This window comes from Paenibacillus sp. J31P190, assembly GCF_059692075.1.
Window position 1 is genome coordinate 1 of sequence record NZ_JCAUAS010000015.1, and the last position, 115,343, is coordinate 115,343.

Consider the following 115,343-nt stretch of genomic DNA (forward strand, 5'->3'; position numbering starts at 1 on the left):
TTAAAACTTCAAAAGTAAGCGAGCTTGAGCTTCCCGAAAAACTTTGGAATGTCATTCAAGCTTCAGGTCCATGGTTTACAATCGAAGAATAACATTGTCGTATTGCTTGTCTCTCCGAGGAATTTCAAGGAAGCAGAATCAGCACTTCATTAAGCTAACGCAGAACGATAGTGAATGAGCTTGCCTTGCGGCAGCTCATTTTTTGTCTTTCAAGTGACGGTCGGCATAATTGATTAAAGTAAAACTTTAACTTGTACACTCTCCAAAACCACCATATGATTTAAGAAGATGAAATAGTAAAAGTTTACATTCCATTTAATTGTCGGGTCCAAGGGGAAATGAATAATGTTAGAAAAAGTAGATGTTAAAAGTATCATCGATACTCTTTATGAAGAAGGCAAAATTGATAACAATATTATTGCAACTAATATTAATACCGGATCTACTGATGGCATTGTTTATTTTCTTTCAGAACATAATGATGAACCAAAATACGTTCTGAAAATTGACCGTCCGCATCAAATTGCTTTGACCGAACAATTTCTTAGAACGTACCGGCACCTAGAGCTTTTTCCTGAAATTCTCTATACTGATCCTGCAAAAGCGTATATCGTGTATACATACATTACAGGTACAACTCATTATAATCGTGGATTAAAAATAAATTGGCTGACAATCTTAGTAAAAGAACTTTTCAATAATTACGAAAAATATGTACAAACGGACAATTGGGGAAGACTAGGATCACCGATTCAATCTTGGCGTGAGTGGAACTACCGCAGTTTGGTGGATACGAGAAAAGATTGGGGAAGCCAGTTATCCATTGAGGATTACAATCGAGTAGAATCAATATTTGAGAACATATCGAAAAATGAAGATCAAAAAGTAAGATATTTGCTACATGGGGATACAGGTGTGCATAATTTTGTTTTTAATGAACTCTCAGTGGTTGGTGTTATCGATCCCTCACCGATGATTGGTCCTATGCTATACGATTTCACTTATGCTTTTTGCTCTTCTCCAGACGATTTGAACCTAGAAACTTTAATGGCAGCCTTTGATTTGCTCCATCATGAGCCTATTGAAAGATCAATGTTGATTGAAGAAGTCATCTTTCAACTTTATTGTCGAATTGGAATCTGTATACGATTCCATCCGCATGATTTAGAGGATTACTTAAAAGCGTGGGAATATTGGAAGTCAGTGTAACGGAATGATACTAATGTGAAGGCAATCAATCAAGGACTATTGAGAATTGAAACGGGATCTGCACCTGCGGATCCCGTTTTAATTGTGATTTTGGAAGCATTACTTTGTCGTAAGTTATAATTTGAAGCATTTCCTTGCCGCCAGTACTGTTTAGTAGAAAATTCGACTACGCTCAACTAAACGGGCTGATTTCTTTAGCAAATAGCATCTTTTATGTGGTAAAATATGTAATTATATGTTGGAGGTGCCTGCGTTGCTGAATATTGAAGAACTCATTGAGTTTGTTAGCCCATTCTATACGAACAAAGACATCATGCATAATTTAAGTCATATTGATCGCGTTTTAAACTCTGCCCAAAATCTGCTAAAGCATTATCCCACACTAACCGACAATGAATTAATTACATACGGCTGTTACTTCCACGGTTTTATTTATATGCGTGAGGACCTAATTAAGAATTACTTGAAGAACCAAGGCTTAAGCAATGTACGTATCGAAAAAATTATTAAAGTATCTTGGGAATCACAAAAGGACGAGGTTCCAGAAACGCTGGAGGGTAAGCTATTACATGATGCCCATATGATTGAAGGCGGAAAAACGTACTTGATTGTAAAAACATTATGTACGGGTACAGCCAGGGGGCAAAGTTTAGAACAGACATTGAACTTTATAGAAAGTCACGTGCTTGGAAAAGGTGAATGTTATTTGCCGGAAGCACAAGCAGTTTATTCAGTTATGCAACAGTTTGCATGCACTTTTATTAATGATTTAAGAGAAGGCTTGCGACCAGCCTCATTACACTTTAACGGGAGAATATAGTTCAATTAAAAACAGGAGCAGAATACCTCGGCAGCTGCTCCCTGTTTCATTAAAGTAACGGGATAGTGGAGCAAGTTATTTAAATTTATGACACGGTTCCCATATGGTATTTAATGAATTACTACTTAAAGCATGGACTTCTTATCTAGGAGAGTGAGAATCAGTGATACATATTGGATTGGATTTTGATGATACTTTAATGGATACTAGGAAATCAATTGTAAATATTTATAATAAGCAACTTAATCGGAACATTATGTTCGATGAAGTTACTATTTATGAAATATCAGAACTATATGGGCAAAGTTTTAAAGATTTTCAAGAATTTTTTGTCAGTAATCAAGATGAATTACATCTCATTGAACCATATCCATTCCTACAAGAAACACTTTCTAGGTTCGCCAATGAAGTGAAATTTACAATTATGACTGGAAGACCAGTTGAATGGATGGAATCCGTTAATAAGTGGATTAAAGAAAATGATATTGTGATTGAATCATCGTTATGTGCATCACAATTCCCGAATGGGAAGATAGAATGTGCAAAATTAAACGGGGTATCACTTTTTATTGAAGACCATCCAGCTCATGCATTAGCGATAGCTGAAGGGGGAGTTAATGTACTGTTGATTGATAAGCCATATAATCAAGAGTGTCAGCACGAAAGGATTACAAGAGTGAGGGATTGGCAAGAGATTGGCAAAATCCTCGATGTTATTATATTTCGTTAAACTAATGAAGAACGATAGTTCATAAAAATAAACAACGAGGCTGCCACGAGTTCGATCGGCAGCCTCGTTAGGTTAACGGACAATTTGTGGGATAAATTGTTATGATATATTGTAAATACAAGCTTAATAAAGCGTGGGATTGAAATACTCATTAAGGAGCTAAAATGAAAAACGTTGAACTTTTTCTGAATCACATTGAAAAGGTTTTTGGTGACAATTATCAAATAAAGAGAATCGAATCAAAAGATGGCGGTACTCCTGTACATTTGTTCATATACAGGGATTTACCTGAAACTGGTTTGATGACTTTTATAACCTACGGACTCTCAGAAGTTGATCATTCTGAATGTATAAATGGAAAACCTGAATTGATTCTAACCTTGGAAACCAGTGATCTTTCCTGGGGTTATGCAATAGCAGGCTTAGTCGCTGAACGAAGAGGAATAAAGAGATTTTCATACGGGGATCTATTTACTTCTGATGAGCCGATAAGTGATGATTCTGAAATGGCTGGTTTCTTTGTTTTTTCACCTTCTGGACTTGATAAGGAATTACAGAAAATAGTTACAGAGGGCAAACCGATTTTCTTAGCGGGAATGTATCCAATTTATCGAGAAGAAGTTCAACTTTATAACCAAATCGGTCTCAAGGAATTCTGGTTTACGGAAGGCTTTGAATTATACAACCCAAGGCGAAAAAATTTAGCGGTATATGGTAAAATCAACTAAATTGGCTGTGTGAGTCATAACGGTTGAGGTGGAAATAATGGAGAACGAGGATAATAAGGTTGGCAGTTTACATTCTAATACAGATTTAATCTGGTGCTTAGTAGGAAATATTTTGGGTGAAGGATTATATTTTGATGGTAATAATGAGATTGAGTTTAAGGGCACCAGACAGTTTAAACCTAGAACTAAAGTATACTGTTCACCGTTTATTTGGGGTGACGGAGATGAAAGAATTAGAGTGATTGGTAGAGCGGGCGATACCAATAAATTCATTTGCTTAATAATGGAATCCAAATACATAACCAATTGGAGAAGGCAGAAAGTTTATACGCCCTACATACTGAGGAGAAACAGCAATGAAAGAGACCAATGGGACAATTCACAAGAATCAGCAAAAGTAATTGATGAAATGCTTACTTGGCTACCTGAAAGAACATTGAAAGCAACAACACATGATTAAACTAACGGAGAACTTTAGTTCAACAACATTTGATAAAAGGAGGCACTTGAATGCCACCATATTTTTCAGTTGAAGTGGGTTACTCTTATAAATCGTTAAACAAGAATTTTGTTGATCGAATTTGTTCACTCATCTTTACTAAATTCCCATTCAAGTATGGTTACTGGAATAGTGAAAGTAATTCTTTGCTCGAAATAATTGACTGGAATCAACAATTACTTGAGAAGAAGTTTATTCTTGGTTACGACGAGCACGTTAGTAATAATTACAAACAATTATTATTATCAAGTGAACTATATACTCATATGAGAATGTTTTGGGGCTACAGAAACGACAAAATTAGTTTATCTATAATAATATCGGAGTATGAGATCCTAGTTGATGAAGGTGAGTGGCAATTTAGGAAGGGGCAAATTAAGCCAATTATTAATTTATGTCAAGATCTCTGGGAACAAAGCCCGGTTGAAATAATTCAATCTTGCTTAGAGATGGATGGAGGCCCAATTAGTATTGGGAAGGTTCGAAATGGTGAATTACCTTCTATTAATCCAATAGCCATAATAAATCGGGATTTATTGAAAACAATCAATAATTTGAATAACTTTAAGCTCAATACAGAATTAAAAGAGATTGAAAATAATGGAATTATGATAATAGCTAATGAACTAATACATTTGTAGTTTGAATTTTAATGAAAGAATGGCTCCTACCTGAGTTGCCGTGGATTAGCAGTCAGTATAGAGCTAATTAGGTGCGATTCTCGAACTTTAATGATTACGCAGAACGATAGCTGAATAAAGACACAACGGCAGCCGGTCAGAACAATCGGCTGCCGTTTCCACGCTAACGGGCAGTTTAGCGTGGCGGCCAACCAACTAAGTGGTTGCTTACTCTCAATTGTTGGAAGGAAAGTTCTATTCTTTCGCGAATTCATTAGACATGCCGAAGTTACGAATTTCGCAAAAAAATCGCGGTAGAGCATTGGAAAGAGCATTTTAGTTTTCTATATCTTCATAGAAAGGTGATTACGCATGAACCAAAGACCGTCAGAAGAAGAATACGCCGGGGACGCCGGCGAGTATATCCGGTTGGTGCCGGAAGGCAACATCATCGACATTCTGCTCGCCCAGGAAAAGCAAATGACCGAGCTGCTGGCATCGTTGACCGAAAGCCAGAGCGCCTATCGGTATGCGGAAGGAAAATGGACGCTGAAAGAAGTCGTGGGCCACATCGCAGACAGTGAACGCGTCATGACCTACCGCCTGCTCCGATTTGCAAGAGGGGATCAGACACCTCTGCCCGGTTTCGACCAGGAATTGTTCATTCCTCCTTTCGGAAGCTGGACAACCGCGCAATTGGCCGAAGACTACCGGGCCGTACGGCAATCGACGATCACACTGCTGCGCGGGTTACCGACGGAGGCGTGGTCCCGCAAGGGCACAGCCAACAACGTAAGCATTACGGCGCGCGCCCTCGCTTACGGCATCGCAGGACACGAGCTTCATCACATGGGGATCATCCGAAATCGTTACTTGAGTTAGTCGTCCTTACTTTATGGAACCCTTCCCGCCCCGTTCATAGACTGATATGAAGAGAGGACAAGACGGGTTGAAAAAAACAGCAGCGATTGGTTGCTGACTGGAGTTTTGTCTAAAAATGAATAGCAAATAATAATCTCAAACAAGAAAAAGTCATTCAGCTAACGGAAACGATAGTTCAATAAAACAGCGGCAGTCTAGGACTTTATTTTCTCGTCCATGGCTGCCGCTGCTTCTTTTATTGGGGTCAGTTTAATACTTATTTTACGAAGTCTGACGAGATTGAAGAAAAGACGCGTGGGATAAACTCATCCAGTCTAATACTTTATTTTCTTTCAACACCAACTTAGGCAGTTTCGATGACACCCCATAAAGGGTTTTATGAAATAGACGTGCAAACCCGCTACTATAGGAGTGGGATGTTGAAGGTAAGAAGCCCTGACTTCAACTTGTGCTAGCAAGTAAGTGGGGGGAGGTTCACTATGATCGAAGTGTTGGTTATTGTATTATGGATAATAGAACGACTTGCATCAATAGGATGTAGAAGCCTTTATGGAATTCAAGGTGTTAGATGGCAAGTTCACTCGTTAAATAGGAGGATTACATGGCCTGGAGCAAATTGAAGCAACTTCTGGAGAGCTTTCTCTGTCCTGCGCTATATGGAAGGTTCGAATACCGCGCAACCAGCTACCGTTATTTACCTGATAAAGCAGGACTTTGTTATATTGCGGTAGATAAAAAGAACGTACTCAATATGAGTGATAAAACTACCTTAATCAGATGGTATCATACGGAGCTGGAAATAAAGAATGATCCAGATATCCAAATTCCTATCAACAATGAAGAAATTGAAGCTGTCAGAAAAGATACCAAGGGAATAGTTCCGGAGGATCGTCTCAAAGTAATTGCAAGAAATAGAAAAATATCAGAATATGCAAAGGAGCTTTTATCAGAACAGTCAGCATTAAGTAAATCAAATTTTATTGTTGTAGCAAATAAGTTTTTATCTATTTCTATAGAGGAAAGCCTAGAGAGCAATGATATCATATTGAATATTTTAGCTTTGGTGGACAGAAGAGTTGGAAAAAAGCGAATTTTAAACATGACCGAGAAGATGAAGTTAAAGCATCCAATTGTGCAGTATTTTTATGAGCTACGGCTTAGCACGTTATGAAAGTTAATAAATAGTGTTTACTTTCAAAATGCCACAGTTACATGGCTGGAATTTAATATTTATAGGACTAGAATATGTTAATACCGAATAGTGAATTATGATATATTTTTGTTTTTTCGATGTAGTAGCGTTTAGGGGGTTGGGGGAAAACCGGCGGGCTACGGCAAAACGACTCTACTAAGTGAATCATACAAGTGAATACACACATGGGGAGAGCGGGTCATTTCAATCCTTTTTTGAGTTTGACGCGGAAAGGCGTAGTTGTCGGAAGTCAAAATCATTGTTACATTAAAAGTCGCTTAAATAGTGGTTTTTTTTAGTTATGTAATAAAGTTCTCGTCATTCCGGGGAACAACGACGAACAACAATTATTATAACTAGAATATTGAATCTTCTGAGATGTAAGCCGGAAACGAAACATCTTATAAAGCTAATGGTTTTAGAGATCGGGTGACTTGTGTGTCGGGTGACAAGAACAATATCTCATTAAAAGTCGCATAAATTGCGGCTTTTTTATTTTATGGGATAAGGTTCTGGTCAAAACCAAATGACAAGAACTTTATCCCATTCCCGATTTTGACAAGAACTTTATCTCATTCCCGACAGATGGTTGGGAGTGAATGAAGTGGATATAGAATTACCTGGAAAGGATACCTATGATTAAGCGGGCAGCATAGTTGAGTAATGGAAATGCTAATATTGGATAAAATACCATAAAATTAAACCTTAATAAATATCTAACGTCTAACGTCTATACTGTCATGAGTGTCTAAAGTAAAGATAGGGGTTTTTATGATATCATCTAAATTAAAGTTATTTCTAATTCTGAATGTTATGCTATTCCTAATTGGTGCCTGTAATAATGGCAATAAGGAGAGCACTGTTAATGAATTCTCAATCTATTTGGTTAAAGACTTATCTACAACTGAAGCCAAAAGTAAAAAGCTTGATGATCTTCCATTAGAAACTATACCTGTGCTTACCGACAAGGAAATTAGAACATACAATTGGATAGAACATGAATTCACAATGAAGGAAGGCATTAGTTTAGAGGAAAAATTAGAAGGAAAAGTACCAGGAAGTGGTAACCCTTTTGTTGTAGTTGTGGGTAATGAAAGAATATATCTAGGGAGTTTTTGGTCCTATTTATCTTCTTTATATAATCCTGATATTCCAACGATCTCTTCTGGGTGGCATAAAGGAAGTGATAACGATATGTACAAAATACAATACGGAAAAAATCAGGATCCTAGAGACGAAACTAAAATATTTGAGGCTTTAAAAGGATTAGGGAAAGTTATTAATTTTTAATTCTTCTAGGGAGTGCTGAGTATTAGTTGCATAAGCATATTTTTAGGAAGTATACGTCACTAACGGAGAACGATAATTAAATATTTGAAAGGCTGCCGCGTGTCAGCCCTTCACTCCGCTAACTGACAGTATAGTTTAGTTATAAACGTACTTTCCAAAAAAGTGTGTGGTAAACTGTTCGAAGCACGACACTTGAGGGGGATTAAAGAAACTATGGAAGACTCTGTAGTTATACAAGCAGAACGAATTGCAGGTGATTTTCTTCTGGAACAAGTAAAAACTTCATATCAGATCATAGGTAAAGGCATCACAAATCAAGTTTGCGTAGTTGAGACGGAGAGTCGCAAAGTTGTTGTCCGCATGAACGATAAAGATACATTTCCAAGCTTTATCAAAGAAAAATGGTGTATCGAGCAAGCAGCCGCAGTTGGCGTTCCTGGACCTTAGGTGTTGTCCATTGGTATAGTTGATGAAAGCGCATATATGATTCAAGCCTTTATTGAGGGAGACAACGGGTTAGACAGTACTGTTCCCAAGTCCGATGTTTGGAGGAAACTGGGCGAATATGCCAGCTTATTCATGCGATTCAAGTGAAGGGATATGGAGGGAATCTGATTGATCCAGTCCATGGTGATTTTCAGTCACCTTCTCATGCCGGATCAGACGGCAGTTGGCAAGGGTATGTGCAGTATAATATCAATAGTTTGGCTGAGCATGATCGCTTGATTGAGCTTGGAGTAATCACTCAGATGGAATCGCAGAGAGTAAGAAAACTGTTTGAAAATTTGAAGAGTGAACCTTTCCGCTTCGGTTTAAACCATGGAGATATCTCTTTAAAGAATACGATTGTCAATCAGGCAAACCAAGTTATATTGCTGGATTGGAATGCAGAAGTAAGCGTGGTACCGCATGCAACTGTTGCTCAGTTGATGCATTACCAAATCCTAGGACTAGAAGAAAGCGCAAGTGTTGAGGAATTCAAAGCGTTTATGGATGGGTACGGAATAAGTGAAAAAGACCTTTCTGAAACGAGGCATTTGCTACTATTAAGGGCTTTAGATAATCTCAGGTGGGCTATTGATCGGAGTCCTTGCTCGTATTCTTTTTTTAAAAAGAAAATGGAAGGTCCGACAAACGAGAGTTCAATAACAAACCATAGCATAGATCTGTTTTATTGACATGTGTATAAAATACGGGTTTTGTGAATATGTATACGCAAACATGTCAGCAAGCACTATCACCGGGCAGGATTTCATGCTCGTTGAAACTGATTTTAGAATAGCCGCCCTTCTCGAAATGGTAACCACCAGCCATTTACATCCCACCTGTTTGTTTATTCAATAGATCATGATAGATATAGTCGGATAGTGGTGTATACAAAATAGTGTACATACTTTCAACAGTTGGCCATTTTTCCCCAAAATATGGAGCAAAATAACCCCCAATAAAACAACATAATACAAACATCCAAATGGCATCAGATACTGATGACTTTTTGAGTAAATGGATTAATAAAACAATTCCATAAATGAGAGAACCAATCATAAAAAAACTATTTACCATTAATGCCCTCCTCCAATGGACGTGGTCATACCCGCTTTGTCAATTATAACTGAGGCGTGAATTTCAATAGGTACTGTAGGATATATATTTTCCCACTCCTTTTGGATGGTTTTCCATCCAGTTGGCTGATGTTGGATCAAAATATCTGAAAATCCAAGTATATCTACTTTCAAATCCCTTTGAAAATGATCCATGCTATTCTTTGATGCTTATTCCATATGCTCAGTAGCGGCTTCCTCCATCTGCTTAATGACTTTCGAATTTGTAACGTCTACATTCTGATTCACACTTTCGACCGTTACGTTAAATTTCATAATAACGTTCATAACTGGCATACCATTTCTAAATGTCCTTGATCTTTATTCGCTGATAAATCCAAGTTAATTTTACGGATGATTTGTTCATTTAATCTTTTTTCATCCACGAGGATCGTTAAATATACGATGAATGCTCCACAGTTCAAATCCGAATGGATAAGGTTTCTAACGATTAGTAATTCATTCTCGGAGTAACATTGCTGAAGTTTCTCTAAGTTCATAGCCGCAGATGATGTCACCGGTACTTGGTTCAATTCTATTGTCCCTTCTCCCTTAGATCACATGAACATTGGATAATTATCCAAAAATTAGTGTTTCCTGTAGTATTAGCAATAGTACCCCGAAGTATGTTCCATGTTTATTCATAACTCAAAGTTTATTTTTTTGTATGCCAATTAAAATAGGCGACCTCCTCTCGATTGTATCTCGAGAAGTGATCGCCTGTGCTACTGCTTGTATGTCAATTAGGAAAAGTGTTTACCCGCTGTAATGGTTGTTCCCCAATCACCAATGTTGTGTAGAAACCAAGTTCTCTTCCTAACAAAAGTTCTGCTGCTCTTGTGTAGGGACTTTGACGGTAAGATTTGGATGCCTCATCCTAATTCAGTTATACCTTCTACTCTGCAGCTTGGAAGTTGTTCAAACGCCAATCACTAAGTGAATCAACAGGTTACTAAATTTAAGTACTATTATGTCGACTCCCCCAAAGCCACCTAGGATTGGATCATCATCTCTGCGCAAATCACGTTGTTGACACATAGTATCGGTATTATATTTAGTCACAAAGCCATTCCAGACACATAGAAATTGTCTCTGAAGATTTCCCGCGAGTTAATCAGCAAACTACAGTTTGACTCTTCTTCATAAGCAATACACCTCGTACATCAATAATACGCTATACCGCGCGGCACAAATTAGCTGACTTATTTGTTCCATTATCAACTTCTTAATTGGAAGACATCTTTAACAGCTATTTTTTAGCCTCCGTTATCTTGTTACCATGTCTAGTGAATATGGTTTGTTCTGAAATCGAAATGACTGACTTACAGAATTGCTTTCTACTTGTAATCTACCTTACTGAACGATTGTTAAGAGAGTTACTATATAGAAGCGCGAAGGAAACATAAGAATTTAATGGGGAATTATTAAAATCAGCGGATTGTGAACTGACTAACATTTTTCATTCATTTAGTTAATATCACAAAAAAAAGCTCAAGGAGGTGTTTATATCATGTATTACGAAGAAGATCGCGAACCGTATGACGAAGATAAGGATGAAAACTAACCCGACATCCGCAAATAGTAAAATTCCGACTACAAATAACCTCGGTTCACTCTTAAAACCAACAGCAAACCTTTACAACTCCAAAAAATCAGTTCTTAACCGCATACCACAACTGCGTGTCAAGAACTGATTTTAATCTATACAGGACCCCCGCAGGAAAGTTTCAACGAAGGATTCGTGAAGATTTTAAACAATTCTTCGTACCATTCTTTATCATATTAATTCGATTTCAAACAAGAAGTGTTTTCATTTATTCTCTACTAGGAAAACATTCAAACGAAATGAGTAAGTAAACAACATACTACACTGTCTTGTGCGTATTAAATAGAAATTAGTTCATCACGTGTCATGGATGTTTGTTGCCAATATTCCTGCCAGTTAGTTGAGCGGATAAGTATATCATTGACGGCAATCGGAATTTCTCGAGGTATTCGCCCGAAAATCGAACTCCCAATAAAGTAGGTGAGCATGTTATTGATTAAATACTGGGTTCATTCGGTAGTGGGTAGCCAAACCAAAAGAAAACCTGAAAGAAGATTTCTTTCAGGGCAAGATTTTTATGTTATTGAAGGAGAGCGGTTGAATGGTCTTTATATTTATATGCTCTGCCTGTAGAAGCTATTGTTCATAAAGTGTGTTCGAAAGACCTAATTCCCCCATATGTCCTTCACCATATTTAACAATAATATTTCTGGTACACGTTGGTGAGTTGAATCCATTTTAATGAAGATCGAGCTCAACGAAACACGTGACTACAATCGTTTGAATAAAAGTAATCACTTAAGTGGCTATTATTTATATCTATTTGTTATTTGTTATTTGTTATATTCGTTATTTCCGATCCATTGGAAATGAAAACTTCCCTTTTTATCAAGCCGCTCGAACGTATGAGCCCCAAAATAGTCTCTTTGTGCCTGAAGTAAATTTGCCGGAAGTCTCTCTGTGCGATAGCTATCATAATATGCTAAAGCGGAAGCAAAACCTGGAACCGGAATCCCTCTCGCTACGGCAACCGAAATCACTTTTCTCCAAGCTTCTTGATAGTTTTTCACGATTCCACCGAAATATTCGTCTAACAACAAGTTTTTAAGAGCAGGGTCTCTGTCATAAGCATCTTTAATATTTTGCAAAAATCTTGCACGGATAATACATCCACCACGGAAAATCATCGCAATGCTGCCATAATTCAAATCCCATTTGTATTCATCGGAAGCAGCTCTCATTTGCGCAAATCCTTGCGCATAAGAAGCAATTTTACTGGTGTACAAAGCTTTGCGAACGGCTTCGATAAATTCCTTAGGATCTCCATCATAGCTGGATGCCGCTGGGCCAGTCAGGCGTTTGCTCGCAGCTACACGTTCTTCTTTCATAGCCGAGATGAAACGTGCGAACACGGATTCGGTAATGATAGACAAGGGTACGCCTAAATCTAAAGCACTTTGACTTGTCCATTTTCCGGTTCCTTTTTGTCCTGCCGAATCGAGAATGACATCTACCATCGGTTTTCCTGTTTCCGGATCCGTCTTCGCGAAAATATCAGCCGTGATTTCGATCAGATAACTATCCAACTCGCCATTATTCCATTCGGAGAAAATCTCATGCAGTTCGGTTGTATTTAAGTTCAGTACATCTTTTAACAAGTGATAGGCTTCCCCAATAAGCTGCATATCACCGTATTCGATACCGTTGTGTACCATTTTGACATAATGTCCAGCGCCATCTGCTCCGATATAAGTTGAGCACGGATCGCCGTTCACTTTTGCCGAAATAGCAGTCAAGATGGGCTCGACCAGTTCATAAGCGTCTTTTTGCCCCCCTGGCATAATCGAAGGACCGTTCAAGGCTCCCTCTTCCCCGCCTGATACGCCAGCACCGATAAAGCGGAATCCTTTCGCTTGCAAATCTTTATTTCTTCTTTGCGTATCAGGGAAAAAGGCGTTGCCACCGTCGATCAATATATCTCCTTGACTCAGATAAGGTACAAGCTGATCAATCGTATCGTCTGTCGGTTTGCCCGCTTTTACCATGATGAGTATTTTACGCGGTGTCTCTAACGATTGGACAAATTCTTCGATACTAAACGTACCGACAAAATTCTTTCCTTGCGCCTCCGCAATCAGCTCATTCGTTTTCTCTGGTGAACGATTATAAACAGCTACCGAGAAGCCTTTACTTTCAATATTCAATGCTAAGTTTTTACCCATTACGGCAAGACCAACTACACCAATTTGGTGTTTTTTCATTGTCGTTACCTCCCAGTTATTTACCAGATGTATGTGTTAAACGTTGGATAAGCTCATCTTTATGTGCTTCAAATCCAGGCTTTCCGAGCAGTGCAAACATGTTAGTTTTGTAAGCTTCCACGCCTGGCTGATCGAATGGGTTCACCCCTAGCAGAATGCCACTGATGGCACAGGCTTTCTCGAAGAAATACACCATTTCACCGTACGTAAATTCGTTTAGAGCATCTATCTCTACAATCAGATTAGGCACGCCTCCGTCAACATGCGCAAGTCTTGTGCCTTCAGCTGCTTTTTTGTTGACTTCATCCATTGTCATACCGGCAACAAAATTCAGTCCATCCAAATTGCTTGAGTCCTCTTGAATGGTCCACTCAACTCGCGGCTTTCTCACCAAAAGCATAGTCTCGATGAGATCGCGCCGGCCTTCCTGAACATACTGTCCCATCGAATGCAAATCAGTCGAGAAATCCACAGATGCCGGATATAACCCCTTCTGGTCTTTACCCTCACTTTCACCGAATAACTGCTTCCACCACTCGGATACATAGTGCAAAGAGGGTTCAAAATTAGCCAACAATTCAATGGTTTTTCCTTTGCGGTAAAGAGCATTCCGAACAGCGGCATATTGATAGCTCTCATTGGTAGATAGATCGGCATTATTGTATTTCTCGGCGGCGGTTGCGGCGCCTGCCATCATTTGATCGATGTTGATCCCCGCGGCAGCAATGGGAAGCAGCCCTACTGCTGTAAGCACGGAATAGCGTCCGCCTACATCATCAGGAATAACAAAGGTTTCATAACCTTCTTCATCGGCAAGTTTTTTTAATGCACCTTTCGATTTATCAGTGGTTACATAAATACGTTTATTGGCTTCTTCTTTTCCATATTTCTTCTCCATATATTCGCGCAAAATACGAAATGCGATGGCCGGTTCCGTCGTTGTCCCCGACTTGGAAATGACATTCAAAGAAACATCCTTGTCTGCCAGCATTTCTAATAAATCAGAGATGTAAGTTGAACTAATGTTTTGCCCAGCAAAATACACTTGGGTATTCCCCTTCATCTGATTATGAAACGAATGGGATAGCGCTTCGATGGCAGATCTGGCTCCTAAATAGGAGCCTCCGATCCCTATGACAATCAATGCATCAGAGTTGCCACGGATTCTTTGAGCAGCATCCTTGATTCTCCAAAATTCTTCCTTATCATACTGAAGAGGTAAGTCCACCCAACCTAGATAATCGGAGCCAGGTCCCTTCTTCTCATGCAGCATTTCGTGGGCTGTTTTTACGAAATCCTTAAAATAATCGACTTCATGCTCTTGCATGAAAGGTAACGCATTGGAATAATCAAATTTAATAGCCATGTTTCTTCGTCCCCCAAATCATCTTATGTCCACTCAGTACTCAGTTTTTAACAGCTTTTTTCCAATCTGCCGCGAATTTCTCAAGCCCTTGATCCGTTAATGGATGTTTTGAAATTTGTTCAATTACACTGAAAGGTACCGTTGCGATATGCGCTCCTGCCATGGCTACGCGTGTGACATGATCAGGATGACGGACAGACGCGGCAATGATTTGGGCATCTAGATTGTGGACTCGGAATAGCTCAGCAATCTTGACTACTAATTGTACGCCGTCTTCCGATATATCATCGAGTCGACCTAAGAATGGGGAAACATAAGTGGCGCCTGCCCGCGCAGCAAGCAAGGCTTGATTCACGGTAAAGATCAAGGTCACGTTCGTTTTAACACCTTTCTTAGTTAAGTAACGGCATGCTTCTAATCCATCCAATGTCATTGGCAACTTAATTGTAATGTTTTTATCGTTATTATTAATTTTGATAAGTTCTTCCGCTTGAGCAATCATTTCCTCAGCTGTAACTGCATCCGGCGTAACTTCGGCGGAAACGGATTCGACGTCAGGAACCAATTTCAAAATCTCTTCAATGCGATCCTCAAATCTCACACCTTCTTTGGCCACCAGGGATGGATTCGTCGTTACTCCTGCTAGAACACCCACTTTATAAGCTTTTTTGATATCCACTACATTCGCGCTGTCGATGAAAAGTTTCATTTTAAATTACCTCCATAAATTTAATTTAGTTTTAGAATTACGATTCAGGTCATTCTTTACAATTTACAAAGATGATCCGAGTAGATCCTTTGATATTCGGACGACATTTTCTACGGAGAAACCGAAATATGCCATGACTTCAGGTCCTGCCCCCGATGCCCCAAATGTATTTATAGCGATCATTTGGCCTTGCGTACCTACATAGCGTTCCCAACCCATTGAAATTCCAGCTTCAATTGATAGGCGTTTAGTTACGGAAGAAGGAAGAACGGTTTCTTTATAGGTGGCTGGCTGCTGGTTAAATAGTTCCATACTAGGCATGGCAACGACTCTGACAGATACATGATCCTTCTCTAACTCACTTTTCGCATTCACAGCCAGGGAAACTTCTGAGCCGGTTGCGATGAGAATAAGATTCGGATGCGCATCAGTTTCTGTAAAGATATACGCTCCCTTCTTCACTTCTTCTAGATTTTCTTTCGTCGCATTGTAAACCGGAAGGTTTTGTCTACTTAGGACAAGTGCTACAGGCCCATTCTTGTTTTGCAATGCATAGGCCCAAGCACTTGCTGTCTCGTTAGCGTCACTTGGCCGAATAACGGTTAGGCCCGGAATTGTCCTAAGTGCAGCCAAGTGCTCGACTGGTTCATGCGTCGGGCCATCTTCACCGACAGCAATCGAATCATGCGTGAAGACATAAATGACTGGAAGTTTCTGCAACGCAGCCAAGCGAATCGATGGTCGCAAATAATCGCTAAAGACGAAGAAAGTACTTACAAATGGGATAACTCCTCCATGTAAAGCCATACCGTTGCCCGCTGCACCCATTGCGTGCTCACGTACGCCGAAATACACATTTCGTCCTTCATAGGATTCCACACCGAAGATTTTTTCTCCATTTATATCCGTCATCGTGGAATGTGATAAATCGGCGCTACCTCCGAATAAGGAAGGCACACGTTTCATGAAATGATTGATCGCGTTCCCGCTAGCTACACGAGTGGAAACGGCTTTCGAATCATCGAACGTCAGTATGTCGGACGCTTCGATCAGAACCTTACCATGTATAGCATTCTCAAATTCAAGGCTAAGCTCTGGATAAGACGTTTTATAAGAAACTAACAATTGATTCCATTCTTCTTCCTTGGCTTGTCCGAGAAGTTTCAAATTTTCAAAGTGAGCTTTCACGTCCTCCGGCACCGTAAATTCATCATGCTCCCAGCCATAGAATGCCTTCGTCGCTTGGGCTTCTTCCAAGCCAAGTGGGTTACCATGTGCTTTATTCGTTCCTGCAACCTTGGGACTTCCGTACCCAATAATCGTCCTTATTTCGATTAAGGTAGGCCGCGTGGCATCTTTCTTAGCTAAATCGATCGCTTTCGTAATTTCAGCGATGTCATTGCCATCCTTAACTCTTAAGTATTGCCAATTCGCAGACTCTGCTCGTAACTTTGCGTTATCTGAATAGGAGACGTTCAATGCTCCGTCTAGAGAAATATCATTGGAATCGTACAAAACGATCAATTTATCCAGCTTCATATGGCCAGCCATCGACATTGCTTCATATGAGATACCTTCCATCAGGTCGCCGTCCCCAACAAGTGCATACGTATAATGATCAACAACCGGGAAAGTATCTTTGTTAAATTTCGAAGCCAAATGAGCTTCAGCCATCGCCATCCCAACAGCCATCGCAATTCCTTGTCCTAGAGGCCCCGTTGTCGCGTCGACGCCATCTGTATGACCATATTCCGGATGGCCTGGCGTTTTGCTTTCAAGTTGACGAAATTGTTTTAGATCATCCATGGACACTTTATAACCAAACAAATGCAACATACTATAGAGTAGCGCAGAGCCATGTCCCGCGGACAAAACGAAGCGGTCGCGATTAAACCATTTGGCGTGTGCGGGATTATGCTTCAGATGTTTTGCCCATAACGTGTAGGCCATCGGGGCAGCTCCCATTGGCAAGCCAGGATGTCCCGAATTCGCCTTATTGATTGCATCAATAGATAAAGTGCGAATCGTGTCCACTGATAATTGATCAAGTGTTGTATTCATAAGTATAGATCTCTCCTTTTGTTTCATTATTTTTCGATACGTTTTTGGAATCTAACCACCAATGGGAGCCGTCTTTTTCAAGCAATGTATCGGATGCATGAGGACCATACGTTCCTGCTGGATAGATTTGAAGCGGTATTAGGTTATCTCTATAAGCGTCTAATATTGGCTGTACCCATTCCCATGACAATTCCACTTCATCCCAATGTGCAAAGTACGTTTTGTCACCTGTTAACGCATCGTGGATGAGTATTTCATAAGCATCCTTCGCACCGTCGTTCATGATGCTAAGTTGGCTTCGAACAGGTAAGTCTTCATCTGAATGCTCCTTACTTATCTGACTTTTTTGATAGAAAATGCCTTCATTGGGACCAATCTCTATGATCAAAAGATCTTTTAAGGGACCTTCAGATTTAAACTCGATTACGATTCTTGTGGCTTTCTCTTTCAGTCGCTTTCCTGTTCGAATAAAGATGGGAGTGTCCTTCCAGAACGGGTCATTGATTTGTAGTCTGGCGGCAATGAAAGTATCATTTTGAGAGTCAAAATCTATTCCCGGCTCATTTGAATAACCGACAACTTTCTCTCCTTTTATCTCCCCTGCCCCATATTGACCACGAACAATATGGTCAGAAACATCCATTTTGTTAAGCGGCTCTATTGACTTCATGATCTTCTTTTTAAACTTTCCAACGTCTTCTACCGAGCTTCGGTTTGGCAACTCGATCGTTAACATCATAAGTAATTGAAGCATATGATTTTGGAACATATCGCGGATGGCGCCTGCATGATCATAGTATCCAGCTCTTTCCTCCACACCAAGTGTTTCGTTTGCCGAAATTTGTACACTGGCAATTTTTCGTGTCTTCAAATCTTGCTTTGTTAGAGCAGTGTGAAGAAGATGCCCCATTTGCTGGACCATAGGTTTACCTAAGTAGTGATCAATACGATATATTTCAGTCTCATTGAATGCTTGGTTCAACTTGTGATTCAATTGTCTTGCAGATAACAAGTCTCGGCCAAATGGCTTCTCAATGACTAGACGCTTCCAGCCATTCGCTGAACCAAGGCCGCTCTCATGAATATTGGCCGCGATCGTTTCAAAAAACTCAGGTCCTACAGACAAATAAAACATACGGTTCGGGGTAATGTTAAGCTCCGCTTCCCGCTCTTCAACTAATCTTAGTAGTTTCGAGTAATCTTCTTTGCGGTCAACATCGAGTACATGATAACGGAATGCACGCAAGAATTTTTTCATTACATCGGCATCTTTCACTTCATTTGGGGAGAAAGTAATAAGAGATTTCTCTACATTTGCCTGAAATGATTCATGAGATACTTCTTTTCTTCCAAGCCCAATCAAAGAAAAGTTTGGAGGTAATTTCTGATCGATGAACAATTGGTATAAGGCAGGGTAAATTTTTCTTTTGGCTAAATCCCCTGTAGCTCCAAATAAAACAAACGTTGCTGGCTCCAATTTAATCTCTCCTTCGCTGGTTCTTTTATCAAAGCTCTACTATAATGTTTCTTATTCCCATTAAATCTATCTAGGAGCTGTAAGCCAAATTTTATGAACAATAATTACGAATTATATAAAGTGTTTTATTGGGCAGCGAAGACCGGCAGTTTGACTCAGGCTGCCAAAGTCTTGTACCTCACCCAACCGAGCGTCAGCCACGCCATCAAACAACTGGAAGACAGCTTTGGTATTACCTTGTTTAATCGTAATTCCAAAGGCGTTATCCTCACTCAAGAAGGTGAAGTTCTTTATTCCTATATAGAAAAGTCCCAACTCTTAATCTCTCTGGCTGAAAAACAAATGGCTGCCCTTAAAAATCTAGACAGTGGTGAACTGCGAATCGGCGGAAGTGATTCACTGTTCAAGCATTACATTCTTCAATACTTGGAAAACTTTCATAAACAGTATCCAGGTATCCGACTTCATCTTAATCACGGAACAACCCCAGAGATCATTGCTCTTTTAAAAGAAGGAGAAATTGATTTGGGCGTTGTTCGTATGCCGATCTCAGATTCTCAACTTGAAGTAAGGGAAAGCTTTCAACTTCAAGATTGCTTTGTAGCAGGATCGCTTTATTCCGAGCTTCAAGGTGTTGTTCTATCCTTGGATATGTTGCTTCAATACCCAATTATTCTATTCTCTCGAAATAGCCGGGCACGAATGGCTATTACGGAACTATTTCAAAGCTATGGTCATCACCTCAAACCCGAAATCGAAGTTGGAAGTGTGGATCTTCTCATTGAGTTAGCGCGGAAAGGACTCGGAATCTCTTACGTGACCAGGGAATTCGTATCGAAAGAGCTGGAAGAAGGAACACTCTTCGAGATTCAATTAGATGTGCCAATACCTCCGTCACAAGTAGGAATTATGATTATGCGCAACATGCCGATTTCCAATGCAGTTAACAAGTTTATTGAAATGGTTCAATAGATCAATGAAAATATCAAGCTGATATTCCTGATAACCAACCAACCGCATTGTGTATATCCTCAAATTCATGGTAGCGTAATTTAGTTGACTCTTTTCCAATCGCTTGACTTATGTCGTTGCTAGGAAGTGAATTCTCTGGCGCAATAGTAGCTGTATATTGAATACCTGCATTTAAAAGTTTTGGAAGCCACTCTTCAGAAAACCATTTTTTGTCATCTGACAATACTAGTCTAGGACTTTTATCAAACAATACTTTTTTTGCATTTTTTAAAATTGCCAGTTCAATTACTTTATTTAGGGGCAATCGGAACTCCTCATTCCTAACTAAAGAATTCCAACGAATGACAACAGCTTCAATCACATCATCCCAAAAAATATGAGCATTTTCAGAAAAGTAATAGTGCCTCAATTTAATCTCTCCTTTCACATATCTCCAATTAATACTTGGATGTAAATTAAACTTGTGATTCTTAAACGCTTGTATTTTTGCGTGCTATCCATAGATCAACTATAATACGAAATTCAGCTATACATGTAATTAATATATTTAACAATGCTCATAGACCATATGAATGGGTATATCCGTGCACTTAATGAAATTGTAATAGTACAAGTTGCAACAAAAGACCGCCAATCAAACTGGCGGCAGAAATCATCATTGATGTTGTAATGTCAATAAAAATAGGCGACCTCCTCTCGATTGTATTTCGAGAAGTGATCGCCTGTGCTACTGCTTATAGATCAAATTAGGAAAAGTGTTTACCTGCTGTAATGGTAGTTCCCCATTCGCCCAATGTTGTATAGAAACCAAGTTCTCTTCCTAATAAAAATTCGGCTGCTCTCGTGTAGGGACCTTGACGGTAAGATTTGGATTCTTCTTCTGCTAACCAAGTCTCTTTAGAGCAGTTCCAGATCTCATAAAATACAACTTCGTCAGGATTATCCACATTTTCATGAACAATTCCATTTACAAAAGTCGGCTCCTTTGACATCGTGTCAAACAAGGGTTTCAAGTTATCAAAGAAAGCCTGCTTGTCTGAATTAGGCTTTAGTTGAAAGCGTGCAATAATTACTGTCTGTTCTGTCGTATTCATTCGAAAAACTCCTTTTAAGTACCATTTTTCCGGTGCATTTCAAATCCATGATCCAGTTTCGCGCCATCTGGTGGAGAGCCGCCTTGGATCCTCCGTATACGCTAAATCCTGGATCCCCAATCATTTAGATTAATCAAGTCTTAAATTAACGAGGCCGATTTGTGGACATAATATTCACTCCTTTATTTTCAGAAGCATCTTACTTTTTATTTGTTTGCTTCTCACAAAACTCATTATGGAGCACAAGTGCCCAATTGAACAGTACGTACTTTTAAGTTATATAGTAACCAAAAAGATATAATTTTATCTTTCAAGGGGGGATTTGCTACTAATCCACGTGTAAAATTTCAAACTCATCTTGAGCAAATGCTTTTTGTGCATAATCAGCCCCCCAATGACAAAGTGCTCTTAAAACAGATTCAAGGGATTGACCAAGCTCTGTAATTGAGTACTCTACTCTTGGAGGTACTTGATTATACGTTTTTCTGTGTATGAGTCCACTTGTTTCTAATTCTCTTAGGGTTTGAATCAGCATTTTTTGAGTAATACTAGGCATCAGCCTCTTTAATTCACTCGTCCGTTTTGTACCTTTTATTAAATAGTACAATATAAGTCCCTTCCACTTCCCACCAAGTACCTCCAATGTAACTTCAAGGTCACAGTAATATGTTTTCATATTGGCATACATCTCCCGAGTTCATTTATTACTTACAAGTAACTATGTAACAATAAAGTGCATACTTTATTTATTTCTACATTTGATTCATAATATCGTTTATTAGTTTGTAAAATAACTCTCATCATTTATATTGAAGTGCAAAAAATATGGAAATGGGTGGTACAATGATTCAAGTATTTGAAGCTTCATCCCGGCACAATGCGGACTTTGGGTGGTTAAAAAGCAGTTTGAGTTTCTCTTTTGCAGATTACTATGATCCCAAAACAACGAGTTTTGGACCTATGCGGGTATTGAACGATGATTTAGTTTTGGCTCATCGTGGTTTTGGTATGCATCCACACCAAGATATGGAAATTGTTTCAATTGTTCTGGATGGTCAGTTAGAACACAAAGACAGTACTGGACATTCTGCGGTGACTACGTTTGGAGGCGTGCAGAGAATGACAGCTGGAACGGGTATTGTACATTCTGAGATGAATCCAGGAGAAGCTACAGTAAATTTCCTGCAATTATGGTTTGATCCAGAGGCACAAGGCCTAGAACCTTCCTATCAAACCACTCAGTTTGATCCTTTACTTATGAGAAATACACTATTACCAATCGTATCGAAAAATTCAAATGCAAATGTATCCCATATAAATCAAGATCTAACTATTTATTTTTCAGATCTGGAAACGGGGAAATCCTTAAATTTTGAACAGACAGATGGCCGACGTATTTTTATATTTGTCGTAGAAGGATCCATTCAACTAGATGGTGATAATTATCTAAAAAGACGAGACACAGCTCGAATAACAAATATGACTTCGCTCCAACTTACTGCAATTGAGCCTACGAGGTTTTTACTGATTGATCTTCCTTAATAACAGTAAGCCGGTGTCTGAGAATATCAGGCATCGGCTTTTTGTTTACTATTCCACAAATTTTTTATAAGCCAACGAACAGGCCATTGGAATCTAGCTTAAACGGAATAATCAGAGGGTACATATTCAATTTTGGATTCGGCCGTTATTGTTAACATTAGGGTTTTTTCATCAAATTGTAAGCGTCCATTTTTTAAATAAAACCATATCTTTTTCGTAGGCTGATCATCAAATTGCTGAAATATAAACAAATTCAATTCTTCTTTCCATGCCAGTATTTCTTTAATATTCACTTCTGGCGTTAGTTGGATTTGTATTTTCCAATGTTCGTGTTCGCCTTCCGGAATGATTGTATATTCCTTTTGATTTTTAGTTTGAATAAAAGTTCTTCCACCTACCGCATGCTTTAATACAAGTTCCTCTCTCATTTCCATCCCCCGTTTGTTATTCTGGAAGGTCGATTAACATAAAAAACGTAACTTCCTCAGCTTTTAGATTAAGATCAGTGACAGATTCAATTCGTGCCGTATCTCCACTGTGTAACTTCTTATCATTAACAACTAATTGTCCTTCAATAATGAATAAAAATACTTTTCTGTTTACACTATGAAATAAGACATGGTTCCCTTTTCCGACTTGGCTTAAGTAGATCGAAAGATCTTGATGTATCTTAGCAGTATTGTTTATGCCATCTGGCGTTACAATGGCATGTAATGTATTTTGAATATTAGCAGTTTCATACTTGCTCGTCTCATAGGAAGGTTGAAGGCCAATCTGATTGGGCATAAACCAAAGCTGTAGAAACCTTGTTGACTCCTTATCCGATGCATTGTACTCCGCATGGATGATGCCTGAGCCACCACTCATCCTCTGTACTTCTCCGACACTAGTTATCTCGGTATTACCCAAATTATCTTCATGTCTTACTGCGCCTCTCAAGACAATAGTGACAATCTCCATATCACTGTGAGGATGTGCACCAAAGCCTCTTCCTGGCGCAACCTCGTCTTCATTACAGACTCGCATAACACCAAAAGCTGTATTTGATGGGTCAAAATACGAACCGAACGAAAAATTCAGCTTACTAGTAAGCCACTCATTTTGGACTTGAAAACGAGATTCTGATGGAAAAACATTAATCATAAGACTTCATCCCTTTTCTATTTTTCTTCATATATACAGTTTTTTAGAATACACAGCGGAACATCTTAGTATGCACAAGCTCTTCACCCACAAACGATATTATGAATTAAAAGTGACATTAATAGAAGTACCCACTTTTTAGTTATATAGTAACTAAAAAGTAATAATTGCAGTTAAAAGGAGAAGTAGTCGACTTAACGAACCACTCCTCCTTATTATTTTGGCACAATTTAATTTAATGTATCTAGATACTGACGAACTTGTGCTGGCGTTTTGGCGAGCTTACTGTGCAAATGTGCGATTTTCTCACCATTTTTGTAAACTAATAAACTAGGGATACCACGTACATCATTTTCTTCCGCTATGGGTTGAAACTTTTCAGCATCGATCGCATAAAAATCCTTATCCGTTTGCTCTTCAATAATATCACCAATAAATCGATCCAAGTTCTTACAATCTGGACACCAAGTCGTATCAAATTTCAAAACAGTGTATGTTTCTCTTGCAATTAGATCTTGATATTGTTCTTTTGTTTCAATTCTATCCATGATCATTCTCCTCTTTTAAGTTATTTACTAATTTTATTTAGGGAATTAATTGAAATAAATCATTTAGTGATTCGCTCATCGTGGGATGTGTAAAGATATGGTCTCTAAGATAGGTATAGGATTGACCTGTTTCCATAGCTATCTGAACAATATTATCATTTCATGTGAATCTGAGCAAAATAGGGAACAACCCAGTATCAATCCAGTTTTTGCATCGACGATTGCTTTAAGGAGGCCATCCGTTTCTTCCGTTAATTTTGCTCGCGGAATAGCTGCTGCTGGCATAGCGGCCTTTTTAATTTCATAGCCTTGAGCTAGCGCTTGTTCTTCACTCAGTCCCACTCGTGATAAGGGAGGGTCAATAAAAACGGAATAGGTCACATGAAGTCGATCTTTTGTTGTTCTCTGTTTTGTACCGAAGAGGTTATCTAAAATAATACGCTGATCATCAAGGGATATATACGTAAATTGCAATCCACCAACAACATCACCCATGGCATAAATATGAGGAACTGTCGTTTGTAAACGCTCATCAACTTTTATAGCACCACGATCAGTAACTTCTACTCCTGCCTTTTGCAGCTCCAAACCTTCCGTGTTCGGCTTTCTCCCTGCAGCCACTAAAACAGCATCCGCATAAAGTTCATGAGTCTCATTGTCTTGATCTCGGTAAGTTACAACCACACCTTGTTCTCTATTATGAACAGATTGGACTTCAGTGCCCAGCTTGAATTCGATTCCTTTTTTCTCAAGAGTGGATTGAAGTGCCTGGGCGACGTCTCGATCTTCCCTTGAGAGAAATTCACTATGTTTATCTAAAACCACATGCTCGGAACCAAAATTCGCGTAAATGGATGAAAATTCTAAGCCTATATATCCAGCCCCGAGGACGATTAGCCTTTTGGGCAGAGTAGTCAATTCCATTATTGAAGTACTTGTATATACATGCGTACTACCTGAAATACCTTCAATTGCAGGCATGATGGTTGATGCTCCAGTATTTATATAAATCTTCTCACCATATATGGTTGTCAACGCTTCATCACTTTGAATTGAAATCTCATGTGGAGATGCAAATGTCGCTTTCCCAGTATAAATCGTTACTTTATCAAGATTGTCAAGGTTATCAAAATTCTTTTGACGAAGAGTAGAGATCAAGGTTGTTTTTTTATCAATTGCAATTCGATAAGCAGCGGCTTTATTATCGAATTGCTCTAAATGACTTAGCTGTGAATGTTTAGAATAGTGAACTAACGCCTTCGTTGGAATACAACCAATATTAATGCATGTCCCTCCATACATCAGTTTTGATTGTTCAATAATGGCTACTTCTTGACCTCTTTTAGCCAATGCTGCCGCTAGTGTTTTACCGCCTTTTCCAAATCCAATGATAATGGCATCATATTTATTCATTCCGCTCATCCTCGTTTTATAACTTAATTAAGTAAAAAGCTCTGTTCTCTTAAAAGAAAGAAAACTGAGCTATTTACTTGAGGTGAATTAGTCACCGGGTTTATCAATGAAGATATACAATCGTTGGATTAATCCCTCTTCAATGAAGAAGAAGTCTTCCCCAGTAACCCCTGGATGACCCCCAGCAGGTCCATAATTCCAAGTGAATTTAGCAACATTGTGATTTTCGTCTTGAGAGGTTTTAGTGAAGACAAACCCTGGGAATTTCCCATGGACTTCATCAATCAAAGTCATTAGTGCATCATGTCCCCGAAATACTTCGAGATAAAATGGATCTACGACGATGCAATCCTGTGTGTAAATTTCCTCGATAGCTTTTCTTCTTCGCTCTCGATTGGTATCACTCCATATAGACAAATGCTTATCAATAATTTCATTATAATTGGACATTTTATTTACCCTACTTGTGCCTTTGTTAAGGTACTACCCCATTCGCCTTTTGGTTCTAACCAACTTACACTTCTGTCTACAATTAACTCACCTAAGGTACCTTCATAATTTTTGCGATATGGCTTCGTAAATTCTTCTTGCAACCAACTATCCCTTGTTCCCTGCCATATTTCATAAATGACTAAGTCGTCCGGCTGATCCAAGTCATCAGATACTATTGCGCTAATGAATGATTTCTCAACCGACATTTCTTTAATAAGTGAAGACAGTGCGGTCCGAAATTCCTCTTTTTTACCTGGTTTAGTTTTAAATCGAATATTCAATACGACTTGATGATTTGTAAATGACATTATGAATTCCTCCTCTATATTAATAACTGTATTATGACTTGGCTTCACTATCATACATTTATGTGAAAGATCTTTCTGTAATCTACATCACACATAATACAGCCTTCAATTGCATTTTAGTTAGTATCTATATAATAGAACGGTTTATACCCAGAAAGTGCTGGTGAGTCATAAATGACAATGATTCCTACAAACATTTTTTTATAAAACCAGTAATTAAAAGCCAGAACAGCACATATTTTGTGTTGGCGACATCTTAGGATAAAAACGTTTAGAAAGGGCGTATAAAGATGGTTATTTATAAAAGGATGAATATCGACGGATTATCAATATTTTTTCGTGAAGCTGGGAGCCCTCACAATCCGACGATTATCCTTCTTCATGGTTTTCCAAGTTCATCTCATATGTTTAGAGATCTAATTCCTTGTCTGGCAGACCGTTATCATGTCATTGCACCTGATTATCCCGGTTATGGAAATAGCAGCATGCCTTCAACTAGTGAGTTTAATTACACCTTTGAGAATCTATCATTGGTCATAGAAAAACTTATTTCTGAACTCTGTATTTCACACTATCTATTATACGTCCATGATTATGGTGGACCTATTGGCTTTAGACTAGCGGTTCGTCATCCAGACCGTGTTCTTGGATTTGTTATTCAAAATGCTGTAGCTGATGAAAAAGGTTTAGGGAAACCCTTCGATCTATTCAAAGCCCTTTGGGCAGACCGTAACCCTGTAACAGAAGCTGCATTTTCCATTTTGACAACATTTGAATTTACAAAAAAACAATATTTAACGGGAGTCTGCCAACCTTATTTGGTTGGCCCTGATGGATTTTCAATGGACCAGTTTTTTTTGGATCGTCCAGGTAATAGCCAAATCCAGTTAGAACTTGGCTACGATTATAGAAAAAATGTAGCACTCTATCCACTCTGGCAACAATACCTTCGTACTTATCAACCCCCTACTCTAATAACATGGTGTAAATACGATTTTATTTTTACTTTGGAAGGAGCACATGCCTTTAGCAAAGATTTGAAGTGCCTTGAAACTTATTACTTATGCGGTGGACATTTTATTCTGGAAGAACAGAGTCGACAGATCTCCGAATTAATAAAGCGTTTTTTTGGTCGAATATATTAATCGTAGGGTATTCATGCCGTTTGCAGACAACAAACGGCCTAGTCCCAGGGGATTCAGGACTAGGGCCTCTTCCGATATAAGATTTATAGAGATCATAAAAATCTGCTTGGGAAGATCGACGAACTTCAGTTTGCGAACTGTTTATCCCCTTCTCTTAACAAGTATCTCCGATCGTTGTATACTCTTTAATTTTTTGTTTTAAAAATTCTTTACTTTGAATGCCAACAAATGTTTCTAACCTATACCCATCTTTAAATATCATGAGGGTAGGAATGCTTTTAACATCGTACTCTGCAGCAATGTCAGATTCAGCATCTATATCAACTTTAGCAATTGTAGCTTCATGCTTCATCTCTTTCGCTAATTCTACTACAATCGGTAGTTGTATTTTACAAGGACCGCACCAAGTTGCGTAGAAATCTACAAGAGTAACCCCATGTTCAATTTGCCCCCGAAAACTTTCCTTTGTTAAAGTACTAACATCCATCCTTCTAAACCTCCTTTTATTTGATACATGCATCATACTCCACTTATTTAATTATTTCTGTAATCCACTTCACGCAAGCGTTTTATTCCAATCATGAGTCATGGAACCCTCGAGGAACTTCTCACAATCAAGAGCAGCCATACATCCACTTCCAGCTGCAGTAATCGCTTGACGGTACTTCTTATCTTGTACATCACCACAAGCAAACACACCTGAAATGTTTGTTTCAGAAGTCCCCGGATTCACCTTCAAATATCCAATTTCATCAGTATGTAACTGACCATCAAGAAATTTTGTGTTCGGCGTATGACCAATCGTAACAAAGATACCCTCCGTTTCTATGATCTCTTCTTCCGAAGTGATATTATTGAGGACCTTTAACCCAGTAACCCCACGTTCCCCCGCTAGAACCTCTAAAGGTGTATTGTTTAAACTCCATGTGATTTTACTGTTTTGGCGCGCACGATCTTGCATGATTTTCGAGGCACGTAATTCCTCCCGTCGATGGACTATTCGTACCTCCGACGCGAACCTCGTTAGGAAATGTGCTTCTTCCATGGCTGAATCTCCACCACCAACTACAATTATCTTTTTGTTGCGGAAAAAGAAACCATCACAGGTTGCACAGGTACTAATACCTCGACCCACATTTTCCTTTTCACCTGATATTCCAAGGAATTTGGCAGAAGCACCTGTAGATATGATGATCGAATTTGCGACAAGCTCTTCTCCTCCTTCTAGTTGTAGTTTAAACGGCCGTTCAGATAAATTCAATTTGGTAACCCATCCTGAACGAAATCTGGCACCAAATCTTTCAGCTTGTTTCCGCATATTTTTTATTAACTCCGGACCCATAATTCCATCAGGGAAACCCGGGAAATTCTCAACCTCTGTGGTGGTAGTCAATTGTCCGCCGGGTTCAGGACCTTCAATAATAATTGGCTCAAGATTTGCACGTGCTAAATAGATTGCAGCTGTGAGTCCTGCTGGTCCAGTTCCGATAATGATCACATGATTCATTTGGTTTGTGGATTCCTCCTATAGATTGCATGTTAAAAAACGGCACTGATACACCCTGGTGTGCAGCAGCGCGGAAAGAGCAGCTATTCGAATTTCAAAACGACGTTGCCTTTTTTCCCAGGCGCAGCAACAGCTTCCACGGCATGCTTAATTTCGGATAGATCGAATTCCTTATAGCTTGTGAACATGGGCTTCGAATTGCTTCCCACCTCGATGGCGGCTTTCATGTCTTGCATCCGCTCATCTGCCGTCGTATCTTCTTGCCAAGTCATGATCCTTGCCCCGACCAGTGTAAGCGACTTTACCGTTAAAGCGGTCATGTCTGACGGTCCACCCGCCAAGGAGCCATAGGAAACGATGCGGCCTTTGACAGCCAACAGGCCGAATAGTCCGGTTAGCATGTCGCCGCCGACCCCGTCAACCGCCAGCACGATGTCTTCTCCGGCTGCTTTGCGGACCTCAGCTTGCCAGCCATCCACGTCGGTTGCGATTACGTTTCCGCCAGGCAGCTGCCTTTCCAAATGTTCGCCTGAATGGGTGGAGCGTACAAGGCGAATGGGGTCGATTCCCTGCTGAAGGGCAAAGTAAGTGATCATTTTGGCCACAGAAGATGATGCGCCGGTCTGAATCAGCCGCCTCGGGCGCGGCTCTAGTTCACGCAAGCCCGCTCGAAGCACATGCCGGGCTGTGATGGTATTGATGAGCAGCTGGGTCGCGATTTCGTCTGACATCTCATCGGGCAATGCCACCAGAGCCTGGGCAGGCACAGCTACATAGCTCTGCCATGCTCCCGGGTAGAAGAACGCCACGCGCATGCCCATCGTCAAACCTGTTCCATCCAGTGCACCCGGCGCGGCATCCTCGATGACTCCTGCCGCCTCGAGGCCAGGCAACCGACCTTCGGGCAGCTTTTCCGACGAATCGGACTTTGCGGCAATCAGCTGGAGATCACCTGGATGAATCACGCTCCTTGTGATCCTGACCAGCACATCGCCTTCGGCAAGTGGTTGGTCAAAAGTTGCGGACTCCACCTGAAGAACCTCTTTAGGATCGCCGAAGCGATACTGGATGATGCGTTTTCCTATGCGTGTCATATCTCATTCTCCTTGACTACAGGGATTGGAAAGTAAACGAATCTTCTATTTCCATCCCTTTATTTTCATTTTTTATCATTGGTTTTCGGCCAATCAGACGTTCAAGATCTCCGGATATCTCCGAAAATTCTCCGCTGTTGATCGCTTTGACTCAACCTAAGAAGAAATCAATCAGCAAAGGGGCAAAACAACGAAACTGGAATTTTCTTTTCGTACCTTTTATGAACCTATGATCGACCGAAGCCCTTTCAATTCAAGCTTGCATTTAAGGATGCATGGTTAGCGATGACAAGTAGAAGTTTGCAGTTGCGTTAGCGTATCACCCCTTAAATGTTGCTTCAAACACTGAATTTCTCCAAGAGATTTAAATTCAACCCAGCGAGAGGACCGCCTATTTGCTGAAGACTACCGCCTTGGCTTAAGGATCCAAGATCAATGCATGCAAAACCAAATCCCTCCCAGATTTCTTGGAAAACTTGTTTTGTCGGGCTGTCGTCTCCAGATACGAAAAGGACCGTCTTCGGCTTCTTTTCCGTATAATCCTGAATCCATTGCATCGGAACTGTGTTGAAAGCTTTGATTACACGAGCGCCCGGAGCATATTGCGCTACGATTTCACTGGAATTCACTTCTGACAAGTCACCAAGGGAATCCATATTGTCAAAACGGTTGGTAGCATCAATAAGAACGCGGCCTGTCCAATCAGGAACCATAGACAAAGCTGCAGGAACTTGCGACCACATTACGCTCAAAATGACGTAGTCCTGATCAGCTGCTTCTGACGGCGTTCCAGATTTCGCGCCAGCACCGAGCGAACTTACCAGCTCCGACAACGTTTCGGGACCACGGCTATTACTCAGCATGACTTCGTGGCCGTGCAGCAACAGATGCTTCGCAAGCGTTTGAGCAACGACTCCTGCTCCAATAAAGCCAAATTTCATTACGCACCCCCAGGTATTATCTAATTTATTTTATCGAGTCGTAACTGAAACCGTTACAGTTACAATATAATTTAAAAAAGGCAGCAATTTTTTTGAATCTGAAACAAGTGCCCCTCATTCACTACATCAACCGCTCGATATACGTCAAGCATGGTTATGCGACGGCACCATTCCGGATCCTATCAACTAGCACAATTTTTATATTCCCTTTACCAGCCATCACGGGCAATTTCGACTGAAATTCTGCTTTGATATCTTATTCCCCTCCAGTTCTCCAAATAACAAAAACACGACCCATAGGCCGTGTTTTTGTTATTTTGGGTAACCCGGCGGTCAAACTTGAACAGTGAGAAGATCTGTGGCTTTGTGTCACTGCCTTTCGGCCAGTTTCGCCTTTATCTAATTTTCAAGAAATCTATTTTGTAAAAATCCTCATATTAGTCTCGTTATTGTTCTTCAATAGGGATATTCTTTACTTCGCATACCCATACAATTCTTCGTCCTTTAGATTAGGTGTAGGACCCAAAATATTTTCTAAAGATGATTCCATCGGAAGACCATTCTCTGCTTTGAACACCCAGTCATGATTAGCTAGTGCGGCTTTTCCTAGTGAAATCAAATCTGAACCTGCCTCCAGCGCCCTTTCGGCATCCTCTGGCTGATCCAGTTGCCCATTAGCAATAACAGTCGTATCTCCATATTTTTTTGCTAATTCAGCTAGTGTTGAACCGCTATCCCCGAAGGCCGGTAAATGGGCATTATATTCAACGGTGTGGATATAATCGGGCTTTTCTGCGCCAATGGCTTCGAAAATGATTCGGGCGTCTTCTTCACCGTTCGCCCACTTGTGCGCAAAGTAATTGGATTTAGCCTGCGATATTCGAACGCCGACAACAAAATGTTGACCAACTTTCTCCTTGACGGCTCTAATAACTTCGGCGATTATACGCACACGGTTCTCAGTTGATCCGCCATATTCATCTTGACGTAGATTTGTGAAATCTGTCAAAAATTCGTCCAATAAATAACCGCTTGCCCCGTGAATCTCTACCCCGTCGAACCCTGCTTGTTCAGCTCTTAAAGCTGCTTCCGCAAAACTGGCTATGATAGCTTTGATTTCTTCTAGTGTAAGTTCCTTCGGCGTTACATACTCGCCTTCACCTCCAAATGCTGGTGATTGCTCACCTAAAGGCTTTACAGCCGAAGGAGCCACTGACCCATTTTTATAAATATTACCCATATTGAGAGCACCAGTATGGGCAATTTGCAATATAATTTTACCACCCTTAGCATGAACAGCTTCAGTTACTTGTTTCCATGCTCCGACATGCTCAACATTTGCGATTCCTGGTTGAAAATAAAATCCTTGACTGTATTCTTCATCTGTGTATGTTCCTTCGGTAATCACAAGACCAAATCCACCCGCAGCATAGCTTTCATAATATCGGGCCATTCTATCGGTTGCATTTCCATTCTTTTCGGCAGAAACGCGAGTCATCGGGGCAACTACTACTCGGTTTTTCAAGGTAAGATTTCCTAGATTATATGTGGAAAGAAGTTTTTTAGTTGTTTTCATGATAAGTATCTCCTTTTATGTCAATAAGTTATTTTTCCAAAAAAATCACTAAGTCTCCAAGGTCTACGGCTCGACAATAATTTCTCCAATGAATTATTAATAATCTGTTTCTAAGTTCAAGGATCTATACAAGAACTCTCACGTTTTGCAACAGCCTTACCCGTTAAAATATTCATCAAATATTTGATTAGTTAATTTGCTGTCCCATTTACCAACAGGTTCAAGCCAGCAAAGAATTCGCTCCTCAATTAAACTTGTAAACTGTTCCTCATATTCATTACGATATGGCCTCCTTTATTTTCGGAAGCATCTTACTTTTAATTTATGCTTCACACAAGACTCATTATGAAGCATAAGCCCCAAATTGAATAGTACTTACTTTTGTGTTATATAGTAACCAAAAAGTTATAATTTTGTCTTTCAAGGGGGGATTGCAACAAATAATCCTATTAGCCAAGTTTAATACCAATCGACGCATTATCGTCAGGCGTTCCTAACCAATAGCCATATGCTATTGCTACTTTAACAAAATGTTGTAAAGCTTCTGGCGTAGGAGGACCTGGTTTCACATTCTCCACAGGAACACCAATTTCGTTGAAGAATTCTCCCATATTCACTGTCGATACTACCAGCAATTTTACTGTTTCATTTGAGGAGTTTCTCCATGCGTGTTTCACTTGTCCCGGAATATCAAGAGTATCGCCAGCTTTTACTGTTTTCCAACTGTCTTCCGTAAACGCCTCAAGTTCCCCTGTTAGAACAACAAAAGTTTCACGATCATCATGACTATGAACAGGTACAATAACACCTGGTGGAACTTCTGCCTTCATTAAGGAGTAATCCTTATTTACCGTTAAATCTGTTACGAGTTGAATTTGTGGTCCCATTACATCTAGTACTTTTGACATATATATTTCCTCCTAATTTTTATTGTATTTTGATACCTCTTCATTATAGGGTTGAGCTTTCATTTTTTCTGTATTCCATCTTACAGTTTAATAATTAATCTTTAATTATCAGCACTGAATAATTAATTATATTTTTCAATTCTGTTGAAGGTATTAGCCTAACTTAATATCAATCGTAGCATTATCGAATCCGTGGTCCCATTACATCTAAAATTTCTGACATATATAATTTCCTCCTCATTTAATATTCTTGCAGTGACAGCAACCAATAAAAAGTGTGCTTGGAGAGAATGGTGAATGACTACATAAGTTATTGAGCCACGCTGCAGCTCGTTATTTTGGAAGCCTGTTTTTACTCCTTACTTGCCTCCCTATTATAGAGCTGACAATTCATTATTTCTGTAATGTATCTAACAATAAGTCACGAAGGAGGCTTCCACTCCTCCAGAAGAACGCTAGAAAAACACCTAATTTTATCTGTGAAAGTTAGTTATTTTATGCGAAGTTGGACAACCATTTTAAGATAACTAAAAGAAATGGCACAACAATACTACAAACTGGTTGATTTATATGTTCCCTTATCAACTATTTTATAGGAAGTCATTTTTAACAGCCATTTTTCAGCCTCCGTCGTCTGGTTAGCTTGTAGTTCCTAGTGAATAAGGTTTGTTTTGAAATCGAAACGACTGACTTAGAGAAATTGCTTCCTAACATGTAATCTACCTTACTGAACGATCGTTGAAAGAGAGTTACTATATGTGCGAGGGATAAACCAGAAGAATTAAAAAAAAGAATTGAGGAAATGAAACTTTTATTTATCAGAGGGAGGTTGACAAATTATTAGATGAAAAGAAAATTCACTCATCCTATTTGAGGAAGACAGTAAAGAACTACAGAAAAGTAAACTAATTTAAAATAGGAGGAGTATTTAAATGATTTCAGATAATAGTAAGCAAGTTCGTTTTTGGCCAATCATGATTGCAATATTTGTTGGTACTTTTGTATGTGTACTATCATCAACCACGATTAACATTGCACTTCCAATTTTAGGCAATGAATTTAAAACTGAGCTTAGTACTGTCCAATGGACATTAACTGGTTTTTTGCTGGCTACAGGAACGTTGGCACCAACAGTAGGATATCTAGGAGAGAAGATAAGCTACAAAAAATTGTTTCTTTACTCTCTAATCGGGTTTACCTTAGCTTCCGTATTATGTGCTATCGCCTGGGATATCGATTCACTAATTGTGTTTCGAATTTTACAGGGGGCATTTTGTGGATTGATTATTCCAGTTACAATGGCGATTGTTTACCAAGTAATACCTAAGGAAAAACAGGCTTTTGCTATTTCACTCTGGGGACTTGCCGCCTCGCTAGCACCAGCTTTTGGTCCAACAATTAGTGGATGGCTGCTACAAAGTTTTGCTTGGCAATGGTTATTCATTATGAATATCCCAATTGGGATCATTGCTATATTTTTAGTAGCAAAATATATTCCTTACTATCGATTAAATGTTCCCAAAAGTTTTGATTTTCTCGGGTTAATTACTGTAGTTATTGGGAGTGCGTCGTTATTGCTGGCATTTGGCCAGGGTCATAGTTGGGGTTGGGGATCTGACAAAATCGTTGGTCTCTTCATCGTAGGGAGTATATCCTTAATATTGTTCGTCATCCGTGAGCTTACAGCGAAAACCCCTCTACTTAATATTCGAGTATTTCGTAACGGCCGTTATACCCTTAGCCTTATCATTACAAACATTCTAACAATTAGTCTATATGCCGGAACTCTTTTAGCACCGGTATTCCTACAAAAAGTACAAGGCGTTACCGCCATGGATACAGGCTTACTTCTACTTCCTTCGTCCTTTGTAATGGCTTTAGTTATGCCGCTTGCAGGGAAATTATATGGAAAAGTTGGGCCGCGTTGGCTCATGTCCGCAGGCATTATTTTCTTATCTTTTGGTACTTTAACACTAAGTTGGTTTAGTACAGACGTGTCACATACGTATATTGTACTAATGATGACACTCCGCAATGTAGGTGTCGCTCTCATCATGATCCCAGCAAGTAATTCAGCGATGGAGCTTATTCCAAGAGAACTTTCCGGACATGCTGCCTCTATTATGAACTGGACGCGAAACGTTATGGGTTCATTCGCAATTGCTATTTTCACATCTTTGTTAGCTACCCGATCTTTAAGTCATGGAACAGAACTAGTAAGCGCGGGAGAAACCAATAAACTTCATATTGGACAAATGGCGTTTACCATGAGTATTAATGATGTATTTTTAATCACTGCGATAATTAGTATTTTAGCCTTGCCATTAGCCTTGTTTGTAGGAAAGTTGAAGAAATCAGATCTTACATTATCGACAGAGCATAACAAAAGTGCAGCTTAATACATCGAATTGATACAATTTGTAGTGGCCACAAGTAGCTATAAACGATTATACAATTTTGCAGACATGGGTCCAGTTCGTAACTGGACTCATATCTTTTAACATATGGATCATATCAGCTTATTTTTTAATCTTTTTATTCGGTTTAAACATTCCATTTTACATTTACAATACATTCAAGTTGATTCCCCGTTCATAAACATCGTCTATAATGAAACTATCATAGGCTCAAGGAGGTATTCATATCATGTATTACGAAGAAGATCGCGAACCGTATGACAAAGATAAGGATGAAAACTAACCCGACTTCCGCAAATAGAAAAATTCCGACTACAAAAAACCTCAGTGCACTTTCTAAATCCCGTACCAATAGCAAACCTTTACAACACCAAAAAATCAGTTCTTAACCGTATACCACAATGCGTGTCAAGAACTGATTTTATCTATACAGGACCTCCACAGGAAAGTTTCAACGAATGATTCGTGAAGATTTTAAACAATTCTTCGTACCATTCTTTATCATATTAATTCGATTACAAACAAAAAGTGTTTTCATTTATTCTCTACTATCGGAAAAACATTCAAACGAAATGAGTATGTAAACAACATACTACGCTGTCTTGTGGGTAGTAAATAGAAATTAGTTCACGTGTCATGGATGTTTGTTGCCAATATTCCTGCCCGTTAGCGGAGCGAAGGGCTGCCACGTTGCAGCCCTTTTATTAATTAAGCTTTATTTCTGCGTTAGTTCAATACAATTCAATCAACTGAATATCCAACTAAGAAACGTGGTGAAATCTCTGAAGATGGCGCTTTCTTTCTCGGCGTTACAATTGGCGTGGACAAATAGTGTTGATCCCCGCCAACAACACAAACTAGGTAAAACGGACAGTTGTTTAAACTCAATCTCAGTTTAAATTTTGCAATTTATCCGGACTTACAATCAGGTAAACCCGTTGAATGGCCATCGTCTCGATATCCCAATCAAAACAAATGACCCCAGTTGAAATCCCCTCTTTGGTTATCAATATACCAGGCTGATGATTGACCTCGACAAGCTGCGCTTTTGATGCAGGAAATCGACTTGATGAAAGAGCGTTCAATATGGTGAGCACATGTTTCTTATTGTAAATTGGATTAATCGCGGCAGACACTTTTCCCCCGCCATCAGCAATGAAAATGACATCCTCGGTTAACATGTTCACCAGAGATTGAATGTTACCGTTCGAAAGAGCAGTAATGAAACTGCTTACCATTTCCTTTTCCTCGTGTAGATGAGATGAAAGAATTTCATCTTTTTCATTGGATGCGTCTACTTTTTTCTTGACACGGCTGTAAATCTTGCGGCAATTGACTCCTGTTTTGTTGAACATTTCTCCAATTTCACTATGCTCATATTCGAACACTTCTCTTAAAATAAACACTGCTCGCTCCAAGGGTGTCAGTTTATCCATAAGAATAAGAAATGCGTAAGACATTGTATCCTGACGCTCAACACTATCTAATGGACTATGCTCAATCAATTGCACTGTTGGTTCTGGAAGCCAATTGCCTACGTAGCTTATTCTTTTTTTTCGTGCTGATTTTAACTCGTTCAAACAACGATTAATCATCATTTTACTTAAGTACGATTTAAAATTTTGAATGTTGTCGTTTAAAAATCCATGCATGCTAATAAACAAATCTTGAACCATATCCTCTGCATCCGATCTAGAACCAAGCATGCGGTAAGCAATTGCAAATAAATGAGGTTTGTAGGTCTTATATAATTCTTCAATGTTATTCGATGATGGTTCAATGGTATAACTTTGCATAATATCCCCCCTTCGTAAGTTGGTTAAAACAAGCCTATTTAGCTTATTATTGACAAAATGAAATGACCCATTCGATGTAGAAAAGATCATTGATAAGACAATTGACGGTGTCCATGTGTGACACAAATCTAAACAATTTTAATCCAAGATGACATCCATCTGAAAAAAACAGCCTTTTTCGCCGAGCCGCTGAAGTGCAATAGACCTTTTCTTCCTGATTCTCATTTCCGTAAGATCACCTTAACGTTCAATCGAACGTTCAACGTTCGATATTCTTTTTTCCATTCCTCTTCGTTCCATTTCCGCGTTTTTACTACTAACGAAATCCGCTAAAAAGGGCTTGTAACCGAAAAACTTGTATTTGAGGAACATATCGTTGGTTCTATTTCAAAAACGAGAATTGTTATCGCTTATATTACGACTGAAAAGAAAAAAAGAGTCTTAGAAGACTCTTTTTCAATAGGGATATGTTCGACTTTATCATTGTTATTAAAACTTCCGAGCTAGTTCACGAGCTTGCTGGATGGCTTTCTCTTTAATTGCCGGTGCTTGATCCGGCGTTGCAGCGACACCTTCGATAAAGATACCTTCGAATGAAGGAACACCAAGAAACTTCATAATCATAGTTAAGTGACGATGACCTATTTCAAAGTCTGCAAATGGTCCCCCTTGCGAATAGAAGTTACCAGCTGCTTGAATGTGCACAGCCTTTTTATCACCAAGTAACCCAACTGGACCTACATCCTGAACATATTTGAAGGTTTTCCCCGCAACACATATAGAATCAATGTATGCTTTCATAACTGGTGGGAAAGAGAAATTCCACATTGGGTTAACAAATACATATTTATCTGCAGCAACAAATTGATCTACCAGTTCACCTAGACGACTTACTTTCGCTTTTTCTTCTGTGCTCAACTGATTAAAATCAGTGCCAGAACTTAATTTTCCCCATCCGCTAAATACGTCTGCATCAATTTGCGGGATATTTACTTGATAAAGATCAAGATGCAGTACTTCATCGTTAGGATTAGCTTCTCGATATTCACTAATAAATTCTTTTCCAACACTTAAACTATAAGAGTTCTGGTGATCATGCGGATGAGCTGTAATATACAATACTGTTGCCATTTTGTTAATCTCCTTTAATATGCTTTTTTTTGACACTATTAAGACAATTGGCGACTTCAATGTGTGACATAAAACAAATTTCGATAACAGGGTAATACTCGGGAAATCCAATGTAAATGTAATTTCAGCACTTCTGTAATATAGCCTCAATCCTCAAAGAATATTATTAGTTTGCCTCATAACTCATCAAAATCAAGTTGTTATTTGACGGCTATTACTTAAGCCTATAGCTTTTCATAGGGCGACAAATCGGTTAACTTTCGTACTCAATATCCTTCCATATCGGAATTTCCAAACAAAGAAAAAAAACCTTTATTTATAAAGGTTTTTTTAGTATTTTCACAATATGTTGTGGACTTTTCTTAATGAACTCATGAATGTTGTTTAGATACAAAATAGAATGTTCATTAACTTTCATAAAAAGTGGTTAATCAGAAAGTAAAAGAACCCTGAGAAAATCGACAAGAAGAAAATTACTGTTAATGGGAGAAGACCCTCCATCTTTTGCTCGTAGTTGTTTCTATTCGAATTATTCATTCTTATTACTCCCTTCACGTACGTTCATTCGGCCATAAAAACTCCTTACGGAACTTCTTTTATTGGTATTATATAATTGCATAGAAACACTGTCCCCATCCAATTTACTGCTTTTTTTACAATCCACTTTCACACTTATGTCATATATCCATTATGAGTCAGCGTTACTTCTACATTAGCTCAATCTGCTGCAATCGCAAGGAAGAACGATACAGGTTAAAAAGCAAACCCCTTCGTTAGAAGTAGGTCCGCTTTTCAGTCATGTTATATGCTTTTTACAGTGTCCGGGCATCGCGAAGCAGTGCTTGTGCTGCCTCGTTCGATATATGCTTGCCGGATTGCGCCTCCACTTCATGAATGAAGCTTTTCACATTTCCTGCATTCAGCTTGTTAAGCAAGCTTGTTTCTATCCCTTTATTATCGATCCAACCGCTGCTTTTGAACCGTTTCACAAGTAGCTTTAAGCTATCCAAGCTTGCAACGGTTTGAAACCGAACCGTTCTGCTTGTCGTGTTGCCTGCCAAATCGCTGGACGTAACCGTAAATTCGTGTGTTCCGAGTTCCAAAGCGTACAAGTCAATCACCCTTCCAATTTGCACCGGCTTCCCGTCCAACATCGCAACCGTCTTCGTTGCGTCAATTCCAGATACACTGTCAGTTGCCGTAAATTGCGGTGTTAAATCCTCTGAGCTAGAGTACGTTCCTTCGAGTGGTACGGCGACAGCAATGACGGGAGCGGTAACGTCGATGTTAAAGCTAATCGTTTTCGATGCTTCCGCATTTCCTTCACGATCTGTCGAACTGTAGCTAACGCTGTACCTGCCGTCCCTGTCAAAGAGGATGGGTGCCGTATATGCCAGCCACGCCGTTCCTCCATCCAAGCTGTATACCGTTTGCGTTACACTCGACGCCGCATCCTTAGCCGTTAAGCTTACTGTTAAAGGCTGCTTATACCAGCCATTTTGTCCGTTCGGTTGTTCCGGCGAAACTATTGCCGTTGTGATCGGAGGAGTTTGATCGCCATTCTTGTACTCGAACGCAACTTTTACCGGTTCGACCATTGCATTCGTTGCAAGCTGAACCTCATAGGTCCCTTCAACATTATCGGTAAGCGTAAATGCAATCTGGAAGTCGCCCGCCTCCGAAACGGTTGTCTTCCCTTCGTATTGAACCTTGCCATGCGGATCAAGTACTTTCACATTTACATCCGTAAGTTTCCCATTCATGGCCAATCCTTGAATGGTTACTTTTTTGGTTGCTACATCTACCGCCGCTTTAAGCCCATCAATGGTTTGGATCGTTACTTTCTTCGCAAGATTGTATACGCCGAATTCATAGAAGGAATATCCATACTCAGTCTCTCTTTGGATGCCTTGGAACTTGATATATCTTGCCTTAACAGGGTCGAACAGAATGGTATTCTTGCTATCTTGAGCTGTAATGATTCCCCCATTTTCCGCTATGACGCTTTTCCAATTTTGCTTATCGTCGGATACAAGCAGCTTGTAGGTTTTTGCGCGAGCATATTCCCAATCAATTCTTACTGTATCCATCTCGATCGATTGGCCAAGATCGACCTCGAACCATGTATCGTCAACCGTATTGCTCGACGAACGTGTGGCAGGGAAGCCGTCAACAGCTTTAACAGGCGCTAAATTCGTACTTCCGCCTTCTACCGAAGATGCTTCGGCGGCCTTGTCCTGCGCCAGGCTTCCAACCAGAAAGTATACGCCTTCCTTCAGCGTATTGTAGGCACCGACCGAAATGCCTTGCTCATTCTTGAGAAGATCCAGCGCTGCATGAGCAGCTCTTGCCGTCGCCACACGTCAGAAAAAAGCCGAGGAATACACGGCTTCTCTGATACAGCATTCGATTGCTACCTAAGGCTTCTACCCCTTCAGTTTATATGGCTGCTTTTCCCGAAACTGTCGAAGGAAAATGGATAACGTACTTGCGGTGGTCACCGACAATACGAGTGTGCCATGTTCCAGGCTGGATAAATCGCTAAACTCCTGATTCCCTGTTCCAATTCAAACAAAGCCCTTTCCGCACGGCGAAGGAATCTGCTTCCGAACTCATTCAATCGCAGCTTCCTACCAGTTCGATCGAATAGAGGAACCCCTAGATCCTCCTCCAGGCGCCCAATCGTTTTGCTTAGTGACGATTGCGTTACATGCAGACTTCGTGCAGCTTCGGTCACATGTTCCAATCGAGCTACCGCGAGAAAGTATTGCAGTTATAGTAGTTCCATTTCATCCCCTCGATTCATTCCCTCAAGTCAATGAATTCATAACCTAAAATGCGTTGGAATAAATAATCGATTTCAAGTACGATGACATCAATACACTTTGAGGGGTGACCAAAAATGAATGCTCGCAGCAGGTGGTTGATGATTTCCGTTGGCCTTGGGATACTATTGAACCCATTAAATTCTTCCATGGTTTCAGTTGCTATTCCAAGGCTGCAAAATGTGTTCCAACTTGATTTTACAGTTGTTTCCTGGATTATTTTTTCTTTCTACATTGCAAGTGCTATCGCTCAACCTGTCATGGGAAAGGCCAGTGATTTATTCGGTCGCAGGAAGATATTTCTTACCGGGCTTGTTATAGCCTTCGTTGCCTCATTATTAGCTCCACTATCACCAAACTTTGGGTGGCTCATCGTATTCCGCATTGTGCAATCCATCGGAACAAGCATGATGGTTGGGGTTGGGATGGCCATTGTGCGAATTCATATTACGGAGAAACAAGCTACTGCTCTGTCTGTTTTGTCTATATTCCTATCCGGAGCGGCAGCCATTGGACCCTTTATTGGAGGGGTCTTGATTCACTGGTGGGGCTGGCCTGCTATCTTTTTCGTCAATATTCCGTTCGTGGTGGCGAGCTTTCTATTATCTTGGAGGAATATTCCTAAGGATGAACCATCAACATCCGTTGCACGGGGCATGTCCTTACATAAATGGTTTGATTTGATTGATGCGACAGGGATCCTGCTCTTCACAGTGGGTCTGGTTGCCCTGCTCGCCTCCTTACTCTCAGCAAAATCATCTGGGCAAATCTCATTAAGTCATGTTATTGCCGGGCTGATAGGCCTCGCTCTACTAGGAGCTTTCATACGACATGAGTTAAAAGCGAAATCACCCTTTATTCCTTTGCGCACATTTGCCAAATATCCTGCGATGACTTGGGTTAATGTCGAATTCATGCTCGTAAACATACTTTTTTACTCGCTCTTTTTCGGGCTTCCGTCTTACTTGCAAATGGTACGTCATGTCAGCGAGTTCCAAACTGGGATTCTCATGCTAAGCCTAGGCTTGTGCTCGCTAGTTACTTCTCCCATAGCAGGACGATGGATCGATAAATCAGGACCCAGGCCGGCATTGCTCGTGTCCGCAATATTGATGACACTTGGGTCGGTGTGGCTCGTGACATTGAATCAAACTTCACCGGTTATCAGTGTGTGTTTGGCTTTGGCTGCATTCGGTATTAGCAACGGGTTGAACAATGTCGGTATGCAAGCAGCCTTGTTCAAAAGTTCTCCCAAAGAAATAATCGGAGTAGCATCCGGATTATTTAATACATCAAGATACCTGGGAACCATTCTCTCATCATTGTTGATAGGCATTGTTATGGGAGGTAGCTTCAGCTTTGAAGGATTTCGAGTGCTTGGGATTATCCTTACGGTAATTGCTTTGTCCTTGGTATTCATGAGTCGGCGGCGCCGGAAATCAGGGCAATTGCAAGAATCGTAGCAAGTTTAAGCATAAATGCAGCGAATTGAGCGGCGGACAGCTTCAGCGCGTCGCCATCGATCAAGAAATTAATTTCAAACCAACCGCAGCGCTTAACACCATCGCGATGAACATAATCCGCTTCCAATCACTGGACTCGCCATAGTACAGCATCCCGACGATTGCGCCGCCAACTGTTCCGATTCCTGTCCAGACCGCATAAGACGTGCCCATTGGCAGGCTTTTCATCGCTAGGCTCAGAAGCATAAAACTCATAACAATGCCTACGATGAAAAGACTAAAGGAGCGGATGGTTTTCGCTTTATTTATTTGGTTCATGCCTACGACGCCTACGACCTCGAACATCCCGGCAAACAAGAGAAAAATCCAACCCATTAGACTGCCGCTCCTTTCTTTTCTTGCTCTTTTGTCACAAATTTGAGTCCAAAAACGCCGAATAAAAGCAGCAAAATAAGGAATACTTTAAGAATATTGAATGGCTCTCCGAACAGTAGCATTTCCACCAATACTGTGCCGGCTGTCCCCATTCCGGTGAAAACAGCATACACAGTCCCCACAGGAAGCTTGGTAGACGCGCTAATAACTAGATGAAAAGAAATATACATCGCTATGATCGTGCCTATCCACATCATCGTCGTATCCGAATGTTTTAAGCCCGTAACCCACATCACTTCAAAAAAAGCGCCGACAAATATATAAATCCAATTACGATTCATGTGTACGATCCTCCTGCTGATTTACGATTTGATGCCACGCCAGTATACGAACCATGAAGCTTCAATCCTTTTAAGCGACCGTTCAGCTCCTCCAAATAACAACTCTACAAACATGCCATCCAGTACAGCAAGGAAAGCAACTGTCGCCATTTCACTGCTGACTTCAGAATGGATGTTCCCTGCTGCTATTGCTTGATCGAAGATAGGAATTAACATCGATTCAAGTGTATCTAAATAGTTATAACCTTGTTTGACAATCTCCTCATAGAGATGGGAAGGCGGGAAAAAGGCAACCCGTAAGAAAAATTTGGTATTGTCATCATGTTCGTAACCATCTTTATATTGGATAAGCAAGCCATAAAGAAGTTGATCAATCGAAAGTTGCTGATGTCGATCGAGATACTCAACAACAAAATTCAATTCCTTCGCTAGCACAGCGTTAAACAGATCAAGAAATAGTTCGTCTTTCCCCTTGAAATGTGTATAAATGGATTGTTTTTTGATGCCTACTTCCGTAGCAATATCTGCAAGCGACGCACCTTCATATCCGTTTTTGGCAAACTGTTTGAGGGCTACCTCTTTGATTCGAGTTGCGGTCATTTGATTCATCCTTCCGAACGTTCGTCAGGAACATTCTATCACGTCCTCCGTCTTGGGGCAACTACCTTTAATGACAGCCCAAACATGAAAAAGATTGCCAACCACCAAGCCAGAATGGCAGGATAGTAGGCAATCTTTTTTATGTTTAAACAATTTATATTAACTTTGATAGCTGGTCCCTGCGTTTCTATTCCCAACTTCAACAGTAACATCCAACGTTTGACCATTACGTGAGATTGTTAGCTTTAGTTTATCTCCAATGGCCGCGGCTTGCACAGCTTTTGTAAATTCATCCGTGCTTGAAATTGCTGCGCCATTCACATTTAAAATAACGTCATATTGACGAATGCCCGCTGCAAAAGCTGGCGTGCCTTGCTGCACTTCAGCAACTATCGCACCTTTTGTGCTGTTAATTTTTAAGTCTTCTAGCATATCATCCGAAATATTTTGTAGAGCTACGCCGATGTAAGGTGCTGGCTCTTTGGGAATCGTTTCGTTATTTTTCAGTTTATCTACAACAGAACTAATCGTACTTGCGGGAATAGCAAAGCCCATTCCTTGCGCTTCAGTGTTTACAGCTGTATTAATACCGATCACTTCACCATTCAAATTCAAAAGTGGACCGCCGGAGTTACCTGGATTAATCGCTGTGTCAGTTTGCAGCAAATGTTTGTAATTTCGAGTACCCTGCTCATCATCGATGCTGATCGTGCGCTCTCTGGCACTTAAAACGCCCGTAGTTACGGAGTAATCGAAGTCATATGGGTTACCGATCGCAACAAGCCAATCCCCTATTTGCGTGTTGTCGGAGTTACCAATATTCAGAGCAGGAAAGGCTTTATCACCTTGAATTTTCAGCACAGCCAAGTCTAGATCATAACTACTACCAAGTAATTTAGCTGTAAAAGGTGTATCGTACCCCTGCATATAGACATCGATTTCGTCTGCGCCATTAATTACATGCTCATTCGTTAAAATATAACCACTCGCGTCGAAAACGAAGCCTGATCCAATGCCATTTTCAATGGTATCTCCGCTTTCAGTACCTTGCCCCAGTGTATTTCTTCTATTCTGTCTATTATTCGTCTGTTTTACTTTGGTCTCGATTTTGACAATAGCTGGACTCGCAGCTTTTGCAATTGATGAGATGCTGTTCGTCCCTGAAGGGGTTAACGATGCCGTTTGGACAGCAGCAGATGCCGAGTTGGCTGAAGCAGCGGCGACAGCTGCTTGAACGTGCCCGGCATCATACCCAAACAGATTCATCTTATCCGACGTGAACATCAACCCACCGACAACGACCGCGCCAGCCATAAAAGCTGCAAACATAGATCTCAATTTGGTGCTCCCCTTCTTGTTTTCAACCTTTACTTCATCTAAATTAATTATATTTTTCATATCTTCATTCATGCGATTACCGCCTTTCATGTGCCCGTTTATTTGATTGGGGTGTTGATAGATAAAAGTATAGAGTGTCAACCTGAAGTGTTACTTAAGTTTGGCTGATAGGCACATGAAAGTTAGCTGAAAGTATACTGAAGGTGTCGATTGACGCAAAAAACCTCTTATTTAACGAAAATTGTTAACAACAGGTTTTACTTGAATAGTACGAAAGAGTCTATTCTCTTTCAAATTGCGAGAGAAAATAAGCATATTCCAATGGCCTGCTATAAATTTTACGTTTATAAAACGTAAGGTTTTCGTATATATATTTTGGGGTTTTCCGTTAAGTTCAAGATCCGTAAGAAGGCTTAATATAAACTAGTTTATATTTCTCTAAAAAATTTGGATATATTCACTTCATTATATATAAATGTGTCTGGTACATAGAGTTTAAGATTTGACTGCTTTAATAGGTTATAGAGATCCCATTTATTAAAAAAATTGATATTGTTGAAACATTAGTTATTAATGGACGATTCGCCACTCTCATCCCTCCTTAGCCTTCGATCTCTTTTATTATCTAATGCCAAAATAGACATTATGCTATGGGACAAGAACATAGTTGAGTAGAAAATCAGCGAATTTATTACTCTATTAGCCTAAATTTTAGTTGATAGGTATTTGGTGTGTTTATCTTTTTATGTTTTTAATATGATAAATTACGCTTGATAATAGGGAGATGAGACTATGGGAAGATGTAATTGTCCACCAGGACCTCCAGGACCAGAAGGACCCCGCGGTCCGCGTGGGCCACAAGGACCTCCAGGACTAGAAGGACCGCAGTTGCTTCAAGAACTTGGAGGAGCAATAGCAGCAGCTGGACCCACTGGAACTGCAGGAGCATTAGGACCTGCTGGTCTTGCAGGACTTGTAGGAGCGATTGGCGAAGCTGGTCCTGCTGGACTGGCAGGAGCACTTGGACCTGCTGGACTGGCAGGAATTGCAGGAGCAATTGGACCTGCTGGTCTTGCAGGAATTGCAGGAGCAATCGGACCTGCTGGACTGGCAGGAATCGCAGGAGCAATTGGCGCAGCCGGACTTGCAGGACCCGCAGGGCCAACAGGTGCAACAGGACCCCAGGGTATACAGGGTCCAATTGGAGCTACCGGTCCGGCAGGACCTCCAGGCGGAGGTTTGATTCCATTTTCAACGGGTATCATCATAAGTGGTGCTACAGTAGTATCAGCTGCTCCAATTTTAATGGGTTTTGGTAGTCATACGGTTGAAGTTATTGGCGCTACCGGAGAATCAACGATGCCACCCGAAGCAGGTGGTTTTGCTTTCCCAATTCCTTTTGCGGGTACCGTTCAAGATTTACAAATAAGTGCAGATTTATTGGTTGCTTCTGTGACTTCAATAAATACTCTCGGTCTTCAATATGATTTTACAGTATTCCTCGCACCGTCAGTTCCTAATAATGGGATTGATCATAGTTCTTCACCTTACGTGACAACTCCGCTGACTAGTTCAGTTAGATTCGGATTTCCGAATACGGTCATTACACCTGGAAACCCATCAGGATTCCGAACCGCAACGAATATAAATGTTGGGGGTTCATTAGTAGTTGCAGCGGGTGATCGTATTGGTATTCGTGTAAGGACGCTTGCTGAGACTGATGCCTCAGCAGCTGATATCACCCAGCTCTCGTTTAGCGCCAGTCTATCTTATACTCCTTCTTAATACAAAATCACTAATTGTAATTTCCCCAGGATATTCTCCCGTCGGAAATGGGACAATGTTCTTATCTCAATCGAGAATGGGATCAAGTTCTTGTCATCATCAATTGACAAGAACTTGATCCTATAAATAATGAAATCCCCCTCGGAGCAAGCTAAAAAAAACAAAAATGACACTCTAATTACTTAGAAGTGTCATTTAAGATGCTATTCATATGATTATTGAGCTTTTACGATCTCTCTACCCTTATATGAACCGCAGTTTTTGCAAACATGATGTGCCATTTTTAATTCTGCACATTGTTCACACTTCACCATTCCTGGCACAACCAGTTTAAAGTGAGTACGGCGCTTATCGCGACGTGTTTTGGACGTTCTTCTTTGAGGAACAGCCATATTCAAAACACCTCCTGTTCATTTCATAAAACAACAAGAGATATCATAGCTTTATAGATACACTTTGTCAATACAGTATTCTATTTAAACATGTTTAAAAGATATCAGATGGAATGTAAATATACTTTCAATCCAATGGCACAATAGATAAATCATGTTTCATGTACCTAACATTTTTATTTACTCCCAAAAAATGATTGCCTTGGACAATCACATCACTGCATGCCTCCAAATGAATGACAAAATTGGAATCTTCCAACCTATTAGCTACATTTGATCCTACATATGATCCAAAAACTTGATTATTAAGAAAATGTAGTCCCTGCGTGCTTTTACCGTAAAGAAGAGGATGACTCTGAGTATAAAACTCATTTTCCTCAATCCGTATATGTCTATGAACAGGATTCTCCACAAGCATTTCTTTATTTTCAGGAGTGATATTGATAACGGGAACGCCACACTCAGTAAAGTTATTATTACGAATTAGTACATCGTTTACAATTCCGGATTCATACCAACTTTCCGCATCGTTGGCTATCAAGACCCCACTCATTTGAATTCCTTTCATATGGTTGTCTGCAATGACGACCTTTTTTCGCGTTGTTACAAGAATTCCCCTGGTTGGTATCCGAAGAAAACGATTATTACGAATCTCAACTTCAGCCGTCCATGAAATATTCTCTACCACATCACCTGCTTCAATCCCCTCAGGTATGGGTTGCTCAAGAGTCAGTAACAGCTCTCGCAAGCTAATCATTTCTGAATTTTTTACCATATTATTGGCATATACAGTAAGCGAATGTCCATGAACAAAATCAATTGAATCTCCTGGAAAAAATCCATCAAAACCATAGGTTTGTCCATGCATATATCGTACGACAATTTGATTCGAAGAAGGTTGCTCGATTATTTGCAAATGTGTTCCATGTACATTGATTGCATCATCTTGAGCCCCCTCAAAATGGCTGTTGATGATGGTTACTTTTCCTTTCACACTAGACATATGTACAAAATCAGCAAACGCTGCACAAGTGCGTCCAGTCTCAGGACGCGGCGCTAATTTCAGGCCGTCAAACGTAAGGTTTTCGCTGAATTGCCCGACTATGCCTAAACCGTGCATGTAATGTATTTGAAGTTGGGTCCCTGTGATGTTCATGCTCTGATTGATAAATACGCCTACCTGATCCCGTATACCATCTCGCATTTGAAACACTCGTCCTACTTTCGTTACAGGCGTATGGTCAAAATGGAGCCGTAGTTGCAAGGGGCTAAGCTGCTCTATCTTATTGGCCATTGCCACCGGATTAGCAACACGCCAAGTTGTATTCGTCAAGGGATCATATTCCTGTGCGGGTCCGTCCGAATACTTCCAACCTTCACCGATCCACGACACCTTCCCCTCCTCAATTACATACCAAGAATCGGAATGCGTTCGAACATCCAGATAATGACTTCCCACTGCTTCAACAGTTATTTCGGACATTGTAGGACGTTCGAAATCAGTTCGAAAATTGCGCAGGGTCACATTCTCGCATTGATCCAACGCGATCATCGTCATCTTCCCGTGAAATATGAAAAGTGATCCAAGACCATCCACTATAAGATGTCGGATTCCTTTGAAAAACAAACCAATGATTTTAGTTACATCAGGGTTTTCGTCCTCAGTCGTTGTGTTTGAAATGAAATACTTTAATTTTGTTGCATGTTCAGGAAAAAAATCGTACCGACCTTTCGGAAACTCTAGTATGACAGGACCATCCATTGCTTGTGCAGCGCCAATTGCTGTTTTCACGGCCATCACAGCATCTTGACCCGAATCGGGTATTGCTCCATAGTCTGTAACACGGATAACCGTGGGCGCGGAAACAGCGTCTGGGTCTATAGTTGGCATTTGGAAACCTACCTTTCGGCGTTAAGTTATGTATTTTCTTCAATTATACGTTATAAATTAACGATGCGTTTCTATTATCTTATATCTTCACTTTGAATCAATTTGTTGAGTGAACCTTTATAAGAATTCATAATATATATTATGTAAACAAATTAACGAATTCCTCCCTAAATTCATTTTTATTAACGACATTAACGATTCAATTACTAAGAAAGCTAAAATTCAAAAAAAAATAACCTGTTAATCAGGTTATTTTTCGAAACTTACTCCTTCTATATCAAGTACCGCAAAAGGTTTGGTAGGGATAGTCTGATAGCGCAGGGAATGTAGAGAAATCCGCCTGTTCGGGGGAGTGCGCAAAGGGTCTAGAAAGAACATCAAGAAGTCGCTCCATCACGCTGTAATCTCCTTGTTTTACCGCGGCTTCTAATGCCTCTTCTACCCGGTGGTTACGCGGGATTATCGCAGGATTGCTGCTGCGCATCAACTGCTGTGAGGAGTCTTTGGTTTCCTGCTGCCTGCCTAGTCTCTCCTGCCACTGCTCATGCCATTGAGTAAATTCCGTGTTACCGAACAGAGCAGTCTCTTCCGGCTTATCAAATGTTAATGCGCGGAAAGTATTGGTATAGTCCGCACTATACTTCTGCATCATAGCGAGCAGGTCTTTAATAAGAGATTCATCCTGCTGTTCATCATTAAAGATTCCCAGTTTTGCCCTCATGCCCGCGAACCAATTGCGGTGATACACCTCGGAAAAACTTGCAATCGCTCCCTCGGCTAGTTTCACTGCTTGCTCCTCGTCGTCATGAAGCAAGGGAAGTAGGGTTTCAGCAAATCTGGCGAGATTCCATGCGGCAATATAAGGCTGGTTACCATAGGCATAGCGGCCCTGCTTGTCAATGGAACTGAATACCGTTGCCGGATCATAAGCATCCATGAAAGCGCAAGGACCGTAATCAATGGTTTCCCCACTAATCGCCATATTGTCGGTGTTCATCACCCCATGAATAAAACCAACGAGCTGCCAGTTGGAGATGAGTGCAGCCTGACGCTTGATCACTTCCTGAAGTAGCAAAAGGTAGCGGTTCTCATCAGCAGCTTCAACTTCTGGAAAATGTCTTTGCAATGTATAATCAGCCAGCGCTTGGAGATCCTGGGCAGCGCCAAATTTAGAAGCAAACTGAAAAGTTGCGACACGCAGATGACTTGCAGCTACGCGGGTAAGAATGGCACCGGGCTGCTCGGTTTCCCGGAATATGGACTCACCGGTTGTAACCACCGCTAGGCTGCGTGTTGAAGGAATACCAAGCGCATGCATGGCTTCACTGATGATGTATTCACGCAGCATCGGTCCAAGTGCCGCTCGACCATCGCCCCCGCGGGAGTATGGCGTCCTACCTGAGCCCTTCAGCTGAATATCAACCCGTAACCCTTCGGGAGTGATCTGTTCGCCAAGCAGATGAGCCCTCCCGTCCCCTAGCCGGTTGAAATGCCCGAATTGATGACCAGCATAGGCTTGGGCAAGTGGCAAAGCGCCTTCAGGAATTTGGTTGCCAGCCAACACCGCTGCACCATCAATGCTATGCAGCGATTCGACGGCTAAGCCCAATGATTTTGCCAACTGATCATTAAGAATAATAATCTTCGGTGAGCGAACAGGAGTTGGATGAATTCTGGTAAAAAGTGATTCCGGTAGACGAGCATAGCTGTTGTCGAAGTTCCATCCTGTTTCTATCCTTATTTTTTTCTCTGTCATCATAGCTCCCTTTTCATTTGTCTTTTGTATTTTAGTTTTTCTAACACGTTAAACTTATATTATCACAGTTCTCCGCAATCAACTGCAACGCTTCGTTAACTCTTACTATTATGTCCCACAGTGATGACAACACTTCCCTTTTTGTGTCCTTTATCTACATAACGGTGAGCCTCGGCAGTCTGCTCCAACGAATATCGTTGATCGATGACCGATTTTATCTTCCCCGCTTCATATAGCTCTTTTAGGAAGATTAGATTTTCTTTAGTCTGCATTAAGCCTGCAGTCGTAAAAATTGCTTTTTTGCCGCCGATTGTTGAAGTCCATAACATTTGCAGCACAATGGACAGCGTAGGGACCGTAGAAAGATAGACACCTCTCTGAGTTAGCGATGCTTTACATTGAGCAAATGAACGTTTGCCTACCGCGTCGAAAATAACATCATAGGACTGGCTGGCTTGTGTAAAATCCTCTTTGGTATAGTCTATTACCTTATCAGCTCCCAATGACTTCACCAAACCTACATTCGTGGTGCTGCATACCCCGGTAACTTCTGCCCCATAGAACTTGGCAAGCTGAATCGCATGAACACCTACCGATCCGGAAGCGCCATTGATCAGGACTTTTTGTCCGCTCTGAATCTTTGCTTTATCTCTAAGGAAAGTCAATGCAGTTGTTGCCCCATCACAGACGGAAACAGCTTCTTCGTAAGACATAGAGGACGATTTGATTGTTATAGGTGCGTCTTCAGACAGACATTTGTACTCGGCATGAGCACCAGAGATCTTTGCACTTAAACCAAAAACCTGATCACCTTCTTTAAATAATTTCACATTCTTACCTACTGCCTCAATTTCCCCGGCTAGCTCAAACCCCATTATGGGGTTTTTCGGTTTACTAAGACCGTAAATAAGTCTGACAATAAACGGGTCTCCCTTTCGAAAGGCGCAGTCCGCTGGCCCAACTGTTGCCGCACATATTCTGATCCGTACCTCATTGTCCCTGGGGGTAGGTTTTTCTACCTCTCTAAGCTGAAGAACATCCGGCGATCCGTATTTGGTGCATACGATTGCTTTCATTCGGGTATTCATACATTTTCCTCCTCGAACTGTACGTTACCATTTACAAAATGTAAAGTATTATATACATAATGTATTTTATAATATACGTCATGTCAATATAAATTTACATTATCTTGTCTCTTGTTTAGCCGATTTCGCCTTTAATTTTTCCGCGGGTCATTTTTCCAGACAACATATCATAAGGTTTTAATTGAACCATTGAACCATTCTTCGGAGGCAGGTGAACATAATGTTCGAGCAGAACGATCATGGATCGAAGTATTTTGAGAAAATGTTGAATATCATTGATGTCGGTGTTCATCTGATTGATAACAAGGGAATAACCATTTTTTATAATGATAAGATGGCTGAAACCGATGGTTTTAAGCGAGAACAAGTGGTAGGAAAGAACTTCTTCGACCTTTTTCCTTCCTTAACGAATGAAACTAGCACCTTTATTAAAGTCCTGAAAACAGGTATAGAAATACGTGAAAAAATACAAACTTATGTCAGTGTAACGGGGAAACGGATCACTACAATTAATAGCACGTATCCTCTTTTGGAAAATGGCGAAATCATCGGTGCTTTAGAGGTGGCAAAGGATATAACAAGTATTGTCCATCTCCACGACCAAATCCTTGATCTCAGGCATCAAATCTACGAATCACCGTCAAAAGATAAGAAAAACGCCAGCTCCGCTCGATACCATTTTAGTGATTTAATTGGCAAAAGCGAAGCCTTCTTACATACCGTCTCCTTCGCCAAAAAGGCATCACGTACTAGCTCGCCTGTTTTGATATCCGGACCTACCGGTACCGGTAAAGAATTGTTCGCCCAGAGCATTCACAATGCCGGTGCCCGCCGTAACCGTCTATTTATTGCTCAAAATTGCGCGGCTGTCCCCAACGAACTCATGGAAGGTATCATGTTTGGAACTGCGAGAGGCGCGTTTACTGGCGCAATTGACCGTGCTGGATTATTTGAGCAAGCTAGCGGCGGAACGCTTTTTCTGGATGAGTTAAATAGCTTAGATTTATTTTTGCAGGCCAAACTATTGCGGGTGCTTCAAGACGGGATTGTTCGCCGAGTCGGGGGAACCCAGGAACAGCAAGTCGATGTCCGCATCATTACCGCCATGAATATAGATCCGAAGGAAGCGTTAGACAAAGGATTGCTGCGCAGCGATCTTTTCTACCGGCTAAATGTCGTGAACCTTTACCTGCCTCCTCTTGTGCAAAGAAAAGAAGATATTCCTCTCCTCACCTACCACTTTATTGATACATTTAATCACATATTCGGCATGAAAATAACGGGCATTTCCCCAGCTGCAATGAATAGCTTAATGAACTATCATTGGCCGGGCAATATACGGGAATTAAGCCATGCTATCGAATCCACCTACAATATGATGGAACTGGAATGTGAAATCATTGAAGAAAATCACCTTCCCGCTTATTTCTTAGGGAATCATATACAAACAGCCTCTCTCTCTCTGGGATCTGCTCCGTGGGGTGACCAAATGTCAACAATCTCTGCTGGTAGATTGACCGATAAAGTGAAGCAAATGGAAAAGGAAACGATCACGGACGCATTGGAAAATCATCAATATAACATCACTCTCACCGCACAAGCTCTAGGAATCAAGCGCCAAGCTTTACAGTATAAACTAAGCCGCTACGGCATCGTGAAAAAGCCTTAAACCTCAATGATCAAGACTCCGACAGGAGTCTTTTTTGCTTTTCAGCTTGCGGGGAAATGTTGGCACGCTTTTTGCATCTTACTACTCATGAGAAGGCATCATTACTGGAGGTGCAATAATGGAACGACGTGACTGGAAGCAAGTTGAGCTATGGAAAAATGTAACGGATGAGCAGTGGAATGATTGGCTTTGGCAGCTGACACATACCATTCGTACCCTGGAAGATCTGAAGAAAGTAGTGAATTTAACTCCCGAGGAAGAAGAAGGCGTTCGGATATCCACGCAAACCATTCCATTAAATATTACTCCCTATTACGCATCATTGATGAATCCAGATGACCCGCGATGCCCGATTCGCATGCAATCTGTTCCGATTTCCGCCGAATTATTAAAAACAAAGTATGATCTCGAGGATCCCCTTTACGAGGACGAAGACTCCCCTACCCCTGGATTAACACATCGTTACCCTGACAGGGTTCTATTTTTGGTAACGAATCAATGCTCAATGTACTGCAGATACTGCACACGCCGCCGTTTCTCGGGCCAGGTGGGCATGGGGGTTCCCAAAAAACAATTAGATGATGCGATTGCTTATATTCGAAATACGCCAGAGGTGCGTGATGTTCTGCTGTCTGGCGGAGATGGACTGTTAATTAACGACAATATCTTGGAGTATATTTTGAAAAATTTACGGGCGATTCCCCATGTCGAGATCATCCGTATCGGCACGAGAGCCCCGGTCGTTTTCCCGCAGCGGATTACGGAGCATTTGTGCAGCATTATCAAAAAATATCATCCGGTATGGTTGAATACCCATTTTAATCATCCTTTGGAGATGACGGACGAAGCGAAAAAGTCTTGCGAAATGCTCGCAAATGCTGGAGTGCCTTTAGGCAATCAGTCAGTGATTCTGGCCGGTATTAACGACAGCACCTATATTATGAAGAAGCTCATGCATGATCTTGTGAAAATTCGTGTACGCCCTTACTATATTTATCAATGCGATTTATCTGAAGGAATTGGTCATTTCCGGGCACCTGTTTCCAAAGGTTTGGAAATCATCGAAGCCCTTCGCGGCCATACCTCCGGGTATGCAGTACCTACCTTCGTCGTCGACGCTCCAGGAGGAGGAGGAAAAATCGCGCTTCAGCCCAATTATTTAATCTCGCAAAGCCAGGATAAAGTCATTCTGCGTAATTATGAAGGTGTCATCGTCGGTTACCCAGAGCCTAAAAACTATGTACCGGGCCGAGCAGACGAATATTTCAACGAAATCTACAGCATCGAGAAGCAGCCAGAAAGCACCGGAATTATTGCGCTCATGAAAGATGAAAAATTTAACCTAGTGCCAGAAAATTTGCGCCGGATGGGCAGAAGGAAAATTTATCAGGATACACCGGAGCACGCATCGTTGAAGGATCGTCGGCCAAAGCGGGATGAAATGAAGGACAAATTGATGAAAGCACAGCAGAAAGAAACTAAGGAAGATACGGAGAATATTCCAAATACTGATTAAGATTTACTTCTATTCCCATGGGCAGCGACTAGGAGTTTGGGCTCCCATCCTCATATGCTGCATATGGCCTTGATGCTCCTCCCGTTAAAGATCGACAATGAAATCAGGGTTATACCACCGTTTTGCCTAAACCAAATCAAATAACAAAATGTCAAAAAAAGACCTCACTCACACGCCAATCATCATCGCGTGGGTGAGGTCTTTCCTATGTGACGACTACTGTTTAAACAAATCAATTTCAATTACTGATACACGCCTTAACAGCCCGCTCCAGAACCTCCAAGCCCTCAGCAAGCTGCTCATCCGTAATGATTAGCGGACTTAGAATGCGAATAACATTGCTGTAAATGCCAGCCCCCATCACGATGACTCCGTGTTGATGCGCCTCCTGTAATATCCGAGTCGTTAGCTCTTTATCCGGTTCTTTCGTCACCGGATCCTTCACCAGCTCAATCGCACTCATCGCGCCCAACGTACGCACGTCGCCAATGCAGCCAACTTCCTGCTGCAGCCGGAGGAAACGTTCGCTGACCGCTGACCCAATCGAGACAGCCCGTTCAGCTAACCGATCCTCCTCTAACATTTCAATAACTTTTAACGCTGCTACGCAGCCGAGCGGGCTGCCTCCATAGGTACCCCCAATTTCACCGATACCGGGCGCGTCCATGATCTCTGCCCGTCCAGTCACAGCACTAATCGGGAGGCCGGCGGCAATTGATTTGGACATTGTCATCAGATCCGGCACAACTCCGTAGTGTTCCATCGCAAAGTTTCTCCCTGTCCGTCCGAATCCCGTTTGCACTTCGTCGGCAATTAGCAAAATACCGTATTTATCACATACCGCTTTCACACCTTGCACAAACCGGACGGATGGTATGACAAAGCCACCTTCTCCTTGAACCGGCTCCAATATGATAGCTGCGACCTCTTCACCCGGGATCTCAGCCAGGAAAAAATCCTCAAATTTCTGTAAAATTTGATCATCGACCTCATCCGGAGACATCCCAGAAGGAGCACGATAGTAGTAAGGATAGGGCATTTTGTACGTATCAGGCGCAAAAGGGCCGAAGCCGTTCTTATAAGGCTTTACCTTGCTAGTCAAAGACATCGCCATATAGGTTCTGCCATGAAAGCCGCGTTCAAAGGAAATCACGGCTCTTCGCCCCGTATATTTACGTGCAATTTTCACCGCATTCTCAACGGCCTCCGCACCGCTGTTCAAGAAGAACGTTTTCTTTTTATGGTCTCCCGGGGTTATCGCATTGAGTTTCTCCGCCAATGCCACGTAAGGCTCATACATCATGACGTGAAAGCAAGGATGCAGATATTGTTCTAGCTGCGCCTTCAGCGCTTCCACCACTTTTGGCGGACAATGACCAACATTTAAAGAGCCGATCGCACCGGCAAAATCGATAAAGGTATTCCCGTCAACATCCCTCAGCAGCGCTCCCGTCCCTTTGGCCGCAAAAGTAGGAACCGTATTGAAAGGACCTCTCGGGATACTTGCCATGCGGCGCTCCAGCAGTGCCTGAGCCTGTGGTCCCGGGATCGCCGTCTTCCTATCAATGTATTTCGTCAGTTTTGGGTTCTGATCCATCCCTATGCCTCCATTCCGTCAAAACCACACCAATGAATCAGGGTCAATGCGATGATTTCCGCTGCTTCAAACACATGATCCAGCACAATGTGCTCATTAGGATAATGGGCCACTTGTGTGATGCCTGGACCGAAAACAATACAAGGCGTTTCGCCAAGTTGCGTCAGCAAACCGCCGTCTGTTCCCCATGGCGATGCTTCAATCGTAGGTTCTTCTTGCCTTACCTCCCGATACTGCTCCATCAGAACCCGCATCAAATCATGTCCTGGATCTACGCTGCCTGGTACCCACCGGGCGCCGAACCATTCAACTACAGGTGGATGTTCTTCAAACCAAGGGTCTTTTCCCTTAAGCTCCTCCATCCACCGACTCATTTCCTCCTTAGCCTCATCAAGCTTTTCCTCAGGAGCAACGCCCATTCTTCCTTCTAATTTCACGGTGTCCGGTACGGATGAAGGCCAATTCCCTCCTTGAATGACACCTATATTGATAGGGATAGGAATGGGGTTTTGAGCGTACAAAGGATCCGAGATCCGAGCATTTCTTTGCTCCTCAAGCTCCCGGATGTGCTGCAGCACGATCATGCTTTTCTCAATGGCACTAACCCCTTCATATCTGGTTCCGCCATGCGCCGAACGGCCTTTGACGTGGATACGGAACCACATAGAGCCCTGCTGCTTAGGAAATATGCGTAAATTGCTAGGCTCTGGAATCAGGGCCGCATCTGCTCGATATCCCTTTACAATCGCAGCCAGAGTCCCTACCCCGCCGCTTTCCTCTTCAATAACGCTTTGAACAATGACGTCGCCCTTCAATTTAATGCCAAGACTCTGAACAGCCTCAACAGCAAGTAGGAGAGAGAGATTTCCGCCTTTCATATCCGTTGCTCCGCGTCCATATAGCTTCCCGTCTACCACATTACCGCTGAAAGGATCATTATGCCATTGATCCCGATTTCCTTCCGGTACGACATCGATATGACCATTGAGTAGGATAGAACGTCCCCCTCCAGTCCCTTTCATAGCACCGACTACATTGGGACTACCTTTAAAACGGTTTCTAGGAGAACAAAAATAAGGATGTGTTTCCAGGGTCTCTCCATCCGGCTCCCATATATCAACGTCTAATCTCAACTCGCGAAATTTATCGGCAATTAAGGCCTGGACCTCTTTCTCATTGCCTTGCGTGCTGGGGATTCTGACCATCTTCTGCAGAAAACAAGTTCCTTCTTCACGATGAAGCCTAATCCACTCATGAATTTGTTTTTGCAGTTCAGCGTTCAGATTGGGCAAAGGAATTCCCTCCTTCAGATAAGCATTAGAAAACGAGTTTGTAACACACATTTATGGAATATACGAGATGTTCTCCGGAATGATTAATGCAGCCTCGGTGTGATTTACAATGTCCTCTACCGTATAAGGCAGCATGATTTCTTTTAAAAGCAATCCTTGATCCGTGACCTCCATCACGGCCATCTCCGTAATAATCATTTTGACACAGGCCTGCGCTGTTAGCGGTAAGTCACATTGTTTTTTAACTTTTGATTCTCCCTGCCGGTTGACATGGTTCATAAGAACGATGACTTTTTTGGCTTTTTGCGCTAGCTCCATCGCCCCTCCGATCCCTGCCACCCGCTTCCCCGGCACGATCCAATTGGCCAAATCCCCGCGCTCACTGACCTCTAACGCTCCAAGTATCGTGATATCTATACGTCCCCTGCGAATCATGGCAAAAGCAATGCTGCTATCACAGTAGGAAGCACCGTTGGTAATTGTGATAGGGTATCCTCCCGCGTTGCAAAGAAAAGCGTCTTCTTCCCCAGGAAGCGGGGCACCCCCTGCGGCCAAAATCCCATTTTCTGCATGAAAAACAACGCGAATGCCTTCAGGAACGTAATCCGCAACCTGGGTCGGGATGCCGATTCCTAGATTGACGGCCATGCCGTCCTTTAATTCCCCCGCAGCCCGCTTAGCTATTCGGACGCGGGTTTCTTTTCCCATACCCATTCCCAAGTCACCCCTCTGCTCAAAATCACCATATCTACGAAAATGCCCGGCGTTATAATGCTTTCGGGGTCTAGCTCGCCTAGCGGTACAATCTCATCGACTTCCGCAATCGTAAATTTCCCGGCCATGGCGACCAATGGATTTAGATTTCTGCCGCTTTTATCATAGACAAGATTCCCGTACGGATCGGCTTTTTTCGCATGAATAATGGCAACGTCTGCCGTCAAAGCCGGCTCGACCAGATACTTTTTCTCATCGATGGACACGGTCGCCTTTCCCTGCTCCATAATCGTTCCGACACCGACATCCACCAGTATTCCTCCAAGACCTACGCCGCCTGCTCGAATTTTTTCCGCTAACGTTCCTTGCGGGTAAAACACCACCTCCATGGTACCTTCCTCCATCATTAGGCCAGCATTAGGATTGGAGCCGATATGGGAGGCAATCACCTTCTTTACTCTGCCTGCTGTGATTAAGCTGCCAATGCCGATCTGCGGAAACCCGGTATCATTCCCAATGATCGTGAGATCTTTAATCCCCTTTTGTAAAATTCCTTCGATTATTGTCGGAGGCGTTCCAATGCCGCCGAACCCGCCATACATCAGCGTACATCCATCGGTTATCGAATGAAGTGCATCTTCCAATGTCTTTACCTTTCCGCCTATGACCGAATGTGCGTTCTCATGCAGCTCCATCATATCTCCTCCAATTGGGATCGGGTAACCTCAGCCATGACTTCCCGAATGGATTCATCCAAAATCCGCACGAGCTGGTCGATTTCTTCTTCTGTAATCACAAAAGGAGGAGCCACAATAATGGCATCTCCTGCCCCGTCCACCGCGCCAGCTGCAGGATATGCGAGTAGGCCTTTTTGAAAGGCATTTTCGACGATTCGAGAGGTAACACCTAGTCCCGATGGGAACGGCAGCTTGACGGTCCGATCAGAAACAAATTCAATAGCGAGAAGAAGTCCTCTGCCTCTTACATCGCCGATGATCTCGATCCCCTCAGCCATTTGGTACATCTTGCCCAGCAAATAGCTGCCTTTGACCTCTGCAGCCCTGACTAACTGATGCTTCTCGATATAGGCGAGAACCGCTAGGGAAACTGCTGCTGATTGCGGATTTGCGCTGTAGGTGTGGCCAGACATGATGCTTTTGGAGCCCTTCAAAATGGGTTCCATCACGTGATCTTTGACCAAAGCCGCGGCCATTGGCGTATATCCGGCGCTCATCCCTTTTCCTAGAGCTATCAGATCAGGTTCAACGCCGTAATGCTCCATGCCGAACATAGCTCCTGTACGGGCTATCCCCGTCATGACCTCATCGGCGATGAATAAGATCTCATTTCGTTCGCAGATCTCCTTGATCCTCTTGTAATATCCTTCAGGCGGAACAATAGCGCCTCCTGCAGCACCAATGATCGGTTCTGCAATAAATGCAGCGATATGTTCGGCACCGATCCGCTTTATAGCGGTTTCCAAATCGTCCGCACACGCTAACTTACAGTCCGGATAGGTCTTGTTCAAAGGACAGCGGTAGCAATAAGGGGGCACGACAACCGGATAGTCCTCTAATAACGGAATAAATCTTCTTCTTCTGAGGACATGGCCTGACATCGAAAGAGCGCCCATCGTTATACCGTGATAGCTCATCCGTCTTGAAATGACTTTATTTTTTCCTAGGCGCCCCTTCTCCTGCCAGTGCTGGATAGCAATCTTCATCGCCGTCTCTGTTGCTTCGGATCCGCTGTTCACAAAGAAAGACCAGTAATCATTGCCAGGAGCCAAATCACTCAGCTTCTTTGCCAGCTTTTCGGCTGGTTCACTTGTAAATTGAGAGCGGTAGACAAAGGAAACCTTACTCGCTTGTTCCTGCATCGCATCGATGATTTCTTGAACCCCATGCCCGATTCCGGCTGTCACAGCCCCCGAGGAAGCGTCTAAATAGGCTTTGCCTTGATCATCGTACAAAAAGATGCCTTTTCCATATTGAATGGTGGGATAATGGTGATCCAAAACCGGCTTGATTAAATGCTCCCGCTTCATAAGACACCCCCCATTGCTAACCAACGCTACGGTTTTATTTGAGAAACATATTCTTAACCCGCGGAGCCTTCAACAGATCTTCATAGCGAAATGTTGTTCCAAGCGCAGAAACATCATGCCAATAAAGTGTCTCTTCGATGTGCTGTGCGGTGCTCTCCAATACGTAAGTACCGCAGTTGGAACATTCGATAGCGGGGACTTCCAGAATCTGAACCGCCACTCTCCCATCCGGCATGACCCAGTAGCAATCTTTCACGCTTTCACGGTTATCCTCCGTTTCACACCACATGCAATTCATATGCGTTAGTCCTCCCTCATAGTTGTTTAGAACATTCTTATCGCTACCTGATTACTATGCAAAATAAATGCCAACTTTTCGAAATGGGCATCTTGACTTCTTTCAGGGTAAATTTCCGCTGGAAAAGCCGCAAAACATTTGGCAGCAGCTATTTATTTGGCAGCAAAAAATTAGTAATCATACGGTATTGCGTACTTGCAGCAGAAACCATGATCTCGTTTTGCAGTTGGCACCATTTTTGCAGATAGATGAATGGAACGATTTTAGGGAGAAAGGGGAATGCTGGATGCCAAATCATCTCCCAACGTATACAAATCAGGTAGAGAATGGCGAGGATTTTACAGTAAGCTTTTGCCTCGATTTTTTTAACAAAAGATTGCGGGTGGATGACTATCTGGGAAATGTAGATACCATCTGCAAGCGAATAGTGGAAATTGCCAAAGCAAATGCTTTGACCAAAGTGTTTATTAAATCGCGAGAGGATGACTGGCAAGCCTTTCTATCCAAAGGCTGCATGCTGGAGGGAATTTATAAAGGATATTTCAACGGTCGCGACGCTTACTGTATGGCTCTGTATGATGATCTTGAGCGGCGGACTAGCGATTATTGGATGGAGGAGGATCACATTCTCAAGCAAGTGCTGGCTCTTCCCCTCAAGCCCAGTCGTCCATTGACTCCGGAACCATATACACTGCGTATAGCTCGGACGGAGGATGCAGAGCGGCTTTCTGGATTATACGATCAAATATTTCAGACGTACCCAACACCGATGAATGATCCTGAATACGTGAAAAAAACAATGCACGAGGGTACGATTTACTATCTCGTAGAATCGCCGCATCAACTCATTAGCGCTGCCTCCGCAGAGATCAATTGGGCCTACGCCAATGCAGAAATGACGGATTGCGCCACACTCCCTGCCTATCGTAATCAAGGACTCATGAGACTGCTTATGCATGCTTTGGAAGATGAATTGATCACGCGAAACATCACTTGCGCTTACTCCTTATCCAGAGCCCTTTCTTTCGGTATGAATGCCGTGTTCTTCCAGATGGGATACCGTTATTACGGCAGGTTAACGAAAAATTGTGATATTTACGATAAATTTGAGGACATGAATTTGTGGGCCAAAATGTTGAAGTAATTTTGCCCCCTTTAGAAACTATATGCGTTTCCTTCTCAAGGAAGAAGAAATGCCTAACTCCTCCCGATATTTGCTCACGGTACGGCGAGAAATTTGAATGCCTTCCTTCCTCATTAGCTCAGCCAGCTTTTGGTCGGAGTAAGGCTTCTCATGGTTTTCCCCATGGATCCATTCCTTTATTCTCGCTTTTACACGTTCCGAGGACGCTGCATCTCCAAGATCCATTTGCAAACCGGAGGGAAAGAAGTGCTTCAGCTCGAAGATGCCCCATGGCGTTTGAGCATATTTGCCAGATGTCGCGCGGCTGACCGTTGATTCATGCACACCTAATTTATCGGCAATACGCTTCAACGTCATAGGTTTGAGATTGGAAGCTCCCTTCCAGAAAAAATCGTTCTGTTCCTCCACAATGGCTTGCGCTACGCGGAATATGGTCTTTCGTCTTTGCTCCAAACACTTCAGGAAGAAACTCGCTGAATTTAATTTACCAAAGAGGAACTTTGTTACCTCGATATTGTCGCTGCTATCCTTCACCATGCGTTCGTAATAACCATTAATCGAGAGGCGAGGCGACGCTGCTTGATGAATCAACACAACGAGCTGTTCATCTGCCTTTTCGATGATAACCTCGGGAATCATATATGGCACTGTTTCTGTATGAAATGCTGCGCCAGGTCTAGGATTCAACCCTTTGATCACATCAATCGCAGCCTGAATTTCTTGTGCTGTCACTTGCAGCTTCGTCGACAATTTATGAATGCGATAATCGGCAACATCCTTCAAATGATTACGAATTAGTATGGATATTAACGGAAAGCACTCCGACAAGGACTGGACCTGAAGAAGCAGACATTCGCTCAAATTTCTTGCCCCCACACCGACGGGCTCGAACCCCTGCAAGATCCTTAGCGCAAGCTCCGCTTGAGCAAGATCGACCTTAAACACATCGGAAATTTCATTTAAGGACGGTCCAAGATAGCCATTATTATCGAGATTTCCGATCATAAACGCGATCATTTTACGAATGGATGGCGAAATCTTTTTTACGAAGCCCAACTGCTCCTTTAAATGCCTTTCTAGGGATACCTCATTCGATGCTGCATGATGCAGAGGGTCATAGATGTGATCACTCCTGCCTGCTGCGCTTTGGTATTTATGAGAGGCGCTATAAGCATCCCATTCGTTTCCGGCGAATTCCAATACCGGGTTATCATTCATCTCCTGCTGGACAACCTCCAGTAATTCCGGTGTAGAGAGCTGGAGAATCGTTATGGCTTTTCGCAATTGCGGAGTTAACCGCATTTTTGCGGCTTGCTGTTGGAACATTCCGTATCCTGGGCGCATGTACATCACCCCTTTGTGTTTTTGCTTCTATATGTATTCAAGTTCGATCCCTTTTTGTCCATTTCGATTAGAAAAGAAAGGACTATCCAAAAAAACATTTTTGGATGTTCGGCCTCTCCTATTTTTGTACAGCTAAGGTAACCAGGATTTGCTGAGGAACTACGATGCGCTAATTGGCCGAAAACGCCCGAAATCATGAGGAAGAGGAACGACGATGCATTATTTCCCGTTTTTTTCCTTTGGATCGTTCATTCTGCTCAATCTGATGGAGCCTCTCGATGAATGATCGATAGGCTCTTTCTTCGTATCTTCAAAATAAAATACCTTCCCTAGAGCCTCTAGAGTACATTCTAAGGATAGAAATATATGTTCCAAAGTACAGCGCTTGAGCTTGGCAATTAATAGGATTAAAACCATTGGAGCAAATACAATGAAATTCAACATCTTATTTGTGAATACACGATTTCATTGGATACTATGCAATGGAATTTTCCGCTAAGCCTACTCACAAGCCATTTTCGGAAAAAACATTGTATTTACTCCAATGGAAATGCTTATAAACACTTTATTTAGGCAATCCCATTGGATATTGTGCAACAGAATCTGACATCTAATCTTCGTATAAAAAACAACCTCACTAACACCAAAACATACTAAATATCACCCTAATAAACTCACAAACCAAAAACGAACTTCTTCTGTAGTTGACGGAATTCCTTAGTCAGCCGTAGCACGACCTTAAACGGATTATTTAGCGGAACGTCAGTGTTTAGAAGAACGTGGGAGACCATCGAATTTCGGTTCCTCAGATTGAATCACTTCATGCTTCCTTCTGCTGCTAATGGTACATAAAGCTCAGAGTAAAAAAAAATTTGCTCATTACCATGAAGACCCTTCGTCCGGCAAAAGCTGCGACCAAGGGGCATTGCTGCATGTACTTCCTAAGCTTCTCGGCAGGTTAACACCTGCTGAGAAGAAAGAATGTAGTGGCGGAAATTTCCCGAAATAACGGATCGACGTTCCGTCTTTCCCTCGCAATCGACAGAAAAATAAAAAATGAGAAGGCAAGAATAACTTGCCACCTCATTTTAACGATACTAACTATAATACGATCAAGTAATTTGCTGCATTATCCCCAATACCTCCTGGACACGCAGTGCTCTTTGGCTAACTTATAGCTGCTTAAATCAACAATTTCAATTGATTTGATCGATTCAGGAGAATGGATCATCCGATTGTCTCCGGCATAGATCCCCACATGGTGAATAGCTCCTTTGCCTTCTTCATAAGCGAAAAAGAGCAAATCCCCCGGTTCCAGCTGGTCTTTTGCAATGAGCGTTCCCTGCTTAGCTTGGTCTGAAGCATCTCTTGGAATCGAAACCCCAAAATATCTGTGCATGCTATAAGCAAAACCGGAGCAATCGTAGCCAAATGAGGACATTCCGCCCCATAAATAAGGCAGATCAAGAAATCTTCTCCCCTGCTCCACGATTCTATGTCCGATGTGGCCTTCACCAGGCTCGGGGATCAGAGAGCCATCGCTCAAGCGGACCTCGTTTGCTTTTAGATAACCAGCACCCTCTGGTGTCTTCACTTTTACCCATTGTTCAGTTTCATCAATGACAGGAAGAGAGGTCAGATAGCTCAACTCGATCGAGCGTTCGGACGGATTCCGATACAGCCACGTTTGAGCTGTGATCACTTCCGCTCTCTTCAAGCCAGTAGGGGCTTCCGGCTCTATAACCAGCTGGCATCTTGGCACCCAGCCGGGGTAGCCCAATGCTTCCTTGCGTGTTCCCTGCTGCGGAATGAGCACTTTGATCCAATCTTCCAGTTCTTCCGCAACCAGCACGGAGGTACCATAAAGAATTTGAGTCTGAATCCGGTTCCCTTCCCACAAGTCCAGCTTATCGTCTATCGTCATGCGCCTAAGCCATTCTCTAAGTTCAACCGGATGCTTTAGAGCAGGTTCATCCAAAGGCCTAGGAGATTCCGGCTTCGTCCAAACCGTTGCGACAGAAACAGCGACTATCATCCGTTTCTGCATACTCATGATCCCACTACACTTTCGCTGGGTACCACATCACGAATACCAAGGCCTGCTTCTTTCGGGAAGGTCATCATTCTGCCGTCGTACTTCACACCGCCAACCACAATATCGTTAAGCATCATGAGCGGGGCATCGAAATCGAACCGTGTAATGTTCTTCTTGCTAGCTGCCAGATGAGCTGCTGCTGTCACAGCCACACGAGATTCGATCATGCTTCCCACCATGCACTCGACACCGAATTCTTCTGCGATATGGTTAATAATTTGCGCTTTGTAAATACCGCCGGATTTCATCAGCTTGATATTAATCAAATCGGCTGCGCGGTGTTTCAGCACTTCGAAGGCTTGTGCCGGAGAAAACACACTTTCATCTGCCATAATGGGGGTTTCCACGCTATCTGTAACCATTTTCAGCCCTTCAATGTCGTTAGCCTTCACCGGCTGTTCTACCAATTCAATATCAAGCCCCAAATCCTCCATGCGGCGGATCATCCGGATGGCGTCCTTTACCTGCCACCCCTGATTCGCATCTATGCGAATTTTCACACTGCTGCCGACGCAGCTGCGGATTTCCTTCATTCTTTCGATATCCTCTTGGATATCATCTTTACCAACCTTAATCTTAAGTACATTGAAGCCTTCCCGCACATAACGGATAGCGTCTTCTCCCATTTCCTTAGGTGAATTGACGCTTACCGTGTAATCTGTCTCTATCTGATCTTTATATCCACCGAGGAACTGGTACAATGGCAGACCGCAATACTGAGCTACAAGATCGTATATAGCCATATCTACAGCCGCTTTGGCGCTGCTGCTGCCAATCATCGAATGATGAATCTCCTGAAGAATACGTTCGTACGCCAGTAGGTTTTTGCCAATGAGTAAAGGAGTGAACGTATTTACAATTGCCGAATGGATACTATCCAAGCTGTCGCCGGTGATTACGATCGTTGCCGGTGCCTCTCCCCATCCGACCCTGCCATCGTTAGCTTGAATTCGAACGATGATAGACTCCGTTTTATACACCGTACGCAGTGCTGTTTTAAATGGCTTAATGAGCGGAGTCGATTGCCGCATTACTTCAACACTTTGAATGTTCATGTTTGCCTCCTGAAAGTTTTGTGCAGCTATGCAAGCGAAGCGGGCTTATGCCACAAAACGACTTCGGAAGCATAAGCTTATGCCTCTACACCGGGTTCCGTAAATGCCAGCAGCTTATCATAAGTACTCATTTTTGCTCTTATGCCAATTGGAACCGCAATATTGGGAGAGCAGTGGCCGATCTTAAATCCAGCGAGTGTCGGCTTCCCTGCAGAAACGATGTGATCGTTAAATATTTGCTCTAAAGTAAACGACACCTTCCGTTTGTTCGGCACGCAATTGTTAAAATCGCAGATCAGAATGCCGGCCGCATCGGCGAATTTACCTGCTAGCCTTAACTGGTTTAACATCCGATCCAACCTATAGGGCTCTTCGTCAATATCTTCAATAAAAAGGAGTTTCCCTCGCGTGTCCAGCTCATAAGGAGTTCCAAGCGTACTAACAATCAAGGAAATGTTCCCGCCCACGAGGGCCCCGAACGCTTCTCCTTCAACTAAGGTTTGCAGAGGGGAAATCTCCTCCGTATAGTGAAGAACAGACGGACGTAGAAGCATTTCATAATTATGAATCGTGAGCGGGTGCACATCCTCTTTTCCCAGATCGATCAACATCGGACCATGAAAAGTAACCAGACCCGCGAAACGTCCTATCGACGCATGTAGAAAGGTGATATCGCTATAGCCCCAGAAAATCTTCGGATTAGCTCGAATGAGTTCATAGTCTAGCATATCCGCTATTCTTCCCGTACCGTAACCGCCACGCGCACAAATGATCCCTTTAATCGTCGGATCAGCGAACATAGCATTCAATTCCGCTGCACGCTGCTCATCCGTTCCTGCCAGATAGCCATGCTGCATAGAGAGGGTATCTCCCAGCCGCACATGGAGCCCCAGCTCCTCCAGATAGGACGAAGCCGCTTTCACTTGATCTTTGTCAGCCCAACTAGCCGGGGCCGTTATGGCTACCGTATCGCCAGGGATTAACCGATGAGGCTTTATAAGCTCAACCATTAACGAAGCACTCCTTTCACGCCTGAAAAAAAGGGAGAAGCACCTCATACAGGTGCATCCCTAGATCATCCGATTTTATTTCAAATCTGCCCACTTAAAGTCGAGGAAGCCGAAAGCGTGTCTAACGACGCCTTCCAATTTGTCGCTTTGCAGGTAAGTGGAGTTATAGAAATAAAGCGGCAGAACCGGAGCTTCATCCATCAAAATCTTCTCTGCATCGTGCATCATTTTGTATCGTTTAGCCTCGTCAGATTCTACATATGCGTCTTTGATCAATTTATCATAAGAAGCATTAACCCACCCTGTTCGGCTGAACGGATTCGTCGATTGGAAGCCGTCTAGGAAGTTGATCGGATCAGCAAAATCAGGAAGGAACGAAGAACGGGACAATTGCAGCTGCAGAGCCTTTTGTTCGGTAGTCAGAACTTTACCTTCTTTATTTGCCAGTTTTACATCGATACCTAGGTTATCTTTGAGCATAGCTTGAAGCGTTTGAGCGATCCGTTGACTCACATCATTCGTATTATACGTCAAAGTAACTTCAGGCAGCTTCGTGTATCCAGCTTCTTGCATCCCTTTTTCCAAAAGCTTTTTCGCTTCGGCTGCATCAAACTTGATTAAGCTGCCGCCAACCTTGCGGAAGTCTCCACCCGCAGGATCCTTTAGTCCAGGAGATACATAACCGTCTGCCGGTTTCTGCTTTTGCTTTAATACCAAGTCTACAAGCTTTTGTCTGTCTACAGCCGCAACAAAAGCTTTACGAATGTTGATGTTATTGAAAGGTGCCATTTTCACATTAAAGCGGTAGAACGCAGTTCCTGCGGCATCTTCAACCTTCACTTTGTTTTCAGCAAACAATTTATCGCTCATGTCAGCCGGAATGGATCCGGTTGTATGAAGCTCGCCAGTAGTGAATAGCTGGTAAGCGGTGTTGGTATCATTGATCATTTTGAAAGTAACACCCGTCAGTTTTACGTTTGCGGCATCCCAGTACTGGTCGTTTTTCACCATTTTCAGCTCGCTATCGTGCTTCCATTCGGTAATTTTGAACGGCCCGTTACTTACAATCGTAGCCGCTTCGCCGGCCCATTTGGCATTACCCTCCACGGTAGCCTTATGCACGGGGAAGAATGCCGGACTGGATACCATGCCAATCAGCCAAGAAGCAGGCTGTGTCAAAGTAACTTCAAGTGTCTTATCATCCAGAGCCTTAATTTTCACATCGCCCTCTGTCCCCTTACCAGAGTTGAAAGCTTCTGCGCCTTCAATGGGATATGCGAGGAAAGCTGCGTCCGAAGCAGTTTTCGGATCCAACAGACGCTTCCATGCATACTCAAAGTCGGCAGCTTTTACCGGATCTCCATTGGACCACTTCGTACCGTCACGAAGCGTGAACGTGTACTTTTTCCCATCGGGAGTGACTTTCCACTCTTTCGCCATAGCTGGTTCAGGAGAGTGGTTCTTGCCAAGACGCGTCAATCCCTCAAACGCGTTGTTGACAACATCATAAGAAACTTGGTCAAACCCTTTCGGAGGATCGAGGGATGTCGGTTCTTTTAAGTTGTTGTAAAGGAGAATTTTGGACTTCGTTTCTTTGGCTGCTTCCGTCTGCTTGGCTCCAGATTCTTGCGTTCCGGACCCTGGATCTTTGCTGCATCCGGCTAATATCGTACCGAAAACCAATACGGAGCTGATTAGCATTGCTGAAACTTTTTTCATGAGCACTTCTCCTCTTCGTTCATGGTCTTATTTATCCTAGAGCCGACATCATGTTACTCTTCATCGGCGGCTGGAATACAAATTGAGAGCGCGGATCCTGAAGCCAGCAGGCAACCGAGTGGCTGCTCGATACAGCAATCTGCTCCGGCTGATAGGCACCGCATACCTCCATGGCATAACTGCAGCGCGCTGCAAAAGCGCAGCCTTTGGGCGGAGCAAACAGATCCGGCGGTGTTCCCGCAATCGGTGTAAGCGGAAGCGACTTATCTGTGTCCAGTCGCGGCATGGAAGCTAGCAGCCCTTTGGTGTAGGGATGCTGCGGATTATGGAACAGCTCATCCACTGTCCCTGCTTCAACGACCTTACCGGCATACATCACATTGACCCGATCAGCCATATTCGCTACAACACCAAGGTCATGCGTGATGATGATAATGGAAACACCTGTTTTCTTCTGGAGCATTTTGAACAGCTCAATGATTTGGGCTTGAATGGTGACATCCAGAGCCGTAGTCGGCTCGTCTGCTATCAGTACGGAAGGCTTGCACACCGCTGCGATAGCGATCATAATCCGCTGTCTCATGCCTCCGCTGAACTCATGCAAATACTGCTTCAAACGCATCTCGGGGTTGGAAATGCCTACCAGACCGAGCATTTCAGTTGCTTGTTTACGGGCTTCTGCACGCGATATTTTCTGATGGCGGATGATTCCTTCCATAATCTGCTCACCGATGGAGATGGTAGGATTTAAGGCTGTCATCGCATCTTGGAAAATCATTGAAATTTCAGAGCCTCTCAGCTCTCGCAGCTGCTTCTCACTGAGTAGTGTCAGTTCCCTGCCCTTATAGCGGATGCTGCCTTGGCTGATCTTCGAGCTATGCTCGGGAAGAAGGCGCGTCATACTGCGGGCAGTTACACTTTTACCGCAGCCGGACTCACCTACAATAGCCAAAGTCTCTCCCTTACCTAGCGTAAAGCTTACTCCGCGAACCGACTTCACTTCTCCACCATGTGTGGTGAAAGAGACATGAAGATTGTCCACTTCCAATAGAACGTCGGATGAGTTCGTTGCATTCACGTTGACTACCTCCTCCTCTTCGGATTAAAAGCGTCTTGCAGTCCATCGCCCACCAAGTTAAAGGCAAGCATCGTCATCGATATGAAAAACGCCGGATAGAACAGCCGCCACCATTGGCCTGACAAAATAGTCGACAGGCCGTCGTTGGCCATGACGCCCCAACTTGCCAAAGGAGGCTGAATACCTAGGCCAAGAAAGCTTAAGAACGCTTCTGCGAAGATGGCTGATGGCACCGAGAACGTCACTTGCACGATAATGACTCCTAGCGCGTTGGGCAGCAAATGTTTGCGGATAATATAACCTGCGCCTCCGCCTAACGTCCTTGCCGCCAGCACATACTCCGATGATCTCAAACTAAGCACTTGTCCTCGCACAATGCGTGCCATTCCAATCCAGCCTGTGGCACTTAAAGCCACGATGATGGTCAATAGGCCTGGGCCCATGACGACCATCAACAGGATGACGACAAGCAAATAAGGAATCCCGTACAAAAGATCAACGAACCGCATCATGAGATTGTCGATCCGTCCGCCTAAGTAACCGGCGATGCCGCCGTATATAATGCCAATTAGTAAATCGATCAAAGCAGCCATAAGACCGATAAATAGCGAGATGCGTGCTCCATAAAGGATACGGGCATAGACGTCTCGTCCAAGTTCATCCGTACCGAACCAGTGGGCTGCCGATGGTTTTTGATTGGCATCGAGCAGCACCTGTTTCGAGTAGCTATGGTCGGTAAGGAACGGTCCAAGGATGGCTAGCAACGACATCAATAGAACGATGATTAACCCCACCATGGCCAGCTTGTTTGCACGAAGCCTAATCCACGCCTCCTGCCAGAACGACAGCCGTATTCGGACAATCGCTTCAGCCGTACCTTTACTCTTGTTCATGGGGACAAATAAGGAATCTGGAACGTTCATCCTACCCCTCCTTCCTGTGCAGCTTGATGCGGGGGTCAATGATGCCGTAAGCGATATCTACCAAGAACATCATAAAGACCAAAAGAGCGCTATAGAAAACAGTTGTTCCCATAATAAGCGAGTAATCACGATTATTAATGCCATCAACGAAATATTTGCCCATTCCCGGAATGGCGAAAATCTTTTCGATAACGAAGCTCCCCGTGAGAACGTTGGCTACCAAAGCGCCCAGTAGTGTGATAACCGGAAGCACCGCATTACGGAGCGCGTGCTTAATGACAATTGTTGCGGGCGACAGTCCTTTGGCCCTTGCCGTTTCAATGTAATCTGCCGTCAACACTTCCAACATGCTGGCCCTTGTCAATCTTGCAATGATCGCAAGAGGCCCTGTCGATAACGCAAGTGCGGGCAGGATGACATGTTTCCAGGTTCCCCAAGTAGCTACCGGAAGGAGCTTCCACTCGACTGCAACATATTTGATCAGCAAGGTCGCCACAATGAAGTTAGGTACCGCAATGCCAATAACGGCAAAGATCATGGCGAGATAGTCGATGATTCGGTTCTGCCGGAGTGCAGCGACTGTGCCGAGTGCGATACCGGTCACGATAGAAATAAGGATGGACACGATACCAAGCTTAAACGAAACCGGAAATCCCCTGTCGATCATAGAATTGACGGTGTCGGGAAAGTGGCCAATGGACGGTCCAAGGTCCAATGAAAGCAGTGATTTTAAATAAAGTACGTATTGAGTCGTAATGGGTTGGTCCAAATGATAAAATTCCATCAAGTTCTGAACCGCCGTCGGATTTGAATTCTTGCCCTCCTTTTCGAAAGGCGAACCCGGAACAGCATGCATCAGTGCAAAAGTAACCGTAATAATTAGCCACAGTGTGACAATCATGGAGATAAATCTGCGAAGAATATATTGTGCCACGCTATCACCCACTCCCGCCTTTTAACAAAATGCCGTTCTCATCGCCAATTCCGTCATGACCAGCATGGCTTGGTAAGCCTCCAAAATATGTTTAGCTTTGAAAGTAACAATAGGGCTGTTATCATCAATGGTCGTGCCCGGCATCAAGTGTGCCCATTCTGCTTGACCATAGTTGGCAAATTCAATCTTCAATATCGGTTTATCGGGAGGTACGAGCGGCTTGACCTTACTGCGATTTGCTAATGCTTCCTTCGTTTTCTCCCGGAGCAGCTGCCCGCTTTTTTCCGGGGTTAGGCACAAAGCCGAAGTCCGGGAAATCCGCCTTTTCACAATTGCTGTCGTGATTCCTGGAATAAGCTCCACCGCCTCAATCGCCGTCTCATCGTCCCCAGCTACCAATAGAACAGGTACGCCGTAATGTCCGGCAACATAAGCATTAAAACCCAGTTCGCCAATTACTCTATCATTAATGTACATATTTCGTACTCCGAAGATCATCGTATGACTTAGCACCCCTTTGGTAGCAGCTCTAGTATGATAGCCAAGAAAAGCGGCCCCTTCGAAAGAAGCGTCCAGTCCCTGTACCATAGAAAAAGGCTTCACATCACCTGAGATCAACTGTGTTTCGGGATGGAGCTTCTCGATCAACAGATTGTTCATTTTGGAGTGACTATCATTGACAATGACTTCCTTGCAGCCTTCATCAAAAGCAGTTCCTATAACATGATTAGCTTCATCCGTCATGATGTGCTGCCCACGTGTGTAGTTGTACTGTCTAGAATCGATAAACGTGTTATCGATAAGTCCTGTGATGCCTTCCATATCAATGGAAATATACAGTTTCATAGGTTATCCTCCCATATAGTAGAGTTGCAAAAACCCAGCAAACAGCCTTGGGAACATTCCTCCCAAGAAACTATTTGCTGGGTTTTATTTACGTGTATGTTTCCATACGGATAAATAAAGCAGCTTACACTGTACCTGAAGATTGGAAACCCAGTTCTTCCCGGCCGTTAAGTGCTAATTTATATTTTTTTTGCGCGTCTTTGTACGCTACAATCAGAGCCTTTTGAGATGATCCATGATATCTGCGTCGGATTTCCTCCGTCACCACATCAAGGAGCAGCATATTGTGACCGATAAAGATCGAGCGGACAAAATCCGATGTGAGCGGAATTGTGGATGAACATCCTGCATCGATAATTTTATGGCTAGTGGTATCCACGACAAGTCCGATAAAAAATGCGTTGTACTGCTGGGTAATGGGATTGTTCACGGAAGCTTGAGCGTCGCCGATAACATAAATTGTGTCTTTGTCGTATAGCAAACGACCACTCTCCTAATTAGCATTCTGTTCGGTTTCCGAGCGGGATGTGGGAAGGGTTGATCTTCCTACGACCGCCAGAAGCTAGAACACTAATGATGTAATATATTCTAACATTGAATTAACATGATGTAAACAACGAATCACTTACTAGGCGAAAGTGGCATGCAATAACCGAGCAAGTTCTTCTTCTGCCTCAACATAAACGCCCTGTTCTTTTCTTTGGATAAGGCCGTTCATAAGCAGAATGAAGCCCCATTTGTCCTTTTTATGAAAATACATATCGCTAAGCAGTCCATAAGCATCACCGGAATGTCCAATAAGTCTGTGCCCCGGGATCAGATCGTCTGTAATCTGAAACTGGAGCCCGCAATTCCGGAAGAAGCCATCTTGCCTATGCCCCGACCAATGAGGGAAGTGCATGAGATCCACCGTTTCTCGCCTCAAAATTTGAACATCGTTCAATTTACCCGCGTTCGTATGCGCTTCCAAAAAGCGCGTCAAGTCATCCACATTTGTGCGCAGTCCGCCTTGAGGGCTGAAAAGCGCTCCGTTGGTGCCCGGAACATAACCGCTGTAATCGATTGCGTCCGGTTTTCTTCCACGAAAATCGTCCGTTCCTACAATAAATCGATCATCGACATCTGAATATTCATACAGCACAGCTACGGAATCCATATCCTTCAGATCGCCGATATGAAAACTCGTCTCATTCATTTGAAGCGGTTCGAACAGATGCCACTTGCAATATTCATCAAAACGTTCATTCGAAAGCCGTTCCACGACAGTTGCTAGAATGACGGCACCCAGATTTGAGTATTCAAAGCAATCCGGATCCCCAGGCTTCCCTTCTCCCCAGAGGTTGTCCGTGTAATAAGTTCCGCCTGGCAGTAAAATATCCATAAGACGCTTTTGTGGCGGGTTCTCACTTCGCGAATCAACGACAAATCGAACATATTCATCTTGCAGCCCCGAAGTATGGGTCATGATGTGTTTGAGCGTTATCAGTTTATCTGGATACTTTGGATTACGCACCGGAAACCCTAGTAGGTCTCCTACATCCTGATCGATACCGCATAAGCCCTTCTCCACAAGCTGCATAATCGCTGTCGCGACCACTGTCTTCGAAATGGAAGCAATCCGGAAAATGGTTTGAGTCGAAACGGGTATGCGCCTTTCCACATTCGCCCATCCATACCCTCCACTCCAAATCTTACGCCCTTCGTAAATCATTGATGCTGCTAAACCAACGATCCGATGCTTGTCCATAATCTGTTGGATCCGTTCATCCAAAGATTTCAAGGCGTTCCTCCTTTGTCCTTTTTTGGCAAAAGAATTTATCGATATATTTCCATTATAATAAAGTCTATTCCTGCTGTGTAGCATTTTTTTTGTTAGGAAAACATGGACTTAGTGTGCAATACACAAAAACAGTCAAACCTCGACAATTACCGATAGTTTGACTGTTTTATTTACAAATGCCATGAGTTCCAACTGATTGGGATGAAGAAATAGAGACAGCTCCGGAATCAATATCTCACAAAACGAGTTGGACTGGTTAGATTTATTTATTCATATTAATTATTAATGTCATTAAATTTTTGCATATTCAGCCCAAATCGTAAGTTCTGTCATCCTTTATTTTGGTCTTGATAATTTGGTGGAAAGTCTTTTTTGTTGGGTCCTTTCAACCTCCGAAATCCATTTAATCGATCTAATATGTTTAACATCAATAAAATATGGATACAAATCAGGTGCAACTTTTAAGTCCTTGGTATACACCTCAGAGAGTTTGTCATTCATTTATGGTATAAAAACAGTACAAGCATATCTTGAAATTTCAATTCCCTAGAATCTTTTTCGGAGTTTTTATTTGCTGCAGCAACACAAGAAATTTGCCATGTAATTAATGATGCTATGATTAGAACACAAACAATGACCCATTTGTTTCTCATTGATAATCCCCCTTTGTTAAACTACATTGATAAGTTTTCCAAAAGGAGTGATGTTCATCACTTTAACCGCTCTTCAATGCTGTACAACGGAAATTACACAACGTCTTGATTATTATTAGCAAAAAAAGAAGCTCAGTTGTTCAATACACTGAGTTTCTCCTGTTTTGATTAGGATTTACTTCTCTTTTTATTGTTGTTCACTACAACCATTTTCGCAAAAAAGATATACTTTCTTTGCGCATTTCTTCCGTTTCTACATGCCCTACGTCGTATCTTAATAATTTCCACGCATCGGTAGCATTGTGATCTAGGTATACTTTCTTCAGTTCATTATCAATTTTGGTCAATCCTGCGTATGGAGTCAATTTATCAAGATTGCCTGCTAAGCTCAAATGAGGACGAGGAGCGATCAATGCATTAATTTGTGCTGTAGTAAAATGGTTCAATAGATCAGGTACATAATAATATACGCCGTGTCTATCTAAACCACGATCGTCTAATAATGCCCCATAATCCGTCAGGCAGCATATATCGATGGTTACTTTAATTCGCGTATCCAAAGCAGCTATCCACCAGGCCATTGTACTTCCCATCGACATGCTCAATGTTCCGATTCGGGTAGGATCCACATCGGGACGAGTTACGAGATAATCCAGTGCACGCAAGCTGTCATAAACCATCATTCCCCACATGTTTTGACCTTTCCATAACATTTCCTTAAACGTCTCCGATTCGGTTCGATCGCTTCTCTCTCCGAAAGCCCAACAGTCGATGCACAGAACGGAAAACCCTTGTTGCGTAAGAGTTTCACCATAAGATGGCTTTTGCATATAGGGAGCGGGTGTTAATAATTCATCCTTCCCGACGGAGTAGTATCCGCCGTGAGAGTGGTTATAAAGAATCGTCGGCGCTTTCGTGCCACCTGTCTTGGAATGCATAAAATAGGCAGGAACGGCTTGAATTCCATTGAGTTCCAGCAGCAGTTTTTCCAATGTATAATGCTCATGTTCTTGCTCGAATACCTTGGTAACCTGGATAGGCCCTTTGTTGGAGGGCAGTTTGCCAAGCAGCCTATATAATTGTTCTCTACGGTTATGCTCATTCATGGTTCTGCGTCCCCCTTAATGCTCTTCACTAGATCAGATCGAGATATTCATCCGTTCTTCTTTCCTTTTTAAACAAGCTGCGAGCTTCCCCATTCCCTGGACCGACCGAAAGCCAATAGGTGTATCGTCGCTCATCCAACCGAACATCCGCAGCGAATACACCCGCTTGGTCATGACATATTAAAATGCCAATTTGCCCAAAATCCGTAACGATTACACCATCGCCAGTACCCGGCATTACACCCAACTCGGCTTCGTTTAACGGAAGATGCAGTTTACGATACTTACCGGCAATTCCACCGTTCCGATCAATTAGCACCGCCGTATTGAAGATATGCTCCCCGTCACGCCCATACATCGTAAAGATGATATAACTATGAAAGGTAATAGCCTTTTCTGCAAGAGCATTTGTCAGTGGCCCAGGTGTAGGTTGGCATCTATCAGCTAGAGGTAGCTAGCTGTTGAGATAACCTTGTGAAGTGCTGAAATGTAAACACTTGCCTTCGTGACAAGAAAGAACATGAGCAACAGCTTCGTGAAAATGGAAAACCACCAGTTTCGCCAATTTAATCGCATGAACACCGCACAGCCCCCTATCACCAAATTCCACTAATTCTTACCAAGCTAGTTAACGGAATTATTCGACAAAACTCTGAGTATACCTCTTGCTCTTCTTCGATAAGAGCATATAGAAAAAATCTGCTCGAGCTTTCCGAATAGCTCGAGCAGATTTTTTCTATACGTTGTTTATACTCACACTAATGAACGAATTTCCTCAACACTATTCTCCGATCTGGCACGTTCTGCTGCAAAGACGATTTGGTGGCCATAAATCGATTTCTCCAGAGATGTCGAAGACAGAGAAGGTTTATCTCCCTGTAAGGTGCGAACAAAGTCTGCAATCAGCCGCAAATCGCCGCCACCGTGCATGTCTGATGCGACATTAAGCTCGATCCGTACTTCCTTGTATAAATGACCAGGCCTTGTATCCGGTTGCCTAACCAAGAAGTAGCCATCTTCCATAGTGCCGGAAATTTCGCCTTTGGTCCCCGTGATATGAATTGTCCGGCACGACTTGGAAGTGGCGCCAGTTAGATTGTGCGATGCCGTACTTCCGTCTTCGAATTCGATGATGACCGTTTGATGGTCGACAACATCGTTATCGCAGCGCCATACGCAGCGTCCGTATGGATTAGACGTACGCAACGATTCGATTTTTTCTTCGTGGGTAGGGACTGTACCTAGGTGCATATTGTCCCATGCATAAATGCCCCACAACTCTTGTTCTATATACATTTTCTTGGCGGAATACGTACATGTGGCTTCAATCGGACAATCAACAAGACACCTTGTACCAGCGCCTTCCGGAGCTTTATCCGCACGAAACTGGAATAATCCGCCAAAGCTGCTAACTTTCTTCGGTCGTATACTTCCTTTCATCCAAGAAATCATATCTAAGTCATGGCAGCATTTGGCTAATAACATGGAGGAATCACAGTTCGCTATACTATTCCATTTCCCCCGTACGAAAGAAGTCGCCATATGGTGGTAGCTGACATTTTCCTCTGTCTGAATGGCGATGATATCCCCGATGATTCCGCTTTCGATTTGCTTGCGGATTTCCAAATAAAAAGGTGCATAACGCATTACATGACAAATCATCACGGTACGATTATAGGAGTTCGCTGCTTCGTACAGTTCAAATACTTCCGTTTCACTTACGCCGATCGGCTTCTCTAATAGAACATCGTATCCCGCCTTCAAAAGCGGCAGCGTTGTTTGAAGATGGAATTGATCCATCGTTCCATTAATGGCGGCATCCGCTAATTGGGGATGAACAACAAGCTCCTCAACGGATGCAAAGCAATTGTCCGGAGAAATACCAAAGCGTTCTGCCGTTAATTGCCGGCGTTGTGGGTTCGGCTCAACAACGCCAACGATTTGTAATTCATCTGGATGCTCTAAAGCATAAGAAGCATAAATCAGACTTCGGTTTCCTGCGCCGATAATGACAGCCTTAAGAGGCTGAGCTTTGGACATAAGGGATGTATCCAATTTTACATGCATATGCTCGTTATCCCCCCTCGAATTAAACTAGATAGATATGCGGATTTTGACGGCGGCATTCTTCCATTACCCACATCTGCTGCCGTACTTGTTGCGGTGTGATTTCCAATGCAGCGCCATCACATAAAGTACGATAAAGCATCAAATACAATTTCTCCGTCATATGCTCAAACGCCGACTTGCCCTCTGGGATCGACACGTCCCACCTTTCTGTGTTCCACGTTAATGTCTCATTACAGTACGCTGGCATTCCATTGCTGTCGAATAGCGGTTCTTTCGTCAACTGTTGATCCGGCGCTTCCTCCGGTTTGAAATACTTCCATTCTAGTTGCCCTGCAGTACCGTGGAGACCGCCATTCGTGCCTTGAATATTAAATTGCTCATGGGGAAACGCAGAGCACGATGAGATTTCAAGATCAATCGTCGGAAAGCCTTGTTTTCTGAGAATCAGCTTCACATAATCTTCAGCATCCCCAAACGTATTCGTTCGATCCATCATACACGTTACTTGGGGTAATCCATCGCTTCCGAACAATTGCAGCGCTTGATCCAAGGGATGCGGTCCGGTGTTCATGAGGCTGCCTCCGTTGTTGCTTTGCAGCGTTTGCCAATCCCAACGACGAGCGAAGCCGTTCAAGGAGAAATCAATCTGGACGATACGGCCTAGCACGCCGGAATTGATTACTTTTTGAATCTGGACAAATGCAGGCTGATAACGGGATTGCTGAAATACCGCCAATATTTTACCTGACCGCTTCGAAGCTTCAATTAGTTGATCCACTTCTTCCACTGATTTGGCTAGCGGTTTTTCGCAAAGCACATGAAACCCCTTATTTAACAACTCCAGGGTGATAGGGAAATGCAGATGACTTGGTGATGCGTTGACGACTAAATCCAGCTCCTCGTTCGCAACCATTTCCTCCCAGGTAGCATAAGCTTTGCAGCCATACTCCTGTTCCGCACGCTTCTGACGTTCTGGAATCGAATCGACTACGGCGACAATCGTATAATATTCCTTAATTTGTACGAGCAGATTGCCATGAATGTCGCGACCGCTGCGGCCTTGTCCGATAATACCAACCTTCAATACCTTTTGACTCATAATTGGTACACCTCTTTCTTTGTCAATTTACTGGTTACTGCCGAATGTTTTCTTATATTCCGTAGGTGTGATTCCGCACCGTTTCTTGAAGGTTCGGATAAAATGGCTCAAATGATGGAATCCGACCTGAAATCCGATTTGTGTAATCGTATGTGTATCACGCCGAATGAGCTCCATCGCCCTCTCAATCCGCACCTCAGTGACGAAATCCACAAACGTTTGTCCTGTTTCTTTTTTGAACTGATGGCTGAAATAAGCTGGCGCCATATTCGCTATGAATGCTCCATGCTCCATCGGAATATCTTGACTGAAGTTATCATAAATGTATCTTTTCACATCATCAATCGGATGCTGGTCCGCAAGTGCTGGTTGTTTGGCAGGCTTCCGCTTCGCCTTTCGGTATTCGCGGTCGACTAAGATCAGCAACTTGGCTAAGTTAAGCAAGATCGAGTGTTCGAATCCGACTTCACGATGCTCGTATTCATCCTGAATATCCTGAAGGAGCTGCTCGACGAAAATCTGCTTGCTTTTCCCGAAATGAAGCCAAGATTGGTGTATGAAAGGAATCTTGTAGTCCTCATAAGAATGCTGAAGTAAAGGATTTAGTGTATCGGAAAAGGGCTTTAATTGCTCCTGTACAAGACTAGGTATAAAATCGACAAGCACCACTTCGAACTCTTTATCCTCGATCGCACTCAGACTATGCCCAATATTGGGAGCAATGATGAAAATATCGCCTCTGCTTACTGTAAGCGACTTACCGCGTAATTGATGATTGCACACCCCGCGAAGGACATAAGCGATCTGAACATAATCGTGACTATGCATGGGCTGCTTCAGCAGACTGCTGGAATAACGCAAGATTTTAAAAGGAAACGCTTTATTAAGCTGATCCTTGCTTTGATAAAAGGGTAACTCCCCTTCCATCCCCATATCACTACCACCTACTATCATTTCATTATGATGAACTTATCAGCTTCTTCACGAAATGAAAATCGTGTGTCAATCGTTCATAAGCGGGAAACGGTGCATGGCATTCCAACGTAACCCAACCAGAGTAGCCCGTTTCGAGAAGAGCATCAAACAGCGGCTTATGATCAGCCTCTCCCTCACCTAGACGACATTGAAGGAACATCTCTTCACCACGGTGGGTGACATTGGTAAAGGTGCCTGGAGCGCCAACTTCACTGACACGCAGCTCATCTTTGACATGCACATGAAATAAATGCTTGCCCAATTTCAAGACGGAATCACGGCCATAATCTGTGTCAGTAATATACATATTTCCCGCATCATGGATCATGCCAATATTATCGTAAGCGATAAGGTCAAGTAGACGCAAGCTGCTATCTACGGTTTCGATAAGTGATTGATTATGAATTTCCATAATAATATCAACTTGATGTGCCTTCGCTTCTTCCGCACATCGATTGAGCCAGTATGCAGCCTTAGTGTAGTGATAATCTTGTGCCATAAAGGCATTCGGACCACCTGGTGAAACACGAACCATCGAGGCACCCAGCAGATCTGCAATTTCAAGGAGCCTTTGAAACTCGTCGAACGTATGTTGGCATTCTTTATCGCTTGCCGTAGAAAACCCACCTGTATAGGTGGCCAAAACAGGAATCTCGAGATTCAAGCTTTCGGACAATGCTTTAATTTCATTGATCCGGGGTTGACTGATAGCTGAGGATAGATGGTGCTCGCGGACAGCGATTTCAATGCCATCCACGCCTAATCGTTTAGTGAGCAGCATCGCCTCTTGAATGCTATGCTCCATAAATACGCCACTAAATGCCGCGAACTTCATTATATTTCCTCCCTTAAGAAGACTTGTTTGCCCGACTTAAACGTACGTTCCAAACGAATTTGGCTTCCTTCTCTACGGAACAGAACCAAATCGGCCGGAGCTCCTGGAGTCAGGCCTGCAGCAGAAGGCAGCCTCATAAAACGGGAAGTTCTTACTGAAGCCATGTCCCAAGCTACCGCTAATTCGGCTAGATCCCGATTCGTTACATGCTCAATGCCCCTAAGCAGCATTTGCGCCGATCCAGCTAAGAGGTTCTCGTTATCAGCGAGATGCAGCTTGCCCTCCGGTGTTAAAACGACGGAACCGCCAATGTGCGATGTGTAAGTACCCGCCGGCAGTCCACTTAGTGAAACCGCATCACTTACCAGCATGACTTGAGCACCTTTCACTTTAAACACAACCTTCAGTACTTGATCGGGCAAGTGGAAGCCATCAGCGATCACACAGCTCCACAACCGATCCTGAGCTAATTGCTCCCAGATATAATTAGGATGGCGCGGCATCATCAGGTGAGCACCATTGCCAAGATGAGTTGACATCCGGGCGCCTGCTTCCACCGCTTCAGCTATTTGTTCCGATGTCGCGGATGTATGCCCGATCGAAACCGTAACGCCGTTTTCCGTACATTTGGAGATAAATTGAGCGCTGTTCGGCCATTCTGGTGACAGAGTGATAATCCGGATTCGTCCACCGGATGCTTCCTGCCAACGGTTAAACAACTCCCAATCCGGCGGTCTTACATAATCACAATTGTGTGCTCCGCGAGCGCCGTCATTCGGCGAAATGAACGGACCTTCCAGATGGATTCCGGCAATGCCATGATCTGCAACAGGATCCTGCAGGCACGCCAAAGCTATCGATTCCAAAGCTTCTTGTATCGCTTGATCACTATTAGTTATGACTGTCGGAAAGCAGGATGTCACCCCTTCCTGCCAAAGCTTGCGAATCACTTCACCAACCATCTTGTCAGGATACGGCACATGATTAAAATCATGACCAGCATAACCATTAATCTGCAGATCGACTAGTCCTGGAGCGACAATCGCCAGCTCTGAAGTATCTCGGTTCTCAGATTTGATCGGCTCTATGCTCCGAATAACCCCCTGCTCCAAGCAGATCGAGACAGGCTCACCCGTTGCATAATGAATGGCCGTCAAGCTCATATCCTTAATTTCCATAAGAATCCCTATCCACGTAAAGAGTACAATCTGGATGTTTCCGCAATATCGTTGACGGACATTCGGTTGAGATAGATCCGTTAAGCGTACGCTCGACCGCCTTGCGTTTCGTAGGTCCCGGAACAACGCAGAATAAATGGGATCCTGAGAGCAAGGCTGGGATAGTCAACGTTAGCGCATGGGTGGGGACATCCTCAAATGAAGGGAAACATCCGTCATTTACCTGCTGCTGCCGACAAGCGTCATCCAGTTCAACAACTTTGATAACTTTCGGATCGTTAAAATCGGCGACAGGTGGATCATTGAAAGCGATATGCCCGTTCTCACCGATTCCGAGACAAACGATATCGATGGGAGCCTGCTGCAGCAGTTCTCCGTAACGGCGGCACTCTTCTTCGCTCTCATTCGAGCTGTCAATCAAATGCACCGTACCCGGCTTTACTTGATTAAACAGATGTTCATTCAAAAAACGGCTGAACTTTTGTGCTGCATTTGTCGGCAAAGCGTTATATTCATCCATATGGAAAGCTGTAATTCGGGACCAATCAATGGATTTATCCTCTGATAAATAGTTCAAAAGCTCATTTTGTGACGGTGCCGCTGCAAAAATGATTCGAATGTCGTGTTTTTCGGACAGCAATTGCTTAATCCTTGCGGCAACTTCAGCGCCTGCGGCAGCCCCTAGAGCACGACGGTCGTTATATACGTTAACCTTCAAGGAATCAACCGTTTGTTTAAAGATGATTGGTAATTCATTCATTTTTCCATACTCCTCTCGATCATCCGAATGGCTATGCGAAAGAGATTAATCAAGCTGCTATTATTCCATATGGAGCTGAACACCCTTGGCCGAGCTTTCGTATATGGCTTCAACCAATTGCACGGCTCGTAATCCGTCCTCGCCAGTAACGAGAGGTTCTATGCCGCTTTCAATAGATGCGATAACATCAATAAACTGGCTTTGATGAAAATCGGAAACAATACTGCGAGGATCAGACACCCCTCCGTAAGTTCTCGCTTGCGTCCAGTTGGGCTCGCTTCTGCCTGGAACTGTCCAGTGTACGATGGAAGAACCTTCCAACTTGATTGTACCTCTTTCCCCATAAAGATTGATTGTTGCCGGGAAACCAGGCTGGATGTTGGTTGAAGCCATAATCGTGCCGAAAGCGCCATTTTTAAATTGCAGAATCGCCAGCCCCAAATCTTCCACTTCTATTTGATGCGTTTGAGTGGCTATTTTACCGAAGACCGTATGAATCTCTCCGGCAAACCAAAGCAACAGATCCAAAATGTGTATACCTTGATTCATAAGAACGCCGCCATCCTCGGCAATCGTCCCACGCCAATCGGCTGCGTCGTAATACGCTTGTGTTCGAGAAAATGACAGTGATGCCTCCACGAGCAGAAGTCTGCCAAGAGCTTTTTCATCTAACACACGTTTGACTGCTTGATGCTGGGCTTCAAAACGCCGTTGAGAGATGACAGATAGTGTAACTCCACGTTCTTTCGCCGTACGTACAAGTTCTGCAGCATCATTCGTGTTCATCGCAATCGGTTTTTCCAGCACTAGATGCTTTCCAGCATTCAAAACGTCTAGCCCAATACGGGCATGACTTCCGCTTGAAGTCGTCACACAGACGATATCTACATCCGTACTATGTATCAACTCTTGATAATCGGTCGTCCAAGCGCAATTTTCCTGCTTCGCAACCGCTTTCACTCTGGCTTCATTACGGCTCGAAACAAAGGTTAAGCTTGCGTCCTCAATCTCTCGGATTGCCTCGATATGAAAGTCAGCGACGGATCCGCATCCAATAATGCCAAATCTCCACGTTGTCATAGTGCTATACCTCACTTAGAAGTGCGCGCAGCGCATCGACTGTCATCCGAGTACCCGTCATCTGACTTCCACCCTCAGGAATGAAATGCGTTTCGATGGTGAAGAGTCCATCATATCCGTCTGCCAACAATGCTTTAAGATGTGGAATCACAGGTACATCGCCTGAGCCTAGCGGCACACAACGGGCAGTACCGTTTGCGCAGACATAAGCATCCTTTAGATGAACATGAGCCAATATATCTTTCATGAATCTATAACCTGCCGGAAAAGCTTCGCGACCGCCGTATGCCTCGTTGCCCGGGTCCCACAATCCTTTTAAAGCGGATGAGTCGACACTGCGCACAATTGCAGCCACTTCTTCCGCAAAGCCGCCATTGCAGGAAGGCTCATTCTCAAGTAAAAGCTGCACCCCTTCACGCAAGGCTTCTTGAGCTGCTTGCCGCAGATGCTGGACAATATCTTCCCTATAGAGCTGCGGATCAGCTTCACGCCAAAAAGAAAAAATACGAATCCGTGTCGTGCCTAGCAGCTTAGCTAGCTGGAACACACGTTTCAACTTGGCAAAGTGCGCATCCACGTTCTCTTCTTTCTGGCCGAAAGTGTCTCCGGTGACAATCGGTCTGCTTGGATCCAGCGCACATTTAAACACGGGGGAAGCGATCGCCGAAATGAATAATCCGCGGGTTTCAACCTGACGCCGGACTTCCAATGCTTGATCATCAGTAAGAGTGATGACATTCTGTCCGTTAATGACTCGGACTTCGACATGCTTTAAGCTCTGTTCGACTGCCCAATCCAACGCTTCCTCGAAGTTTGCAGAAACCTCATCCGTCAAAACTCCCAATCGTTCCAATATCAAAATTTATATCCCACCCTTCCTTTTGTTCTATCCACCTTGCATTGCCTTCTTGTAACTTAATTCTTATCATATCAATTAAGCTTTATAAAAAGTTGACGTATTTTTCGAAGAATATTTACATTTTTTAAGCTTTGCATTCCGCTGAATGTTTAAAAAGAAAAAAAGTCAGCTGATCTACTTAGACCGGCTGACTTTTCCTGTTGTTATTATCGTTTCTCAAAGTATCATAGCATGCCCATGCCTTGTCAAATACGCTTCCTTTTCTTTATAATCCGGCATAATGCTTCCTACACGTCTCCAGAATGATCGATCATGATTCATATGAAGAAGATGACATAGCTCATGGATGATGACATAATCAATAACTTCAACTGGTGCCATAGCTAACCGATAATTGAAGGTTATTTTTTTATCCGAGCTGCAGCTTCCCCACTTGGTTTTGGACTCATCTACCTCAATGATTTTGGGTTTTACTTTCAGTTGAGTTTGATAAATTTTGATTCGTTCCCCTATAATCTTCTTGCAGCTTGAGAAATAGAATTTCTTAAGATTCATTTTCAATTCTTCTTCATTTAACTCATTCGTCTCGATTAATTCATGAAGAAAATAATATTTCCCAAGATGAAGAAACTTTCCGTTATCCTGATACTCTCTTGTCTTCGGGGTTTCTCGAGCTTTCGCAATGAGTTGTAATTTCTTCAGGATCGTTATCCCATGTTGCTTCACAGCACTCATAACTATCTCCTTACTTGTATCATTAGGAGCCTTAACGGTTATGAAACCCATAGAATCAATATGAATCGAAATCTTTTTTCTAATTCCATATTGAACATTAAATTCTATCGTTTCATTTTCAAATTCAATTTTCATAATGTCATCGTTCCTATAAGGTTATTTATAAATCGCATTTATGTATGTATCAAATCACTAATCCGTTTATTTTGCAAATAAAAAACGCATGATCCCTAAGTTGAAGGACCAAGCGTTTCTTATCTGGTAATCGTATAGTCTATAGTCTAGCACCTACTTGCGCAGTGTTTGAAGCGCTCCACTCCATGCTATTAATTGATCAAGCATAAGCTTTATATTATTGAGATGCAATTCAGCTGGCTTAAATGAGCTATAATTCTCAAAATCAGTAAATATCGAAAAGGTAGGATGTGCTTTCACATCAGCAACTAGTAGCTCTCCTAATATTCCTCTCAAATGTTCAGCCGCTCGTGCCCCGCCAGTTGAGCCATAACTGATGATTCCCGCAGCTTTGTTATTCCATTCCTCACGTGCTAAATCAAGTGCATTTTTCAAAGCACCAGTAATGCTGTGATTGTATTCTGGCGTAATAAATACAAAACCATCAAGGCTATTCAATTTTTCAGTCCAATTTTTGATTTGTTCTTCGCTGCCCGGATCACCAAAAAAGGGCAATTTGTAGTCTGCGATATCCACTAACTCGTAGCTGGCATCTCCGCGTTTATCTGCAATTTCTTTGACCCAATTTCCAACTTGCGGACTCACCCGTCCAGGTCTTGTACTTCCCAATATGATTCCGATTTTCAACATATAATGTGCCTCCTCGATATGAATTCCTATTTTGAGTGTATGATTTGATTCTGCATGTATTCACTGGTGCTAATTGATTGCATGCGGAAATTAGTTGCCTTGTATTTGGCGCCACATTGTCATCATATCAATCCAACCGCGATGTTCGGCAATCTTACCATCTACGACTCGATATTGACGGTACAGCGTGACATCAATTGAATTGCCCGTAGGTGAGTTTCCAAAAAACACCCCTTTATGCGTACCTTTCACAACCATTCTTACGATGACCTTCTCCCCTTGGGCTATGATCTCTTCCACGGTGTAGCGTTTATCAGGAAAGGCCTCTAATATTTTTCCAGCAAATTGTTTCAGACCTTCTTTTGATTGATAAGAGTGCTCTTGATAATCAGTTGACAAAAATTGTTCAGTACTATCCATCTCACTTTGATTCCAAAAAGCCTCGATAAACGCTGTTACCGTTTCAATATTTTTCTGTTCAATAGTCATCACAATAAAACATCTCCTTTGTTTTGGTTAATTGGCTTTAATTTGAGGCAAAAGTGACGCTGTATCGAACCAACCACGATGCTCGACAATCTTGCCATCTACTACTCGAAATTCACGAAACTGAGTGGCTTTAATTAAATTGCCCGTAGGTAAATTTCCTGTAAACGTACCTTTATGCGTACCTGTCATAAAGATTCTTGCAATTACCTTCTCCCCTTGGGCTATGACCTCTTCCACGGAGTAGTGTTTATCAGGAAATGCCTCCCCTATTTGGTTAGAAAAAAATTGATCTGTACGATCCAATTCATTTTGATTCGAGAAAGCCTCAATAAACGCTGTTACCGTTTCAATGTTTTTCTGTTCCATCGATTTCATAATAAAACATCTCCTTTTTTGTGCTTAATTGAAATGCTTTGAGACAACAATATTTTTCAAACTGGGCGATTATGTTAAACTAACTTGTCGTGTTAGATGGGTCTGTTTGTCGCCGGCTGACAAACAAACTTGTTTGTGCTAATATGTGACTATACTGTCACCTTTATAATACGTTACCATTTGGTAACATGTCAATCAAAAAAAAGCATGCTCGTAAGCATACTGTTAGAAGGAGGCGTTCCTAGTAGATAACGATATATTTAAGGCACTTGCTGATCCGAGCCGTCGCACACTCTTAGACCTGCTTCACGCAACTGATGGGCGAACGCTGAACGATCTTTGTACCCCTTTGCAAATGTCAAGATTCGGTGTAATGAAGCATCTTAATATTCTGGAGGAAGCTAACCTCATTACCACCAGAAAAGTTGGCAGAGAAAAGCTGCATTATCTAAATTCAGTGCCCATACGGCAAATTTACGACAGATGGGTGAGCAAATACGCCGAGCCCTGGGCTATCGAATTAACTTCTCTTAAAGACGAATTGGAGCGTGAAACGAATATGGAGAACAAACCCCGACATGTAAACCGGATTGCCATTAAAGCGACACCCGAACAGGTTTGGCAAGCCCTTACAGATCCGGCTAAGACGTCTAAGTTTTGGTACAATTGCTCGATCCGATCCAACTGGGAAATCGGCTCTTCTTTCGAACTATGGAACCCAGAGGAGAAAAAACTAGCAGAAGGGATCATTCTCGAGATGGCTCCTCCGCATAAGCTGGTTTTGAGTTGGCAGTTCCCCGCTTTTCCAGACACGGCCTCTGAGAGCCCTTCACGTATAACGTGGGAAATTGATTCACATACCGAGTTAAACGGTGTTACCCTTGTAACCGTCGTGCATGATGAGTTTGAGCAGGCCATAAACACCGCAAAGATTCTTGAAATGGGTCTACCGATTGTACTTTCGGGAATGAAGACATTGCTTGAAACTGGTACAACACTCACTAGCAATTAATAAGAGCAAATGAGAAAACGACGCTTCTGCATAGGGGCGTCTCCATACGAAAAAGCACCTGATACTTGGAATCCGATCTGCTAGCTCAAGGTATACTTGGGTGGATTCGCTTTTATATTAGCAACCAATATCTTTTCAAAACAATAGTATGGCTCATGGCGAAAAGGAAACCGAATCGTTCCGATCCGTACATAGCCAGCACGCTGATACATCCTGACAGCTGTATTATTTGCTGAAAATACGTCCAAGCGGACACTTGTGTACATTTGATCTAGGGCATATTGTTCAGCAAATCCAAGCAGGACTTTGCCTAGTCCTCTCCCCTGATATTCTGGATGAACGGCAAGCCGGTGAATACAAGCTGGTTTCCCTTGCCGATCCACCCACTCCAAGTTGTGGTATCGTGAGCTTTGCTTTTCGTCCACGACAACCGCTCCAATCACGCTTTCGTTCTGCTTCACGCCGTATAAACTTCCATTTCGGAGATCACTCTGGATGATGAATCGGTTCGGATAAAAGCGATCCCATTGCTTGACTCCTTCTTTCCTGAGACGTTGTGTGACGGATGTATATAAGTCGCGAACGGATTGTCTGTCTTTTGTTTGAATGCACGCCACTTTCATAACGATGCCTCCACTTCTTTAAATAGCCTGCTGCTTGATTTTTTCCAGACGCCGCGCTGATTTTTTGCGATAGATCATCGTCCACAAGATAGCCGCTCCGATAAATCCGTACAGGACAAAATTAGAAATGGCTAGAAATTGTGAAGTAGAGAGATGATTGACCAATATGACTCTAACGACCGACTCCATAACCAGAACGATCCCCCAAACGAATGTCATTAGCCGTAATACAAAGCGAAAATATTCATACTTCCAATTATTTGTAAATCCTTCGATCGCAAGAAACCGCAGTACCAGGTAGTACATAAGCGGACGTTTAAACAAAAGAGAACCCAGAAAAATAAGTCCCATAGAGCCGGTAATGAGCGATTCCCGGATTAGTAAAATCTTCTCGCTCCCACCCAAAGATACGAGGACAAGCGTTAAGATGAACGTAAACAGCATCAAGGCTCCAAATACATCGAGCTTCTTATGCCTAATCAGGTGGACGAGATTGTCCGCAAGAGGCACCATTGTCGCAATAGATAAAGCGAGAATGCTGCTCATGGAATGGCTTAACCATTCATAAATTCCCCAAGGTGCAAGGCCGTTGATAATCAAAGTAAACAGTACGTAATTACGAGTGGACATTTTCAAATGCGTTCTCTCCCTATTCAACCATTTTTGTATGGTTTTCGATTCCTTCTTAGAACTTCTGCTGAACAACATGACGGCAATCATGGCCGACAGGTAAACGATAAAATATGGGTGTTTCATTTCCGTACAGGTGGCTACTACTGCATAAATGGCACAAGTGAAGCACACCAGTATTAAAATAGCTGCGGTACGACCTGGTCGTCGGAACCGTCTCACTCTCCACGGGCCTTTCATTTCACAATCGAATTGAAACCGCTAGTTTGTCTCTTCACTTTTATCGCTCTCCTGCGAATCACCCATTCGGCAATCAACCAATTTGGTACCCACGCCATCCACGCCACCATCGGATAGGCCGTCTCGAATTCGAACGGAATCATGAGCAGCGGCAACCAAATTCGTAAAGTTACCCCTGCAAAGGTAAAGGCATAACTGCGAATCATCCATTGTTGATGTTCCTCAACTTGCTTGCTGCGTATCCGGTTAACGGCCGTCACAGTCGCATAGATCCATAAAGCGTCGAGTGAGAAAAACCCAGCTTGAGAGACCCAGCCTCCCGATGCGAAAATAGTCAGGTACATATTGAAAATACCGCTAAGCAAAATGCAAGCCACATAGACTTTACCTAGCCTCAGATGCAGCTGAGACCTTTCCGTTTGTGGTTTGCGCAGCAGTTGAACAAGTCCAATAGCTAACGCGATACACCCGGTTACGATATGCGCGTACAATACATAAATCCACGGTGAATAATGAAAGTCAGGTTTCGATAATTTTACCTTGACTAGTCCCGCAAACTCAGCTCCTACTATGCCATACTGTACGACAACGTAACCGAGAATGATCAAAACAACCAAAATGATCAACGTGACCTTACTTGCCGTTTTTAGAAATGAATTCATAACATTCTTCTCCTTCTTTTTCACGGCATAGTGCCGCTCTTCGTATCCCAAGTATAAAAAAGTAAGCCTCAGTTACCTAGGGTGGAAAGTACATAACTTTCGGGTATACTTCCTAAAAAGCCCACTGCTTGCGTAATAAACACTTATACGGTTGTAAAAAAAGCGCTACATACCGTCTATAGGCATGTAACGCTTTTTATAGTGCGTGCGAAAGCTTGCAATCGGGAGTTACCACATGTTTTGCACTTTATTTACCGCTTGTGTACGATTATCCACGCTCAGCTTCGAATAAATGATGGACACATAATTTTTAATCGTACTTTCCGAAAAGTGCATTTTTTGAGCAATTTCTTTGTACTTTAACCCGTCCGAAAGATACCTGACGATTTCCAACTCTTTCTCAGTTAGCCCATACATCGGAACGAATTCTTCCTCTACTTTTGGGGCGACGTGTAGGGTCGGGCGATTTACTTGACGAGTATCGACTAGCTGCTTGGCGGCTTCCATAGAGATCAACGATCCGCCGCTGTTTACGATCCGAATGGCTTCTGCCAAATGCTTAGGTTGGACGCTTTTCAGCAGAAAACCCTCTGCTCCGAGCGAGATCGCTTCCGCCGCATGGTTGGTATCCTGAACCGTGGTCAGAATGATCACTTTAACTTCCGGCCATCGCTCTTTGATGATGCTCGTTGCCTCGATTCCAGTCATCTCCGGCATATGAATGTCCATCAAAATGACATCCGGCGTCCCAATCTCGCACATTTCCACCAAAGTACGTCCGTTACCCGCCACTCCGAGAACTTGCAAATCTGGTTCCATATCAAGCAAAATGCGGAAGCTTTCTGCGATCAACTCCTGATCCTCTGCGAGGAAAAGGCGAATGTTTTTCGAATCGCCGCGGCTTTTCACCGGAATCTCGCACGTCACGCGAACACCGCTCCCCAAATCGGAAATAACTTCAACCGTACCATGTACCAATGTAATGCGTTCCTTCATCGTCTTGATCCCAAAACCTTGCTGAAGCTTATCTTTTAACGCACCTACACCGTTATCCTTCACTTCGAGGCGGATCTTGTCGGCTTCGTATCGAAGTCCGATGTGGATCCTATTGGCCTGACCATGTCGAACAGCGTTCGTAAGCGCCTCCTGCGCGCATCGCAGCAAAGCCAGATGATGCGGCTGCGACAACGGATAGACAGTTCCTTCCGTATGGTACTCGACTATGATACCCGTATTTACCGATAACTCGCTGCCCAACTGACCGATCCGGTCAACTAACGATTCATGAAGGCCGAAGTTGTCGGCATTATGAACATGATCGCGTATATCTTCCAGTCCTCTTCGCGCGATAGCAAGCAGCGTATCCAAACGTTCCGTTTGCTGCTCCATCCCTTGATGATTCCGCTCCGCCTCCCGCTTTGTTAACTCCAGTCCTGCAATCATAGAAGTTAGCGTATGGCCGATCGTATCGTGGAGTTCTTGCGAAATTCGGTTTCGTTCCTCGACGATTGTTAGCTGCTCCACTTGCTTGGAATAACTAGTTAACGCGCGGTTCTGTTCATGGATCAATAAGATCTGATTCTCATTGTCCTGCAGCAGCTTTTTCATTTGGTTATTATGATCAATGAACTGATGGAAGCGGGTGCCGATTTGGGTCACTCCCCACAGAACAATGGTCGTTTGCAGGATGATCACAATCGATCCGTTCACCGATGCTCCATCCGTATGAGGAAAGAAGAGATCCTTCCCGAAAATGAAGCCGAGCGCTGAAAAGATAGCTGTCGTCATCCCGGTATATATGATTAGCTGCCCATTCAGGTAAACAAGCGCGAGGGCTAGATTAATATACATAATTTGATAAATCAGTGAATTATCGTTGAATGCCCACAACTGGTACATTGAAAAGAGAAGCATCCCCGTTATGAAAACATACTTATAATTTTTTTCCGCAGCTGGTATGTATAATAGCGAAAGCAAAATTCCGAAAAAGAGGAGAATAATGAGCAAAAATTGCCCATTGATCGGATTGAATAAGGAATAATGCGTCGCGATGTTTAATTCCGCCATAATAAATATAGGACCGCACAGCAAAAAAAAGAGCAGCCGGTTCTTTTGCACGTCAAGCTCCAGATTTGTGAAACATGTGTCTTTCAGCCAGCGAACCATGTAAAGGGTAATGCCTCCTTAAATATGGGAATGTATAAAACAATACCATATTAATTCCACATCGAATAGTGGTTTCAGATCCTACAGCTAAGTATTTGAGGCAGGATCTATGAATTATGTTGAATTGAATTAGCGTCTAATCACTACTCGAATAAATGGCCTGATCTTGGAAACTCTAATTCAATGAAAGGAGGTTCAAACATGGTTGAGTACACAAATATTCAAGACAACTCCGAAGAAATAATGAATTGTATTGTTAACTGCGACACCAACACCGAGCAAGATCAGAAAAAGATAGATAAAAACCTTTTAAACAGCATCCCAAACGAAGAAGAATACATCGATGAACCTTAATTCACTAACCGCCAAAGATGGCGGTTTTATTCTATTTAAGGCTCTCACGTCCATACGAATGTAGCTGCCGCGCTAGCCGGAAGCGTGTAGGAGAACGACTTGTTTCCCCGCTGTACTTTGAATTTCCTTCTCTCCGCAGCTGAATTTAAACGCGTCCAGATTTCGGAAGGCAACGTCCTCGATAGGATCCGTTTGTCCCATGCCCAACGAGACAACGAAATATTTCAACACGATTTTCTAAATCTTTCGAGGATAAAAAAGCATCCGGCCTTCAACAATGGCCGGATGCTATTGCAGCTATAAAACGTTATTGTTCTTTACTTCGTGGACCAAACCTCGATCAAAGCGTTGGCATCTGCCGTGAGGATGGTCTTTACTGTTTCGGAGACATTATCCGCCATCGAAATATTGTTCAGATGCTTCATGAAATCCTGCATATGTTTGGCCGCTTTGTCATTGTCGCCTTTGCCCAATTGATGCAGCGCCTGATCCAGGCTGTTGCGCAATTGGTTAACCAACGGCCCCTTCAATTCACCAGCTTTGACATAGCGGTCAATCAAGCTGGACATTCCTTCGGGGGTAGCTGCAATGGCAAACCGGACTGATTCATCCGTCTTATTGCCTGCCTGATCGGCTATGACGATATTCAGGGTATGGAGGCCAGGCTTGCCGGCCAAATCAACGGAAATGCCGCTATCCAAACGCTTTCCGTCCAGGCTGAGCTCCTGGCTCGCTATGCCGGACAGTGCATCGTTTGCGTTCAAAAGCAGCGCAAGCGGATGATCGTCGGAGAATACAGTGTCTTGCGCAAGCGATTCCCCGTTTGCCGTCAGTACAAAAACCGGCTTCGTTTTGTCAATCTGGACGCTTAGCTCCTTCGTTTCCTCGATGTTGCCCGCAGCGTCAACTGAGCGGAACTGCAGCCGATACACGCCGTCGTTCTTGAGAGCGATTGACCCGGCATAGGTTTGCCATTCCGTGTTATCCCCCAGCTTGTATTCCGTTTTAGTTACAGCGGAGAGATCGTCATGTGCCGTAAGTACGACGGTCCCATCCGTGTTCAACCAGCCGTTCCTCAGCACCGGTTCGATCTTGGCTTCCGTCTTAGGAGCAATCACATCTTGCGGATCCACTACTAAGGCCGGTGCCGATATCATAAACTTGCGGGAATTCGGGTCTATTCCCTTTGATCGTACAGCGACTTTGGATACATCGGTTATGCCGCTTGGTAAAGTATAGCTTGTTGCGCCTGCGGGTAAGTCAACAAGTACCGCTGCGCCATTATAAACTGTGTAACCTTCGCTTAAATCATCAGTATCCCATTTCACCATTTTAGCTGACCCGTTTGCTTCAATTGTAAGATTTTGTGGAGGAGTTGGCGCATTAAACACTTGAACCTGTGTAAGACGTGGAGGTCCTGTTAGATCAGTGCCGGAATTACTGCCGGATGCGTTCTCTACCGTTACCTTGATATATCTGGAATGATAGGTCTTACCAAGGTTAATTGGATAGGAACTATCCTCCGAATCAGTACCTCCATTATTGTTGCCTGTTACATACGTATAACCTTGGGCAGACTGTCTATCTACTTGTTTAAACGTCATTGCGTCAAATTCAGCAGCCGATGTATGGTTTCCAATATCATCAGATACATAAACGGTTGCACCTTTCAATCTGGTGGATTTTGCAAATAGTCTTAATTGGCTAAAATCCATCGCCTGGCCAAGGTCAATGACGAAACTGCCTTTTCTCTCTCCGTCGGTACCCAGCCATGAATAATTCCCGATTTGATTCAGACTGGTGACGTTGGTAACATTCCATTTTGTAGGGTCTTCCAATACACCGTTTGTCAGTTTGTTTGCACTGCCGTATTCGTTAGCCATAGCAGATTGCATCTGAATCGGGTTGGCGCCTTCTGCCCTGCCTACGTTATACGCTTTTTTATGAAGGGCAAGGTTTACAGAAGACAAACCTGTTGCCACCTTGCTTAAGGTGATATCGGCAAGTTGAAGCGAAGCATCATAGGCAGAGTTGGTTCCGTTAGCGGAGCTGCGGTAAATGCCCCATTTGGGACGCAAATATTGATCAAATGCAGCTGGATACTCCGTCTCGAAGCCGCCGACTCTTTCTGGTCTTCTCCATATATCTTTCGTACCGTCGCTTGCACCTTTATTTGTATACACTTGATAAACATCCGGGCTATCATAAGTGTATACCTTACCAGTTACCCTATCCGTTATCTTAATTGTGAACCAGCCGCTATCCGAAATAAGAGCGTTAAGCTCAACCTTAATCCAGTGGCCATCGATTTCTTTCAACGGAATTCGCATCATGGTCTTATCGCCGTCATATCGGTTATGATTCACGACCAGATCCCTGCTGTTCGTTCCCGAAATCGACATCGCGAGGATATAGGCGCCGTTTTCACCGCCGTTGTTTCCGCCCGGTAAAGTATCAGGTGCTTGACGATTCACAGCCTTCAATTGGAAGATATGTCGGAAGTTTGACTGATTCCACTGATTGCCGTCAGGAATATTCCAGAGCCATTCATAGGAAACCAAGTCGCCTTCATAGGCTACAAAATCGCCGGTTGAATCTTCGCTGGGGCGAATTTCAATTCGCTGCCTGTCCGTAATCGCCGCTCCGTCAACCACATAGCCTAAATTCCGGTCAAAAACACCTTTGTGCCCATACTCGCCGTCGCGAACTTTATCCAGGAATTCATTATTCAAACCTCTGCCGTTGGCAATGACTTTGAACACATTTTTTTGCAAGGTACTGTCCCAAATGCTCTGAATATGGTCGTCGGCTGCAGTCGCCTTAGGCTGATCTCCATAAAATTCGTGGTACGCGTCTCTTATTCTTTTGGTCACGCCTTCTACCGGTTCGTCTGTCCCCATGGCGCCGCCAAAAATGTTATAAGGAGATACGCCTTCAATTGCATTCATTTTGATCGTTTTGTCATTCGAGTCATACCCACGGGCTGTTACGTCCAATGCAAATATGGATGAGTTGCCGCTGTTAAAATGAAAGGTGAATTCATTCGTGCCGAGTGGCAGTTTGGCCAGGTATGGAAGTGTGAAAGTAACCGTGCTGCCAGTTAACAAGTAATCGATATTCGGACGAAGCGTAATCTCGCCTTTGGTAATGCTCGTTAGTGTCTGTCCGCTAGCAAGGCTTATATTGGTAGATTTAGGTGCAACCTGATCCCATGTGCTGTAGGTATCCTTAGCCGGTACCAGCGCAGTTGTGTTAGATACCGAATCTTTGCCGTAAATAGCCAAGCCGGATATACCCATCATCGAGCTGGTATCATTCGCGCGCTTATCGCTGGGACCAACAAGTACCGTGTTGATCATCACATACCGGGCTGTAAACGGATATAAGAATGTTTTGGTATCATTGCCCCATTGTTGTCCGTTGTAAGTCACATAAGACCATAAGCCTTCCGTTTCCGTACCGCCGGCCAGCGTCCAGCCGTTTGCCTTCCAATTGTAATTGTTCGCGGTGTCGGAGGCCGTAGGAGCACTTGCCCAAGAATTGGGGTCATTTGTGTAATAAACCTCAAAACGGGTCGCATTGCTTTGGATATTTGCAATTGTGTTAGGAATTTCAAGATAAAGCTTATCAATCGTTTTTGGAGCGCCTAAGTCGAGGGTTAATGCTAGAAGAGATGGCGAATAGTTACTCATATAGACATTTGAGCTTGAATTCCGCCAGTAACCGCTGCCTCCCGATCGCAAAGCGTCTACTCCCGGATGATCAGCAGCTTCTGAACTTACCTTGAGATTCACGCCAGCTTGTGGTGTAAAACGAGACGGAGCCAACAGATTGACTGAACGAGTTGCTGAGTTATAAACAGCATCCGTTACTGAAGAGTTGAGTTGGTAGCTATCTGGCGTATTGGCATGAACCGTTGATGCTGGAAGAACGGACAAGTTAATAAACGAAAATGCAAGTGCAAATGAAAGAACTGTGCTTACTATCTTCTTTTGAACTTGTTGCTTAAACATCTTAAAGCCTCCTTTATTTTCGTAAAATTAACTGTTCTAAGTCAACTGACGAGCTTCGGCTCGCCTTGAGCTCGCTGAGCGCGATTTCCGCGCCTATTTGTTCGGAGGTGGCGGATTAAGCGCGTTTTCCGTGCTTAACTGGCACGGTCGTGCGAGACCGTTGCTGAGAAGTAAATGCGATCATCTCACTCGATCCAGTACTTAAAAACGATTCTGCTTACAACAGATAAAATCAGAATTAACTTCTTCTCATTATGAACCCCTTCTTTCCTCATTTTTGTGAGAATGGTAAACGCTTTCAACTACCATCATAATGAATCGCCGAGATTTCTGTATTAGTTAATTTATGATACACATGGAATTTTTTACGATTTTACACACGCTGAACGGCTCATGCACACGATAACCACAAGCGATCATCGCGCTTATGCCATATTCACCGTTTCGTACAAATCCTCTTTTCTCGAGAAAGGCATTGACCTCAACGGGGTCCAAAACCTTCGATTGAACAAGAGTCAGTTCCAATTATTGCCGCGGCGTTCATCATGTTCCCCATTTGTTTCGATGCCTAATCAATAATGATTACATGGATCCATTATTTCCAGTGTGACAGTTTATATATTTTTCGTCTAATATGTGTTAAATGTTTTTATTCAATTCAATGTTATGTATAATAAGAAGGAGAGTTTGCAGAAGGGAAAAGAATGAACATGCCCATTGAGAACCAGCAAGATAAAACACGTAATAAGTTGCTAAAAAAATTAATTACATCCGTCATGAAAGACGGCTTTCAGAACTTGAAGATGGACGACATTGCCAAATACATGGATGTAAGCAGAGCCACTATGTATAAGCACTTTTCTTCAAAAGAAGAAGTCATCGAAGGCGTTGTGCGAATTTTTGTAGATTATATAGAGAAGCAAGAAGAACGGAATTCGGCTGATGACGAGGAATCGTTCGGGGTCTGGTTTCAACAGTTGTTTGAGCAATCGGTATCGCTTGTAGGAAAGATTACAGATGTATTTTTAAAGGATCTTCAAGCAGCTTATCCGGATTTATACGATGATCTGAAAAGTACTTTGAACAAACGCGAACAGATGACCCTTAAATTTTATCAGGATGGAAAAAACAAAGGTATTTTCAATAACATCAATGAAAAGTTTATTTTGCTTCAGGACGATATTTTGCTTCGAGAAATTATAAATATTAAGTATTTGCTTTATAACCAAATGTCCATTCAACAAGTCCTTTCTGATTATTATCATTTCAAAAAAGTTCAATTATTCAAAGCAGACAAGATGTCAATCGTCGACGACTCAAGAATTCAACCCGTTATTGATCATATTGTTGAAAAATTTAATCGGACATTGTAATTGGAAAAGGGATCCGTTTTTGTCTTGAACTTTTGGACAAGTAACGTGATCCCTTTTAGCTTGTTGGCTTATTTCTGCATTTTCCAATTAAGCACACACTCTCTTAAAATAGCAACATGCTGCTCTCCGTATCCGTTTCTCCTCCCCCTGTCTTCACCCAAAACTCTTGCTGTAAGAACCATTTGAGAATTAGCCCCTCCTATCAACAGAAACTTTAGTTAAAACGGTTGTTTCGTTTGAAATGTAAGGATGGTATCTGTTAACATTTTCCATGGGTATAAACGAAAGGAGGTTATTGGAACTGAATTTCATATTGCAATAAAAATACAGTCAACATAACGGAGGAAATAACAATGCTAAAAATCGCAATCATAATTGGCAGCACGCGTCCTGGACGCAGAGGTGAAGCAGTCGCTCGATGGGTTCACGAAATCGCACAAAAACGCAGTGACGCTGAATACGAAATCGTGGATATTGCTGACTTCAATTTACCGTTATATGATGAACCAAAGCCGCCTATGTTGGCTCAATATACGAAGCCGCATACGGTGGCTTGGTCGAAAGCAATCCATTCGTATGATGGCTTTGTTTTCGTAACACCCGAGTATAATCATGCCGTCTCTGGAGCGCTCAAAAACGCCATTGATTTTCTTTTCAATGAATGGAAAGATAAGGCGGCAGGCATCGTCAGCTATGGCGGTGGCACAGGCGGAGCTCGTGCGGCAGAAAACCTGAGACTCATCTTAGGTGAGCTGCATGTGGCTGACGTACGTGCTCAGGTCACCCTTTCGCTCTTTACGGATTTTGAAAACTACAGCGTTGTGAAGCCCGCACCTCATCAGGAAGCAGCCGCCAACATGCTATTCGATCAAGTCGTCGCCTGGAGCGGTGCTTTAAAGACGTTGCGTTAACACTCCAACTAACCGAATACAAGTAAACAAGCTGGATAGGGTTCGCCGATCCAGCTTAATTGTTGTTAAATCTCTATTCCGAGCTACGATTAGGGTACACTCTTCGATCTCAGCCCATTTTAAATAAGATACTGGCTGTTGCCAGCTTCCCCTCTCCACTGCCTTTCATTACTTGGAAGTAACTATATGACCTCAAAGTGCGTACTTTTCATTCAACACTCCAAAGTGCACAATGATGTTGTAACCACCACGGAGTAGGAGAGGATATTTTATGAATACAAAAGAAGCCATACCACGCAAAACCGCTCTTGTTGTCGGAGCTAACGGTGTTATTGGTAGAAATCTTATCGACTATTTGGAGCAGCTTCACGACTGGGATATCATTGGTGTGTCACGGCGGGGCGGGATGTCCAACAACCGAGTCCGATATATAGCTGTCGATCTGCTTAATGAAAATGATATCCGTGAGAAACTTGGAAGTCTAACGGAAATCACCCATATCTTCTATGCGGCTTATCAAGACCGTCCTACCTGGGCCGAATTGGTCCCCCCAAACCTAGCTATGCTTGTTAACATCGTTAATGCGATCGAGCCAATCTCTCCATACCTCCAGCATATCAGTCTCATGCAGGGCTACAAAGTATATGGCGCGCACCTCGGTCCCTTCAAGACTCCAGCTCGTGAAACAGATGCCTATCACATGCCGCCTGAGTTTAATGTTGACCAACAGCAATTTCTTGAAAATCGGCAAAAAGGAAGCAGCTGGACCTGGTCGGCGCTTCGCCCTTCCGTCGTTTGCGGATATGCATTGGGCAATCCAATGAACCTAGCGTTGGTTATCGCAATCTATGCTTCCATGTCGAAGGAGCTCGGGTTGCCGCTCCGTTTTCCCGGTAAAGCGGGAGCCTACAACAGCCTGCTAGAGATGACAGACGCGGGATTGTTGGCCAAGGCCACCGTCTGGGCAGCGACAGATGAACGTTGCGCGAATCAGGCGTTCAACATCACGAACGGAGATCTCTTTCGGTGGAACGAGCTTTGGCCTAAGATTGCTGCGTATTTCGGTCTAGAGACAGCACCTCCGCTGCAGATGTCCTTGGATGTAGTCATGGCCGACAAGGAGCCGCTATGGAACGCCATGGTGAAGAAGCATGGGTTGGTGGATAACAGCTACAGTGACGTATCCTCCTGGCGGTTCGGTGACTTTGTGTTTTCTTGGGATTACGACTTTTTTGCTGACGGAACGAAAGCGCGTCGTTTCGGCTTTCACGAGTTTATTGATACAGAAGCAATGTTCCTTGAAATCTTCGAGGATTTACGTCAACGCAAGGTTATTCCATAACTTCACATAAGAAACCGGCCTCTGAAATTCAGAGACCGGTTTCTGTCTTATCACTGATCATGATTCATTCAAGCGTACTGTATTTTCCAAGATCTTGACCTTATCACCATACACACGTTCAACATGCCTATCTCCCCATCTGCACATGATATGAAGAAGTTCCTTCAAACTCCAGCCATACTCTGTGAGCTCATACTCGACTTTTGGCGGTACCTGGTTATATGAGATCCGGGTAACAACCCCGTCCTCCTCCAGTTCTCGCAGCTGCTGGGTTAGTACTTTTTGAGTAACCGTTGGCATCAAGCTCATCAGCTCACCGTTGCGTTTCGTACCGAATGTGAGATGGAATAAAATGACTGGCTTCCACTTGCCTCCGATCACTTCGAGCGTTACTTCCACTGCCGTATTATATGTTTTCCCCGGTTCCAGCATAGGATTTGCCTCGCCTCCCTGCCTTTACGATACCGCCTGAAGCTCGCGGGCGCAAGCCCAACGTATTTTAATATTCATTTTAAACCTTCGTAGCTCCTCTCGTTCTTACTAAATTTGAGAAACCATAAATAAATGAGTTAATATAGATAATGAAGGAGGCGAAGCATTATGACCAATATGGCAACCAACATAGAAATAGGAATAAGTACATTCTTAGAGACTACACCAGACCCTGTGACAGGAGAGGTCATCAGTCATGCCGAGCGCTTACGCAATGCGGTTGAAGAAATCGTACTAGCCGATCAGGTCGGGCTGGATGTCTATGGCATTGGAGAGCACCACCGTGCCGATTACGCAGGCACCTCGCCTGCTGTTGTGCTGGCAGCAGCGGCTGCCATGACCAAGCGAATCAGACTCACGAGCGCCGTAACGGTGCTGTCCTCAGACGACCCGGTTCGCGTGTATCAAGCTTTTTCCACACTTGACGGCATCTCTAACGGCCGAGCCGAAATTATGGCGGGCCGGGGTTCGTTCATTGAATCCTTTCCGCTTTTCGGATATAGTCTGGATCATTATGATGAATTGTTCGAAGAAAAGCTGGAACTACTGCTTGCGATCCGATCTTCCGAAAAGGTAACTTGGCGCGGCGGTCATCGTCCCGCCATCCAGAACCTCGGTGTTTATCCTCGGTCCGTTCAGACCCCACTGCCGGTGTGGATCGCAAGCGGCGGGAGTGCACAATCCGCTATTCGTGCAGGAATGCTGGGTCTCCCCATCGTATTCGCCATTATCGGCGGAATGCCCGAGAGTTTTGCTCCTTTAGTCGCACTCTACAAAGAGGCTGCCATGAAAGCTGGGCACGACCCTGACAAGCTGTCAATTGCGACGCACTCGCATGGATTTGTCGGAGAAACTACCGAGCAAGCTGCCGATTTATTTTTCCCTTCAACGCAGGCCCAAATGAACGTTATCGGGCGTGAACGGGGTTGGGGGCAGAATTACAACCGCGGAACCTTTGATGCCGCACGCAGTATGCGGGGCGCTCTTTACGTAGGGGATCCCGAATACGTCGCAGAAAAGATCATTCTATTGCGCAAAAATTTGGGAATAACTCGTTTCTTCCTGCATGTAAATGTTGGAACGATGCCGCACCGTGAGGTCATGCGTGCTATCGAACTGCTCGGCACCAAGGTAGTGCCAATTGTACGACAGGAGCTTGCCCGAACCGAGTCAAAGGAATAAGATGAGCTCAGGTGAGCCCCTCCCTCTTATTCCAACTGAGATTATGAGCCTATGTTTGAATCTTTGGACATAACATATATACAGCTCCTATTTTCTATAATCGTTGTAATTTGTCCGAGCGTTGTTTTGTTGCTGAGGGAAGGATTCGTAAAATTTTCTAGACCCTAGGGAGGTTATGGTTATGATCGTATCCGAAGAAATTTATAAGTCCTACGGCATGGATAAGGTTTCCTTTATTTCGTTCATGAGAGAAAGAAGTCAGAATACCGCTATCAATGCGCTAGGCATTGAATTTGTAGAGCTATCTCCTGATCGTGTAGTGATGACGATGTCAGTCGGACCAGCAACTCACCAACCAGCAGGGATTTTACACGGAGGGGCTTCTGTCCTATTGGCTGAGACCGCAGCTTCTATCGCTTCAGAAATTAATATCAATAAAGAAATACATGCCGCTGTAGGACTAGAAATTAACGCCAATCACCTCAAGAGTAAAAGAGATGGGATCGTAACAGCTGTTGCAACTCCTTTGCACAAGGGCAGGAAAACAATGGTTTGGGAAATTAAAATTTCCGATGAAACTAATCAACTCATATGTATTTCCCGTTGTACGGTCGCGATCATTGACAAAAAATGATTTGCTTAATAATAATGAAGAGGCTGTCTCCCTTTGGGGACAGCCTCTTGTTTTGTCATAAAGCCTCTCTCTCAGAAATCTTCGACTACGCTCACTATATGCCATGCTCAGGACGCCCCTCTAACCAATCTTCAAGCGTTGCAACTCGCTCCGTATGTTTGTTACTTCTAGCCAAGAAGCCTGCTCCGTGCGCTATCATTGGATCTTGGTCTGTCGGTTGATAACGCAAATCCACGCTCCATCTTACTTCATCCGATTGGTTCGGAGTTGACATATGGAGACATCGATCATTGAATAGAATTGCGCTGCCAGCGGAAACGGGCAATACAACCGTCTTTGTGTTCCCTAATTGACTTTCCTTCAATGCCGTGTATCCAGTTCCAGTATCAGATTCTTGGTGCCATTTCAAAAGTGGTTTGCGGTGCGTCTTCGGTTTAATATGCAAACAGCCGTTCACTTCGCTCGCATCGACTAAGGGTATCCACACTGTAATGACAGGATTTGAATTAGCGTCCGGCCAGTATGATTTATCTTGATGCCAAGGCACTGCTCCAGCGGCAACCCTCGGAATCTTCGGCCTAACATTATAAACGGGATTCGAGAATAGCTCACCACCAATCAAAGATTCAACGGCATTAAGAATTTTAACGTTGCTCATTAAATGAAAATAACCAGGGATCCGGTCACGCCAACTTCGTCCATATTTCAAAAATTCCTCAGCGGTTAAATGTTCAAAAAGTTCAGCAAGCCGATATTTAAACGGACGGTCAACCAATTTATCTTCAATAAGTCCGTCACGAAACAATTCATCGGCAATCATTGAAACCTTATACATCATCGCTTCTTGCGCAGGCGCTAATTCCTCATCTGATAATAAACGATCAAGTACGATGTAACCTTCCTCATTATAAAATTCAATTTGTTGTTTCGTTAAATATCCGCTGTTATTTTCTTGCTCCATCTTTATCACCTTCCATTATTAAGTCTCAACGGATGAAGTACCTTCAACCCTACTATAGGTTTGAAGGTTCTTCATTAATCCGTACGATTAGACGCAATTCCTTATTTTTTATACACTTTGTCGTAGGCATCCTGATAGATTTTGATAAATTGATCCATGCCGGAATCTTTAAGGCCTTTCACGTAAGCGTCCCAATCTTTGTCGATGCTTTTGGCCCCCATAATGAACTGCAGCATGGACTGTTTGACGTAATCCGTAATAATCGGCTTCAACTGTTTAACTTGATTAGCCTGATCGTTCGTCAAGAAAATATCCGTCGGGAACTCTTCCTTCGGTTGATGTCCTTCGTACAATTCCTTAGTGGCCTTGTACAGCCGGGTTTCCAATCCATCCATCGTATAGATTTCCTGGCTGGCTGCATACGAAGTTTCGCGATATTCGGCCGAACGAAGGTTCGGTCCCATTTGATTCCAATGATCGTTCTGCACCTGACCTACCCCGTAAGACGTTTCCTTGACCTTGAACTTGGCTGCAGTTCCGCGTGTGTTTTTATCATTCGCTTCCGCCTTCACCCAGTTACGGCCTTCTTCCCCAGAGTTGGACGTTGTCGTCCCCTCTTCGGAGTACAGATAATCGGCTAGACGAATGGCCGCTTCCGGATTTTTATTTTTATTCGTTATTGCAAAAACCGAGTTCCCGATGCCGATGTAATGTGCTGTGAATGAGGCCCCGTCCGGTCCTGTAAGTGGTGCGATCGGATCATAGTCTTTATGACGTGTTGCTGTTGGCGATGCATCCGTGAATTCGCCGAACCACCCTGCCGGAATAGCGCCGGCAATCGCCGTATCCGGGCTATTCCCTTTTTGGGTAAGCGCATCCGATTTCTGCGTAAATGCTTCCTTATCAATCAAGCCTTCCGCATACAGTTTGTTCAAAAATTGCAAACCTTTTTTGAAGCCTGGTTGGTCGACCGATGTTGCCAGCTTGCCGCCGTTCATCATGAAATAATTGTTATCCGCATTGTAATAGACGAACGCGTTCATCACGAATGTCTCAACATCCGTATGCCAACCTGTCGGTGAACCCGTGAACGCGATTTCGTCTGCCTTGCCATTGCCATTTGGATCCTTCTCCTTAAACGCTTTGAGCATGTTATAGAAATCGTCCGTCGTCTTCGGCGCGCTAAGACCGAGCTTTTGAAGCCATTTCGTGTTCACCCACATTTTGGCCGAGAATTGGCAGTGATAGCATTCGTTTACGGAAGGGATCGCATAAATATTTCCATCTGGCGCAGTGATCGCCTTCTCCAAATACGAAATGTCTTTAAACGCTTTCTTAATGTTCGGTGCGTATTGATCGATTAACTTGTTTAACGGGATCAAGACACCTTGTTGACCATACAACAGTTGCTCCTCTTTCGTTAGATTCCCTTGCATGAAAATATCGGGATAGTCACCGCTGGCGAGCAGCAGCTGCTTCTTCTCATTCAATGCCGCTGTTTCTCCTGGCACAAGCTGCCAGTTCAAATGAATATTCGTCTTTTCTTCCAAATACTTGGTAAACCAATTCGTGTTCAAATCTGCAATATTAGCCGATTGCGGCGCGAAAGCACTCATCGTAATTTTATTTTTGGCGATAGGAAAGCCTGTTGTATTAACGTTCGCTCCACCGCTTGCGCTTCCGCCCCCATTAGGGCTAGCGCTACCCTTTGGTTCATCGCTATTCGACGTACAACCGACTACAAGCGAAGTAATGAATAAAATCAGGACCACCGATAACCATGTTTTTCTGGTTCCTCTACTTACCATATTCAAAACCCTCCTTGTTTTTCATAGCCAATCAATCCTCGGGAGCAAACCTGATCTGTTCGTGCCTCGCATCCCTCCTTTCAATATGTAACTAGATTTAACCTTTCAGAGAACCAATCAATAACCCCTTCACGAAATGTCTTTGCACAAAAGGGTACAGAATAAGTACGGGAGCGCTTGCGACGACGATCAGCGAATATTTTAGCAGCTCCTTCAAGCCTTGCCTTTCCGCAAGTTCTCTGACATCTTTAATCATCGTAGGATCGATCGAATTCAGAATTAGAATGTTCCTTAGAATGAGCTGCAGCGGATACAGATTAGCCGATTTCAAGAAAATTAAGGCTTCAAAATAGGAATTCCAATACCCGATTGCGTACATAAGCACTAGAACGGCAATGATGGGCTTGGAAAGCGGAATCACAATTCGAAATAAAAACTTGAAGTCGCTGCATCCATCCAAATGTGCGGCCTCTGTGAGTTCCGCAGGAATCGACGTCTGGAAAAATGTCCTTGCCAGAATGACTTGCCATACCGAAATTGCGCCTGGAATAATCATCGCCCATCTCGTATCGAGTAAGCCCATCCCTTTCACAGTCAAATAATAAGGAATTAATCCCCCGCTGAACAGCATCGTAAAAACGAATAGTGCGGTAATGACGTTGCGTCCATAAAAGTTTTTGCGAGAAAGCGGATAAGCAGCCGTTATCGTCAATGAAACGCTAAGCAATGTCCCGAAGAAGAGATAGAATAATGAGTTGCCGTACCCCGTCAAGATTTGCGGATTTTGAAATACGGCTTGGTAGCCACGAAGTGTAGGTTCAACCGGGAACAGCCAAACCTTACCTGAGATGACGGCTGATGAAGAGCTGAATGATGAACTAACAATGTAGATGAGCGGATAAGCTACGATAATCAAACATATGATCAAAAACAAATAGACAAAAAACAAATAAATTCTGTCCACACTGTTTTCAAGAATGCGGGTAGGTGCTTTTCGCACATTTAACGTCAAAGTCTGCTCGGGATTTTCCATATTTTCTACCTCCTACCACAAACTGGTCTCAGAATTTTTTCTTGCCACATAGTTGACCACAATGAGCAGCAGCAAATTAACGATTGAATTAAACAGTCCGACTGCTGCGGAGAAACTAAAATTCGCTCCTACTAAGCCCATTTTGTAAACATAGGTGGAAATAACCTCAGAAGCCCCAACATTAATCGCATTTTGCATCAGATACACCTTCTCGAATCCAACGTTCATGATTTGCCCTGCATTCAGAATGAGCAAGATGACGGCTGTCGGCATTAAGCTTGGCAAATCAATATGAATCATCCGTTGAAAACGGGACGCACCATCTACCTTGGCCGCTTCATACAAATGCGGATCCACCCCTGCTAGAGCGGCAATATAAATTACCGAGGCATATCCCGTAAACTGCCAAACGTCGGAGAGTACATATACCGTTTTGAAATACTCCGGCTTTGACATAATATTTTCCGCTGGAAACCCGAACTTATCCGCCAAGAGATTGACGAAGCCAAGCTGCGGGGAAAGAAACAGCATAATAATCGAAACCATGATGACGGTTGAAATGAAGTACGGCGCGAACGTGACCAGCTGTACGGCCCGCTTAAAAATTCCATTTCTCAATTCGTTTAAGGCAAGAGCGAGTATAATCGGCGCCGGAAACCCGATTAGAAGCGAGTAAAGGCTAAGCAGTGACGTGTTCTTGATAACCCTCCAAAAAATAGGCAAATGGAAAAAGTCTACAAAGTGCTTAAAACCAATCCAATCGCTTCCCCATATCCCTTTGGTAACCATATAATTTTTAAAAGCAATTTGTACGCCAGCCATAGGTACGTATTTAAAAATAATCAAATATACGAGTGACGGCAAGATAATCAGATAGAGTTGCCAGTTTTTCTTTACCATTCTAAGTGCTATACTCATGATACTCCCCCTCACTGCATTTACGTTAAAGTTAAAATTAAGCGCTTACAGGATCAATGATAAAGGAGCTTGAATTAAATTTATAGGGATCATTCTTAAGCAGTAGTGTCCGTTCATAAGGTGGTGTGATGAATCATAACAAAGCCAATGATTAACTTTCAAAATTTGTCGATTGTGAAAAAAATGGCGATAGGCTATATTGTCATCATCTTTATTCCGATTATTTCATTCGGCCTATTTCTGTATAACCAGAACTACAATAGTTTTCTCGAAGAGTATGCACAAGGCAGACAGAAAATTGTTAATCAGGTGCTTAACAACTTAAATGTAAGCACGGTGCAGATCGAATCCGCTTATCAATTGTTTCAAAATAATTCGAATACCATTGCTTATTTAAGTGGGAACTACCGGACCGATTTCGATCAGGTCTCTAATTTTTTAACCTATATCAGACCCCTATTCTCTTATATTTTGTCATCCAATCGACTGATCGACGGAATGACCATCTATATGGAGCAGCAGAACGGAATGGTCTTTCGGCCCGAAATGGCCAGGATGGACGAGTCCAAACTAGACGAGAGCATCAAGAAACTCCCACTTGGTATTGGGAAATGGATTACGATAAATAATGGGTCGAATCCAGACATCAACCTACATTTTGTTCATAAAATCGGAAACCGGAATTTTGAACAGGATATCGGTCTCCTCGATATTAAAGTAACTTCCAAATTAATTAAACCTTTGTTAGAATCGCTAAATTTGAACAACAGAAGCAATTTATATGTGCTTGATCAGGATCACCAAGTCATTTCTCTTGTGAAAAAAATCCCCTTATCTCAGGACTCAGAACAAGCCTTATTTGCCGATGTCTTCCAATCGAACGCAAAATACTCGTATCAACAAGTTAACGGTAATAAAATGCTAATTGAATCGTTTTATGCCGAAGGCCTTAAACTTCAGTTTGTCATGATTGAGCAAGTTGATGATGTCTTTATTGGTATCAAAAAAAACAAATACGTACTCGTATTAACCGTATCCATCCTTTTATTACTACTTTCCGGCATCTACTACCTGATTGCTAGTTCGATAACGAAGCGCATCTTGAAGCTTTCCAAACATATGCGTCGAGTTGACGAAAACCATTTCCCACTCTATCACGGGGAAATTAATAAGGATGAGGTCGGACATCTGACCTCCGCCTATAATGCGATGATCAGGCGCATGGATGAGTTGGTGAATACCGTACACCGCTCGGAAATGCTGCGAAAAGAGTCTGCCTATCTCATGATGCAGGCGCAAATCAAGCCTCACTTTCTGTACAATACGCTCGAATCGATCCGCATGATCGCAGAAGCGAACGATGACCCAGAAGCAGCTGAAATGTCCTATACACTTGGCAAACTATTTCGCTACAGCCTATCGGGAACGAAAAGAGAGACTTCGGTGAGAGAAGAAGTAGAAAATGTAAAAGACTATATCAAAATCCAGCAAATTCGGCTGGCTGACCGGCTGCAAGTATCTTTCGATATAGATGCTGATATCGATAACTTTAATTGCCCTCACTATATGCTGCAGCCGATTATTGAAAATAGCATTGTTCACGGGATCGCGAATGTAAGAAAACAAGGCTTGCTTTCGATCCGCATCTGGGAGGATTCTGCATTTATGTTTATTGCTGTTGAGGATTCTGGTGCAGGCATTGAAGAAGAAAGGCTTGTTCTCCTCCAAGGTGTGTTAACCGGTAAAATGGATGTCCAGCATTTGCAAACGGATGGCGGGGGCCTCGGTATTTTTAATGTAAACGAACGCGTTAAAATGTTTTTTGGTGAAGGTTCGGGCATTCAATTGGAGAGTAAGCTTAACGTGGGGACAACATGTATACTCAAGTTAGCAAAGGGGGCAACACAATGAAGCTGATGGTTGTCGATGATGAGCCTATCATTTTAAACGGGATTATCCGCATGATCCAGAAAGCGAATACATCGTTTATCGAGATCGTCGGCGCTGCCGACGGCGTTGATGCACTGCAAAAGCTAGCCTATTTTCAGCCCGACTTGATCCTAACGGATATTCATATGCCGGAAATGGACGGACTCGCTCTTATCAAAGAAATACAAGCTCAGAACCTTTGCAGCCGTTTCGTTATTTTAACCGGTTATGGTGATTTCGCCTATGCTAGACAAGCTCTGCGCTATCAAGTTATCGATTATTTGTTGAAGCCGATTAATAAGGAAGAACTACTCACTGTACTCACGAAAGTTGGGCTTATGATTAGGGAGGAACAGAAGCAAACCATTGAGCATGACCTATTGCTTTTCAAAGAACATATCCTTTACAATACGCCATTGGAGGACATGCCTCTCAAGCCTGAGCAGCTGCACACCCTTCTTCCCGATCCGTATACGACGATCATCGTCTTCCAGGCATACGAGAGTGTTCCTCTCTTGACCGCCGAACGTCTGGAAGGTATTTGTGCCCTTCTGTCGCACGTTTGCAAGAAAACTTACACCGTCCAGTCCCGTTTCTTACGGCAAACTGTCCTCATTGCGAACGGTGTGGAAGTACCGACAGACGAAGAATTACGGCATGCATGTAGCGAGCTGTTCGATACGAAGAGAATACAGGGCAGCGGATATTGCATCGGAGTCAGTGTGAGCAAGAACGATAACGATAATTTGCGTGATCTATATATTGAAGCAATGGCTGCAATGTTATTCAATCGGTACTTTTCCAATAGCAGTTTGACGATATATAAACCAGAGTCAGAGAACATACATAGTGACTATGATAATCTTGTTCAATATATTGAACATTCGCTAGCCCAACAGATTTCTATCGAACAGATCGAGAAGGACATACAGTCCATACTTCCTCATTTCTCAGGCAATGCGGATTGTAATAATAAGCTGCGTGAGCAGTTTCTTATCTGTGTCGGTGTCTACTTGCAAAGTGTTGGCCTAGCGCCTGAAGCCATTTGGGGTGAGCATGCCGCAACCAAGCTATTTTCGCAAAGCAACGCCACGCTTGAAAATATCAGTGTATCGGAGATCATCGCACAGCTAATTCGATATGCACGCAGCACCGATCGTCAGCAGCCGCACACCCAGGCAATCGATAAAATCGTCGCTTTCGTGGAACTCAATTACAAGCTGGATTTATCGCTCGATGCCGTCGCGGATCATGTGCAAATGCATCCTAATTACATCAGCATGCTGTTTCGTAAAGAGATGGGACTAACTTTTCTCCACTACTTGCATACGTTTCGGCTTGCCAAAGCCAAGCAAATCATGCAAGAGAATCCGGAATGGCCGATCAACACCATTGCGGAGCTTGTAGGTTACGAAAATCCGCGGCATTTTTTCAAAGTGTTTAAAAAATTCGAAAACATCACCCCCGGGCAATTCCGGCTTGGAATTTCTTTGTGATGAATTTCCGAAGGCTTCTTCCCTTTTTTAGTCCGTCTGATTTAAAATGCCGCATCGATCGTATGGAGCGTTTGCCGCTGTACAGCTTTACGGAATAAATAAATAGACAAACAGAGCTCGAACATGACGACGACGGAACTAGTGATCCCAGCGATCAGACCATTAAGCCCAGGATTGTAGTCCACTAGAAGGAATAGTATCGTCACTGATAAAATCACATTGCCGAATTTGCTGTAAGCGATTGTCTTATTTACACCATGATACATAGCAAGCCCGTTCAAATAGTCGATCCAGGGATAGACCGCCGATCTAATGATGAGCACACCCAAGATGAGTGTACAGTTACGAAGCAGTTCGCCGTGAATGCCTAGCCCTCTCTCGAGTACTATGTGACCGAGTGGCGACCAGGCAAGAAAAGCGACAAGGGCTGTGGAAATTATCGAGAGCGCAGTCGTCAACGCAAGCACATGTCGCGGCTGCTTTTCATGGAAATTGAGCACAGCTTGATGTAAAAAGCTGGCGAATCCAGCGATCAGGCCCGCTAGATTGGAAGCGACCGCAAAGGCGGCGATCGCCTGAATCGGATCTAGACTATGGTTCATAGCCGCGTTTGTTGCCGGACCGATTACAATAGAAACAATCGATCCATACAGCAGCGGCATGTAAAACGGGAATATATCCGGCTTCCAGCGTCTGATCGGGTGGGAAGTCAGCTTGTCAGGCAACCGTCTTGCAAGCGAATGACCTTCAAAACAAGCAACCGCGCTCTCAATGACCATCCCTGCCAAGAACAACAACGCTCCATATCTGCTATCGTTAGTTAGATTCCAGGAGACCATTGCCCAAGACATAAGGCCCATGACGACTAAGCGAATCAGAATGCCGACAGTCATCCATTTGGTCAATAGATGTTGGATAATAATGCCCTGGTACAAGCTGCGGGCAGCGGAAAACACGTTAACGAACATCAAGATTTGATAAGCGTTGACTGTAGCATCCAACAAGCTGTCTTGCGCCCCGAAAACGTAGTGGAACAAGAGCCTACCAAGCGGCGTCCATGCAATCAGCGCGTTAAACAATGCAATGATCCCAATAATCGTTACGATCATGCGCACCATTTCTCGAAAAGAGTGTTGATCCTTCACGTATTTGGCACTGGTTTGCCGGAGTGGAGCGATTGCCTGTTCCAGGATAAATGACAAACTGAGTGCAATCGCATAACCGCTTATGATCAGATCAGGGTGCGGCGAGCGGGCAAGTACCCCGCTGATGATAACGTGAGTAAGTGAGGCAAGCAATGCTGAGGCGCCCATGGGCAGGTAAAATAAAATCAATCGAAGCAAAAGAGTTCCTCCTGATAGTCGGGTAGATGAGTCATTAAGAGAATTTCATTCAGTAAAGTAATCCGTTTAATGTGGGATTATGACGTTTACAAACGATTATATTTATTATTTTGTGGAATCAAACACATTGTCCCCCAAGAACCAACATGTGTCAAGGTTTATAACGGGAAGTTCCCCAATGACTTATGTTTTCATAAAAAAATACACCCCTTAGAATTCATTGGAATCAATTTACCAATGTTTATCTTAAGGGGTGCATCTCAAATTTTAAGTGAAACGTTGTTTATTCTTACCTTTTTACCAAGCATATGCCTGTGGAGCTGCTCCTCCTGGACCCGGGAAGATTTCATCCAGTTTCTTTAACGTAGATTCATCAAGTTCAATATCAACAACACGCAGTGTATTTTGAAATTGTTCTAACGTACGCGGTCCAATAATCGGTGCTGTCATAGCTGGGTGAACTAGCGTCCATGCCAATGCCACATTCGCTTCACTCTCACCAAGTTCTTTGCTTAAAGTCGAGAAAGCCTCAAGCTGTGCACGAAACTTCTCTACCCTATCAGGGTTACTCGCTCGCTTAGAGCCCTCTATCGGCTTCAAAGCATTGCCGCCTAACAATCCGCCATCTAGCGGGCTCCATGCGATTACACCAATTCCAAGTTCCTCAGCCGCTGGCAGTACCTCAAGTTCAGGCAGCCTGCAGAGCAAGCTGTATTTGTGCTGTTCAGATATAAGACCAATAAGATGACGAGCTTTGGCTTCATATTGCGCTTTCACCAAATCACGACCTGCAAAGTTACTAGAGCCTACATAGCCGATCTTCCCTTGGTACACGGGAACTTGAAAAGCTTCCCACAACTCATCCCAAGATACGTTGCGATCCACATGGTGCATTTGATAAAGCTCAATATGATCCGTTTGTAGGCGGCGCAATGACGCGTCCAAGTGTCGGCGAAGCTTGTAAGCGGAAAGTCCGCCTTCCCGGTTAGGTCCGTCGTTCACGTCATGCATGTCTCCATAGAACTTCGTAGCTAGGATCGTTTTCTCTCTACGTCCGCCGCCCTGTGCGAACCAGCGACCGATAATTTCCTCCGTACGCCCAGCATTCTCTCCCCAACCATAAATATTTGCCGTATCAAAAAAGTTGATTCCAGCATCCAACGCAGCATCCATGATGCGAAAAGCTTCTTTTTCCTCAGTATCTACACCGAAGTTCATGGTTCCAAGGCACAATTTACTGACTTTTAAG

Annotated in this window: 109 protein-coding genes, 2 pseudogenes and 1 riboswitch (1 of these 112 running past the window's edge); of the genes and pseudogenes, 29 read left to right on the plus strand and 82 right to left on the minus strand. The window is 43.1% G+C overall.

What is annotated here, in order from left to right:
* Positions 1–345 precede the first annotated feature (345 nt).
* The 11 genes from AC58U0_RS23290 to AC58U0_RS23340 all read left to right on the plus strand — a co-directional run bounded on the left by AC58U0_RS23290 (position 346) and on the right by AC58U0_RS23340 (position 9,148).
* Positions 346–1,209 carry a phosphotransferase gene (locus tag AC58U0_RS23290; protein WP_497381337.1) on the plus strand — a complete coding sequence of 288 codons (864 nt, stop codon included), beginning with the start codon at positions 346–348 and terminating at the stop codon, positions 1,207–1,209.
* Between the two features lie 253 nt (positions 1,210–1,462).
* Positions 1,463–2,029 (plus strand): hypothetical protein, encoded by a 567-nt coding sequence (locus tag AC58U0_RS23295; protein ID WP_497381338.1) that lies wholly within the window; start codon positions 1,463–1,465, stop codon positions 2,027–2,029.
* Between the two features lie 163 nt (positions 2,030–2,192).
* Positions 2,193–2,759 (plus strand): 5' nucleotidase, NT5C type, encoded by a 567-nt coding sequence (locus tag AC58U0_RS23300; protein ID WP_497381339.1) that lies wholly within the window; start codon positions 2,193–2,195, stop codon positions 2,757–2,759.
* Between the two features lie 164 nt (positions 2,760–2,923).
* A complete protein-coding gene (locus tag AC58U0_RS23305; RefSeq protein WP_497381340.1) occupies positions 2,924–3,487 on the plus strand; it encodes a suppressor of fused domain protein in 564 nt (187 codons plus the stop codon).
* A gap of 37 nt (positions 3,488–3,524) precedes the next feature.
* Complete coding sequence (locus AC58U0_RS23310) at positions 3,525–3,947, plus strand: hypothetical protein (protein ID WP_497381341.1); 423 nt, start codon at positions 3,525–3,527, stop codon at positions 3,945–3,947.
* A gap of 50 nt (positions 3,948–3,997) precedes the next feature.
* Positions 3,998–4,627, plus strand: a complete 630-nt coding sequence (locus AC58U0_RS23315; RefSeq protein WP_497381342.1) for a hypothetical protein — start codon at positions 3,998–4,000, stop codon at positions 4,625–4,627.
* 351 nt (positions 4,628–4,978) lie between these two features.
* Entirely contained in the window at positions 4,979–5,488 is a 510-nt protein-coding gene (locus AC58U0_RS23320) for a DinB family protein (protein WP_497381343.1), read from the plus strand.
* Positions 5,489–6,089: 601 nt separating this feature from the next.
* Positions 6,090–6,659 carry an SF0329 family protein gene (locus AC58U0_RS23325; protein WP_497381344.1) on the plus strand — a complete coding sequence of 190 codons (570 nt, stop codon included), beginning with the start codon at positions 6,090–6,092 and terminating at the stop codon, positions 6,657–6,659.
* 792 nt (positions 6,660–7,451) lie between these two features.
* On the plus strand, positions 7,452–7,970 hold the full coding sequence (locus AC58U0_RS23330) for a hypothetical protein (protein WP_497381345.1): 519 nt from the start codon (positions 7,452–7,454) through the stop codon (positions 7,968–7,970).
* 213 nt (positions 7,971–8,183) lie between these two features.
* The gene (locus tag AC58U0_RS23335) at positions 8,184–8,417 is read left to right on the plus strand and encodes a hypothetical protein (RefSeq protein ID WP_497381346.1); all 234 of its coding nucleotides are present in this window, start codon (positions 8,184–8,186) and stop codon (positions 8,415–8,417) included.
* Between the two features lie 98 nt (positions 8,418–8,515).
* Positions 8,516–9,148 (plus strand): hypothetical protein, encoded by a 633-nt coding sequence (locus AC58U0_RS23340; protein WP_497381347.1) that lies wholly within the window; start codon positions 8,516–8,518, stop codon positions 9,146–9,148.
* 136 nt (positions 9,149–9,284) lie between these two features.
* On the opposite strand, the gene AC58U0_RS23345 is transcribed toward AC58U0_RS23340, so the two are convergent.
* The 9 genes from AC58U0_RS23345 to zwf all read right to left on the minus strand — a co-directional run bounded on the left by AC58U0_RS23345 (position 9,285) and on the right by zwf (position 18,991).
* Positions 9,285–9,533, minus strand: a complete 249-nt coding sequence (locus AC58U0_RS23345) for a hypothetical protein (RefSeq protein WP_326062101.1) — start codon at positions 9,531–9,533, stop codon at positions 9,285–9,287.
* The gene (locus AC58U0_RS23350) at positions 9,533–9,727 is read right to left on the minus strand and encodes a Ger(x)C family spore germination C-terminal domain-containing protein (protein ID WP_497381348.1); all 195 of its coding nucleotides are present in this window, start codon (positions 9,725–9,727) and stop codon (positions 9,533–9,535) included. Before AC58U0_RS23350 ends, AC58U0_RS23345 begins: the two co-directional genes overlap by 1 nt.
* Positions 9,728–9,742: 15 nt before the next feature.
* Entirely contained in the window at positions 9,743–9,868 is a 126-nt protein-coding gene (locus AC58U0_RS23355; RefSeq protein ID WP_497381349.1) for a hypothetical protein, read from the minus strand.
* Positions 9,856–10,104: a hypothetical protein gene (locus AC58U0_RS23360; RefSeq protein WP_497381350.1), complete on the minus strand. Its 249-nt coding sequence runs from the start codon at positions 10,102–10,104 to the stop codon at positions 9,856–9,858. The genes AC58U0_RS23355 and AC58U0_RS23360 overlap by 13 nt, the downstream gene beginning before the upstream one ends.
* Before the next feature lie 1,846 nt (positions 10,105–11,950).
* Entirely contained in the window at positions 11,951–13,378 is a 1,428-nt protein-coding gene (gene gnd, locus AC58U0_RS23365; protein ID WP_497381351.1) for an NADP-dependent phosphogluconate dehydrogenase, read from the minus strand.
* A 16-nt stretch (positions 13,379–13,394) separates the two neighbouring features.
* A complete protein-coding gene (locus AC58U0_RS23370) occupies positions 13,395–14,744 on the minus strand; it encodes a glucose-6-phosphate isomerase (RefSeq protein ID WP_497381352.1) in 1,350 nt (449 codons plus the stop codon).
* Positions 14,745–14,784: 40 nt separating this feature from the next.
* Positions 14,785–15,453, minus strand: a complete 669-nt coding sequence (fsa, locus tag AC58U0_RS23375) for a fructose-6-phosphate aldolase (RefSeq protein WP_497381353.1) — start codon at positions 15,451–15,453, stop codon at positions 14,785–14,787.
* 63 nt (positions 15,454–15,516) lie between these two features.
* Positions 15,517–17,514 carry a transketolase gene (tkt, locus tag AC58U0_RS23380; RefSeq protein WP_497381354.1) on the minus strand — a complete coding sequence of 666 codons (1,998 nt, stop codon included), beginning with the start codon at positions 17,512–17,514 and terminating at the stop codon, positions 15,517–15,519.
* Positions 17,498–18,991 carry a glucose-6-phosphate dehydrogenase gene (zwf, locus tag AC58U0_RS23385; RefSeq protein WP_497381355.1) on the minus strand — a complete coding sequence of 498 codons (1,494 nt, stop codon included), beginning with the start codon at positions 18,989–18,991 and terminating at the stop codon, positions 17,498–17,500. Before zwf ends, tkt begins: the two co-directional genes overlap by 17 nt.
* 93 nt (positions 18,992–19,084) lie before the next feature.
* Between zwf and AC58U0_RS23390 the strand changes: the two genes are divergently transcribed.
* The gene (locus tag AC58U0_RS23390) at positions 19,085–19,963 is read left to right on the plus strand and encodes a LysR family transcriptional regulator (protein ID WP_497381356.1); all 879 of its coding nucleotides are present in this window, start codon (positions 19,085–19,087) and stop codon (positions 19,961–19,963) included.
* Positions 19,964–19,976: 13 nt separating this feature from the next.
* Here the strand turns inward: AC58U0_RS23390 and AC58U0_RS23395 are convergent, their stop codons facing one another.
* From AC58U0_RS23395 to AC58U0_RS23410, 4 genes and pseudogenes are all read right to left on the minus strand, one after another.
* The gene (locus tag AC58U0_RS23395; protein WP_497381357.1) at positions 19,977–20,372 is read right to left on the minus strand and encodes a hypothetical protein; all 396 of its coding nucleotides are present in this window, start codon (positions 20,370–20,372) and stop codon (positions 19,977–19,979) included.
* A 337-nt stretch (positions 20,373–20,709) separates the two neighbouring features.
* Positions 20,710–21,057, minus strand: a complete 348-nt coding sequence (locus AC58U0_RS23400) for a putative quinol monooxygenase (RefSeq protein WP_497381358.1) — start codon at positions 21,055–21,057, stop codon at positions 20,710–20,712.
* Between the two features lie 31 nt (positions 21,058–21,088).
* A pseudogene (locus tag AC58U0_RS23405) lies at positions 21,089–21,178 on the minus strand (oxidoreductase); the annotation flags it as partial.
* Positions 21,179–21,385: 207 nt separating this feature from the next.
* A complete protein-coding gene (locus AC58U0_RS23410; RefSeq protein WP_497381359.1) occupies positions 21,386–21,733 on the minus strand; it encodes a winged helix-turn-helix transcriptional regulator in 348 nt (115 codons plus the stop codon).
* Positions 21,734–21,900: 167 nt separating this feature from the next.
* Here AC58U0_RS23410 and AC58U0_RS23415 point away from each other — a divergent pair, with 167 nt between their 5' ends.
* Complete coding sequence (locus AC58U0_RS23415; protein WP_497381360.1) at positions 21,901–22,599, plus strand: pirin family protein; 699 nt, start codon at positions 21,901–21,903, stop codon at positions 22,597–22,599.
* Between the two features lie 98 nt (positions 22,600–22,697).
* Here AC58U0_RS23415 and AC58U0_RS23420 read toward each other — a convergent pair whose 3' ends face one another.
* The 6 genes from AC58U0_RS23420 to AC58U0_RS23445 all read right to left on the minus strand — a co-directional run bounded on the left by AC58U0_RS23420 (position 22,698) and on the right by AC58U0_RS23445 (position 26,503).
* Complete coding sequence (locus AC58U0_RS23420; RefSeq protein WP_497381361.1) at positions 22,698–23,027, minus strand: hypothetical protein; 330 nt, start codon at positions 23,025–23,027, stop codon at positions 22,698–22,700.
* A 16-nt stretch (positions 23,028–23,043) separates the two neighbouring features.
* Entirely contained in the window at positions 23,044–23,742 is a 699-nt protein-coding gene (locus AC58U0_RS23425; RefSeq protein WP_497381362.1) for a pirin family protein, read from the minus strand.
* A gap of 230 nt (positions 23,743–23,972) precedes the next feature.
* Entirely contained in the window at positions 23,973–24,290 is a 318-nt protein-coding gene (locus tag AC58U0_RS23430) for a thioredoxin family protein (RefSeq protein WP_497381363.1), read from the minus strand.
* A gap of 138 nt (positions 24,291–24,428) precedes the next feature.
* Entirely contained in the window at positions 24,429–25,703 is a 1,275-nt protein-coding gene (locus AC58U0_RS23435) for an FAD-dependent oxidoreductase (protein ID WP_497381364.1), read from the minus strand.
* Positions 25,704–25,790: 87 nt separating this feature from the next.
* Positions 25,791–26,153 (minus strand): nuclear transport factor 2 family protein, encoded by a 363-nt coding sequence (locus AC58U0_RS23440; protein ID WP_497381365.1) that lies wholly within the window; start codon positions 26,151–26,153, stop codon positions 25,791–25,793.
* A gap of 5 nt (positions 26,154–26,158) precedes the next feature.
* A complete protein-coding gene (locus AC58U0_RS23445) occupies positions 26,159–26,503 on the minus strand; it encodes a putative quinol monooxygenase (RefSeq protein WP_497381366.1) in 345 nt (114 codons plus the stop codon).
* A gap of 290 nt (positions 26,504–26,793) precedes the next feature.
* On the opposite strand from AC58U0_RS23445, the gene AC58U0_RS23450 reads away from it, so the two are divergent.
* Positions 26,794–27,648, plus strand: coding sequence for an alpha/beta fold hydrolase (locus tag AC58U0_RS23450; protein WP_497381367.1), 855 nt, complete (start codon positions 26,794–26,796; stop codon positions 27,646–27,648).
* A gap of 154 nt (positions 27,649–27,802) precedes the next feature.
* Here AC58U0_RS23450 and trxA read toward each other — a convergent pair whose 3' ends face one another.
* The 6 genes from trxA to AC58U0_RS23480 all read right to left on the minus strand — a co-directional run bounded on the left by trxA (position 27,803) and on the right by AC58U0_RS23480 (position 33,674).
* The gene (gene trxA / locus AC58U0_RS23455; RefSeq protein WP_497381368.1) at positions 27,803–28,171 is read right to left on the minus strand and encodes a thioredoxin; all 369 of its coding nucleotides are present in this window, start codon (positions 28,169–28,171) and stop codon (positions 27,803–27,805) included.
* A 33-nt stretch (positions 28,172–28,204) separates the two neighbouring features.
* On the minus strand, positions 28,205–29,155 hold the full coding sequence (gene trxB / locus AC58U0_RS23460; protein ID WP_497381369.1) for a thioredoxin-disulfide reductase: 951 nt from the start codon (positions 29,153–29,155) through the stop codon (positions 28,205–28,207).
* 83 nt (positions 29,156–29,238) lie between these two features.
* Positions 29,239–30,249 carry an alcohol dehydrogenase catalytic domain-containing protein gene (locus tag AC58U0_RS23465; protein ID WP_497381370.1) on the minus strand — a complete coding sequence of 337 codons (1,011 nt, stop codon included), beginning with the start codon at positions 30,247–30,249 and terminating at the stop codon, positions 29,239–29,241.
* 338 nt (positions 30,250–30,587) lie between these two features.
* Positions 30,588–31,190, minus strand: coding sequence for an NADPH-dependent F420 reductase (locus AC58U0_RS23470; RefSeq protein WP_497381371.1), 603 nt, complete (start codon positions 31,188–31,190; stop codon positions 30,588–30,590).
* Between the two features lie 317 nt (positions 31,191–31,507).
* A riboswitch (cyclic di-GMP riboswitch) is annotated at positions 31,508–31,594 on the minus strand.
* Positions 31,595–31,662: 68 nt separating this feature from the next.
* Positions 31,663–32,766, minus strand: a complete 1,104-nt coding sequence (locus AC58U0_RS23475) for an oxidoreductase (protein WP_497381372.1) — start codon at positions 32,764–32,766, stop codon at positions 31,663–31,665.
* Between the two features lie 449 nt (positions 32,767–33,215).
* A complete protein-coding gene (locus AC58U0_RS23480; RefSeq protein ID WP_497381373.1) occupies positions 33,216–33,674 on the minus strand; it encodes a cupin domain-containing protein in 459 nt (152 codons plus the stop codon).
* 932 nt (positions 33,675–34,606) lie between these two features.
* Here AC58U0_RS23480 and AC58U0_RS23485 point away from each other — a divergent pair.
* On the plus strand, positions 34,607–36,073 hold the full coding sequence (locus AC58U0_RS23485; RefSeq protein ID WP_497381374.1) for a DHA2 family efflux MFS transporter permease subunit: 1,467 nt from the start codon (positions 34,607–34,609) through the stop codon (positions 36,071–36,073).
* 908 nt (positions 36,074–36,981) lie between these two features.
* Here the strand turns inward: AC58U0_RS23485 and sigJ are convergent.
* The 4 genes and pseudogenes from sigJ to AC58U0_RS23505 form a co-directional block, all read right to left on the minus strand.
* A complete protein-coding gene (gene sigJ, locus AC58U0_RS23490; protein WP_497381375.1) occupies positions 36,982–37,887 on the minus strand; it encodes an RNA polymerase sigma factor SigJ in 906 nt (301 codons plus the stop codon).
* A gap of 489 nt (positions 37,888–38,376) precedes the next feature.
* Positions 38,377–39,018 carry an FMN-dependent NADH-azoreductase gene (locus AC58U0_RS23495; protein WP_497381376.1) on the minus strand — a complete coding sequence of 214 codons (642 nt, stop codon included), beginning with the start codon at positions 39,016–39,018 and terminating at the stop codon, positions 38,377–38,379.
* An 812-nt stretch (positions 39,019–39,830) separates the two neighbouring features.
* Positions 39,831–41,378, minus strand: a complete 1,548-nt coding sequence (locus tag AC58U0_RS23500) for a discoidin domain-containing protein (protein ID WP_497381377.1) — start codon at positions 41,376–41,378, stop codon at positions 39,831–39,833.
* 81 nt (positions 41,379–41,459) lie between these two features.
* Positions 41,460–41,791, minus strand: a pseudogene (locus AC58U0_RS23505) (LysR family transcriptional regulator); the annotation flags it as partial.
* Positions 41,792–41,920: 129 nt separating this feature from the next.
* Between AC58U0_RS23505 and AC58U0_RS23510 the strand changes: the two are divergent.
* The gene (locus AC58U0_RS23510) at positions 41,921–43,306 is read left to right on the plus strand and encodes an MFS transporter (RefSeq protein WP_497381378.1); all 1,386 of its coding nucleotides are present in this window, start codon (positions 41,921–41,923) and stop codon (positions 43,304–43,306) included.
* A gap of 60 nt (positions 43,307–43,366) precedes the next feature.
* On the opposite strand, the gene AC58U0_RS23515 is transcribed toward AC58U0_RS23510, so the two are convergent.
* The 4 genes from AC58U0_RS23515 to AC58U0_RS23530 all read right to left on the minus strand — a co-directional run bounded on the left by AC58U0_RS23515 (position 43,367) and on the right by AC58U0_RS23530 (position 46,032).
* Positions 43,367–43,681: a DMT family transporter gene (locus AC58U0_RS23515; protein ID WP_497381379.1), complete on the minus strand. Its 315-nt coding sequence runs from the start codon at positions 43,679–43,681 to the stop codon at positions 43,367–43,369.
* Entirely contained in the window at positions 43,681–44,022 is a 342-nt protein-coding gene (locus tag AC58U0_RS23520) for a DMT family transporter (RefSeq protein WP_497381380.1), read from the minus strand. The genes AC58U0_RS23515 and AC58U0_RS23520 overlap by 1 nt, the downstream gene beginning before the upstream one ends.
* A gap of 21 nt (positions 44,023–44,043) precedes the next feature.
* A complete protein-coding gene (locus AC58U0_RS23525; protein ID WP_497381381.1) occupies positions 44,044–44,622 on the minus strand; it encodes a TetR/AcrR family transcriptional regulator in 579 nt (192 codons plus the stop codon).
* A 159-nt stretch (positions 44,623–44,781) separates the two neighbouring features.
* Positions 44,782–46,032 carry a S1C family serine protease gene (locus AC58U0_RS23530; RefSeq protein ID WP_497381382.1) on the minus strand — a complete coding sequence of 417 codons (1,251 nt, stop codon included), beginning with the start codon at positions 46,030–46,032 and terminating at the stop codon, positions 44,782–44,784.
* Between the two features lie 720 nt (positions 46,033–46,752).
* On the opposite strand from AC58U0_RS23530, the gene AC58U0_RS23535 reads away from it, so the two are divergent.
* On the plus strand, positions 46,753–47,745 hold the full coding sequence (locus tag AC58U0_RS23535) for a hypothetical protein (RefSeq protein WP_497381383.1): 993 nt from the start codon (positions 46,753–46,755) through the stop codon (positions 47,743–47,745).
* 215 nt (positions 47,746–47,960) lie between these two features.
* On the opposite strand, the gene rpmF is transcribed toward AC58U0_RS23535, so the two are convergent.
* The 4 genes from rpmF to AC58U0_RS23555 form a co-directional block, all read right to left on the minus strand.
* Positions 47,961–48,137: a 50S ribosomal protein L32 gene (gene rpmF / locus AC58U0_RS23540; protein ID WP_056837598.1), complete on the minus strand. Its 177-nt coding sequence runs from the start codon at positions 48,135–48,137 to the stop codon at positions 47,961–47,963.
* 127 nt (positions 48,138–48,264) lie between these two features.
* The gene (locus tag AC58U0_RS23545; RefSeq protein WP_497381384.1) at positions 48,265–50,028 is read right to left on the minus strand and encodes a right-handed parallel beta-helix repeat-containing protein; all 1,764 of its coding nucleotides are present in this window, start codon (positions 50,026–50,028) and stop codon (positions 48,265–48,267) included.
* A 277-nt stretch (positions 50,029–50,305) separates the two neighbouring features.
* A complete protein-coding gene (locus AC58U0_RS23550; protein WP_497381385.1) occupies positions 50,306–51,784 on the minus strand; it encodes a protein adenylyltransferase SelO in 1,479 nt (492 codons plus the stop codon).
* Positions 51,785–51,879: 95 nt separating this feature from the next.
* Entirely contained in the window at positions 51,880–52,860 is a 981-nt protein-coding gene (locus tag AC58U0_RS23555) for an NAD(P)-dependent alcohol dehydrogenase (protein WP_497381504.1), read from the minus strand.
* Between the two features lie 232 nt (positions 52,861–53,092).
* On the opposite strand from AC58U0_RS23555, the gene AC58U0_RS23560 reads away from it, so the two are divergent.
* Together AC58U0_RS23560 and kamA are read left to right on the plus strand one after the other, a co-directional pair.
* Positions 53,093–54,541, plus strand: coding sequence for a sigma-54 interaction domain-containing protein (locus AC58U0_RS23560; protein WP_497381386.1), 1,449 nt, complete (start codon positions 53,093–53,095; stop codon positions 54,539–54,541).
* A gap of 118 nt (positions 54,542–54,659) precedes the next feature.
* Positions 54,660–56,057 (plus strand): lysine 2,3-aminomutase, encoded by a 1,398-nt coding sequence (gene kamA, locus AC58U0_RS23565; protein WP_497381387.1) that lies wholly within the window; start codon positions 54,660–54,662, stop codon positions 56,055–56,057.
* A 238-nt stretch (positions 56,058–56,295) separates the two neighbouring features.
* On the opposite strand, the gene gabT is transcribed toward kamA, so the two are convergent.
* From gabT to AC58U0_RS23595, 6 genes are read right to left on the minus strand one after another with little or no spacing between them, the layout of a single operon-like run.
* Entirely contained in the window at positions 56,296–57,654 is a 1,359-nt protein-coding gene (gene gabT / locus AC58U0_RS23570; protein WP_497381388.1) for a 4-aminobutyrate--2-oxoglutarate transaminase, read from the minus strand.
* A 2-nt stretch (positions 57,655–57,656) separates the two neighbouring features.
* On the minus strand, positions 57,657–58,937 hold the full coding sequence (locus AC58U0_RS23575; RefSeq protein WP_497381505.1) for a peptidase: 1,281 nt from the start codon (positions 58,935–58,937) through the stop codon (positions 57,657–57,659).
* A gap of 60 nt (positions 58,938–58,997) precedes the next feature.
* Entirely contained in the window at positions 58,998–59,660 is a 663-nt protein-coding gene (locus AC58U0_RS23580) for a 3-oxoacid CoA-transferase subunit B (RefSeq protein WP_497381389.1), read from the minus strand.
* Positions 59,627–60,355: a CoA transferase subunit A gene (locus AC58U0_RS23585; protein ID WP_497381390.1), complete on the minus strand. Its 729-nt coding sequence runs from the start codon at positions 60,353–60,355 to the stop codon at positions 59,627–59,629. The genes AC58U0_RS23580 and AC58U0_RS23585 overlap by 34 nt, the downstream gene beginning before the upstream one ends.
* The gene (locus AC58U0_RS23590) at positions 60,355–61,707 is read right to left on the minus strand and encodes an aspartate aminotransferase family protein (protein WP_497381391.1); all 1,353 of its coding nucleotides are present in this window, start codon (positions 61,705–61,707) and stop codon (positions 60,355–60,357) included. The genes AC58U0_RS23585 and AC58U0_RS23590 overlap by 1 nt, the downstream gene beginning before the upstream one ends.
* Positions 61,708–61,741: 34 nt before the next feature.
* Positions 61,742–62,005: a YokU family protein gene (locus AC58U0_RS23595; protein ID WP_497381392.1), complete on the minus strand. Its 264-nt coding sequence runs from the start codon at positions 62,003–62,005 to the stop codon at positions 61,742–61,744.
* A 286-nt stretch (positions 62,006–62,291) separates the two neighbouring features.
* Between AC58U0_RS23595 and ablB the strand changes: the two genes are divergently transcribed.
* Entirely contained in the window at positions 62,292–63,149 is an 858-nt protein-coding gene (ablB, locus tag AC58U0_RS23600; RefSeq protein ID WP_497381393.1) for a putative beta-lysine N-acetyltransferase, read from the plus strand.
* Positions 63,150–63,167: 18 nt separating this feature from the next.
* Here ablB and rpoN read toward each other — a convergent pair whose 3' ends face one another.
* The 26 genes from rpoN to AC58U0_RS23730 form a co-directional block, all read right to left on the minus strand.
* Positions 63,168–64,493 carry an RNA polymerase factor sigma-54 gene (gene rpoN, locus AC58U0_RS23605; protein WP_497381394.1) on the minus strand — a complete coding sequence of 442 codons (1,326 nt, stop codon included), beginning with the start codon at positions 64,491–64,493 and terminating at the stop codon, positions 63,168–63,170.
* Between the two features lie 1,129 nt (positions 64,494–65,622).
* On the minus strand, positions 65,623–66,546 hold the full coding sequence (locus AC58U0_RS23610) for a C40 family peptidase (protein WP_497381395.1): 924 nt from the start codon (positions 66,544–66,546) through the stop codon (positions 65,623–65,625).
* Positions 66,543–67,643: a dipeptide epimerase gene (locus tag AC58U0_RS23615; protein ID WP_497381396.1), complete on the minus strand. Its 1,101-nt coding sequence runs from the start codon at positions 67,641–67,643 to the stop codon at positions 66,543–66,545. The genes AC58U0_RS23610 and AC58U0_RS23615 overlap by 4 nt, the downstream gene beginning before the upstream one ends.
* A 77-nt stretch (positions 67,644–67,720) precedes the next feature.
* Entirely contained in the window at positions 67,721–68,653 is a 933-nt protein-coding gene (locus AC58U0_RS23620) for a S66 peptidase family protein (protein ID WP_497381397.1), read from the minus strand.
* A gap of 75 nt (positions 68,654–68,728) precedes the next feature.
* Positions 68,729–70,372 (minus strand): peptide ABC transporter substrate-binding protein, encoded by a 1,644-nt coding sequence (locus AC58U0_RS23625; protein WP_497381398.1) that lies wholly within the window; start codon positions 70,370–70,372, stop codon positions 68,729–68,731.
* 31 nt (positions 70,373–70,403) lie between these two features.
* Positions 70,404–71,450 carry an ABC transporter ATP-binding protein gene (locus AC58U0_RS23630; RefSeq protein ID WP_497381399.1) on the minus strand — a complete coding sequence of 349 codons (1,047 nt, stop codon included), beginning with the start codon at positions 71,448–71,450 and terminating at the stop codon, positions 70,404–70,406.
* Between the two features lie 5 nt (positions 71,451–71,455).
* Positions 71,456–72,373, minus strand: coding sequence for an ABC transporter permease (locus AC58U0_RS23635; RefSeq protein WP_497381400.1), 918 nt, complete (start codon positions 72,371–72,373; stop codon positions 71,456–71,458).
* Position 72,374: 1 nt separating this feature from the next.
* Entirely contained in the window at positions 72,375–73,307 is a 933-nt protein-coding gene (locus tag AC58U0_RS23640) for an ABC transporter permease (RefSeq protein WP_497381401.1), read from the minus strand.
* Positions 73,308–73,328: 21 nt separating this feature from the next.
* Positions 73,329–74,153 (minus strand): D-aminopeptidase DppA, encoded by an 825-nt coding sequence (dppA, locus tag AC58U0_RS23645; RefSeq protein WP_497381402.1) that lies wholly within the window; start codon positions 74,151–74,153, stop codon positions 73,329–73,331.
* A 124-nt stretch (positions 74,154–74,277) separates the two neighbouring features.
* Positions 74,278–74,634 (minus strand): DUF3870 domain-containing protein, encoded by a 357-nt coding sequence (locus tag AC58U0_RS23650; RefSeq protein ID WP_057301354.1) that lies wholly within the window; start codon positions 74,632–74,634, stop codon positions 74,278–74,280.
* A 147-nt stretch (positions 74,635–74,781) separates the two neighbouring features.
* Positions 74,782–75,933, minus strand: a complete 1,152-nt coding sequence (locus AC58U0_RS23655; protein ID WP_497381403.1) for a serine hydrolase domain-containing protein — start codon at positions 75,931–75,933, stop codon at positions 74,782–74,784.
* 497 nt (positions 75,934–76,430) lie between these two features.
* Entirely contained in the window at positions 76,431–76,586 is a 156-nt protein-coding gene (locus AC58U0_RS23660) for a hypothetical protein (protein WP_497381404.1), read from the minus strand.
* Positions 76,587–76,786: 200 nt separating this feature from the next.
* Entirely contained in the window at positions 76,787–77,692 is a 906-nt protein-coding gene (locus AC58U0_RS23665; RefSeq protein WP_497381405.1) for a dienelactone hydrolase family protein, read from the minus strand.
* A gap of 28 nt (positions 77,693–77,720) precedes the next feature.
* Positions 77,721–78,107 carry a carbon-nitrogen hydrolase family protein gene (locus AC58U0_RS23670; RefSeq protein WP_497381506.1) on the minus strand — a complete coding sequence of 129 codons (387 nt, stop codon included), beginning with the start codon at positions 78,105–78,107 and terminating at the stop codon, positions 77,721–77,723.
* A gap of 338 nt (positions 78,108–78,445) precedes the next feature.
* Complete coding sequence (locus AC58U0_RS23675) at positions 78,446–79,759, minus strand: Gfo/Idh/MocA family protein (protein WP_497381406.1); 1,314 nt, start codon at positions 79,757–79,759, stop codon at positions 78,446–78,448.
* A gap of 22 nt (positions 79,760–79,781) precedes the next feature.
* Positions 79,782–80,861 (minus strand): Gfo/Idh/MocA family protein, encoded by a 1,080-nt coding sequence (locus AC58U0_RS23680; RefSeq protein ID WP_497381407.1) that lies wholly within the window; start codon positions 80,859–80,861, stop codon positions 79,782–79,784.
* 27 nt (positions 80,862–80,888) lie between these two features.
* The gene (locus AC58U0_RS23685; RefSeq protein ID WP_497381408.1) at positions 80,889–81,794 is read right to left on the minus strand and encodes an AraC family transcriptional regulator; all 906 of its coding nucleotides are present in this window, start codon (positions 81,792–81,794) and stop codon (positions 80,889–80,891) included.
* A gap of 25 nt (positions 81,795–81,819) precedes the next feature.
* On the minus strand, positions 81,820–82,671 hold the full coding sequence (locus tag AC58U0_RS23690) for a sugar phosphate isomerase/epimerase family protein (protein ID WP_497381409.1): 852 nt from the start codon (positions 82,669–82,671) through the stop codon (positions 81,820–81,822).
* Positions 82,671–83,849 (minus strand): N-acetylglucosamine-6-phosphate deacetylase, encoded by a 1,179-nt coding sequence (locus tag AC58U0_RS23695; RefSeq protein WP_497381410.1) that lies wholly within the window; start codon positions 83,847–83,849, stop codon positions 82,671–82,673. The genes AC58U0_RS23690 and AC58U0_RS23695 overlap by 1 nt, the downstream gene beginning before the upstream one ends.
* The gene (locus AC58U0_RS23700; protein WP_497381411.1) at positions 83,839–84,609 is read right to left on the minus strand and encodes a glucosamine-6-phosphate deaminase; all 771 of its coding nucleotides are present in this window, start codon (positions 84,607–84,609) and stop codon (positions 83,839–83,841) included. The genes AC58U0_RS23695 and AC58U0_RS23700 overlap by 11 nt, the downstream gene beginning before the upstream one ends.
* 60 nt (positions 84,610–84,669) lie before the next feature.
* The gene (locus AC58U0_RS23705) at positions 84,670–85,689 is read right to left on the minus strand and encodes a Gfo/Idh/MocA family protein (RefSeq protein WP_497381412.1); all 1,020 of its coding nucleotides are present in this window, start codon (positions 85,687–85,689) and stop codon (positions 84,670–84,672) included.
* A gap of 4 nt (positions 85,690–85,693) precedes the next feature.
* Positions 85,694–86,548, minus strand: coding sequence for a sugar phosphate isomerase/epimerase family protein (locus AC58U0_RS23710; protein WP_497381413.1), 855 nt, complete (start codon positions 86,546–86,548; stop codon positions 85,694–85,696).
* Between the two features lie 216 nt (positions 86,549–86,764).
* Entirely contained in the window at positions 86,765–87,418 is a 654-nt protein-coding gene (locus tag AC58U0_RS23715) for a M48 family metallopeptidase (RefSeq protein WP_497381414.1), read from the minus strand.
* Positions 87,419–87,571: 153 nt separating this feature from the next.
* Entirely contained in the window at positions 87,572–88,108 is a 537-nt protein-coding gene (locus AC58U0_RS23720; RefSeq protein ID WP_497381415.1) for an NADPH-dependent FMN reductase, read from the minus strand.
* Positions 88,109–88,198: 90 nt separating this feature from the next.
* On the minus strand, positions 88,199–88,597 hold the full coding sequence (locus AC58U0_RS23725; protein ID WP_497381507.1) for an ester cyclase: 399 nt from the start codon (positions 88,595–88,597) through the stop codon (positions 88,199–88,201).
* Positions 88,598–88,624: 27 nt separating this feature from the next.
* Positions 88,625–88,972, minus strand: coding sequence for an ester cyclase (locus AC58U0_RS23730; RefSeq protein WP_497381416.1), 348 nt, complete (start codon positions 88,970–88,972; stop codon positions 88,625–88,627).
* A 256-nt stretch (positions 88,973–89,228) separates the two neighbouring features.
* On the opposite strand from AC58U0_RS23730, the gene AC58U0_RS23735 reads away from it, so the two are divergent.
* Positions 89,229–89,984, plus strand: coding sequence for an ArsR/SmtB family transcription factor (locus AC58U0_RS23735; RefSeq protein WP_497381508.1), 756 nt, complete (start codon positions 89,229–89,231; stop codon positions 89,982–89,984).
* Positions 89,985–90,064: 80 nt separating this feature from the next.
* Here AC58U0_RS23735 and AC58U0_RS23740 read toward each other — a convergent pair whose 3' ends face one another.
* The 4 genes from AC58U0_RS23740 to AC58U0_RS23755 form a co-directional block, all read right to left on the minus strand.
* Entirely contained in the window at positions 90,065–90,607 is a 543-nt protein-coding gene (locus tag AC58U0_RS23740; protein WP_497381417.1) for a GNAT family N-acetyltransferase, read from the minus strand.
* A gap of 18 nt (positions 90,608–90,625) precedes the next feature.
* On the minus strand, positions 90,626–91,237 hold the full coding sequence (locus AC58U0_RS23745; RefSeq protein WP_497381509.1) for a VC0807 family protein: 612 nt from the start codon (positions 91,235–91,237) through the stop codon (positions 90,626–90,628).
* Between the two features lie 236 nt (positions 91,238–91,473).
* A complete protein-coding gene (locus AC58U0_RS23750) occupies positions 91,474–92,139 on the minus strand; it encodes a DUF2306 domain-containing protein (protein ID WP_497381418.1) in 666 nt (221 codons plus the stop codon).
* A 228-nt stretch (positions 92,140–92,367) separates the two neighbouring features.
* The gene (locus AC58U0_RS23755; protein WP_497381419.1) at positions 92,368–94,305 is read right to left on the minus strand and encodes a DUF4077 domain-containing protein; all 1,938 of its coding nucleotides are present in this window, start codon (positions 94,303–94,305) and stop codon (positions 92,368–92,370) included.
* Positions 94,306–94,506: 201 nt separating this feature from the next.
* On the opposite strand from AC58U0_RS23755, the gene AC58U0_RS23760 reads away from it, so the two are divergent.
* Positions 94,507–94,659, plus strand: a complete 153-nt coding sequence (locus AC58U0_RS23760) for a hypothetical protein (protein WP_154669613.1) — start codon at positions 94,507–94,509, stop codon at positions 94,657–94,659.
* Positions 94,660–94,731: 72 nt separating this feature from the next.
* Here the strand turns inward: AC58U0_RS23760 and AC58U0_RS23765 are convergent, their stop codons facing one another.
* The gene (locus AC58U0_RS23765; RefSeq protein WP_497381420.1) at positions 94,732–94,890 is read right to left on the minus strand and encodes a hypothetical protein; all 159 of its coding nucleotides are present in this window, start codon (positions 94,888–94,890) and stop codon (positions 94,732–94,734) included.
* Between the two features lie 86 nt (positions 94,891–94,976).
* A complete protein-coding gene (locus AC58U0_RS23770; RefSeq protein ID WP_497381421.1) occupies positions 94,977–98,672 on the minus strand; it encodes an FIMAH domain-containing protein in 3,696 nt (1,231 codons plus the stop codon).
* Between the two features lie 704 nt (positions 98,673–99,376).
* Between AC58U0_RS23770 and AC58U0_RS23775 the strand changes: the two genes are divergently transcribed.
* From AC58U0_RS23775 to AC58U0_RS23785, 3 genes are all read left to right on the plus strand, one after another.
* Positions 99,377–100,045 (plus strand): TetR/AcrR family transcriptional regulator, encoded by a 669-nt coding sequence (locus tag AC58U0_RS23775; RefSeq protein ID WP_497381422.1) that lies wholly within the window; start codon positions 99,377–99,379, stop codon positions 100,043–100,045.
* Positions 100,046–100,398: 353 nt separating this feature from the next.
* The gene (locus tag AC58U0_RS23780; RefSeq protein ID WP_057301369.1) at positions 100,399–100,956 is read left to right on the plus strand and encodes an NADPH-dependent FMN reductase; all 558 of its coding nucleotides are present in this window, start codon (positions 100,399–100,401) and stop codon (positions 100,954–100,956) included.
* Between the two features lie 271 nt (positions 100,957–101,227).
* A complete protein-coding gene (locus AC58U0_RS23785) occupies positions 101,228–102,298 on the plus strand; it encodes an SDR family oxidoreductase (protein WP_497381423.1) in 1,071 nt (356 codons plus the stop codon).
* Positions 102,299–102,355: 57 nt separating this feature from the next.
* On the opposite strand, the gene AC58U0_RS23790 is transcribed toward AC58U0_RS23785, so the two are convergent.
* Positions 102,356–102,730, minus strand: a complete 375-nt coding sequence (locus AC58U0_RS23790) for a winged helix-turn-helix transcriptional regulator (protein ID WP_497381424.1) — start codon at positions 102,728–102,730, stop codon at positions 102,356–102,358.
* A 168-nt stretch (positions 102,731–102,898) separates the two neighbouring features.
* On the opposite strand from AC58U0_RS23790, the gene AC58U0_RS23795 reads away from it, so the two are divergent.
* Positions 102,899–103,972 carry an LLM class flavin-dependent oxidoreductase gene (locus tag AC58U0_RS23795; RefSeq protein ID WP_497381425.1) on the plus strand — a complete coding sequence of 358 codons (1,074 nt, stop codon included), beginning with the start codon at positions 102,899–102,901 and terminating at the stop codon, positions 103,970–103,972.
* A 244-nt stretch (positions 103,973–104,216) separates the two neighbouring features.
* Entirely contained in the window at positions 104,217–104,606 is a 390-nt protein-coding gene (locus AC58U0_RS23800) for a PaaI family thioesterase (protein WP_497381510.1), read from the plus strand.
* Between the two features lie 94 nt (positions 104,607–104,700).
* Here AC58U0_RS23800 and AC58U0_RS23805 read toward each other — a convergent pair whose 3' ends face one another.
* The 4 genes from AC58U0_RS23805 to AC58U0_RS23820 all read right to left on the minus strand — a co-directional run bounded on the left by AC58U0_RS23805 (position 104,701) and on the right by AC58U0_RS23820 (position 109,326).
* Positions 104,701–105,567: a phytanoyl-CoA dioxygenase family protein gene (locus AC58U0_RS23805; RefSeq protein ID WP_497381426.1), complete on the minus strand. Its 867-nt coding sequence runs from the start codon at positions 105,565–105,567 to the stop codon at positions 104,701–104,703.
* 101 nt (positions 105,568–105,668) lie between these two features.
* Positions 105,669–107,375: an ABC transporter substrate-binding protein gene (locus AC58U0_RS23810; RefSeq protein WP_497381427.1), complete on the minus strand. Its 1,707-nt coding sequence runs from the start codon at positions 107,373–107,375 to the stop codon at positions 105,669–105,671.
* Positions 107,376–107,472: 97 nt separating this feature from the next.
* On the minus strand, positions 107,473–108,408 hold the full coding sequence (locus tag AC58U0_RS23815) for a carbohydrate ABC transporter permease (protein WP_497381428.1): 936 nt from the start codon (positions 108,406–108,408) through the stop codon (positions 107,473–107,475).
* Between the two features lie 12 nt (positions 108,409–108,420).
* Positions 108,421–109,326: an ABC transporter permease gene (locus AC58U0_RS23820; RefSeq protein WP_497381429.1), complete on the minus strand. Its 906-nt coding sequence runs from the start codon at positions 109,324–109,326 to the stop codon at positions 108,421–108,423.
* 147 nt (positions 109,327–109,473) lie between these two features.
* On the opposite strand from AC58U0_RS23820, the gene AC58U0_RS23825 reads away from it, so the two are divergent.
* On the plus strand, positions 109,474–111,237 hold the full coding sequence (locus AC58U0_RS23825) for a sensor histidine kinase (RefSeq protein ID WP_497381430.1): 1,764 nt from the start codon (positions 109,474–109,476) through the stop codon (positions 111,235–111,237).
* Positions 111,234–112,751, plus strand: coding sequence for a response regulator transcription factor (locus AC58U0_RS23830; protein WP_497381431.1), 1,518 nt, complete (start codon positions 111,234–111,236; stop codon positions 112,749–112,751). The genes AC58U0_RS23825 and AC58U0_RS23830 overlap by 4 nt, the downstream gene beginning before the upstream one ends.
* Before the next feature lie 41 nt (positions 112,752–112,792).
* Here AC58U0_RS23830 and AC58U0_RS23835 read toward each other — a convergent pair whose 3' ends face one another.
* The gene (locus AC58U0_RS23835) at positions 112,793–114,094 is read right to left on the minus strand and encodes a hypothetical protein (protein WP_497381432.1); all 1,302 of its coding nucleotides are present in this window, start codon (positions 114,092–114,094) and stop codon (positions 112,793–112,795) included.
* A 297-nt stretch (positions 114,095–114,391) separates the two neighbouring features.
* Positions 114,392–115,343 carry the 3' portion of an aldo/keto reductase gene (locus tag AC58U0_RS23840; protein WP_497381433.1) on the minus strand. 29 nt of this gene lie beyond the right edge of the window, so 952 of the gene's 981 nt are visible here — the last part of the coding sequence; the start codon falls outside the window, past its right edge; the stop codon is at positions 114,392–114,394.

Excerpts from the sequence above, each read along its gene's own strand:
- AC58U0_RS23315 (WP_497381342.1), top strand. The coding sequence starts at position 3,998 with ATGCCACCATATTTTTCAGTTGAAGTGGGTTACTCTTATAAATCGTTA.
- AC58U0_RS23510 (WP_497381378.1), top strand. The coding sequence starts at position 41,921 with ATGAATGCTCGCAGCAGGTGGTTGATGATTTCCGTTGGCCTTGGGATA.
- AC58U0_RS23530 (WP_497381382.1), bottom strand. The coding sequence starts at position 46,032 with ATGAATGAAGATATGAAAAATATAATTAATTTAGATGAAGTAAAGGTT.
- AC58U0_RS23755 (WP_497381419.1), bottom strand. The coding sequence starts at position 94,305 with ATGGTTCGCTGGCTGAAAGACACATGTTTCACAAATCTGGAGCTTGAC.
- AC58U0_RS23790 (WP_497381424.1), bottom strand. The coding sequence starts at position 102,730 with ATGCTGGAACCGGGGAAAACATATAATACGGCAGTGGAAGTAACGCTC.
- AC58U0_RS23305 (WP_497381340.1), top strand. The coding sequence starts at position 2,924 with ATGAAAAACGTTGAACTTTTTCTGAATCACATTGAAAAGGTTTTTGGT.
- rpmF (WP_056837598.1), bottom strand. The coding sequence starts at position 48,137 with ATGGCTGTTCCTCAAAGAAGAACGTCCAAAACACGTCGCGATAAGCGC.
- AC58U0_RS23485 (WP_497381374.1), top strand. The coding sequence starts at position 34,607 with ATGATTTCAGATAATAGTAAGCAAGTTCGTTTTTGGCCAATCATGATT.
- AC58U0_RS23635 (WP_497381400.1), bottom strand. The coding sequence starts at position 72,373 with ATGAACGTTCCAGATTCCTTATTTGTCCCCATGAACAAGAGTAAAGGT.
- AC58U0_RS23690 (WP_497381409.1), bottom strand. The coding sequence starts at position 82,671 with ATGAAGTTCGCGGCATTTAGTGGCGTATTTATGGAGCATAGCATTCAA.
- AC58U0_RS23800 (WP_497381510.1), top strand. The coding sequence starts at position 104,217 with ATGAGAGAAAGAAGTCAGAATACCGCTATCAATGCGCTAGGCATTGAA.
- AC58U0_RS23465 (WP_497381370.1), bottom strand. The coding sequence starts at position 30,249 with ATGACACGCATAGGAAAACGCATCATCCAGTATCGCTTCGGCGATCCT.
- AC58U0_RS23595 (WP_497381392.1), bottom strand. The coding sequence starts at position 62,005 with ATGAATTGCATGTGGTGTGAAACGGAGGATAACCGTGAAAGCGTGAAA.
- AC58U0_RS23420 (WP_497381361.1), bottom strand. The coding sequence starts at position 23,027 with ATGAGAGAGGAACTTGTATTAAAGCATGCGGTAGGTGGAAGAACTTTT.
- AC58U0_RS23330 (WP_497381345.1), top strand. The coding sequence starts at position 7,452 with ATGATATCATCTAAATTAAAGTTATTTCTAATTCTGAATGTTATGCTA.
- AC58U0_RS23685 (WP_497381408.1), bottom strand. The coding sequence starts at position 81,794 with ATGGGGATGGAAGGGGAGTTACCCTTTTATCAAAGCAAGGATCAGCTT.
- AC58U0_RS23700 (WP_497381411.1), bottom strand. The coding sequence starts at position 84,609 with ATGAATGAATTACCAATCATCTTTAAACAAACGGTTGATTCCTTGAAG.
- AC58U0_RS23780 (WP_057301369.1), top strand. The coding sequence starts at position 100,399 with ATGCTAAAAATCGCAATCATAATTGGCAGCACGCGTCCTGGACGCAGA.
- AC58U0_RS23475 (WP_497381372.1), bottom strand. The coding sequence starts at position 32,766 with ATGAAAACAACTAAAAAACTTCTTTCCACATATAATCTAGGAAATCTT.
- AC58U0_RS23480 (WP_497381373.1), bottom strand. The coding sequence starts at position 33,674 with ATGTCAAAAGTACTAGATGTAATGGGACCACAAATTCAACTCGTAACA.
- AC58U0_RS23550 (WP_497381385.1), bottom strand. The coding sequence starts at position 51,784 with ATGACAGAGAAAAAAATAAGGATAGAAACAGGATGGAACTTCGACAAC.
- AC58U0_RS23350 (WP_497381348.1), bottom strand. The coding sequence starts at position 9,727 with ATGGATCATTTTCAAAGGGATTTGAAAGTAGATATACTTGGATTTTCA.
- sigJ (WP_497381375.1), bottom strand. The coding sequence starts at position 37,887 with ATGCAAAGTTATACCATTGAACCATCATCGAATAACATTGAAGAATTA.
- AC58U0_RS23830 (WP_497381431.1), top strand. The coding sequence starts at position 111,234 with ATGAAGCTGATGGTTGTCGATGATGAGCCTATCATTTTAAACGGGATT.
- AC58U0_RS23665 (WP_497381405.1), bottom strand. The coding sequence starts at position 77,692 with ATGAATGAGCATAACCGTAGAGAACAATTATATAGGCTGCTTGGCAAA.
- AC58U0_RS23615 (WP_497381396.1), bottom strand. The coding sequence starts at position 67,643 with ATGAACATTCAAAGTGTTGAAGTAATGCGGCAATCGACTCCGCTCATT.
- AC58U0_RS23590 (WP_497381391.1), bottom strand. The coding sequence starts at position 61,707 with ATGAAGCGGGAGCATTTAATCAAGCCGGTTTTGGATCACCATTATCCC.
- AC58U0_RS23425 (WP_497381362.1), bottom strand. The coding sequence starts at position 23,742 with ATGATTAATGTTTTTCCATCAGAATCTCGTTTTCAAGTCCAAAATGAG.
- AC58U0_RS23290 (WP_497381337.1), top strand. The coding sequence starts at position 346 with ATGTTAGAAAAAGTAGATGTTAAAAGTATCATCGATACTCTTTATGAA.
- AC58U0_RS23720 (WP_497381415.1), bottom strand. The coding sequence starts at position 88,108 with ATGTTGAAAATCGGAATCATATTGGGAAGTACAAGACCTGGACGGGTG.
- AC58U0_RS23610 (WP_497381395.1), bottom strand. The coding sequence starts at position 66,546 with ATGAGTATGCAGAAACGGATGATAGTCGCTGTTTCTGTCGCAACGGTT.
- AC58U0_RS23355 (WP_497381349.1), bottom strand. The coding sequence starts at position 9,868 with ATGCCAGTTATGAACGTTATTATGAAATTTAACGTAACGGTCGAAAGT.
- AC58U0_RS23415 (WP_497381360.1), top strand. The coding sequence starts at position 21,901 with ATGATTCAAGTATTTGAAGCTTCATCCCGGCACAATGCGGACTTTGGG.
- AC58U0_RS23430 (WP_497381363.1), bottom strand. The coding sequence starts at position 24,290 with ATGGATAGAATTGAAACAAAAGAACAATATCAAGATCTAATTGCAAGA.
- AC58U0_RS23555 (WP_497381504.1), bottom strand. The coding sequence starts at position 52,860 with ATGAAAGCAATCGTATGCACCAAATACGGATCGCCGGATGTTCTTCAG.
- AC58U0_RS23535 (WP_497381383.1), top strand. The coding sequence starts at position 46,753 with ATGGGAAGATGTAATTGTCCACCAGGACCTCCAGGACCAGAAGGACCC.
- AC58U0_RS23815 (WP_497381428.1), bottom strand. The coding sequence starts at position 108,408 with ATGGAAAATCCCGAGCAGACTTTGACGTTAAATGTGCGAAAAGCACCT.
- dppA (WP_497381402.1), bottom strand. The coding sequence starts at position 74,153 with ATGAAACTGTATATTTCCATTGATATGGAAGGCATCACAGGACTTATC.
- AC58U0_RS23745 (WP_497381509.1), bottom strand. The coding sequence starts at position 91,237 with ATGTCCACTCGTAATTACGTACTGTTTACTTTGATTATCAACGGCCTT.
- AC58U0_RS23410 (WP_497381359.1), bottom strand. The coding sequence starts at position 21,733 with ATGAAAACATATTACTGTGACCTTGAAGTTACATTGGAGGTACTTGGT.
- AC58U0_RS23585 (WP_497381390.1), bottom strand. The coding sequence starts at position 60,355 with ATGGAGCTGCATGAGAACGCACATTCGGTCATAGGCGGAAAGGTAAAG.
- AC58U0_RS23760 (WP_154669613.1), top strand. The coding sequence starts at position 94,507 with ATGGTTGAGTACACAAATATTCAAGACAACTCCGAAGAAATAATGAAT.
- AC58U0_RS23445 (WP_497381366.1), bottom strand. The coding sequence starts at position 26,503 with ATGTCATTTACAAATCATCAAGTCGTATTGAATATTCGATTTAAAACT.
- AC58U0_RS23675 (WP_497381406.1), bottom strand. The coding sequence starts at position 79,759 with ATGCATGTAAAATTGGATACATCCCTTATGTCCAAAGCTCAGCCTCTT.
- AC58U0_RS23320 (WP_497381343.1), top strand. The coding sequence starts at position 4,979 with ATGAACCAAAGACCGTCAGAAGAAGAATACGCCGGGGACGCCGGCGAG.
- AC58U0_RS23795 (WP_497381425.1), top strand. The coding sequence starts at position 102,899 with ATGACCAATATGGCAACCAACATAGAAATAGGAATAAGTACATTCTTA.
- AC58U0_RS23715 (WP_497381414.1), bottom strand. The coding sequence starts at position 87,418 with ATGAAAATTGAATTTGAAAATGAAACGATAGAATTTAATGTTCAATAT.
- AC58U0_RS23740 (WP_497381417.1), bottom strand. The coding sequence starts at position 90,607 with ATGAAAGTGGCGTGCATTCAAACAAAAGACAGACAATCCGTTCGCGAC.
- AC58U0_RS23525 (WP_497381381.1), bottom strand. The coding sequence starts at position 44,622 with ATGACCGCAACTCGAATCAAAGAGGTAGCCCTCAAACAGTTTGCCAAA.
- AC58U0_RS23770 (WP_497381421.1), bottom strand. The coding sequence starts at position 98,672 with ATGTTTAAGCAACAAGTTCAAAAGAAGATAGTAAGCACAGTTCTTTCA.
- AC58U0_RS23390 (WP_497381356.1), top strand. The coding sequence starts at position 19,085 with ATGAACAATAATTACGAATTATATAAAGTGTTTTATTGGGCAGCGAAG.
- AC58U0_RS23335 (WP_497381346.1), top strand. The coding sequence starts at position 8,184 with ATGGAAGACTCTGTAGTTATACAAGCAGAACGAATTGCAGGTGATTTT.
- kamA (WP_497381387.1), top strand. The coding sequence starts at position 54,660 with ATGGAACGACGTGACTGGAAGCAAGTTGAGCTATGGAAAAATGTAACG.
- tkt (WP_497381354.1), bottom strand. The coding sequence starts at position 17,514 with ATGAATACAACACTTGATCAATTATCAGTGGACACGATTCGCACTTTA.
- AC58U0_RS23470 (WP_497381371.1), bottom strand. The coding sequence starts at position 31,190 with ATGAAATTTGGCTTTATTGGAGCAGGAGTCGTTGCTCAAACGCTTGCG.
- AC58U0_RS23680 (WP_497381407.1), bottom strand. The coding sequence starts at position 80,861 with ATGAGTCAAAAGGTATTGAAGGTTGGTATTATCGGACAAGGCCGCAGC.
- AC58U0_RS23580 (WP_497381389.1), bottom strand. The coding sequence starts at position 59,660 with ATGGGTATGGGAAAAGAAACCCGCGTCCGAATAGCTAAGCGGGCTGCG.
- AC58U0_RS23705 (WP_497381412.1), bottom strand. The coding sequence starts at position 85,689 with ATGACAACGTGGAGATTTGGCATTATTGGATGCGGATCCGTCGCTGAC.
- AC58U0_RS23400 (WP_497381358.1), bottom strand. The coding sequence starts at position 21,057 with ATGAATACGACAGAACAGACAGTAATTATTGCACGCTTTCAACTAAAG.
- AC58U0_RS23450 (WP_497381367.1), top strand. The coding sequence starts at position 26,794 with ATGGTTATTTATAAAAGGATGAATATCGACGGATTATCAATATTTTTT.
- AC58U0_RS23440 (WP_497381365.1), bottom strand. The coding sequence starts at position 26,153 with ATGTCCAATTATAATGAAATTATTGATAAGCATTTGTCTATATGGAGT.
- AC58U0_RS23545 (WP_497381384.1), bottom strand. The coding sequence starts at position 50,028 with ATGCCAACTATAGACCCAGACGCTGTTTCCGCGCCCACGGTTATCCGT.
- AC58U0_RS23825 (WP_497381430.1), top strand. The coding sequence starts at position 109,474 with ATGATTAACTTTCAAAATTTGTCGATTGTGAAAAAAATGGCGATAGGC.
- AC58U0_RS23325 (WP_497381344.1), top strand. The coding sequence starts at position 6,090 with ATGGCCTGGAGCAAATTGAAGCAACTTCTGGAGAGCTTTCTCTGTCCT.
- AC58U0_RS23775 (WP_497381422.1), top strand. The coding sequence starts at position 99,377 with ATGAACATGCCCATTGAGAACCAGCAAGATAAAACACGTAATAAGTTG.
- AC58U0_RS23370 (WP_497381352.1), bottom strand. The coding sequence starts at position 14,744 with ATGGCTATTAAATTTGATTATTCCAATGCGTTACCTTTCATGCAAGAG.
- AC58U0_RS23660 (WP_497381404.1), bottom strand. The coding sequence starts at position 76,586 with ATGAGAAACAAATGGGTCATTGTTTGTGTTCTAATCATAGCATCATTA.
- AC58U0_RS23730 (WP_497381416.1), bottom strand. The coding sequence starts at position 88,972 with ATGAAATCGATGGAACAGAAAAACATTGAAACGGTAACAGCGTTTATT.
- AC58U0_RS23560 (WP_497381386.1), top strand. The coding sequence starts at position 53,093 with ATGTTCGAGCAGAACGATCATGGATCGAAGTATTTTGAGAAAATGTTG.
- AC58U0_RS23435 (WP_497381364.1), bottom strand. The coding sequence starts at position 25,703 with ATGAATAAATATGATGCCATTATCATTGGATTTGGAAAAGGCGGTAAA.
- AC58U0_RS23520 (WP_497381380.1), bottom strand. The coding sequence starts at position 44,022 with ATGAATCGTAATTGGATTTATATATTTGTCGGCGCTTTTTTTGAAGTG.
- AC58U0_RS23515 (WP_497381379.1), bottom strand. The coding sequence starts at position 43,681 with ATGGGTTGGATTTTTCTCTTGTTTGCCGGGATGTTCGAGGTCGTAGGC.
- AC58U0_RS23310 (WP_497381341.1), top strand. The coding sequence starts at position 3,525 with ATGGAGAACGAGGATAATAAGGTTGGCAGTTTACATTCTAATACAGAT.
- fsa (WP_497381353.1), bottom strand. The coding sequence starts at position 15,453 with ATGAAACTTTTCATCGACAGCGCGAATGTAGTGGATATCAAAAAAGCT.
- AC58U0_RS23695 (WP_497381410.1), bottom strand. The coding sequence starts at position 83,849 with ATGGAAATTAAGGATATGAGCTTGACGGCCATTCATTATGCAACGGGT.
- AC58U0_RS23810 (WP_497381427.1), bottom strand. The coding sequence starts at position 107,375 with ATGGTAAGTAGAGGAACCAGAAAAACATGGTTATCGGTGGTCCTGATT.
- gabT (WP_497381388.1), bottom strand. The coding sequence starts at position 57,654 with ATGGATCAGAACCCAAAACTGACGAAATACATTGATAGGAAGACGGCG.
- AC58U0_RS23620 (WP_497381397.1), bottom strand. The coding sequence starts at position 68,653 with ATGGTTGAGCTTATAAAGCCTCATCGGTTAATCCCTGGCGATACGGTA.
- ablB (WP_497381393.1), top strand. The coding sequence starts at position 62,292 with ATGCCAAATCATCTCCCAACGTATACAAATCAGGTAGAGAATGGCGAG.
- AC58U0_RS23820 (WP_497381429.1), bottom strand. The coding sequence starts at position 109,326 with ATGAGTATAGCACTTAGAATGGTAAAGAAAAACTGGCAACTCTATCTG.
- trxB (WP_497381369.1), bottom strand. The coding sequence starts at position 29,155 with ATGAATCATGTGATCATTATCGGAACTGGACCAGCAGGACTCACAGCT.
- AC58U0_RS23345 (WP_326062101.1), bottom strand. The coding sequence starts at position 9,533 with ATGGTAAATAGTTTTTTTATGATTGGTTCTCTCATTTATGGAATTGTT.
- AC58U0_RS23725 (WP_497381507.1), bottom strand. The coding sequence starts at position 88,597 with ATGACTATTGAACAGAAAAATATTGAAACGGTAACAGCGTTTATCGAG.
- AC58U0_RS23495 (WP_497381376.1), bottom strand. The coding sequence starts at position 39,018 with ATGGCAACAGTATTGTATATTACAGCTCATCCGCATGATCACCAGAAC.
- rpoN (WP_497381394.1), bottom strand. The coding sequence starts at position 64,493 with ATGCGCCCAGGATACGGAATGTTCCAACAGCAAGCCGCAAAAATGCGG.
- gnd (WP_497381351.1), bottom strand. The coding sequence starts at position 13,378 with ATGAAAAAACACCAAATTGGTGTAGTTGGTCTTGCCGTAATGGGTAAA.
- AC58U0_RS23750 (WP_497381418.1), bottom strand. The coding sequence starts at position 92,139 with ATGAATTCATTTCTAAAAACGGCAAGTAAGGTCACGTTGATCATTTTG.
- AC58U0_RS23785 (WP_497381423.1), top strand. The coding sequence starts at position 101,228 with ATGAATACAAAAGAAGCCATACCACGCAAAACCGCTCTTGTTGTCGGA.
- trxA (WP_497381368.1), bottom strand. The coding sequence starts at position 28,171 with ATGATGCATGTATCAAATAAAAGGAGGTTTAGAAGGATGGATGTTAGT.
- AC58U0_RS23625 (WP_497381398.1), bottom strand. The coding sequence starts at position 70,372 with ATGAAAAAAGTTTCAGCAATGCTAATCAGCTCCGTATTGGTTTTCGGT.
- AC58U0_RS23805 (WP_497381426.1), bottom strand. The coding sequence starts at position 105,567 with ATGGAGCAAGAAAATAACAGCGGATATTTAACGAAACAACAAATTGAA.